At 48.2% G+C, this 115343-nt stretch carries 106 protein-coding genes, 1 tRNA gene, 1 pseudogene and 1 riboswitch (2 of these 109 cut by a window edge); of the genes and pseudogenes, 63 read left to right on the top strand and 45 right to left on the bottom strand.

Going from position 1 to position 115343, the window contains the following annotated elements:
- On the bottom strand, positions 1-1742 hold the 5' portion of the coding sequence (gene glnE / locus K4H25_RS10395; RefSeq protein WP_221020444.1) for a bifunctional [glutamate--ammonia ligase]-adenylyl-L-tyrosine phosphorylase/[glutamate--ammonia-ligase] adenylyltransferase. The gene continues 949 nt to the left of window position 1, outside the view; the window shows 1742 of its 2691 coding nt (coding positions 1-1742); it begins with the start codon at positions 1740-1742; its stop codon lies beyond the left edge, outside the window.
- Positions 1743-1958: 216 nt separating this feature from the next.
- Between glnE and K4H25_RS10390 the strand changes: the two genes are divergently transcribed.
- From K4H25_RS10390 to K4H25_RS10370, 5 genes are all read left to right on the top strand, one after another.
- A complete protein-coding gene (locus K4H25_RS10390) occupies positions 1959-5846 on the top strand; it encodes a YhdP family protein (protein WP_445347050.1) in 3888 nt (1295 codons plus the stop codon).
- 62 nt (positions 5847-5908) lie between these two features.
- Entirely contained in the window at positions 5909-6715 is an 807-nt protein-coding gene (locus tag K4H25_RS10385; protein ID WP_221020442.1) for a carbon-nitrogen hydrolase family protein, read from the top strand.
- Between the two features lie 217 nt (positions 6716-6932).
- Entirely contained in the window at positions 6933-8372 is a 1440-nt protein-coding gene (gene tldD, locus K4H25_RS10380) for a metalloprotease TldD (RefSeq protein WP_221020441.1), read from the top strand.
- Between the two features lies 1 nt (position 8373).
- Complete coding sequence (locus K4H25_RS10375) at positions 8374-8817, top strand: GNAT family N-acetyltransferase (protein WP_221020440.1); 444 nt, start codon at positions 8374-8376, stop codon at positions 8815-8817.
- A 5-nt stretch (positions 8818-8822) separates the two neighbouring features.
- The gene (locus tag K4H25_RS10370; RefSeq protein ID WP_255587522.1) at positions 8823-9146 is read left to right on the top strand and encodes an antibiotic biosynthesis monooxygenase family protein; all 324 of its coding nucleotides are present in this window, start codon (positions 8823-8825) and stop codon (positions 9144-9146) included.
- A gap of 2 nt (positions 9147-9148) precedes the next feature.
- Here the strand turns inward: K4H25_RS10370 and K4H25_RS10365 are convergent, their stop codons facing one another.
- Positions 9149-10018, bottom strand: coding sequence for an HDOD domain-containing protein (locus tag K4H25_RS10365; protein ID WP_221020439.1), 870 nt, complete (start codon positions 10016-10018; stop codon positions 9149-9151).
- 176 nt (positions 10019-10194) lie between these two features.
- On the opposite strand from K4H25_RS10365, the gene rlmB reads away from it, so the two are divergent.
- Positions 10195-10938: a 23S rRNA (guanosine(2251)-2'-O)-methyltransferase RlmB gene (rlmB, locus tag K4H25_RS10360; RefSeq protein ID WP_173534314.1), complete on the top strand. Its 744-nt coding sequence runs from the start codon at positions 10195-10197 to the stop codon at positions 10936-10938.
- 118 nt (positions 10939-11056) lie between these two features.
- Here the strand turns inward: rlmB and K4H25_RS10355 are convergent, their stop codons facing one another.
- Together K4H25_RS10355 and fnr are read right to left on the bottom strand one after the other, a co-directional pair.
- On the bottom strand, positions 11057-11725 hold the full coding sequence (locus K4H25_RS10355) for a hypothetical protein (protein ID WP_221020438.1): 669 nt from the start codon (positions 11723-11725) through the stop codon (positions 11057-11059).
- A gap of 47 nt (positions 11726-11772) precedes the next feature.
- Complete coding sequence (gene fnr / locus K4H25_RS10350; RefSeq protein WP_173534312.1) at positions 11773-12519, bottom strand: fumarate/nitrate reduction transcriptional regulator Fnr; 747 nt, start codon at positions 12517-12519, stop codon at positions 11773-11775.
- Between the two features lie 160 nt (positions 12520-12679).
- Between fnr and hemN the strand changes: the two genes are divergently transcribed.
- Both hemN and K4H25_RS10340 read left to right on the top strand, forming a co-directional pair.
- Positions 12680-14089, top strand: a complete 1410-nt coding sequence (hemN, locus tag K4H25_RS10345) for an oxygen-independent coproporphyrinogen III oxidase (RefSeq protein WP_221020437.1) — start codon at positions 12680-12682, stop codon at positions 14087-14089.
- Positions 14090-14105: 16 nt separating this feature from the next.
- Positions 14106-14762, top strand: a complete 657-nt coding sequence (locus K4H25_RS10340) for a sulfite exporter TauE/SafE family protein (RefSeq protein WP_221020436.1) — start codon at positions 14106-14108, stop codon at positions 14760-14762.
- 44 nt (positions 14763-14806) lie between these two features.
- Here K4H25_RS10340 and nadB read toward each other — a convergent pair whose 3' ends face one another.
- Positions 14807-16393: an L-aspartate oxidase gene (nadB, locus tag K4H25_RS10335; protein WP_221020435.1), complete on the bottom strand. Its 1587-nt coding sequence runs from the start codon at positions 16391-16393 to the stop codon at positions 14807-14809.
- Between the two features lie 162 nt (positions 16394-16555).
- On the opposite strand from nadB, the gene rpoE reads away from it, so the two are divergent.
- From rpoE to K4H25_RS10265, 14 genes are all read left to right on the top strand, one after another.
- A complete protein-coding gene (rpoE, locus tag K4H25_RS10330) occupies positions 16556-17158 on the top strand; it encodes an RNA polymerase sigma factor RpoE (RefSeq protein WP_173534724.1) in 603 nt (200 codons plus the stop codon).
- 44 nt (positions 17159-17202) lie between these two features.
- A complete protein-coding gene (locus K4H25_RS10325; protein WP_221020434.1) occupies positions 17203-17676 on the top strand; it encodes a sigma-E factor negative regulatory protein in 474 nt (157 codons plus the stop codon).
- Positions 17676-18638, top strand: coding sequence for a MucB/RseB C-terminal domain-containing protein (locus K4H25_RS10320; RefSeq protein WP_255588202.1), 963 nt, complete (start codon positions 17676-17678; stop codon positions 18636-18638). Before K4H25_RS10325 ends, K4H25_RS10320 begins: the two co-directional genes overlap by 1 nt.
- 27 nt (positions 18639-18665) lie before the next feature.
- Positions 18666-19133, top strand: a complete 468-nt coding sequence (locus K4H25_RS10315; RefSeq protein WP_221020432.1) for a SoxR reducing system RseC family protein — start codon at positions 18666-18668, stop codon at positions 19131-19133.
- A 51-nt stretch (positions 19134-19184) separates the two neighbouring features.
- A complete protein-coding gene (locus K4H25_RS10310; RefSeq protein ID WP_221020431.1) occupies positions 19185-19424 on the top strand; it encodes a glutaredoxin family protein in 240 nt (79 codons plus the stop codon).
- 86 nt (positions 19425-19510) lie between these two features.
- Positions 19511-21304 (top strand): translation elongation factor 4, encoded by a 1794-nt coding sequence (lepA, locus tag K4H25_RS10305; RefSeq protein ID WP_221020430.1) that lies wholly within the window; start codon positions 19511-19513, stop codon positions 21302-21304.
- 29 nt (positions 21305-21333) lie between these two features.
- The gene (gene lepB, locus K4H25_RS10300; RefSeq protein ID WP_221020429.1) at positions 21334-22293 is read left to right on the top strand and encodes a signal peptidase I; all 960 of its coding nucleotides are present in this window, start codon (positions 21334-21336) and stop codon (positions 22291-22293) included.
- A gap of 10 nt (positions 22294-22303) precedes the next feature.
- Complete coding sequence (locus K4H25_RS10295) at positions 22304-22669, top strand: DUF4845 domain-containing protein (protein WP_221020428.1); 366 nt, start codon at positions 22304-22306, stop codon at positions 22667-22669.
- A gap of 17 nt (positions 22670-22686) precedes the next feature.
- A complete protein-coding gene (rnc, locus tag K4H25_RS10290) occupies positions 22687-23397 on the top strand; it encodes a ribonuclease III (protein ID WP_173534301.1) in 711 nt (236 codons plus the stop codon).
- Positions 23394-24326 (top strand): GTPase Era, encoded by a 933-nt coding sequence (gene era, locus K4H25_RS10285; RefSeq protein ID WP_221020427.1) that lies wholly within the window; start codon positions 23394-23396, stop codon positions 24324-24326. The genes rnc and era overlap by 4 nt, the downstream gene beginning before the upstream one ends.
- 3 nt (positions 24327-24329) lie before the next feature.
- Entirely contained in the window at positions 24330-25061 is a 732-nt protein-coding gene (gene recO, locus K4H25_RS10280; RefSeq protein ID WP_221020426.1) for a DNA repair protein RecO, read from the top strand.
- Between the two features lie 73 nt (positions 25062-25134).
- Positions 25135-25872 carry a pyridoxine 5'-phosphate synthase gene (gene pdxJ, locus K4H25_RS10275; RefSeq protein WP_221020425.1) on the top strand — a complete coding sequence of 246 codons (738 nt, stop codon included), beginning with the start codon at positions 25135-25137 and terminating at the stop codon, positions 25870-25872.
- Positions 25873-25949: 77 nt separating this feature from the next.
- Complete coding sequence (locus tag K4H25_RS10270; protein ID WP_221020424.1) at positions 25950-26309, top strand: SpoIIAA family protein; 360 nt, start codon at positions 25950-25952, stop codon at positions 26307-26309.
- Positions 26310-26356: 47 nt separating this feature from the next.
- Positions 26357-28072, top strand: a complete 1716-nt coding sequence (locus K4H25_RS10265) for a hypothetical protein (protein ID WP_221020423.1) — start codon at positions 26357-26359, stop codon at positions 28070-28072.
- Positions 28073-28136: 64 nt separating this feature from the next.
- Here the strand turns inward: K4H25_RS10265 and mog are convergent, their stop codons facing one another.
- Genes mog through yjgA form a run of 3 tightly spaced genes read right to left on the bottom strand, consistent with a single transcriptional unit; the run spans position 28137 to position 29959 of the window.
- Entirely contained in the window at positions 28137-28718 is a 582-nt protein-coding gene (gene mog / locus K4H25_RS10260; RefSeq protein WP_221020422.1) for a molybdopterin adenylyltransferase, read from the bottom strand.
- The gene (locus K4H25_RS10255; RefSeq protein ID WP_221020421.1) at positions 28715-29380 is read right to left on the bottom strand and encodes an HAD-IA family hydrolase; all 666 of its coding nucleotides are present in this window, start codon (positions 29378-29380) and stop codon (positions 28715-28717) included. The genes mog and K4H25_RS10255 overlap by 4 nt, the downstream gene beginning before the upstream one ends.
- A 3-nt stretch (positions 29381-29383) precedes the next feature.
- Entirely contained in the window at positions 29384-29959 is a 576-nt protein-coding gene (yjgA, locus tag K4H25_RS10250) for a ribosome biogenesis factor YjgA (protein WP_221020420.1), read from the bottom strand.
- A gap of 77 nt (positions 29960-30036) precedes the next feature.
- On the opposite strand from yjgA, the gene pmbA reads away from it, so the two are divergent.
- From pmbA to K4H25_RS10235, 3 genes are read left to right on the top strand one after another with little or no spacing between them, the layout of a single operon-like run.
- Positions 30037-31368 (top strand): metalloprotease PmbA, encoded by a 1332-nt coding sequence (pmbA, locus tag K4H25_RS10245; protein WP_221020419.1) that lies wholly within the window; start codon positions 30037-30039, stop codon positions 31366-31368.
- A complete protein-coding gene (locus K4H25_RS10240; RefSeq protein ID WP_221020418.1) occupies positions 31365-31991 on the top strand; it encodes a DNA-3-methyladenine glycosylase family protein in 627 nt (208 codons plus the stop codon). The genes pmbA and K4H25_RS10240 overlap by 4 nt, the downstream gene beginning before the upstream one ends.
- 24 nt (positions 31992-32015) lie before the next feature.
- Positions 32016-32480, top strand: coding sequence for a polyhydroxyalkanoate granule-associated phasin (locus K4H25_RS10235; RefSeq protein WP_221020417.1), 465 nt, complete (start codon positions 32016-32018; stop codon positions 32478-32480).
- On the opposite strand, the gene K4H25_RS10230 is transcribed toward K4H25_RS10235, so the two are convergent.
- Positions 32481-33428: a dihydroorotate oxidase gene (locus K4H25_RS10230; protein ID WP_221020416.1), complete on the bottom strand. Its 948-nt coding sequence runs from the start codon at positions 33426-33428 to the stop codon at positions 32481-32483.
- Between the two features lie 83 nt (positions 33429-33511).
- The gene (locus K4H25_RS10225; RefSeq protein ID WP_221020415.1) at positions 33512-33946 is read right to left on the bottom strand and encodes a MarR family winged helix-turn-helix transcriptional regulator; all 435 of its coding nucleotides are present in this window, start codon (positions 33944-33946) and stop codon (positions 33512-33514) included.
- Between the two features lie 65 nt (positions 33947-34011).
- Between K4H25_RS10225 and K4H25_RS10220 the strand changes: the two genes are divergently transcribed.
- The 4 genes from K4H25_RS10220 (at position 34012) to thiD (ending at position 37814) form a co-directional block, all read left to right on the top strand.
- A complete protein-coding gene (locus tag K4H25_RS10220; protein ID WP_221020414.1) occupies positions 34012-35157 on the top strand; it encodes an aminotransferase-like domain-containing protein in 1146 nt (381 codons plus the stop codon).
- 193 nt (positions 35158-35350) lie between these two features.
- Positions 35351-35485: riboswitch (TPP riboswitch) on the top strand.
- Between the two features lie 30 nt (positions 35486-35515).
- Positions 35516-36352: a hydroxyethylthiazole kinase gene (thiM, locus tag K4H25_RS10215; RefSeq protein WP_221020413.1), complete on the top strand. Its 837-nt coding sequence runs from the start codon at positions 35516-35518 to the stop codon at positions 36350-36352.
- Positions 36349-37020: a thiamine phosphate synthase gene (thiE, locus tag K4H25_RS10210; RefSeq protein WP_255587517.1), complete on the top strand. Its 672-nt coding sequence runs from the start codon at positions 36349-36351 to the stop codon at positions 37018-37020. Before thiM ends, thiE begins: the two co-directional genes overlap by 4 nt.
- Positions 37017-37814 carry a bifunctional hydroxymethylpyrimidine kinase/phosphomethylpyrimidine kinase gene (gene thiD / locus K4H25_RS10205; RefSeq protein WP_221020412.1) on the top strand — a complete coding sequence of 266 codons (798 nt, stop codon included), beginning with the start codon at positions 37017-37019 and terminating at the stop codon, positions 37812-37814. The genes thiE and thiD overlap by 4 nt, the downstream gene beginning before the upstream one ends.
- A gap of 81 nt (positions 37815-37895) precedes the next feature.
- Here the strand turns inward: thiD and K4H25_RS10200 are convergent, their stop codons facing one another.
- The 6 genes from K4H25_RS10200 to radC all read right to left on the bottom strand — a co-directional run bounded on the left by K4H25_RS10200 (position 37896) and on the right by radC (position 44779).
- Positions 37896-38234: a hypothetical protein gene (locus tag K4H25_RS10200; RefSeq protein WP_221020411.1), complete on the bottom strand. Its 339-nt coding sequence runs from the start codon at positions 38232-38234 to the stop codon at positions 37896-37898.
- Between the two features lie 12 nt (positions 38235-38246).
- The gene (locus K4H25_RS10195) at positions 38247-39740 is read right to left on the bottom strand and encodes a serine hydrolase domain-containing protein (RefSeq protein ID WP_221020410.1); all 1494 of its coding nucleotides are present in this window, start codon (positions 39738-39740) and stop codon (positions 38247-38249) included.
- 46 nt (positions 39741-39786) lie between these two features.
- Positions 39787-41328 carry a serine hydrolase domain-containing protein gene (locus tag K4H25_RS10190; RefSeq protein ID WP_221020409.1) on the bottom strand — a complete coding sequence of 514 codons (1542 nt, stop codon included), beginning with the start codon at positions 41326-41328 and terminating at the stop codon, positions 39787-39789.
- A gap of 63 nt (positions 41329-41391) precedes the next feature.
- The gene (locus K4H25_RS10185; protein WP_221020408.1) at positions 41392-42396 is read right to left on the bottom strand and encodes an AraC family transcriptional regulator; all 1005 of its coding nucleotides are present in this window, start codon (positions 42394-42396) and stop codon (positions 41392-41394) included.
- Between the two features lie 78 nt (positions 42397-42474).
- Entirely contained in the window at positions 42475-43719 is a 1245-nt protein-coding gene (locus tag K4H25_RS10180; protein WP_221020407.1) for a branched-chain amino acid ABC transporter substrate-binding protein, read from the bottom strand.
- A gap of 385 nt (positions 43720-44104) precedes the next feature.
- The gene (gene radC, locus K4H25_RS10175) at positions 44105-44779 is read right to left on the bottom strand and encodes a RadC family protein (RefSeq protein WP_221020406.1); all 675 of its coding nucleotides are present in this window, start codon (positions 44777-44779) and stop codon (positions 44105-44107) included.
- Between the two features lie 50 nt (positions 44780-44829).
- On the opposite strand from radC, the gene coaBC reads away from it, so the two are divergent.
- Positions 44830-46023, top strand: coding sequence for a bifunctional phosphopantothenoylcysteine decarboxylase/phosphopantothenate--cysteine ligase CoaBC (coaBC, locus tag K4H25_RS10170; protein ID WP_221020405.1), 1194 nt, complete (start codon positions 44830-44832; stop codon positions 46021-46023).
- 136 nt (positions 46024-46159) lie between these two features.
- Positions 46160-46609, top strand: a complete 450-nt coding sequence (gene dut / locus K4H25_RS10165) for a dUTP diphosphatase (RefSeq protein ID WP_173534274.1) — start codon at positions 46160-46162, stop codon at positions 46607-46609.
- 73 nt (positions 46610-46682) lie between these two features.
- Here the strand turns inward: dut and K4H25_RS10160 are convergent, their stop codons facing one another.
- Together K4H25_RS10160 and K4H25_RS10155 are read right to left on the bottom strand one after the other, a co-directional pair.
- On the bottom strand, positions 46683-47435 hold the full coding sequence (locus tag K4H25_RS10160) for a CHAD domain-containing protein (protein ID WP_221020404.1): 753 nt from the start codon (positions 47433-47435) through the stop codon (positions 46683-46685).
- Positions 47428-48105, bottom strand: coding sequence for an HAD family hydrolase (locus K4H25_RS10155; RefSeq protein ID WP_221020403.1), 678 nt, complete (start codon positions 48103-48105; stop codon positions 47428-47430). The genes K4H25_RS10160 and K4H25_RS10155 overlap by 8 nt, the downstream gene beginning before the upstream one ends.
- Before the next feature lie 57 nt (positions 48106-48162).
- Here K4H25_RS10155 and K4H25_RS10150 point away from each other — a divergent pair, with 57 nt between their 5' ends.
- The 10 genes from K4H25_RS10150 to K4H25_RS10105 all read left to right on the top strand — a co-directional run bounded on the left by K4H25_RS10150 (position 48163) and on the right by K4H25_RS10105 (position 65328).
- Positions 48163-48561, top strand: a complete 399-nt coding sequence (locus K4H25_RS10150) for a YchJ family protein (protein WP_255587511.1) — start codon at positions 48163-48165, stop codon at positions 48559-48561.
- Positions 48561-49889: a leucine-rich repeat-containing protein kinase family protein gene (locus tag K4H25_RS10145; RefSeq protein WP_221020402.1), complete on the top strand. Its 1329-nt coding sequence runs from the start codon at positions 48561-48563 to the stop codon at positions 49887-49889. Before K4H25_RS10150 ends, K4H25_RS10145 begins: the two co-directional genes overlap by 1 nt.
- A 109-nt stretch (positions 49890-49998) precedes the next feature.
- On the top strand, positions 49999-50643 hold the full coding sequence (locus tag K4H25_RS10140) for a TetR/AcrR family transcriptional regulator (RefSeq protein WP_221020401.1): 645 nt from the start codon (positions 49999-50001) through the stop codon (positions 50641-50643).
- Positions 50644-50662: 19 nt separating this feature from the next.
- Positions 50663-53119, top strand: a complete 2457-nt coding sequence (locus K4H25_RS10135) for an acyl-CoA dehydrogenase (protein WP_221020400.1) — start codon at positions 50663-50665, stop codon at positions 53117-53119.
- 65 nt (positions 53120-53184) lie between these two features.
- Entirely contained in the window at positions 53185-54507 is a 1323-nt protein-coding gene (locus tag K4H25_RS10130) for an OmpP1/FadL family transporter (RefSeq protein WP_221020399.1), read from the top strand.
- A gap of 105 nt (positions 54508-54612) precedes the next feature.
- Positions 54613-56985, top strand: a complete 2373-nt coding sequence (locus tag K4H25_RS10125; RefSeq protein WP_255587509.1) for a 3-hydroxyacyl-CoA dehydrogenase/enoyl-CoA hydratase family protein — start codon at positions 54613-54615, stop codon at positions 56983-56985.
- Positions 56986-57166: 181 nt separating this feature from the next.
- Positions 57167-58369, top strand: coding sequence for an acetyl-CoA C-acyltransferase (locus tag K4H25_RS10120; protein ID WP_173534266.1), 1203 nt, complete (start codon positions 57167-57169; stop codon positions 58367-58369).
- A gap of 70 nt (positions 58370-58439) precedes the next feature.
- A complete protein-coding gene (locus tag K4H25_RS10115) occupies positions 58440-59006 on the top strand; it encodes a chalcone isomerase family protein (RefSeq protein WP_221020397.1) in 567 nt (188 codons plus the stop codon).
- A 641-nt stretch (positions 59007-59647) separates the two neighbouring features.
- Complete coding sequence (locus K4H25_RS10110) at positions 59648-61465, top strand: autotransporter assembly complex protein TamA (protein WP_221020396.1); 1818 nt, start codon at positions 59648-59650, stop codon at positions 61463-61465.
- Positions 61462-65328, top strand: a complete 3867-nt coding sequence (locus K4H25_RS10105) for a translocation/assembly module TamB domain-containing protein (protein ID WP_221020395.1) — start codon at positions 61462-61464, stop codon at positions 65326-65328. The genes K4H25_RS10110 and K4H25_RS10105 overlap by 4 nt, the downstream gene beginning before the upstream one ends.
- A 245-nt stretch (positions 65329-65573) precedes the next feature.
- Here K4H25_RS10105 and K4H25_RS10100 read toward each other — a convergent pair whose 3' ends face one another.
- Together K4H25_RS10100 and K4H25_RS10095 are read right to left on the bottom strand one after the other, a co-directional pair.
- Positions 65574-66638: a type II asparaginase gene (locus K4H25_RS10100; protein ID WP_221020394.1), complete on the bottom strand. Its 1065-nt coding sequence runs from the start codon at positions 66636-66638 to the stop codon at positions 65574-65576.
- Positions 66639-66781: 143 nt separating this feature from the next.
- Positions 66782-67468 carry a ComF family protein gene (locus K4H25_RS10095; RefSeq protein ID WP_221020393.1) on the bottom strand — a complete coding sequence of 229 codons (687 nt, stop codon included), beginning with the start codon at positions 67466-67468 and terminating at the stop codon, positions 66782-66784.
- A 100-nt stretch (positions 67469-67568) separates the two neighbouring features.
- Between K4H25_RS10095 and bioB the strand changes: the two genes are divergently transcribed.
- Positions 67569-68564: a biotin synthase BioB gene (gene bioB / locus K4H25_RS10090; protein WP_221020392.1), complete on the top strand. Its 996-nt coding sequence runs from the start codon at positions 67569-67571 to the stop codon at positions 68562-68564.
- 146 nt (positions 68565-68710) lie between these two features.
- On the opposite strand, the gene K4H25_RS10085 is transcribed toward bioB, so the two are convergent.
- The 5 genes from K4H25_RS10085 to K4H25_RS10065 all read right to left on the bottom strand — a co-directional run bounded on the left by K4H25_RS10085 (position 68711) and on the right by K4H25_RS10065 (position 72662).
- Positions 68711-69016: a metal-sensitive transcriptional regulator gene (locus tag K4H25_RS10085; RefSeq protein ID WP_173534259.1), complete on the bottom strand. Its 306-nt coding sequence runs from the start codon at positions 69014-69016 to the stop codon at positions 68711-68713.
- Positions 69000-69209 (bottom strand): heavy-metal-associated domain-containing protein, encoded by a 210-nt coding sequence (locus K4H25_RS10080; protein WP_173534258.1) that lies wholly within the window; start codon positions 69207-69209, stop codon positions 69000-69002. Before K4H25_RS10080 ends, K4H25_RS10085 begins: the two co-directional genes overlap by 17 nt.
- A 9-nt stretch (positions 69210-69218) precedes the next feature.
- The gene (locus K4H25_RS10075; RefSeq protein WP_221020391.1) at positions 69219-71573 is read right to left on the bottom strand and encodes a heavy metal translocating P-type ATPase; all 2355 of its coding nucleotides are present in this window, start codon (positions 71571-71573) and stop codon (positions 69219-69221) included.
- A gap of 274 nt (positions 71574-71847) precedes the next feature.
- Positions 71848-72162, bottom strand: a complete 315-nt coding sequence (locus K4H25_RS10070; RefSeq protein WP_221020390.1) for an RnfH family protein — start codon at positions 72160-72162, stop codon at positions 71848-71850.
- A gap of 71 nt (positions 72163-72233) precedes the next feature.
- Complete coding sequence (locus K4H25_RS10065; RefSeq protein WP_221020389.1) at positions 72234-72662, bottom strand: type II toxin-antitoxin system RatA family toxin; 429 nt, start codon at positions 72660-72662, stop codon at positions 72234-72236.
- Between the two features lie 48 nt (positions 72663-72710).
- On the opposite strand from K4H25_RS10065, the gene dnaB reads away from it, so the two are divergent.
- From dnaB to K4H25_RS10045, 4 genes and pseudogenes are all read left to right on the top strand, one after another.
- Positions 72711-74159, top strand: a complete 1449-nt coding sequence (gene dnaB / locus K4H25_RS10060; RefSeq protein WP_373314787.1) for a replicative DNA helicase — start codon at positions 72711-72713, stop codon at positions 74157-74159.
- A 124-nt stretch (positions 74160-74283) separates the two neighbouring features.
- Positions 74284-74646, top strand: coding sequence for a cupin domain-containing protein (locus K4H25_RS10055; RefSeq protein WP_255587506.1), 363 nt, complete (start codon positions 74284-74286; stop codon positions 74644-74646).
- 1287 nt (positions 74647-75933) lie between these two features.
- Positions 75934-77394 (top strand): annotated as a pseudogene (locus K4H25_RS17130) (DNA translocase FtsK); the annotation flags it as partial.
- A 67-nt stretch (positions 77395-77461) separates the two neighbouring features.
- Complete coding sequence (locus K4H25_RS10045; protein ID WP_221020387.1) at positions 77462-77779, top strand: DUF805 domain-containing protein; 318 nt, start codon at positions 77462-77464, stop codon at positions 77777-77779.
- A gap of 58 nt (positions 77780-77837) precedes the next feature.
- On the opposite strand, the gene K4H25_RS10040 is transcribed toward K4H25_RS10045, so the two are convergent.
- Positions 77838-78803 carry an imelysin family protein gene (locus K4H25_RS10040; protein ID WP_221020386.1) on the bottom strand — a complete coding sequence of 322 codons (966 nt, stop codon included), beginning with the start codon at positions 78801-78803 and terminating at the stop codon, positions 77838-77840.
- A 183-nt stretch (positions 78804-78986) separates the two neighbouring features.
- Here K4H25_RS10040 and K4H25_RS10035 point away from each other — a divergent pair, with 183 nt between their 5' ends.
- The 3 genes from K4H25_RS10035 to K4H25_RS10025 all read left to right on the top strand — a co-directional run bounded on the left by K4H25_RS10035 (position 78987) and on the right by K4H25_RS10025 (position 81944).
- Positions 78987-79358 carry a hypothetical protein gene (locus tag K4H25_RS10035; protein ID WP_221020385.1) on the top strand — a complete coding sequence of 124 codons (372 nt, stop codon included), beginning with the start codon at positions 78987-78989 and terminating at the stop codon, positions 79356-79358.
- Between the two features lie 95 nt (positions 79359-79453).
- Complete coding sequence (locus K4H25_RS10030) at positions 79454-81172, top strand: proline--tRNA ligase (RefSeq protein ID WP_221020384.1); 1719 nt, start codon at positions 79454-79456, stop codon at positions 81170-81172.
- A 154-nt stretch (positions 81173-81326) separates the two neighbouring features.
- Positions 81327-81944 (top strand): lytic transglycosylase domain-containing protein, encoded by a 618-nt coding sequence (locus K4H25_RS10025; RefSeq protein ID WP_255587504.1) that lies wholly within the window; start codon positions 81327-81329, stop codon positions 81942-81944.
- A gap of 114 nt (positions 81945-82058) precedes the next feature.
- On the opposite strand, the gene K4H25_RS10020 is transcribed toward K4H25_RS10025, so the two are convergent.
- From K4H25_RS10020 to K4H25_RS10010, 3 genes are all read right to left on the bottom strand, one after another.
- Positions 82059-82730 (bottom strand): Crp/Fnr family transcriptional regulator, encoded by a 672-nt coding sequence (locus tag K4H25_RS10020; RefSeq protein ID WP_221020383.1) that lies wholly within the window; start codon positions 82728-82730, stop codon positions 82059-82061.
- Between the two features lie 9 nt (positions 82731-82739).
- On the bottom strand, positions 82740-83507 hold the full coding sequence (xth, locus tag K4H25_RS10015) for an exodeoxyribonuclease III (RefSeq protein ID WP_221020382.1): 768 nt from the start codon (positions 83505-83507) through the stop codon (positions 82740-82742).
- Between the two features lie 219 nt (positions 83508-83726).
- Positions 83727-84500 carry a carbonic anhydrase gene (locus tag K4H25_RS10010; RefSeq protein WP_221020381.1) on the bottom strand — a complete coding sequence of 258 codons (774 nt, stop codon included), beginning with the start codon at positions 84498-84500 and terminating at the stop codon, positions 83727-83729.
- A gap of 239 nt (positions 84501-84739) precedes the next feature.
- Here K4H25_RS10010 and K4H25_RS10005 point away from each other — a divergent pair, with 239 nt between their 5' ends.
- From K4H25_RS10005 to K4H25_RS09970, 8 genes are all read left to right on the top strand, one after another.
- Positions 84740-85249, top strand: a complete 510-nt coding sequence (locus K4H25_RS10005) for a hypothetical protein (protein WP_221020380.1) — start codon at positions 84740-84742, stop codon at positions 85247-85249.
- Positions 85246-85926: a uracil-DNA glycosylase gene (gene ung, locus K4H25_RS10000; RefSeq protein WP_221020379.1), complete on the top strand. Its 681-nt coding sequence runs from the start codon at positions 85246-85248 to the stop codon at positions 85924-85926. The genes K4H25_RS10005 and ung overlap by 4 nt, the downstream gene beginning before the upstream one ends.
- On the top strand, positions 85923-86795 hold the full coding sequence (locus tag K4H25_RS09995; RefSeq protein ID WP_221020378.1) for an ROK family protein: 873 nt from the start codon (positions 85923-85925) through the stop codon (positions 86793-86795). The genes ung and K4H25_RS09995 overlap by 4 nt, the downstream gene beginning before the upstream one ends.
- A gap of 19 nt (positions 86796-86814) precedes the next feature.
- Positions 86815-88521 (top strand): glycoside hydrolase family 9 protein, encoded by a 1707-nt coding sequence (locus K4H25_RS09990; protein WP_221020377.1) that lies wholly within the window; start codon positions 86815-86817, stop codon positions 88519-88521.
- Between the two features lies 1 nt (position 88522).
- On the top strand, positions 88523-89524 hold the full coding sequence (rfaD, locus tag K4H25_RS09985) for an ADP-glyceromanno-heptose 6-epimerase (protein ID WP_221020376.1): 1002 nt from the start codon (positions 88523-88525) through the stop codon (positions 89522-89524).
- A 131-nt stretch (positions 89525-89655) separates the two neighbouring features.
- Positions 89656-90087, top strand: coding sequence for a DUF4124 domain-containing protein (locus K4H25_RS09980; RefSeq protein ID WP_221020375.1), 432 nt, complete (start codon positions 89656-89658; stop codon positions 90085-90087).
- A gap of 48 nt (positions 90088-90135) precedes the next feature.
- Entirely contained in the window at positions 90136-90291 is a 156-nt protein-coding gene (locus tag K4H25_RS09975; protein ID WP_221020374.1) for a hypothetical protein, read from the top strand.
- Positions 90292-90327: 36 nt separating this feature from the next.
- A complete protein-coding gene (locus K4H25_RS09970; RefSeq protein WP_221020373.1) occupies positions 90328-90528 on the top strand; it encodes a hypothetical protein in 201 nt (66 codons plus the stop codon).
- Here K4H25_RS09970 and K4H25_RS09965 read toward each other — a convergent pair.
- The 6 genes from K4H25_RS09965 to phbB all read right to left on the bottom strand — a co-directional run bounded on the left by K4H25_RS09965 (position 90510) and on the right by phbB (position 98011).
- Complete coding sequence (locus K4H25_RS09965) at positions 90510-91013, bottom strand: YgjP-like metallopeptidase domain-containing protein (protein WP_221020372.1); 504 nt, start codon at positions 91011-91013, stop codon at positions 90510-90512. The genes K4H25_RS09970 and K4H25_RS09965 overlap by 19 nt on opposite strands.
- 84 nt (positions 91014-91097) lie before the next feature.
- A tRNA-Gly gene (locus tag K4H25_RS09960) sits at positions 91098-91171 on the bottom strand.
- Between the two features lie 143 nt (positions 91172-91314).
- Positions 91315-92709, bottom strand: a complete 1395-nt coding sequence (locus K4H25_RS09955; protein WP_221020371.1) for an efflux transporter outer membrane subunit — start codon at positions 92707-92709, stop codon at positions 91315-91317.
- Positions 92702-95830: an efflux RND transporter permease subunit gene (locus tag K4H25_RS09950; RefSeq protein ID WP_221020370.1), complete on the bottom strand. Its 3129-nt coding sequence runs from the start codon at positions 95828-95830 to the stop codon at positions 92702-92704. The genes K4H25_RS09955 and K4H25_RS09950 overlap by 8 nt, the downstream gene beginning before the upstream one ends.
- 11 nt (positions 95831-95841) lie before the next feature.
- Complete coding sequence (locus K4H25_RS09945) at positions 95842-96999, bottom strand: efflux RND transporter periplasmic adaptor subunit (protein WP_221020369.1); 1158 nt, start codon at positions 96997-96999, stop codon at positions 95842-95844.
- A gap of 277 nt (positions 97000-97276) precedes the next feature.
- On the bottom strand, positions 97277-98011 hold the full coding sequence (gene phbB / locus K4H25_RS09940) for an acetoacetyl-CoA reductase (protein WP_221020368.1): 735 nt from the start codon (positions 98009-98011) through the stop codon (positions 97277-97279).
- Between the two features lie 581 nt (positions 98012-98592).
- Here phbB and pyrG point away from each other — a divergent pair.
- From pyrG to K4H25_RS09915, 5 genes are all read left to right on the top strand, one after another.
- A complete protein-coding gene (pyrG, locus tag K4H25_RS09935) occupies positions 98593-100248 on the top strand; it encodes a CTP synthase (RefSeq protein WP_221020367.1) in 1656 nt (551 codons plus the stop codon).
- A gap of 175 nt (positions 100249-100423) precedes the next feature.
- Entirely contained in the window at positions 100424-101263 is an 840-nt protein-coding gene (gene kdsA / locus K4H25_RS09930) for a 3-deoxy-8-phosphooctulonate synthase (RefSeq protein ID WP_221020366.1), read from the top strand.
- A 57-nt stretch (positions 101264-101320) separates the two neighbouring features.
- Positions 101321-102616, top strand: a complete 1296-nt coding sequence (gene eno / locus K4H25_RS09925) for a phosphopyruvate hydratase (protein ID WP_182077170.1) — start codon at positions 101321-101323, stop codon at positions 102614-102616.
- Positions 102617-102713: 97 nt separating this feature from the next.
- Complete coding sequence (gene ftsB, locus K4H25_RS09920) at positions 102714-103061, top strand: cell division protein FtsB (protein ID WP_221020365.1); 348 nt, start codon at positions 102714-102716, stop codon at positions 103059-103061.
- Between the two features lie 93 nt (positions 103062-103154).
- Complete coding sequence (locus K4H25_RS09915) at positions 103155-104618, top strand: aminotransferase-like domain-containing protein (RefSeq protein WP_221020364.1); 1464 nt, start codon at positions 103155-103157, stop codon at positions 104616-104618.
- Positions 104619-104638: 20 nt separating this feature from the next.
- Here the strand turns inward: K4H25_RS09915 and K4H25_RS09910 are convergent, their stop codons facing one another.
- The 7 genes from K4H25_RS09910 to K4H25_RS09880 form a co-directional block, all read right to left on the bottom strand.
- Positions 104639-104938: a hypothetical protein gene (locus tag K4H25_RS09910; protein WP_221020363.1), complete on the bottom strand. Its 300-nt coding sequence runs from the start codon at positions 104936-104938 to the stop codon at positions 104639-104641.
- A gap of 140 nt (positions 104939-105078) precedes the next feature.
- Entirely contained in the window at positions 105079-105345 is a 267-nt protein-coding gene (locus K4H25_RS09905; protein ID WP_221020362.1) for a DUF2917 domain-containing protein, read from the bottom strand.
- A 202-nt stretch (positions 105346-105547) separates the two neighbouring features.
- Entirely contained in the window at positions 105548-107140 is a 1593-nt protein-coding gene (tnpC, locus tag K4H25_RS09900) for an IS66 family transposase (protein ID WP_221020361.1), read from the bottom strand.
- A 94-nt stretch (positions 107141-107234) separates the two neighbouring features.
- Positions 107235-107576 (bottom strand): IS66 family insertion sequence element accessory protein TnpB, encoded by a 342-nt coding sequence (gene tnpB / locus K4H25_RS09895; protein WP_221020360.1) that lies wholly within the window; start codon positions 107574-107576, stop codon positions 107235-107237.
- Positions 107573-107905, bottom strand: a complete 333-nt coding sequence (tnpA, locus tag K4H25_RS09890) for an IS66 family insertion sequence element accessory protein TnpA (protein ID WP_221020359.1) — start codon at positions 107903-107905, stop codon at positions 107573-107575. Before tnpA ends, tnpB begins: the two co-directional genes overlap by 4 nt.
- A 38-nt stretch (positions 107906-107943) precedes the next feature.
- Positions 107944-109785, bottom strand: coding sequence for an FAD-dependent 5-carboxymethylaminomethyl-2-thiouridine(34) oxidoreductase MnmC1 (gene mnmC1 / locus K4H25_RS09885; protein WP_221020358.1), 1842 nt, complete (start codon positions 109783-109785; stop codon positions 107944-107946).
- 13 nt (positions 109786-109798) lie between these two features.
- Positions 109799-111025 (bottom strand): MFS transporter, encoded by a 1227-nt coding sequence (locus tag K4H25_RS09880; RefSeq protein ID WP_221020357.1) that lies wholly within the window; start codon positions 111023-111025, stop codon positions 109799-109801.
- Positions 111026-111194: 169 nt separating this feature from the next.
- On the opposite strand from K4H25_RS09880, the gene K4H25_RS09875 reads away from it, so the two are divergent.
- Entirely contained in the window at positions 111195-111512 is a 318-nt protein-coding gene (locus K4H25_RS09875; RefSeq protein WP_221020356.1) for an HU family DNA-binding protein, read from the top strand.
- A gap of 105 nt (positions 111513-111617) precedes the next feature.
- Here K4H25_RS09875 and lysS read toward each other — a convergent pair whose 3' ends face one another.
- The 3 genes from lysS to K4H25_RS09860 form a co-directional block, all read right to left on the bottom strand.
- A complete protein-coding gene (lysS, locus tag K4H25_RS09870; RefSeq protein WP_221020355.1) occupies positions 111618-113138 on the bottom strand; it encodes a lysine--tRNA ligase in 1521 nt (506 codons plus the stop codon).
- 69 nt (positions 113139-113207) lie between these two features.
- On the bottom strand, positions 113208-114311 hold the full coding sequence (prfB, locus tag K4H25_RS09865) for a peptide chain release factor 2 (RefSeq protein WP_182077195.1): 1104 nt from the start codon (positions 114309-114311) through the stop codon (positions 113208-113210).
- A gap of 79 nt (positions 114312-114390) precedes the next feature.
- Positions 114391-115343 carry the end of an NAD-glutamate dehydrogenase gene (locus K4H25_RS09860; protein WP_221020354.1) on the bottom strand. 3775 nt of this gene lie beyond the right edge of the window, so 953 of the gene's 4728 nt are visible here — the last part of the coding sequence; its start codon lies beyond the right edge, outside the window; it ends in the stop codon at positions 114391-114393.

The raw sequence follows: 115343 nt of genomic DNA, 5'->3' as shown, positions 1-115343 counted from the left end.
GTGTCGTCTTTCAGCTGGCTAATTTCTTGCCGAAGTTGCTCGCCTAATTTGCCCCAGTCAGGCGCTTGATGTAGTAAACGTGAATCGAGGAGTTCATCGAGCAAGATGGGGTGGCGAGTGAGGTATTCAGACACCCAAGGGCTAGCGCTATATAGTGATGCGAGCCGTTTTAACGCTTGTGGATGCTCGGCTAGCAGTGCTAGATAAGACTCGCGGCGGCCAATGGCTTCGAGTAAGTCGAGTAATCGCGTCAGCGTAATGTCGGGGTTGCCCACTTGGGCGGAGATGGTAATGAGTGACGGTAAGATCGCGTCCAGTCTTTGTCGGCAGCGGTCGGGCATTTGCCGATATTTGCTGCTGTCGTGCAAAGCATTGAGTCGACGTTGGATTTCAAGTGGTTTTGCAAAGCCTAGCGCGCTTAATCGACTGGTGTCTTCATCGAGATATTGGTCGATATGCGTTTCGGTGTTGCTGCCATTGAGTGCACTGTGCTCGGGGAGTGCAAAAATTTGTTCAAATTGCGCGGTGACGCGCGCGCGATGTGCGTCGAGTGTAGTTTTGAACTGTACCCAATCGCCAACGGCTTGCTGGGCAAACCCCATACTCAATGCCAGTCGCGCTTGATCGTCGCTTTGCGTGGGCAGCATTTGGGTCTGCGCATCGTCTAAATACATAATGCGATGCTCGACATTGCGTAAAAACACATACGCCGCTTGCAGTTGATTGACGATGTCAGCAGGCAGCGTGCCTTGCTGTTCCAGCTCATTCAAAATGACTTGTGTTGGTCTTTGCTGCAAAGTCTTGGTACGCCCACCGCGAATTAGTTGAAATACTTGGCCGATAAATTCAATCTCACGAATGCCGCCTGGGCCCAGTTTGACGTTTTCAAAGCGATCTTTGCGCGCCACTTCACGGCGGATTTGGCTGTGTAGCTCACGCATAGAGTGATACGCGCCGTAATCGAGGTATTTTCGATAAATAAACGGGGTCACTAAGCTCATTAAGCCCGCAGCGTCACCGCTTAAAGCGCGCCCTTTAATCCATGCATATCGCTCCCACTCGCGCCCTTGGGTGAGTAGGTAGTTTTCTAAAGCAGCAAAGCTGGTGGCCAAGGGGCCCGAGTCGCCAAAGGGGCGTAAGCGCATATCGACTCTAAATACAAAGCCATCAGCGGTGGTGTCACCAATGATGCGAATCAGCTTTTTGCCAATTTGAGCAAAATACTCATGATTACTGATGGGCTTAGTACCGTTGGTTTCACCGTCTTCGGGGTAGACAAAAATTAAATCGATGTCGGACGAGACATTGAGCTCACGCCCACCGAGTTTGCCCATGCCAACAATGATTAACTCTTGCACGGTGCCACTGTCTTCGCCTATGGGTAGGCCCGTGCGCTCGGTGGCTTGGCTTAAAAATTGCAATGCGTGGCTCAGCGCCACTTCTGCCAAATCGCTAGTGGTGGTGACCACTTCATTGAGGTCAGATCGACCACTGATTTCTCGGGTGATGAGTCTAGCCATCACCGCTTGGCGCAAATTACGTAATTGTTGGCTGAGCTGTTCTTCGGTTTCAATGGGCTCTTGCGCCAGTTGATCGAGCATTGCTTGCCGAGTAAAAATTTGCTCGAGCGCTTCTATGGTGGCGTCGATTAAGTGGGGGTGACGCATAAATAGATTATTGAGGTAGCGGCTATGCTGGCGTGCGGCAAGAATGGCGGGGTTGGCAGAGGCGGTATCAGTCATGGGCTCACTCGTAGGCATTGGCAATTGGCGCTATGGGGCTTACCTGAAGGTGTCTAGTGTGATGCGGGGCATAGACGGCGGCAAATCTTTGCGAGAAATGCGAACTGAAGCGAAATGCCGCTTTGGAATCAGGGTAAAATAGCGCTCTTGTGCGTAACCCTAGCATAGCCGAGCCTGTTTGGGCGCTTTCCCTCTTTTGAATTTGGACGTTTTTTAGTGCGCCGCATCAAACTTGCTTTATTTCATCTTCCGCACAGCCTCTTTCGGTGGCTAAAGCGTCTTGTGCTGGCCTTTTTGTTACTGTTGCTGATTGTGGCGAGTGCTTGGCAGTTCTGGTTTATGCCGCGATTGAATGATTATCGGCCTTGGCTGATGACTCAGCTTGAACAGGCAACTGGGGTGCCGGTGTTCATTGGTCAAGTCAGTGGCGGCTGGCAAGGGGGGTATCCGCAGTTAATGGTGCGCGATTTTGCCGTGGGTAAAAACCGCCAAGCGCCAGACCTGCGTTTTGCGACGCTCAGTGCCACTTTATCGATTCAGACGCTATTTTTAGGTCGGATTCAATTTCATCAAATCGTGCTGCAGTCGCCTTTGCTCGACATTAGTCGCGCTATGGATGGTCGTTGGTGGATGGGGGGTGTGGCATTAAGCCAACAACCTAGCGAGCACCGCGATGCCAGCATGCTCAATTGGTTGCTGGCGCAAAATGAGATTGTCATTGAGCAAGGGCAGGTGCGTTTTAGTGATGCACAAGGGCAGTACCCCAGTTTGACGCTCAGTCAGGTGGATTTTTCTACTGATCAATTTTTAGGCGCGCATCGCTTTAATTTGGCTTTAACACCGCCGCCGAGTGTGGGGCCGCGGATTCAAATGCAGGGGCGACTCAAAGGGCGAGATGTTGCGCAACTACAGCAATGGTCGGGCTGGCTTAAATTGCAGTTGCCCGAAAGTAATTTGATTAAGTTTATGCCGTGGCTGAATGCCGTAATGCCAAAGAACTTGCTGCTTGAGCATGGTGTGGGTCAACTCAATTTACGCGTTGATTTAGCACAAGGCCAATTGCAAGCTATTGAGGCCGATTTGGGTGCGCGTGATTGGCAAATGCGAGATCACGCTACGGCTACCCTGTATCAGCTGCCCAAGCTTGATGCGCTTGTCTTCTGGTCAGATACCCCTAAGGGAAAAACTTTAAAAATTAATGGCCGTCAAATTGAATCTCCGTCCGGGGTGTTGTGTACCTCGTGTAACTTAACGTATAGCCAAACACAGCTTGAATCAGCTTTGCAGTTAAAGCAGTGGCAACTTGCGGGTTTAAATGCGTATTTACCGCTATTAAAGCCATATTTGGTTACATATTTGGCGAATGGGGCTGCTGCGCAATTGGGTAATGCTCCCGCAAAGGTGGGTGGGCTAATTCAAGAAGCAGAGCTCAGTTGGCAAGGCCCATTGTCTGCCGCAAAGTCTTTGGCGGGACGTTTTGATGCGCAAGCGCTGGTGCTGCGTCACCCTGAATTGAATCTTGGCCCAATTGATTTGACGGGGCAGTGGCAAGACCAAGGCGGGCGGTTTGATGTACAGGGGCGTAATACCGAATTTAACTACCCGGCACAATTTGTCGACCCCATGCTGCTTAATGAGCTCAGTACCCGTATAGAGTGGCAAAAGAAGGCGCAAGACTGGCGTTTTGATTTGCTGAATTTTTCAATAATGAATCCGGCCATTCAGTTGAAATTAAATGGTCGCTATGAAGGGCCAAGTTCAGGCTTGGGGAAGGTGAAAATATCGGGGGATATCGCTCACCTATCGGCCAATCAGGCGTATCGCTATCTGCCCCGTATTTTGGGTGACGATGTCCTCGATTGGTTAAAGCAAGCTTTGCTGGCTGGGGATGCCAGTCAGGGTCGGATTATTTGGCAGGGCGATGTAGCTGGGTTTCCTTACCACAAAGGTTCGGCCGATGAGGCGCGTGGCCAGTTTGCAATTTATGCCAAAGCGGCGGATGTAACGCTGAACTATGTGCCAGGCTGGCCGGTGATTGACCATATTTATGGTGATTTGGCTTTTGAAGGCTTGGCGATGAAAATTAAAGCATCGGCTGGCGAAATCTCAAAAACCCGCTTGAGTGGTGTGCAGGTTGACATTCCGAATTTAGAACAAGATCAACATATATTGGTGAGCGGCCAAGTTAGTGGCCATACGGATGATTTTTTGTCTTTTGTTGCCAATAGTCCGGTTAAGGAGAGTACGCAAGGGTTTTTAGATACCTTGGAGGCCGAAGGCGATGGCACCTTGGATTTGAAGCTCGATCTGCCCATGCTGAATATTGAAAATACCAAAGTGAGTGGTCGTTATCGATTTAAGCAAAATCAATTGCGTTTTGGTGGTGCGATTCCGGTACTCAATGCCGCCACTGGGGAGGTTGAGTTTTCTGAGTCGGCGATTAAAGTGCCATATGCTCAGGCCAAGGCCCTTGGTGGTACGGTTAAATTATTAGGCTCGAACGATGTCAATGGCGCTTTGGTATTAAATTTAACTGGTGACGCGGCAATGGGGCAGATTGCCGCTGCTTATTTACCGGCACTGCAAACGCAGATTTCGGGGCAAAGTCAGTATCAAGCGCAGCTTAAAGTTGCGCCTAAGCAATTTGATCTATCGGTGAGTAGCGATTTACAAGGGGCGAAAGTCAATCTACCGGCGCCGCTGGGCAAAAATGCCGCGCAAAGCCGGGCGCTCAATGTCAAAGCCAGCGGTGGGGAATTGCAGCATCAATTAACGTTTTCTTTGGGTCAATTGTTATTCGGCAAAATGCAAAGTAAGCAAACGAGCCCTAATGCTGAACCGAAAGTACAAATGGTGATTGGACTAGGTAGTGAAGTGAGGGCGATGCCAGAGAGTGGCGTGTTAGTGACTGGGCATTGGCCTGCGCTCGATGTTGAAGATTGGCTCGATTTTGTTGAAAAAATGCCGCGACCATCGATTGCCTCGGCAAATTCCACGACCAATGCCGCGAGCAATAACTTGCCGGTCATTACAGTGAAAGAGCTAGGTTTTAAGCAAGTGAATGCATGGGGACGTTTATTTAATGGTGTCACCATTAGCGCGAAACCGACAGCACAAAATTGGCAGATTGATTTAGACAGTAAAGAGCTGGCGGGCCGAATCAACTGGCAGGCCGGTAGTCGTCAACTGAATGCCAAACTGAGTAAATTATGGTTGCCATTGTCAATGGAACCAAAGACAACGCAGACCAATGTGCCGGGCTTAAGTGGTCCTGTGCAAAACAATGCATTGGATGATCCGAGTGCTTGGCCGCAAATGAATTTAGATGTGGCTGATTTGCGCTATGAGCGGATTGAATTGGGTCGGTTAAATGTATTGGCGGTACCGCAAGGCGCGGCGCTCAATATTGAGCAGTTACAGTTAAAAAATAACGACGGTGATTTAATATTAAATGGGGTTTGGAAACAAAAAGACGGAAAAAATCTGACTCAAGGACAAGTACAGCTCACTTCGCCGAATCTGGGACGATTATTGACTCGGTTTGGCTATCCAGAGGCGATGACGATGGCGCCACTCAATTTTGGCGGCAATGTGGAATGGCAAGGACCGCCTTGGTCGCCCAAACTCAATTCAATGCAAGGGCAGTTTAAAATTGACGTTGGCGCTGGGCAGTTTCTTAAAATTGATCCGGGCGCCGGGCGGTTTTTGACGGTGCTGAATTTACAAGCGATTCCGCGGCGCTTAAAGCTTGATTTTGAAGACTTGATTTCACAAGGGTTTGGTTTTGATCGCATTACCGGGGACGCCACGATGAATCAAGGTGTCGCCAAGACTAAAAACCTGACGATCGATGCCCCGTCGGCCAAAGTGCGTTTTAAAGGCGATGCTAATTTTGTTGCTGGCACGCAAGACATTGTGGTGCGCATCGTTCCTGCTGTTGGGGATGCGGTGGCTTTGGGCGTCGCGGCGATTAATCCGATTGCCGGATTGGCGACCTTTGCCGCGCAGCGTTTGTTTGATCAAAATCCGCTCGGAGAGTTGGTTTCGTTTGAGTATCAAATCAGCGGTTCAATGCGTGATCCACAAGTTAAAAAATTAAACTAATGGGTATGTTGCAGTAGTAAACATTAGATGTGGCTTTTGTGGCTATACATGGCGAGGGTAATATGCAATCGGTTCAAGTGTGCGCGATTCAAATGATTTCTGGTCCCGTGGTGAATGACAATTTACAGCGCGCTAAGTTGCTGATTGCCAAGGCCGCAGAGGCGTGCGCTAAGCTGGTGCTGTTGCCAGAATATTTTGCGATGATGGGGCAAACCGATCAAGACAAATTGGCGATACAAGAGGCCTTTGGCGCTGGGCCGATTCAAGATTTTCTGGCCGCCGCCGCGCGCGAGCACGGTATTTATTTGGCGGCCGGTACAATTGCATTGCGCTCGGAGCATGCCGCAAAGGTTAAAAATAGCTGCCTCGTATTTGACCCAAGTGGCGCATGTATTGCGCGCTACGACAAAATTCATTTATTTGGTTTTGATAGTGGTACCGAGCAGTTTTGTGAAAGCAACACTATTAGCGCTGGCGATGAAGTGGTCACGTTTGAGACGCCATTTGGCCGCGTTGGCTTGGCGGTTTGTTATGATTTGCGCTTTCCGGAGTTGTTTCGTCAAGTGGACGGTATCGATATTTGGTTATTACCCGCGGCGTTTACGGCAACGACGGGCCGCGCGCATTGGGAGGTCTTGCTGCGTGCTCGGGCGATTGAAAATCAATGCTTTATCATCGCTGCTGATCAAGGCGGTGAGCATCCTAGCGGTCGAACGACCTTTGGGCACAGCATGATTGTTGATCCGTGGGGGCAGGTAATCAATTGTCTGCCTAGTGGTGAAGGGCTGGTGCTGGGTGAATTAAAGGCCAGCCAGATGCAGCGAGTTCGCAGTAGTTTGCCTGCCTTGTCACATCGTGTATTGCCATAGCCGGCAAGGGATTAACCGGCTCACAATGACGATGAGGTTTTCTTCCGATGGGATTGCTGATTGCTTCTGATGAAATTGTTCGTACTTTTTTTGGTCTTTCATGGACAATCGCTGTAACTGAATACTGTAAAAATGTGCAGGGTTGTTTTTGATTGAAACGCCTTGCCGACTTGCTGTCGCACGACAACTTAAACACCTTATTTAAAAGTGAACCCCAATGACCGTTTTTGCCTTAGCTGAACAGCAATTACTAACCCCATTTAATTTGGATGAGGCGGCGCTCAGCCAAGTTTTTAGCGACATCATGACGCACCAAATTGATTACGCCGATTTGTATTTCCAATACAGCCGCTCTGAAGCGTGGAGTTTGGATGAAGGGATTGTGAAATCAGGCAGCTTTAGCATTGACCAAGGCGTGGGTGTGCGGGCAATTCAAGGTGAAAAAACGGCGTTTGCTTACTCGGACGATATTAGCTTGCCCTCGCTGACCCAAGCCGCTTACGCCACTCGGGCGATTGGTCGGCAAGGTGGTGAGGGTATTGCTCGCAATGTCACAAAACATAATGCTCGTCAGCTCTATACCCCAACAGATCCTATTTCGAGTTTAAACGAAGCGGCCAAAGTGGCGATGTTGGAAAAATTGGAGCAATTGGCGCGCAGTCTCGATCCGCGCGTAGTGCAAGTGATGGCAAGCTTAGCGGGTGAATATGAGCTGGTGTATATCGCGCGTCACGATGGCCATCGTGCGGCGGATGTGCGACCTATGGTGCGCTTGTCGATCAATGTGATTGTCGAAGCCAATGGCAAACGTGAACAAGGCAGTGCCGGTGGTGGCGGTCGTTTTGATTATGGTTATTTTACCGACATGGTCTTGCTCGATTACGCCAAAAAAGCGGTGGATCAGGCGGTACTCAATTTAGATGCTAGACCGGCACCGGCAGGCGAGATGACGGTGGTGTTAGGTAATGGCTGGCCGGGTATTTTGCTGCACGAAGCGATTGGCCATGGTTTAGAGGGTGACTTTAATCGCAAAGGCAGCTCGGCCTTTGCGGGAAAAATCGGCCAGCGCGTTGCTGCGCCCGGCGTTACGGTAGTGGATGATGGCACGATTGGTGATCGCCGTGGTTCGCTCAATGTCGATGATGAAGGCAATCCAACGCAGCGCACGGTATTGATTGAAGACGGTATTTTACAAGGCTATCTACAAGACAGTCTCAATGCTCGCCTAATGGGGCAACCGGTAACGGGCAATGGCCGCCGTGAAAGCTATGCGCATATCACCATGCCACGCATGACCAATACCTTGATGGAAAATGGCGATAAAGATCCGCAAGAAATTATTGCATCGATTAAGCGCGGACTGTATGCAGTGAACTTCGGTGGTGGTCAGGTGGATATTACCAGCGGCAAATTTGTGTTTTCTGCAGCTGAGGCATGGTGGGTCGAAGACGGGAAAATGCTGTACCCAGTAAAAGGCGCCACGCTGATTGGTAATGGTCCGGATGTGCTGACTAAAGTGTCGATGCTGGGTAATGATTTGTCGCTCGATCCAGGTGTAGGGACGTGCGGTAAAGATGGGCAAAGCGTGCCGGTCGGCGTGGGGCAACCCACAATGCGAATTGACGGTGGTTTAACAGTGGGTGGTACCGGGGGTTAAGATGGCATTGGTGATTCGTAAAATTGTCGCCGATGAATATCAGCGTGCCGCAGAGGTAGTGCAAACGACTTTTGCGCATTTGGCCGTGCAGTATCAGCCACCTGCTGGGGTGGCTACGTTTGCCCGCTTGTCGACTGCCGATGAAATTGCCAGTCGCGATGCGCGGCATTCGGTGACGTATATTGCCTTGATTCAAGATGTGATCATTGGTGTACTACAGGTAAGGTCATCACAGCATATCGCCATGTTGTTTGTGCTGCCTGAAATGCAAAGTCGCGGCGTTGGCCGCGCTTTAATTAAGGCTGCTGAGCAAGATGCACCGCTGCAAACGGTGAGCGCCAGTGTGAACAGTGTGATGGCGTATATGCGCTACGGCTTTATGCCTTGCGGTGCCGACCAAGTTAGCCCGTCAGGGATTCGTTTTGTACCGATGCAAAAAGGCTGAGTGCCGTGATTTATTCCGCAACCTTTATTTTTGACCCTAAACAATTTGACGAAGAATTTCATCAACTCGACCAGCAGATTGCTCAGGCCGCTAAGGAAACCGAGGGTTATTTGGGCGAGGAGGCTTGGCAAAATGTAGAGAGCGGACGGATTTGTAATGTTTATTATTGGCAATCTGAAGCGGGCTTAAAAGCGTTGATGCAGCATCCATTGCATTTGCAGGCAAAGGCGCGTTACGCGCAATGGCTGTCAGGTTATCAAGTCGTTATTGCACAAGTTATCAGGTCTTACGGTGACTCGTTAATCAGCCATCCGTGTGCTGCCAATTAGACTTAAAACACACTCAGAATTTCTTGACAGGCTTCGTTCATCTCATTGATCAAATTGGTGTATTGCGGGTCGTTGAGCTCGGTGGGAACAAAGGCCTCAGGCAGATCTTGTTTGTTGATTTCTTCCAGTCCACCGGCGAATAAATTGGCGACGTAAATTACATCAGTTAGGCGTCTTAATTGCGTGGTCGGTGGGCGAGGCAAGTCATTGTCTCTGACCGCTTCGATGATTTCTTCGGGTAGTGACAAGGTATCAAGCAGCACGGTGCCAATGCTGTCATGCCATTGCGCGACTAAATATTCCACGGTTTTAGGCCTTTCGAGTAGCTCTGGGTTTCTGCCTGCGCGATCGAGCATAAAAAAAGCGCCCAAATCGTGAACCAGTCCAGCTAAAAAAGCGACTTCTGGGTTAAGGCGCGGCGCGAGGTGTTTGCAAAGTACCCGCGCAATGGCTGCAGTTTTAAGGCTGTGTTGCCACCAAAGTCGAGATTGCGCTTCAAAGGGGGCGAGTTGTGCGGAACGAGATAGTTGATCCATTGCACAAGCCAGTGCTGCCGAACGTGCGACGCCCATTCCTAGTCGAATCACGGCATTTTCGATATTTACAATGGCGCGCCCTGAGGGATTGTAGCTAGCAGAATTGGCTAGCTTGAGCAGCTTGGTGGTGATGAGTGGGTCTTTTTCTACTTCGCTGGCGATTTTTTGTATCGAAGCATTGGGGTCTTTCATCGCCGCGCCAATTTGGATTGAAATATCAAAGCAAACAGGGAAAATCGTATTGCCATCGAGTTCTTTGGCAATATCCTCTAGCATCGCGAGGTATTGGTCTCTGAGCTCAGTGCTGGATTTGTTTTCAGTTGCTGTCATGGTCATGGAAAGTTGATGCTATTTTGTTGTTGAAGTACCTTAAGAATAGTATGTATTTAACTGAGTATTGCCTTCGCTGTAAAATAATGAGCGTATTCTCGCGCTCAGAATGTCTTATTTACAGTCTTTTTTGCATAAACCCCGTAAAATTGCGAATCTCGGCTTTTTTAGGAAATGTGCGTATGTCGCAAAATAAAATTATTCATGGGTTTCATGCTGTCACATCGCGCTTGCGGCGTTTTCCCGACTCGGTGCTAGAGGTTTACGTTAATAGTGAACGTAGCGACCCACGGATGAAAGATTTACTGAAAACCGTGAAATTACAAGATGTAAAACTGGTTCAAGTGGATGGTGCACGTTTGGATGGTATTGCTGGTCATGTACGTCATCAAGGTGTCGCGGCGCTGATTGATACTGAAAAAAGCTATTTGTCGATTGAAGATGTATTGGATGATTTAGATGAGCCACCGTTTTTATTGATTTTAGATGGGATTACCGATCCGCATAATTTGGGTGCCTGTCTGCGTGTCGCCGATGCCATGGGCGTACATGCGGTGATTGCACCTAAAGATAAATGTGTTGGCGTAACGGCGACAGTATCTAAAGTGGCTTGTGGTGCCGCTGAAGTCGTGCCGTATGTGATGGTGACTAATTTGGCGCGAACGATTCGCGACTTAAAAGAACGTGGCATTTGGGTGGTGGGTACTGCGGCCGATGGTCAGTGCGATTTGTTCCATTATGGCCAAACTGGGCCGATTGCTTGGGTGTTGGGTAATGAGGGTGAAGGCATGCGCCGTTTGACGCGTGAGCTTTGTGATAGTCTGGTATCGATTCCTATGTATGGTTCGGTAGAGAGTTTGAATGTGTCGGTAGCGGCAGGGATTGTCTTGTCTGAAAGCCGTCGTCAGCGGGTGATGGCCAAGTAAGTAGCAATCGCTGCGTTTGGTTTGAGTGTGTTTGACTGAAAGTTGGAATGATTAAATAGGTATTGCGATGCAGACTTTATACAATAAGCGCTGTATTGCAATACCTATTTTTTTGTGCTCAATTGGCTGGCGTGTATTGCGTGGGGATTTGCAAAATGAAGTTGGCTAATTGCTGTGCTGGCGAGGTATTGGTTTGGCTCCATGGGCCAAAATATTGGCGTTGTAGTGGAGAGTAGGGCTGGAAATCGTGTGCTGGCTGCTGGCTGAGAAACTCGCTGGCAAGCTGTTGTAGTACGATGGATTGTTGTTGCTGTTCACCCATTTGCTTGGCGAGCTCAGTAATGAACTCCGCTTGATTGAGCGGAATAGGCGTGGGTAGATTTGGGATTTTTTGCCAAAAAGCGGAGCTTTCTTTAGATGCGCTTTCAGTTATTGTTTGCCACGCGCGATGTGCAAAACTAGCGGCGCCAAAGTCACCAATATGTAGCCATCCATTGGCAATAGGGGCGAGTGCATCGAGTAAAGGGGCCGTGCTTTGTAGTGCCGTTAATGATCCCGCTGCGGCAAAGATAAAGCCGTATTCTGGTGCTTGTAATGCCGGTAGGGCCAGTAGTTCAATATCAGCTTGGAAGGTGTTGGGCGTTGCGTGGGGATTGGCTTGGACAAAGATCATTGCCGGCTGGGATTTGGTTTTGTCGCAAAACTGATAGTCAATTGTGGCGAAATGCTTGAGTCGATGTGCGAGCAATGCTTGTAGGGGTTGTGGCGCGACGATGGTGTAATGCATTGTAGCTCCATTGGGCTGCCGTTATGGGTTGGGCAGCCCGTGCGAGATTATTCGCCTTGGCAGTTGCTCAACAGCTTTTTCAAACTGTCACCATCAATGATTTCAATTAAGCGATTTTGAACTTTGATAAAGCCTTGATCTTGAAATTTTGACAGCGTTCGGCTAACGGTTTCAAGTTTGAGTCCGAGGTAGCTACCGATTTCTTCACGCGTCATCCGCAGATGAAAGCTAGTAGAAGAGTAGCCGCGAATAGCAAAACGTTGCGATAGGTTGAGCAAAAAAGCAGCTAGACGTTCTTCTGCCTTCATATTGCCCAATAGCAACATGACACCATGGTCGCGAACGATTTCTCGGCTCATCACTTTATATAAGTGGCGCTGCAAGAGTGGCACATCACCGGCTAATTCTTCAATCTCACCAAAGGGCAGTTCACACACTTCGCTGTCTTCGAGTGCGATGGCGTCGCAAGTATGAAAGTCTGAACTAATCGCGTCCATGCCCATTAATTCGCCCGACATATGAAAGCCGGTGACTTGTTCGCGGCCGTCTTCAGAAATCACGCTGGCTTTAAAAAATCCAACGCGAATGGCAAAGAGCGATTTAAAGGGTTCACCAGCACGGTAAAGTGCTTCACCGCGTTTGATCGGTCGAGCTTGCGTGATAATGGCATCGAGCTCTTGCATTTCTTCGGGGTTCAGTCCGATAGGGAGGCAAAGTTCACGCAAGCTGCAGTTAGAACATGATTGACGAAGGTGGCGAGGTGTCAGTTCGCGGATTTGAATATTTTGAATCATATAAGGCTCGATGTACGCTTGAATGATAATTTCAGCAGCTGTTGTAAAGCAAAACCAGCTATCTATAAAGAGGGATGTTATATTTTATCTGATTTAGATCAAACTTTATTCTGCAGGTCCATCTTATCCTGCGACCAAAGCAAAGTTACTGGGAAAGATCATGATCTCGAAAAAAATAAACATTACTGCGCCAGCTATTGATTTCGATCGTGAGTTAATTGTGCGTTACGATGGCAAAGGCCCTCGATATACCTCCTACCCAACTGCGGATCGATTTGTCGCTGGTCTTAGCCAAGAGGCGCATTCGGCCTGCTTAAGTCAGCGCATGCCTGGCGCCTTGTCGATGCCTTTGTCATTGTACTTCCATTTGCCGTTCTGTAATACGATATGTTACTACTGCGGTTGTAATAAAATTATTACTAAAGATCAGTCTAAAGCCGATGAATATCTCGATTATCTCACGCAAGAGATAAAGATGTACGGTGATTTGTTGCCGAATCGACCTAAAGTGAGTCAATTGCACTTAGGTGGCGGCACGCCGACCTTTTTGTCGCATGCCCAGCTGCAGCGTTTGATGGATGTGGTTAATGCCCATTTCACTTTATTAGAAACTGGCGAATATTCCATTGAAATTGACCCTCGTAAAGTCGGTGAAGAGACAATTAAGCATTTGGCTCAATTGGGCTTTAACCGAATGAGTGTGGGTATTCAAGATTTTAATCCCGAGGTGCAGATTGCGGTGAATCGCGTGCAGTCAGAGGAAGAAACTCGCACGGTGATTGAAGCGGCTAGAATGCATGGCTTTCGCTCAGTCAGCGTTGATTTGATTTATGGTTTGCCAAAACAAACTGCGGAGTCGCTAGCAGAAACGATTGATCGCGTGCTGTTGCTCAAGCCAGATCGTATTGCGCTATATAACTACGCGCATTTGCCTGAGCGCTTTATGCCGCAGCGCCGAATTAATGCGGATGAGTTGCCGTCTGCAGAAGTGAAGCTCGATATTTTACAAAATTCAATCGAGCAATTAACTCAGGCCGGTTATGTCTTAATTGGCATGGATCACTTTGCGCTACCCAATGATGATCTGGCGGTTGCGCAGCGTCGTGGTCGCTTGCAACGAAATTTCCAAGGATATTCAACGCATGCCGATTGTGATTTGCTGGCATTTGGCGTGTCTTCGATTGGTAAGGTTGGCGCGAACTACTACCAAAATGTAAAAACTTTAGAAGAATATTACGCCAAGCTAGCAGTAAACGAATTTCCGATTGAGCGTGGCCTAACTATGAATCGGGATGATGCGCTGCGCCGCGCGGTGATTCAGGCCTTGATGTGTCAGTTTGAATTGTTTTTTCAAACGTTTGAAGCCAGTTATATGATTGATTTTAGTGATTACTTTGCTGAAGAGCTTGAGTTGCTAAAACCTTTGGCCGCAGATGGCTTATTGGTCTTGGAAGTGGATTCCATCGTAGTAACCCCGAAGGGGCGGATGTTAATTCGTTCGATTGCGATGGTGTTTGATGCGTATTTACGGACAAAAGCAACTAAAGCAAGGTATTCTCAACTGATTTAATGGCTTGTGGCGCGGTATGCTGGAATTAGATTGGCTGGCTTTGTTTTTAGCAGGTTTACTTGGTGGTGGTCATTGCGCAGGGATGTGCGGTGGTATTGTCGGGGCGTTTAGTGCCAATTTACCCAAAGGCCCAAGGTTGCTGTATGACTTGGGCTTTAATTTTGGCCGTTTGGCTGGGTATGTTGTTATCGGCGGCATATTAGGTGGCATCGCGAGCTTTACTGCGCTGGGTCAGTTGCAGGCATTAAAATCAATTTTGTTTATTTTGGCCAATATATTGCTCATTGTTTTGGGCTTATATATTGCAGGGTGGTCGTTGTGGCTCACTCAAATTGAAAAAATAGGCCAGCCGCTTTGGCGGGCAATTCAACCGATTTTACGGCGATTTTTGCCGATTCGTTCAGTCTGGCATACACCATTGATTGGTTTTTTATGGGGCTGGATTCCTTGTGGGCTGGTTTATACCGCCAGCTTGGCTGCGCTATCAACGGCATCGGCATTCAAGGGTGGGGCGGTGATGTTGGCGTTTGGTTTGGGAACGCTGCCTAATTTGTTGTTGATGGGTTTTTTTGCCGCACGTTTTATGCGGGTATTAAATTACCCGGGCGTTCGCTCCAGCTTTGGTTTGTTGATTGTGGCCTTTGGGTTATATCGACTGTTTAGCTTGATTTGATTTTTGGGTTTGAAAAAAACGCCGCGGTGAATGCGGCGCTTTTGTTATTTCTTAGTGATCTGGGGTGTAAGAATCGTCGGTTTGGCTTGGGGTTCCGTGTCTGGATAGTCTCGGCTGTAATGTAGGCCGCGGCTTTCTTTTCTGGCCATAGCGCAGCGAACGATGAGCTCGGCAGTAATCACCAGATTACGTAATTCAATCAAGTCGTTTGAAACGCGAAAATTGCGATAAAACTCATGAATTTCGCTTTTGAGTAATTCAATCCGGTGGAGTGCGCGCTCAAGTCGTTTGGTGGTACGCACAATACCAACGTAATCCCACATAAAGCGCCGCAGTTCGTCCCAGTTGTGTGAAATCACCACTTCTTCGTCCGGGTCGGTGACGCGGCTTTCATCCCATTCTGCGACATGAGGGAGCGGGCGAGGGGTTTGTTGCAAGATGTGCTCGGCTGCTGATTTGCCTAAAACCATGCATTCAAGCAAGGAATTTGACGCAAGTCGGTTCGCACCATGTAGACCAGTGCAGGCCACTTCACCCACGCCATAAAGTCCGGCAACGTCGGTCTGCCCATCGAGGTTGGTGACCAAGCCGCCGCACGTATAGTGTGCGGCAGGGACGACGGGAATCGGCTCTTTAGTGATGTCGATGCCAAGTTCAAGGCAGCGCAGGTAAATATTGGGGAAGTGTTCTTTGACAAAAGCGGCAGGCTTATAGGAAATATCTAAATAAACGCAGTCAAAGCCGCCTTTTTTCATTTCAAAGTCAATGGCGCGCGCCACGATGTCACGAGGGGCTAATTCTGCGCGCTCATCGTGATTGGGCATAAATCGCGTGCCATCCGGTAGGCGTAATATACCGCCTTCACCGCGCACAGCTTCGGTGATCAAAAATGATTTGGCATGCGGATGGTAAAGGCAAGTTGGGTGAAATTGAATGAATTCCATATTGGCAACGCGGCAACCTGCGCGCCAGCCCATGGCGATGCCGTCGCCCGTGGCAACATCCGGATTGGTGGTGTACAGATAGACTTTGCCAGCACCGCCCGTAGCGAGGACGGTGTGCTGCGCAAGAATGGTTTCAACTTGGTCGGCGTTTTTGTTGTAAACATAGGCGCCGATGCAGCGATTTTCACTGGTTTTGTCAGTAATTAAATCGACGGCGATATGTTCTTCCAGTACGGTAATATTCGGGTGTGCTGCGACTTTGATGGCTAGCGTGTCAATGACGGCGGCGCCGGTGGCGTCAGCAGCATGGATAATTCGGCGGTGGCTGTGCCCACCCTCGCGCGTGAGATGAAAGCCGTGATAGCTGGTTTGGCCTTCGTCGTCTTTGGTAAAGGGAACGCCCATTTCGATGAGCCAATCGATGGCTTCTTTGGAGTTTTCGATAATGAATCGAGTGGCGTCAAGATCGCATAAACCCGCACCAGCTACTTGCGTGTCATTGATGTGTAGCTCACTGCTGTCGGAGCCGTCCAGTACAGCGGCGATACCGCCTTGTGCCCACCCGCTGCCCCCATCGCGTAGCGCGCGTTTGGTAATCAGGCCGACTTTAAGTGTGTTTGCCAATTGAAGTGCGATGGTCATGCCACCGAGTCCGCTGCCCAGAATCAATACATCAAATGTGCGCATGGTGATTTGTTTCGAAAAATGGATGGGCAAATATTAACAGAGCGAAGGATCTCTGGCTTGGCTTACAACAATGTGGCTTGCAATTTTCAAGCCAAACCCAATATATGAAGGTTGAAATGTAATAAATGCAATTAACTGTGGGAGTTTTTACCCTTGCTTAAAATCAGCGAGCGCGATTTAGATCATGAATTGGTCTTGCGGGCGCAAAATGGCGACCAGCGTGCTTTTGAGCTGTTGGTTGTGAAGTATCAGCGACGTGTGGTGCGACTGTTGTCGAGAATGATTCGTGATCAGAATGAAATCGAAGACGTAACCCAAGAGGCTTTTATTAAAGCCTATCGTGCTTTGCCGTCTTTTCGCGGCGAGAGTGCGTTTTATACTTGGCTGTATCGAATTGCGATTAATACCGCGAAAAATTACCTGTCGACCTTAGGTCGCCGACCGATTTTGTCTGCTGAGTACGAAGATGAGGATGGCGACACCGTCGATGCGGCTGCATTAGTACCAGACTTTCATACGCCAGAGACTGAACTATCCAATAAGCAGATTGTCTCTACAGTCAATGAGGCGGTCGATGCTTTGCCTGATGAATTGCGCGAAGCGATTACTTTGCGTGAAATGGACGGGATGAGTTATGACGAAATCGCCTTGGCGATGGATTGTCCGATAGGTACCGTGCGTTCACGTATCTTTCGAGCACGGGAAGCGATTGCCAATCGCTTACGTCCTTTGCTGGGCGATGTAGGCAAGGATAAGCGCTGGTAGTCGGGTCTGGCGTATGGCGGCGGTTAGAGACAGGGGTTCGTAGTATGAGTGAAAAAATTTCAGCCTTAATGGATTGTGAAGTTGCGCCGCAAGATGTTGCAGCTGTGGTGGATGAGTTGCTTGCGTCGGCAGAGCAGCAAGAGGATTGGTGCCGTTGGCATTTAGCGCGGGATGCTATTGGGCAACCGCATCTAACGACGTCGTCTGAATTTATGCAAAAATTTTCTGCCAGATTGGCGCAAGAGCCAGTGGTGATTGCGCCTCGCCAGTTGCGGCCGAAGAAAACACCGTGGGTGTCATTGGCTGCGGTTGCTTCCGTGGTTTTTGTCGGTTTGATTGCGTGGCAATATTCTTTACCAAGCGCTTTGCCTGTTGATGTGCTGGCGCAGCAAAAGCCGATTGAATTAAAGTCGACAGAAATTAGCCCTTATTTGGCGGCGCATCGAGACGGCTTTTCAAATCCTTTGGCCTCTGAGCAATTTGCTCAAGCGCATTTTGAAGTTGGAGAGCAGCATTGATGGTGGCGAATGTGTATTGCCGGATTGTGGTTTTATTAGGGTGTTTGTGTGTCTTTAACGCGCAAGCTACGCCTTTAGATAAAGCTGAGGCGCAGCGGGTGTTGGCGCGCTCGGCGTCGGCCGCCGAGGCGGTGAGCTATACGGGCAATTATATTTATCAATCTGGCGAAAATATTGCCAACTATAAAATCAGTCATGCGATCGATAATGGCGTGGCCGCAGAACACCGTGAATTATTAGATGGCGAGCCGCGTGAGTATTTGCGAGTAGGTGATAAAGTCAGTATGTATCCGGCGCAAGGCTATGCTGTTCAATTGGATCGCCGCTATACCTCTAAATTATTTCCAAATCATTTGCCTGATAATGTGAGTGAACTACTACAGTCTTACGGACTTTCTAAAGTGGGGCGTGAGCGGGTGGTTGGTCGAGAGGCGACAATTTATCAGCTTGATCCATTGGATGCTTATCGCTATCCACAGCGCTTTTGGGTGGATGATGAAAGCGGTTTGATTTTGAAATGGTTGATGATGGGCATGCGTCAAGAAATGGTGCAGTCGTTTAGCTTTACCCAAATTCAGGTTGGCGGCAAAATCAATCAAAAATTGTTAAAGCCCATTTATCCCTTGCGCAGTGTGAAGGTTAATGATGGCGCGGTGTTGGATCTCGCTGAAGATAAAAAGTGGCGCATTAAGCCAACAGTACCTGGTTTTAAGCTGATCAAAAAAAGCACCCGAAGTTTGCCGCATAAATCGCGCGAAGTGGTGCACTACTTATTTAGTGATGGGGCGGTAACGCTGTCGGTATTTGTCGAGCCGATGAATGCCAATATTCCTCTAGGATTGGCGCATCAAGGTGCGATTCATTTGTATGCGCGGCAAGTTGATCAATATTTATTAAGCAGCTTGGGTGAAGTGCCTGCCGTGACAGTGGAGCGTTTTGCTAAAGCGTTTTCGCTGCGTTGAATTAATGAATAAGGTTTAAATTTCAGAATGATAATCACAGAGGCGCAAGTTGAACGCTGTGAAGGTGGGCAGGCATGGGTCAAAATCCGTCCTCGTAGCCCTTGTGGTAATTGCGATCCGAAATATGGCTGCAAGTCGGTGGCTATTACGCGCTTATTTGGCCAAGGGCAAGAGAGCTATCCGGTGCAAAATCCGCTGGGGGCCAAGGCTAGCGACTGGGTAAAAGTGGCGGTAAACGACGGGGTGTTGCTACAAAGTGCGCTCTGGGGTTATGGCTTGCCTTTGTTGTTGTTGCTGTTGGGGGCCTCATTGGCTTTGCTGCTCGCACCAGCGGCTTGGTCTGAGTTGGCATCCTTATTGGGGGCGGCACTGGGTTTTGTTGTGGCGTTTGTGGTGCTGCGTTGGCGTAATGCCAAAATGCAGGCGTTTCAACCGCGAGTGATCGAGATTTTGTCAGCCACATCAGGGTCGATAATGTGTGCGGGACGTAAATGACCGTTGTTTTTCATAGTTTGAATTTGGCGTAGTGGCGCGCGTAAAGGGTTTATGAAATTAAAATTATATGGCCGCGCATATTGCAGCCTATGTACACAGATGCAAGCGCAGTTGTTAGCGCAAGCTGACGGACGATTTGAGCTTGAGTGGATTGATATCGATGATATTGATGAATTAGAGGCAAAATACGGTGAGTGGGTGCCGGTTTTGCTTGATTCTGATGGTGTTGAAATCTGCCATTACCACCTTGATCAACAGGCTTTGGATGCCAGTCTGGTAAAAATCAGTTAAAATAAGCGGTTATCGCTAGTATGGGCACGCGCAGCGTGCCTTTTTCTATTCGCAAATTGTGTAACAGCTTAGTGGCTGCGGGACTCATGGATCACATTCGTAATTTCTCTATTATCGCGCACATCGACCACGGTAAAAGTACCTTGGCCGATCGTTTTATTCAATTTTGTGGTGGCTTGGAAATGCGTGAAATGAGCGCCCAAGTACTTGATTCCATGGATATTGAAAAAGAGCGTGGCATTACCATTAAAGCGCAAACTGCGGCTTTAAAATACAAAGCACGTGACGGCAAAGTTTACAATCTCAATTTGATTGATACCCCAGGCCACGTCGACTTTAGCTATGAAGTGAGCCGGTCGCTGGCCGCTTGTGAAGGCGCTTTATTGGTGGTCGATGCCTCGCAAGGGGTTGAGGCACAAACCGTTGCTAACTGCTACACCGCGCTTGAACTCGGTGTTGAAGTGCGTACGGTATTAAATAAAATTGACTTGCCAGCGGCAGATCCAGATCGAGTGGCGCAAGAAGTCGAAGACATCATTGGTATTGAAGCGGTGAATGCGGTTCATGCTTCGGCCAAGTCAGGTATTGGTATCGAAGACATTCTGGAAGAAGTCGTCAACAAGATACCCTGCCCGAAAGGCGATCCTGATGGTCCATTAAAAGCGCTAATTATTGACTCTTGGTTTGATAATTACGTTGGCGTGATTATGTTGGTGCGCGTTATTGATGGCGAAATTCGCCCGAAAGACAAAATTTTATTTATGTCGACTAAAGCGCAGCATTTGTGTGAGCAGGTTGGGGTGTTCACGCCTAAATCAGTGCAACGCGATGCGCTGCGCGCTGGCGAAGTAGGCTTTATCATCGCTGGGATTAAAGAAATTGCCAGCGCCAAAGTGGGCGACACCATCACTACCGTTAAAAATCCTGCAGCAGCAGCTTTACCGGGATTTAAAGACGTTAAATCACAAGTTTTTGCCGGACTTTATCCGGTAGAAAGCCATGACTATGAAAAACTGCGTGATAGTTTAGAAAAACTGCAGCTCAATGATGCGTCCTTGCATTATGAACCTGAAGTTTCGCAAGCTTTGGGCTTTGGTTTTCGTTGTGGCTTCTTGGGGCTCTTGCATTTAGAAATCGTGCAAGAACGCTTAGAGCGCGAATTTGATATGGATTTGATTACAACAGCACCAAGCGTGGTCTTTGAGTTGGTACTCAAAGGCGGCGAAGTGGTGCAAATCGAAAATCCATCCAAGCTGCCAGATCCATCAAAATACGATGAAGTCCGTGAGCCGATTATTACGGCCACGATTTTAGTGCCGCAAGATTATGTTGGCCCCGTGATGACTTTGTGTAATCAAAAGCGCGGCATGCAAATCAATATGCAGTATATGGGTCGTCAAGTGATGTTGACCTACGAAATGCCAATGGCCGAAGTGGTGATGGATTTCTTTGATAAGCTCAAATCAGTGAGTCGTGGTTATGCTTCGCTCGATTATGACTTTAAAGAATTCCGTGTTGGGGATTTGGTGAAGTTAGATGTTCTGGTCAATAGCGAGCGTGTTGATGCACTGAGTTTGATCGTTCACCGCAGTACTAGCCAATATCGTGGTCGTGAATTGGTTTCGAAAATGCGCGAGTTAATTCCACGGCAGATGTTTGATATCGCAATTCAGGCGGCAATTGGTAGTCATATTATTGCCCGTGAAACAGTTAAAGCGGTACGAAAAGACGTATTGGCCAAATGTTATGGCGGCGATGTGTCACGGAAACGCAAATTGCTAGATAAACAAAAGGCCGGTAAAAAACGGATGAAGCAAGTGGGTAATGTGGAAATTCCACAAGAAGCCTTCTTAGCTATTTTGCAAGTTAGCGACAAATAAACACTCCACTTCGTTAAAAGGAACAGTCAATGAATTGGCTCGTAATTGGTATTCTTTCTTTAGTGTTAGGCCCGATTTTGATTTTGGCTGGGGCCAAGCACGAACGAAAAAATAATGAACCACCTCAGTTGGTGCAATACGGCTATTTATTGGCTGTTGTTGGCTTGTTTATTTTGTTGGTGCAGTTTTTTAGTATTAGTGCCGCTATGTTGATTTTTGTTGTTCTGACCGGGGTGGTCTGGGCAATGGATAAATTTGTTTGGGGAAAAACTCGCGGCGATAAACAAATCGCCGATTGGGTGGAATATGCGCGTGGATTTTTCCCGGTTATTTTAGCGGTATTTGTATTGCGCTCGTTTATTGTTGAGCCGTTTCAAATTCCGTCATCTTCTATGCGTCCGGGCTTGGTCGTTGGTGATTTTATTTTAGTGAATAAATTTTCTTACGGGCTGCGCTTACCTATTTTGAATAAAGTCATCGTGCCAGTGGGCCAGCCTGAGCGCGGGGATGTGATGGTGTTTGATTATCCAGATAATCCTAAAATTCAATATATTAAGCGTGTTGTTGGTTTGCCCGGAGATGTAATTGAATATCACGGAAAAAAACTCACTGTAAATGGCCAGCCGGTAAAAACGACAGCCGAAGGCGAACATCAATATGTTGAAAATGGCGTTTATTTGGTCAATAACCAACAATTTGTTGAGCAACTGGGCGATAAGCAATATAAAACATTAAATATGGCCGAAGTGCCGGCGTTAAATTTACGTGAAGTGGGTGATTTTCCGTTTAGAGAAAATTGTAGCTATGATGATTCGGGCTTTAAATGTACGGTACCTCAAGGGCAGTACTTTATGATGGGCGACAATCGGGATCATAGTGCAGATAGTCGTTATTGGGGTTTTGTCCCTAGCGAAAATATTGTTGGTAAAGCGTTTTTTGTTTGGATGAATTTCAAACATTTTGATCGTATTGGTACTGCTATTAAATAGGGGTGTGGCAATGAAAAAGCAATTAGGGCTATCTTTTTTTGGTTTTATTATTGTCGCGATGGCGGTGGCCATGGCATTGATTGCCGGCTTTAAAGTCGTACCAACGTATACCCAGTTTTTTTCTATACAAAATACAGTCCAGAAGTTAGCAAAAAATAGTGCCGGACAAAGTCCAGACGCGATTCGTGAGTCTTTTGATAAAGATGCCACAATCGGTTACATCACGGATGTGACGGGAAAAGATTTGTCGATTACCCAAGTGGGCGGAGTGACGACAATCGCAGCTAGTTATGAAAAGGTTGTACCTTTAGTCGCTAATGTGAGTCTTTTGTTTGATTTTCAAATTGAGCAGTCTTCCGGCACGAGTGTTCAATAATTTGAGGGATATTTAATTTGTCAGTCGTCTTACCCGCCGAGCGTTTGCAGAAAACGCTCGGTTATGTTTTTTCTGAACCTAAGCTGCTAAAGCAAGCATTAACGCATCGTAGTTTCTCATCGAAACACAATGAGCGGCTTGAGTTTGTTGGCGATGGTATTTTGAACTCAATTGTGGCGCGTAGCTTGTATTTTGCTTTCCCACAGTTGAGTGAGGGCGACTTGTCACGATTGCGTGCGCATTTTGTTCGACAAGAGTCATTGGCAGTGATTGCCAGTGAGTTGCAGCTGGGTGATTACCTTTCGTTGGGTGAGGGTGAGTTAAAAAGCGGTGGTCATCGTCGCCCAAGTATTTTGGCGGATGCCTTAGAAGCAATTTTGGGCGCGATTTGGCTCGATGGCGGCTTTGCCGCTGTAGAAGCCGTTTTAAACCAATTGTTTGCAGCGCGTATTGCGGCGGTTAATCCTGAAGAAGCAATGAAAGATCCAAAAACCTCATTGCAAGAGTGGCTGCAAGCGCGCAAAGTTGAATTGCCTAACTACGTGATTGAACGGCAGCAAGGTGATTCACCCGACCAGATTTTTGAAGTAAGTTGCACCATTGCTGAATTAAAAGTCAGCGCAAAAGCAGAAGGTACTAGCCGGCGAGCCGCAGAGCAGCTTGCTGCTGGCGCAGTACTCCATCAATTGCGTGAGCAATTTCCAGGCAAAAAGGTCGTACGAAAATGATTAATTTAAATAACGAAGAAAGTGCCGCTGTGGATGGTTTTCGCTGCGGTTTTGTCGCCATTGTTGGACAACCTAACGTCGGCAAGTCGACGTTAATGAATCATTTGATTGGTCAAAAGTTAAGTATCACGTCGCGTAAAGCGCAAACGACCCGTCACCGTATTACTGGGATTTTAACCTCTGAAACCGCGCAATTTGTTTTTGTGGATACGCCAGGGTTTCAAAAACGGTTTAGAAATGCGCTCAATCAAGCGATGAATCGCAGTGTAACAACGACGTTGGCCGATGTTGACGCGATTTTATTTGTGGTTGAAGCAGGGCGTTTTGGCCCTGCAGATCAAGCGGTGCTTGAGTTATTGCCTAAAGATCGTCCGGTTATTTTGGTGATTAATAAAGTCGATATGCTGCCAAATAAATCGGCGCTATTCCCGTTTATTGAAGAAGTTGCTCAGAGCTTTAATTTTGCTGCAATTGTTCCAGTTTCTGCCCAAAAAGGCTTGAAATTAGACGTGTTGGTGTCGGCGATCGAACCATTGCTGCCCGAATCGGTGCCGATGTTTGGTGAAGATCAGATTACCGACCGTAACGAGCGATTTTTAGCCTCGGAAATTATTCGTGAGAAAATTTTCCGTATGATGGGTGAAGAATTGCCTTATGTGATGGCAGTTGAAATCGAAAAATTCGAAGAAGAAACTTTGGCTGATGGCCGTGAATTGCGTCGAATTTATGCGGCTATTTTGGTTGATAGAGAAAATCAAAAGCCAATTCTGATCGGTAAAAATGGCACTAAACTTAAAAAAATAGCGACCGATGCTCGGATCGATATGGAAAAATTGTTTGATGCCAAAGTGCATTTAGAAGTTTGGGTCAAAGTAAAAAGTGGTTGGGCTGATGACACTCGTTTGGTGCGTCAATTTGGCTACGAATAAAGCATGACGCGTTCGTCAAGTAAGCTGCGGATTAATTTGCAGCCTGCTTTTGTTTTGCACCAGTATGCGTATCGTGAAACGAGCCGCTTGCTGGATGTGTTTTCTCGAGATCATGGTCGTTTAACGCTCTATGCGCGTGGGGTGCAGCGACCAGGTTCGCAAATTCGCAGTGTTTTACTGGGTTTTCAGCCATTGTTGTTGTCGTGGTTTGGGGGCGGGGAATTAAAAACACTGCATGCTGCACAATGGCAGCCTGGCTTGCCCCAGTTAAGTGGCTTGCCGCTGTTGTGTGGTTTTTATATGAACGAGCTACTGCAGCGTTTATGTCCTAAAGAAGAAGCCAATCCCGCTTTATTTGCCGCTTATTTTTCTGCGATTCAAGCTTTAGGTAAACTCGGTACGGATCAACGTGCGGTCGAGCCTATTTTACGTTTGTTTGAGCGCCAATTACTCGATAGCTTGGGGTATGGTATTGATTGGCAGCGTATCGCCCGTTCAGATCAACCGCTTAATTTACTTGAACGATATGAGTTTGAATATGGCGTTGGTTTAGTGCCTAGCCAAAGTGCTGCTGCTTGTCCTGCTGCGCTTGTTTTGGCATTTGCTGCGGGGGATTTTACTGATCAGCAGGTATTGCCATGGGCCAAAATGTGGATGCGACAATCGATTGCTGCGGTTTTGGGTGATTCCGTATTGCACACGCGACAATTGCTGATTGATTTGCAGAAGTTATAATAGGGTATGCTTTACTAGCGCATACTATTGCTATGTTGCTGGCTTATACCTTAATTAATAGGATTAATTTGCAATGTCTCGTTCTATTTTACTCGGTGTTAATATTGACCATGTTGCAACGGTACGTAATGCCCGTGGTACGCTCTATCCACAGCCTGTGTTGGCGGCGCAACTCGCCGAGCAAGCAGGTGCTGATTTAATTACCTTGCATCTACGTGAAGATCGTCGGCATATCCGTGATGAAGATGTCCGTTTAGTGCGTGCGGTATTGCAAACGCGCATGAATTTAGAAATGGCATTGACCGAAGAAATGCTGGCGCATGCGCTAGACATTCAGCCGCAAGACGTTTGCTTGGTGCCAGAACATCGCGCAGAAGTTACGACTGAGGGTGGACTCGATTTACTCGCCAATCCAGCGCATTGCGGCCGATATATTCAAACATTACAAGACGCAGGGATTCGCACTTCAATTTTTATCGATCCGAATCACGCACAAATTAAATTGGCGCATGAATTGGGTGCGCCAGTGGTTGAGATTCATACTGGCCGTTATGCTGATGCTAAAAATAGGGTTGAGCAACAATCTGAATTAGAGCGCGTTAAAGAAGCTGCAGCTTATGCCGCCTCTTTAGGTTTAGTGGTCAATGCTGGGCATGGTTTGCATTATCATAATGTACAAGCTATTGCCGCCATTACTGAAATTGAAGAGCTTAATATTGGGCATGCTTTAATTTCGCATTCAATTTTTGTGGGTTTAAAAGCCGCCATTGTTGAAATGAAAGCATTAATGCAGGCTGCGCGCTGCGGTTAATTGTGAGCCTGACGGCACCTAACTGAATCTTTAGGTGATCAGATTTACCTTAGTTGTTCATACTTGAGGGGATAGTCATGATTAGTATTTCACACGAAGCTAAATATACGCATGCGGTGGTGTTTGAACATTTTACACTGCAAGACTATAAAGAGTTCGAAGATAATGTCTTGTATGACATTCGTTTTCATGGGGCCGCCCGACTTTTGCTCGATTTGAGATTAATGGATGGCTATACCATCGATATGGCATTAGAAGAAATCCGGTTTTCAAAACAAAACCGACAAAATTTTGATCGAGTAGCCGTGGTCAGTGATGATCAGTGGGTGGTTTGGTCCGTTTGGTTAAATCAAGTTATATCTGAATCTGAAATAAAAGTATTTGCCGATATTGTGAGCGCACAGCAGTGGCTTGAAGATATAAATATTGCCGCTTAAATGTCGTATTTTATGTTGACGACAAAACATGCAGTTTGGATATAAATATGCTCGATCGAATTAGTTCGCTTTTTTCGCGTGAAAAATCACCGCTAGCAAATCAAAAATCTGCGCAGCAATGGTGCAAACAAATATTGCAATTAGATCCTGCATCTCGTTGCAATAAAGTGCACGAGTTAGTCACAGATTTTATTGCGGCAGCGGATAAAGTTTCATTGGAACGCTTGCAAGCTTTAATGCTAATAGATGAACAAATCCAAGAGTCATTTGACGCGGTTTGTTATCAATATATTTCTAATCCACGCATGTCGAAAGAAATGGAGCAGCAGCTCTGGAAGTCCGTAGTGAGCTTTTCTACGGATATGGTGGATGCTTATCAGCGATTTGTGCAAGCCGATGGCAGCGAAAGCCCGCAGCAGTCATTTGATTCTTTAATGCCTGTGGTGTTGGCGCGTAGTTTGCGTTATCTCGCTATTCAAGCCAAATGGCATTACTTCCGTTTTGAAAAAGTACCACCAAAATTGTGGTTGCAAGCGCATCAGATGTATCGCTTATCTGAAATTGGCGGTTTTGACTGTAATTCATTTGTGCTTTATTCAAACGGTAAGGATGACGTGTCATCATGTGCCGATGAATATATTCAAATGCTCATGCTCAATACCTTGTCGAATAATAACTTATCGGTGCGTCAAATTGACATGATCGATGGCTGGCTTGAGCAATGGTCTAAATTCATTCAGATCGGCCGAAAATATCAAGATACGCAGCATCATTTCTGCATCAATTTGCAAGAGTCGCAAGGCCCACAAAAAATCAATAACGATTTACTGGGAGAACCTTATCGTTATTGGGGATTGAATGATTTAATTGGGCATATTCAAGAGACATTGGGCAAATTAATGACCGGCTCGAGTTATGCCTCATTAGGATTGAATTCCGATTCGCGTGGTGCAACGGTGAGTGATTTACTCAAACACTTGGATGTATTTTGGACCATGTGTATGCGTAATAGTCAGGTAAAGCGAAGCGCTAGACAAAAGGTGAGTAAATCGGCTGATGTGATTTATGGTTTGGATCGTATTTGTCGGTATGTAAAATTAGATAACGATAAATTTAATCGGCAAGGTGCAGAGGCTAAAGGCTCAGTTGATTATGATGAAATCATGGATATGCGTTTATATGGTTTTGTTTCTTCAAGAACCAAAGAAAAATTAGCCGCCAATCCATATAGTTTTACTAGCAACACCAAGCAAGAAGTTGATTGGCATAGTTGGTCTATTGATAATGAAAGCGCTGATGGTTTTGGCGCTACATTACGATTTTCTGAAAACGAATGGATACGGCCGAGTTTATTGTTGGCCTCGCGCGAAAATAATGAAGCGAATTGGCGAATTGGTATTTTGCGTCGAATCGCTCGCTTGAGTGACGATGAAGTTTCTGTGGGAGTGCAAATTATTTGTGTCTCACCGGTTATGGTTGGGATGAAGTCACTGCAAAAAGATCGTCCGGAAACAATTACTGTTGCCGATTTGAATTTTACTGCAGGACTTGAATTACCCAATGTTCGTACTGCGCTGTATGTGCCGCACCAAATAAACGGCACTAGCGTGAATACTTTGATAATGAATTTGGCTGATTATGGCTTGGATAAAGTCTATCAAGTGAATGCACGAGATAAAAAGTTCTCGGTGAGTTTAGGTACAGTGTTAGAAAAAGGTGTTGATTGGGCTTGGGTTACTGTGAATGTGTTGCGGCAAGCATAATGAATGCAATTGAATATGGTTCATAAAAAATGGCGTGAAACTCACGCCATTTTTTATTGGTCAATTATTGCCGTATCGCCGATTTGGGTCGGAATGATTTTACAATTGTAGGGTCTGTTTCTATGTATGGACCATCAAGTAATTGAATGCAATATGGGATGGCAGAGAAAATACCCGGCACGAGTGTTTGGCCTTGATCGTCTTTTAAGCCTTCTAATGTTTCTTTGATCGATTTGGGTTGCCCTGGTAAGTTTAAGATCAAACTATTGCCGCGAATAACTGCAGTTTGTCGAGACAAAATAGCTGTCGGAACAAAATGCAAACTAATCTGCCGCATTTGCTCGCCAAACCCTGGCATTTCTTTATCCATAACTGCTCGCGTTGCTTCAGGCGTGACATCGCGTTTAGCGGGGCCAGTACCACCGGTAGTCAGTACGAGTTGGCAAGCGGCGATATCGACTAGTTCGACTAAGGTTTGCTCGATTAGCGATTGCTCGTCGGCAATGAGGCGAGTTTCTAGTGTGAAGGGTGTGGTGAGTACTTGGGTTAGCCATTCACGAAGTGCCGGTATGCCTTGGTCTGCATAAATGCCGCTGCTGGCTCGATCAGAGATAGAAACAAGCCCAATTTTTAATGCAGAATTCATGCTGAAATACTCAAAGTAAAACTTGATGCCGTGCGGTTTAATTGCACTGCCGTAAAGTCACGAACGCTAAATTGCGCCAAACCAGTTGAATCTACTCCGGCCGCATGGCTAATGGCAATCACGTGTGCGCCTGCTGCATGTGCGGAACGAATTCCCGCTGGCGCATCTTCAAATGCGATGCAATCATGAGCATCAAGTTGCAGTAATGCAGCGCCTTGTAAGTAGGGTGCTGGATTGGGTTTGCCTAAAGTTACATCTTCTGCGCCAATTAAGTATTTGGGCGTCGGCAGGCCAACAAAAGCCAGTTTTGCCAGCGCCAATTCGCGTGGCGCCGAGGTGACCACAGCCCATTGGTCGAGATCGAGTGACTCAAGAAAATCCTTCGCGCCGGCGATTGCTGCCGAGCCGTCAAGGCTCAGTAATTCTTCTGCAATCAACTGCGCTGTTTCTGCTTGAGCATCCAGATGGGGTGCAACTAGGGCAATGGTTTCTTCACCACGTCGACCATGCATGACTTTTAAAATGGCGGAGAAATCGATTTGATGACGTTCAGCCCAATTGCGCCAGATTTTTTCAATGCAAAGCGTTGAATCCACCAAGGTGCCATCCATATCAAATAAAAAACCGTGCGCGCTAAGAATCGGAGCTGAATCGGTGTGCATAAATTAATCCTTGGTCGGGGCTTCTTCTTCTGGGTCTTGGTATCCGGTTGCAGGCTCTTTGATAAATGTTTTCATTAACTGAAATAATTCACGGAAGGCTTTTGGAGGTACGTGCTTGCCAGCTTCTTGTTGTTGGCGTTCTTTGATTGAATTGCGAATTAATTGGCGCAGGTGTTGAATATCAACTTCAGGATAGTCGGCGATAAAGGTTTCAACGGTTTTTACATCGGTGAGCATTTTTTCGCGTAAACGCTCAATTTGGTGCAGCCAAATATTGTGCGTGTTTGAAATGCCTTTTTGCGCATCAAGAAACGCATAAATTGGGGCTGGATCGATATTTCGCATCAATTTGCCGATATACTGCTTCTGGCGAGCGGTGGCACCATTGGCCGTGATTTTCCGACCTTCTTTGACTGCATCCAAGATGTTTTCTGGCAGATTCAAAGGGGCGAGTTGTTTTGGCGTATATTCCAGCAAAGTCGCGCCCAATTCTTGCAACGCTAATGCGTCACGTTTGGCTTGTGACTTGCTGATGATGCCAACGGGCTCATCGCTGTCGTATTGATTTAGGTTGGTCATGGTGTCAAGAACTTGTGCAAAAGCAGTATGATACCAAACGAAACCGTGTTACTGATTGTTCTTCTGGGAAAACTTCTGTGTCTGAATTTAGTTTTAGTGAACAAAACCTGCGTGATTTAGCCGCGCAAGTGTTACAAGAGGCGCAAAAACAAGGCGCAAGCGCTTGCGACGTTGAGGTTTCCGAAGGCGCGGGCCAAAATGTATCGACTCGTTTGGACGAAGTCGAGACGATTGAATACAACCGCGATAAAGGTGTGAATGTTACCGTTTATCTGGGTCAGCAAAAAGCGCATGCCAGCAGTAGCGATTTTTCCGCTGCGGCTTTAGCTGAAACGGTCAATAAAGCGTTAAGCATCGCGAAATACACTGCGGCCGATGAGTTTGCTGGTCAGGCTGATCCTGCACGCTTGTGTACGCACTTTCCCGATTTGGATTTATATCACCCTTGGCCTTTATCGGTGGAAGGCGCGATTGAGTTAGCACGAGAATGCGAAGCCGCCGCTCGCGGCGTCGATCCGCGAATTAATAACTCCGATGGCGCAACAGTATCGACTTCTGGTTCGCGCTGGGTGTACGCCAATTCCTTGGGCTTTATGGGGACGGGAACCAGTACGCGCTACAGTATTTCTGCGGCAGTGATTGCCGAAGATGAAAGCGGCATGCAGCGTGATTATTGGTATAGCTCGGCGCGCGCCGAGACCGATTTAGATTCGGCTAAGAAAATTGGTCAACGCGCTGGCGAGCGTACGATTCGCCGATTAGGTGCGCGGCGCTTAAAAACGGGTGATTACCCCGTATTGTTTGAAGCGCCCGTGGCGAGTTCTTTGATCGGGCATTGGATTGCCGCAGTGAGCGGCGCTAGCTTATATCGAAAATCGAGCTTTTTGGTTGATAGCCTAGGCAAATCGGTATTTTCGCCATGCGTCACGATTACTGAAGATCCATTTTTGAAGCGCGGTTTTGCCAGTGGTGCTTTTGATGCCGAGGGCGTTGCCACCGTGGCACGTACTGTGGTGGATGCGGGTTTGCAGCAGGGGTATTTCCTTGGTAGCTATTCAGCGCGCAAGCTAGGGATGGATACCACGGGTAATGCCGGTGGCCCGCATAATCTATTGGTGGCGCCCACCATCGATGCGGCCAGTCTATTGGGTTTGATGGGCACGGGCTTGTTGGTCACCGAGTTGCTTGGTCACGGCACCAATATGGTGACTGGAGATTATTCGCGTGGCGCCGCTGGATTTTGGGTTGAAAATGGCGTGATTCAATATCCGGTTGAAGAAATCACCATTGCAGGTAATTTGCGTGAGATGTATCAGCAAATTATTGCGGTAGGCGATGATGGTTTGCGCTCGAGTAGCCGCCATGTTGGCTCGATTTTGATCGAAAAAATGACCGTGGCCGGTGAATGACTACGCACCTTCCCGCGTATTGGCAGCAAGCCTGCGTGCATTTAGCGGCGCAAGACGCAGTGATGGCCAAGCTCATTGCGGCGCATCCTGCGGCTAGCCTGCAAAGCCGAGGAGATGTTTTTCATACCTTGGCTAGAGCGATTGTTGGGCAACAAATCTCGGTCAAGGCGGCTGATACAGTCTGGGCTAGACTCACTGCGGCGCTGGGTGATGTGTCGAGCGCCGCAGTTTTGCAGCAAGATCGTGAAGCGCTGCGCGCCTGTGGCTTATCCGCCAGAAAAGTAGAATACCTCTGTGATTTGGCCGTGCATCATCAAGCGGGGCGCTTAGATCCGAGTTTGTGGGTGGATTGGGATGATGAGGCGATTATTCAAGAATTGATCTCAATCCGTGGGATAGGGCGCTGGTCGGCGGAAATGTTTTTATTGTTTTATTTGCTACGTCCCAATGTTTTGCCGCTGGCGGATATCGGTTTGGTCAAAGCCATTGCACTGCATTACCACGCAGGTGAGCGTTTACCGCGTGCAGCGCTGATTGAGCTTGCCGCAGCGTGGCAGCCGTGGTGTAGTGTGGCCACGTGGTATCTGTGGCGCAGTTTAGACCCAGTTCCGGTCGAATATTAATGCTTTTCTTGAATAAGAAATGATATGACTCAATTCACGCAAGACCCGTTTGCTACATGGCACGAGTTGGCACAAAAAACGCAAGAAATGTGGCTAGACTCTGCCTTTGTATTTTCACAGCGTACACAAATGCTCGCGCAAGCAGGGATTAATCCGAGTGTGGCCGAGCAAGCTGAAATGACACAGATGGGGATGGAAAAACTCGAAGCGGTGGGTGAGTCTTCTGTCGCGGCTTTGCAGCAAATCGGGGCTATGCAGCAAGCCTTGTGGAGTAAGGCTTTGCAGCAAAATCAAGCGGCGATTGCCATGGTCGCCGCCAGTATGGCTTCGCCGCAAGAGGCGCTGGCCGCACAGCAACAATATTCTTATCAGTTGCTCAGTCCTGAGCTGCTCACGCAAGCGAGCGCCGATATGGCGCACGCTATTTTGCATCCAGTGCATAAACGCACCACCGAAAATGCAGAACGCTTGCGAGAAGAGAACGATTAATTACAAGGTTTTGAGCTTGCCATGAAATTGTGACAAGCTTGAATAACCTTTCTTTGCCATGATTTCGCTAAGCTCAGCTTTCACTCGGCCAAAAATGCTCGGGCCTTCTTCATACAGCGCCGTGCCCATTTGCACCAAAGTCGCACCCGCTAGAATGTGCAAGAATGCTTCGTGACCTGATTTCACGCCACCGCAACCGATGATGGCTTTTTCTGGGCAACGGCGATAAAACGCATTCACATTGGCTAGCGCAGTCGGTAGAACGTAATCGCCACCCAAGCCACCAAAGCCATCTTTCGGTTTGATGATGACCGATTCACTGTCAATATCAATCGCCAGCGCATTACCAATTGAATTAATACAAGTCACGAAAGCGACGCTTGGGTAACGATTTAAAATCGCTGCCGCTTCGTCAAAATGCGCAATATCAAAATACGGTGGCAATTTAACGCCTAAAGCGCGTTGCCCGTAACCGGAGGTGACTTCGGCCAATAAAGTATCCATGGCATCAAAATCATAACCCAGCTGCGCTTTGCCCGGTACATTCGGGCACGATAAATTGATCTCTAAAATCGCTGGTGTCACCGCGTCTTTTAAGCTGTCGATCATCGCCAAATTGTCATCGAGCGTGAGACCCGAAATCGAAATAAACAAGGGCTTGCTCTCATAATCATGACGCTCGGTATAGCGCAAATAATAAGCAAAGCCTTCGTTAGGTAGACCCATCGAATTGAGACTGCCCCACGGCTTATCCCCATTGAGAACGCGGTAACGCGGCTCGGGATTGCCATCGCGCGGCTGTAAAGTACAGCTTTTGGTCACCATGGCGCCCGCTTCTGATTCTTGCAGTGCTTCGAGTTGTGAGCCAACGCTGCACCAAACCCCTGAGGCGTTCATCAGTGGGTTGTTCAGAGGTAGATCTAAAAATGTTGTAGCTAAATTGGGCATGAGAATGGCTCCCTAAGACGATTAAATTCATCTTAGCGGCTAGAACGCAATCGGAATGTGAGCCTAATCAACAAAAGCTTGTTTTAAGATTTTGATGTGATTTGTTGGCTGAGCGTCGCCATCATTTGCCGCCATGCCGTGGTGACTTCGGGGCCTAACTCCGATTCAATGCGTAGCAGTAGTTCGCGTTGTGGGCTGGTGAGCTCATGCTCGAGTTGCTGGCCAAGTGGCGTTAAATATAGGTTTTTTACCCGTTTGTCATCCTCGTCGCTTTGGCTGGCAATCAATTGCGCTGCTTGCAAGGCTTTAAGTGGGCCGTGTAATGCTTGTTTGCTTACGCCTAATTTGCTTAAAAGTTGGTGAATAGCAACACCAGGATTTCTGGCAACAAAATACAACACTCGATGATGTACGCGCCCCCATTGCCGTTCGGCCAGTAAAGCGTCCGCTTGCGCGGTAAAAGCACGGTAGCCATAAAACAAGAGTTCGATATCGGCTTCAATTTTTTGGTCAATCATATTGACTTAATTTTCCTTGATGGGCATGATTTAGGTCTACTTTATTGACCTATGTGGCGTATCTTATGCTAGCTCGAAGAATTGAACGTTTAACTTCGTCATTGGTTCGCGATATTTTAGCGGTCGCGCAACAACCTGGGGTGATTTCATTTGCCGGTGGCTTACCCGCCAGTGAAGCTTTATTGTCGCTGGATTTAGCCGCAATGCCTGCCGACGTAGTGAAAAGTGCGCTGCAATATGGCCCGAGCGAAGGCGAGCCGCAGTTGCGCGAGTTGATCGCTCAGCGAATGCAATCCATCGGTTTTAACTGCAGCGCCGAGCAAGTATTAATTCTGAATGGCTCGCAACAAGGGATTGATCTCGTCAGTAAATTAATGATCGACGAAGGTACGCCGGTCTTGGTCGAGGAGCCGGCGTATTTGGCCGCTTTGCAGTCGTTCCGTTTATTAGGGGCTGATTTACGCACTTTGCCGATTGCCGATGGCGTTGATTTAGCCGCGTTGGCCGATCAGTTGCCGCAGGTGGCTATGGCGTATTTAACGCCGACGTTTCAAAACCCATCGGGCTATTGCTACAGTCAAACGGAGCGGCAAGCGGTAGCGGCACTACTCGATACCCATGGTACGTGTTTGTTTGAAGACGACCCGTATCGCGAGCTAGCATACGATACCCCCGCGCCTGCGCCCTTGGTGAGTCATTTAACATCGGCGCCTTGGGTGTATCAAGGCTCGTTCAGCAAAACCTTGGCGCCGGGTTTACGCTTGGGTTATTTGATTGCACATCCTGATTTGATGCCGCACTTGGTGCGCTTAAAGCAAGCGGCTGATTTGCATAGCAACCGTTTAAGCCAATTGATTGTGACGCAAATATTGGCGGGCAATCAGCTCGATCCGCATTTAGCTGCCGTATTGCCACTGTATCGACAACGCCGTGATGCGATGGCCGATGCGTTGGCCGCGCATTTAAGCCCTTATGCCACGTGGGCCTTACCGAGTGGCGGCTTGTTTTTTTGGGTCAAACTCAATGCGGTCGATGACACTTTAGCGCTGATGCGCGCCGCTTTAGCGCAAAAATTGGCGATTATGCCCGGCGTGGCATTTATGGCGTCAAATCAAGACGATGGGGCGATTCGACTCAATTTTAGTCATGCTAATCCCGAACAAATTGAAACAGGAATTGCGCGCTTAGCGCAGATCTTGCGGGATTTTTGAGCGAGGGTCGGACTCAGCGCGGATTGCAAACTTAGGTTGGCAGCCACACACTTCAGGCGGACTTGCTTTGCGATTGTTGACGTTTGGTTTTTCGCCGCTGTTGACGCGATTTTCGCGGCGAATCCAACGCAACGACCCTAGCTAAAAAGTTTGATCTAGTGCCGCACCGCGCCGGCGCTGAGACGGTACAATGGCCACAGACTCGGGGTGCCGTTAGGGTCTGTGGACGTTTGGCAAACCCAACGTCAACAGCTTGTAAAGCGGCTGAGAGAAACCCGTTGTACCTGATCCAGATCATACTGGCGTAGGGATGTCTGCTGCGACTAGGCGACTTCCTGCGCTATACAAGGAAATCGCGATGTCTCAAGCCAATCTTTCTATACCTGAATTGCCATTTCATTTAGTTGCCGACGAGCTAGAACGCTTACGCGCTAATACCCCCCTAGTGCATGTGCTGACCAATGAGGTCGTGCAATGCTTTACTGCTAATACCCTACTGGCCATTGGCGCTTCACCGGCGATGATTGTCGCCGAAGAAGAGGTCGCTGACTTTGCGGCGATTGCCGATGCGTTGCTGATTAATATCGGCACGCTCTATCCAGCTCAACTACAAGCGATGAACTTAGCGATTGATGCCGCCAACGCGGCGGCAACGCCGTGGGTGCTCGATCCGGTGGCGGTTGGCGTATTGCAATACCGGCGTGACGCAGCCATTGCGATGTTGGCGAAAAAACCAGCGGCAATTCGCGGCAATGGCTCAGAAATTTTGGCCTTGGCGGGGGCATTGGCTTTGAATGCTGAGGCGACGGCGGGTGGTAAAGGCGTAGACAGCACCATGAGCTCAATGTCGGCGCTCAGTGCTGCGCAGCAATTGGCACGCGCCACGGGCGCGATTGTTGCCGTGACCGGCGCGACGGACTACATCACCGATGGCGAGCAAACGTGGGCTGTGCCGTGGGGGCACCCAATGATGACGCGCGTGGTGGGAACGGGTTGCGCCTTGTCGGCCGTGGTGGCCGCCTTTTTGGCCGACGCGCCCAATCGATTGAATGCCGTGGCCGCAGCATGTGCCGTCATGGCGATTGCTGGCGAGCGGGCGGTGGAGTGCTCTGATGGGCCTGGGTCATTTGTTGCGCCATTTTTAGACGCTTTACACGTGATTCATCCAGTGCAATTGCGGAGCTATAGCGAATGATGAAACCCGCGAACCCGATTGATTTAAGCCTGTATTTGGTGCTTGACCCCGATTTATGTGGCGGCTTGGCCGAAATGGTAACGACAGCGCAAATCGCCGCGCAAAACGGCGCCACCGTAGTGCAATTGCGCGCGCCGCAATGGAAAAAACGCCAATGGTTGTTGGCCGCTCAGGCGTTAAAAGCCGCGCTGGCCCCCTACAATGTGCCACTCATTATTAACGATCAGCTCGATATTGCGCTGGCGATTGACGCCGATGGCGTGCACGTTGGCCAGCAAGATTTACCTGCTACTGAAGTTCGACGATTATTCGGCCCAAATAAAATTGTCGGTCTATCGACCAATGGTTTGGCGCAATTTCATGAAGCCGAAGCGATGTATCAAGCTGGCATCATCGATTATGTTGGGGTTGGGCCGGTATACCCTACAGGAACGAAAAAAGACGCGTCACCGGTGATCGCGGTGGACGAAGTCGCCGCCATGTTGCAAAACCGTATTTTGCCAGCGGTCGCCATTGGTGGCATTCAGGCGGGGAAAGTGGCCCACTTGATGGCGCAGGGTTTTGATGGCGTTGCCGTCGTCTCGGCGATTTGCGGCCAAGGTGATGTCGCTGGCGCAACGCAAGGGCTATTGGCTGAAATTCATGCCGCCAAGGGAAATACCAAATGACGATTCATACTTTAACCATTGCTGGTTCGGATTCTGGCGGCGGCGCAGGGATACAGGCCGATTTAAAGACTTTTTCGGCGCTCGGCACTTACGGTATGAGCGTGATAACCGCGCTCACGGCGCAAAACACGCAAGGCGTGCACGGCGTACAGGTGGTGTCGCCCGAATTCATTGCTGCGCAATGCGATGCGGTGTTTAGCGATATTCGCGTTGATGCGGTCAAAATGGGCATGCTTGGCAATGCCGCGACGATTGCGGTGGTGGCTGAACGCTTGGCGCATTACCAACCGCCAATCATGGTGCTCGATACGGTGATGATTGCGAAGGGTGGCCATGCGCTGCTCGATCCGGCGGCGGTGAATGCGCTGCGCGAGCAATTATTGCCGATGGCCAGTATCATTACGCCGAATTTACCCGAAGCGGCGGCATTGCTCGGCTGCGCTGAAGCGCAATCAGAAGCACAAATGCGATCACAAGGCCGAGAGTTACTTGCGGCTGGTGCGCAAGCGGTGTTGATGAAGGGCGGGCACTTAGGCGGTACATCCTGCCCAGATTGGTTGATTACAGCCAATGATGAAGTGTGCTTTCCTGCGGCGCGCATCGTCACGCGGCATACCCATGGTACTGGCTGCACCTTGTCGGCAGCGCTCACCGCGCTACGCCCGCAATGCGCTGATTGGGTAGAGACCGTCGCCAAAGCCAAAGCTTGGTTATTGCTGGCGATTAGCGAGGCCGAACGCCTCGAAGTCGGCCACGGTATTGGCCCTGTGCATCACTTTCATCAGTGGTGGTAGTTGCTGAGCGAGTGCGAAGTAGAAGGATTGCCGCACAAACGATGCTCGTGCGGCAATCAAATCATTGCTCATTCATGTTAATTAAGACTTAGGCCAGAATAAAAATGCCGCGCAGAGTACAGCGCAACAAAACACCACAAAATAGCCGAGCGCATGATTGCAAATAAATAGCCTGCGCCATGTATTGCTCTCGATGCGTTTCCAGTTGCCTGTTTTAGCTGCATACCGTATGCCATCGAGAAAACCACCCATTGCCTCTGCATCGTGCATATACAGCTCTAAGCGAGGCGGCAGGGCATCGCTGTAATTTTCTTTCAAATAAGTGTAGAGCGCATGCGAGCACGCCAGATACACCAAACCACCTAGCAGGCCACTGAGCACCAAAAATGGCATGATGTAATCGAGAAAAAGTTCGCGCATTTTATAAATCCTTTATGGTTTGACTAAAAGGCCTGTGGCTTGGCCGCTAGATGATTCATTGTCGGCATAGCTCAATTCGACATTGTTTTTATTGAACTTAAATGAATAATGCCGAGAAATTGCCCCTTCTGCATATTGGGTTTTGATTTCTAGCGTATTGGTATTTTTCCAGCGCGCCTTGGCATGTAAATTTAGATCGTAATAATGCGCATCGGCTTGGCGACGATATACGCCATCCAGACCAACAGGCCAACTGGTTTTGCCCTTGATTGAGTCCACTTCCCAAATTAGGCTACCAGCATCTTGTGGATCAGGTTTGAGGCTGATGGTTTCGATGCCCCACGGCTTGCTGGAAAAACGCCATGTTTTGCCGTACCAATTGCTGCCAAGTTCAAGGGTGTTTTTTGCATCGCTGTCAGGTAAGGCGATGGCTTGTATTGTTGCCGCCAATTGAGCTTGAGCGGCACTATTTTCAGATCGTGGAGGGCTATTTTTTATCACTTGGCTGACAAGGTTGAGTGCGAAGTCATCAGCGTTTTGGTCAGCGATTTTACTGGTGATGACGATGACGGACTGTTGTTGAGGGTCAATGCGAATAAATTGCCCGTGTCGCCCCGACGCTTGAACGTGTTTTTGACTTAAATCCACCCAGAAACCACGGCGATAGCCTGCGCTTTGCGCTGATTTTGTATCTTCAAATAGATTTTTTATCCAACCGGCTGGCAATAGGCGCTGGCCTTGCCAAACACCATCTTGCAGCCAAAATTGCCCTAGCTTGGCTAAATCGTGCGGTGCAAGGGCCAAGTTAGCTTCGCCAATGGTGTGGCCAGAAGGATCTTTTTGCCAATAATAGTTGTGAATTCCAAGCGGCTTAAAAAGTTGCAGGGCAGCGACTTCTTGCATCGGCATATTCCAAGCCTTTTCAATCACTGCGGACAGCAAATTCATATTGCCGCCGTTGTAATTAAAAGTTCGCCCGGGTTCATCGTCCATGGCTTGCTGCAAAACGTATTGATTCCAATCTGCGCTGTTGACCATCTGATAAATACTGGACTGAGAATTGTAAGGTATTTCATACCAAGCAATCCCTGAGTGCATGTCAACTAGATTGCCAAGTGTAATCGCGGCCTTGCGTGGGTCAATATCGCCTTTGAGTTGCTCGGCAAAAAAAGGCCGCATCGGCTGATCGAGGCCTTTAAGTTTGCCTTGCTCAATTGAAATCCCCAGCATGGTTGAGGTCACGCTTTTGGTGACCGATCGCAGGTCGTGCAGGGTATTGGGCTGATAAGGATAGAAATAGCTGTCTAGCACGACATACCGATTGCGCATGATTAAAATGCTATCAATGGGTGTGCCTGATTTTTGAATTTCTTTTAGTGCAGCATTGAGCTGCGCCGAGTCGATCCCTTGCGCCTCGGGTGAGCTGGTGGGTAAATCATTTGTGTTGCTGGCAGCAACCATGCCACTGGCTAGAAGTAGTACCAAACTACAAAATTTAAAGCACATGCTGAGGCCCTTGTTGATTTGCTTAGTGATGAATTAGACCCAATGCCTAGCGGAGTGTGCCTTGGCTGGCGATTGAGTCGTTCATATTCAATAGGGTGGCTTTTTTGCCTTTGAACTTGATTTTGTAATTGACGCTGTACGATTCATCCACGTCCATCGCCATGAATTCTAAGGTGTTGTTGTCCAGCCATTGTGCTCGCGCGGCGCGCATCGATTCTGGGCCTGATTTTTGCCAACGATTATCGACTGGTTTAACGGGGGTATGCAGCCATGCCTCACTTAAATTGGCTTGGATGACGAAGGGTTGCTCACTTAAGCTGCGTGGTGACATTGTGATGGTCACGGTGTCATCGTTAAATTCAAATTTGAGTTGATTGGCCCAGAACGTAGGACTTTCTAAATCAATTTTCCGGTTGTGAATGGTTTTTTCGAGTGGCGAGCGCAGCTTTGACGTGGCTGTGGGGGTGGCGAGTTGTTGAATTTTTGCTTGTAATGCGGCGTAAGCGCTGGGGTTTTCATTCGGCTGATCTTTGAGTTTTAAATAAAACTCGCGCAGCGCACTGAAACCAAAGGTGGAATTGTCGTCATTATTGCGTGAGGTCATCACCATCGTGATATCGTCTTGCGGAAAAACGGCAATAACTTGCCCGCCATAGCCTTGCGCGCTATACCACTCCCTGTCTTTGCCTACCCACCATTGAGCGCCGTAATAATGAGAGCCTTTAGAGACGGGAATGCTCGGCGATGTCGCGTATTGCACCCAGCTAGCTGGCAAGATTTGCTGCCCTTGCCAAACGCCATTTTGCCGATGCAGCTCACCGAGTTTGAGCATATCGCGCGGCATGATGTACAGCCCGCGCCCGCCACCAATGCGGCCTTGTTGGTCGAGATCTAGCCAGTGCGTTTTAGTAATGCCAAGTGGTTTGAATAAGCGTTGCTGGGCATAGTCGGCTAAAGAACTGCCGAGCGCCGCTTCACCCAAAATACCAAGCAGATCAGAGCCACCACTGTTGTAGTTAAAATTGTTGACTTGATCAGGCTCAATCGAGCGATTGAGTACAAATTTCACGATGTCGTCTTGTTGTTTTAGTTCGCCAAAATCATTCTCGTGCAATCCCCATCCGCCCAATTCATTCCAAAGTAGCCCTGATTTCATCCCGAGCAATTGCTCAACAGTAATGAGTTTGGCATTTGGCAAGTCGGCGTATTGCGGCAAGATATCGGCGACGGTGTCGGTCAGTTTGAGTTTGCCGTCGCTAATCAACATGCCAATCAAGGTCGCCATAAAGCTTTTGGTGACTGAATTCACTTGATGCGGAATGCCCGCGTGAAACGGCGCAACATAGGCTTCGAGCACCACCTTGCCATGCCGCGCGATAATGATGCTTTCCATATCAAAGCCGGGTGTTTGCAGGTAGTTGAGCATTTTGGTGAGCTGGGCCGAGTCGAGTCCGACCGATTCGGGCGTCGCCGTTTTAAATTGTGCTAATGCAGGTTCTGGCACTTGTGGCGTGGGTAAGTCGCTGCTTGCGGCTTGACTCAAGCCAAGGCTCAGCGCGATGGCGATGCTAATCAAGCGATATTGCATAATTATCCTTGGGTATTGGCTTGAGCCAGTCTTTGATTAAGGTTTGTAGTTAAATACGTCGGGTTATTTCGCCCGCCGTTGCTTTACCGGTACACAGAGCTGATAAGTAAATTTTGTCGTTGCCAGCAGTGTCTCTTGTGTATCTTTAATTGGCCCTAGCGTATGGCCGGGGCGACTTTCGTCAAATGTCCATTTGCTCTGCGGCAAGTAATAGCCAAATACATACTGAGCCATAATCATTGAATCGGCGACGGTGCCGCAAAAGTCGACGACTAAATACTGCCCCGCCGCAAGCTCGGCGACGAGCATATTGCGTTCGGCTTTAAAGTCGGCATCGACCAGCAAGCCAACGGCATAGGCGCAACGCTGATGGTCGGTCACGTTTGGGTTGTCGATCATCCGTGAAACTAAGCGGCTATTGGTATTGCTTAGGACTTGCGTTTGCCCCCAACTTGCAACGCGTTGCCATAAAGTAAACATTTGCTCTAGGACGACGCCATGTTGCCAAAAATACACCCAACGACAACTCGGCATTTTTTCAAATTTGAGCGCTGAAATTTGCCGTGGTAATTCGCCGTTTCTGGCCGCTTCCAGTGCGACGTGTAGTGGTGTGTTGGGTATTGATTCTATGGGTTTATCTGAATGGGATACTTTGCAATTCTTGCTATCTTGCAAGATGTTTTCATTATTTCTGTGAGATTGCTGACGCCAGTTATAGCTTAAACCGTCTAAAGTCCATTGCTCGCCTTTACGCCAGTCGCTGGCCGTCATGCCAAAGTGACTTCGAAATGCGCGGGAAAACAGTGCTTGGGATTTAAAACCACAATCAAGCGCAATTTGCTGCATGGGGAAGGGTGGGTAAATCAAAAGTAGATTCGCTGCGCGCTCGATGCGGATGCGCCGTAGATAATCATTCGGCGTCTCGTGCTGAATCGCCGTGAATATGCGGTGAAAATGATAGGGTGAAAAATGCGCTGCTTGGGCTAAATCAGCGAGGACGATGTGTTGGTCAAAGTGGCGGTGAATGTATTGCAGGGCTAAATGAATGCGCTTGACGTAGTCGTCCATAGTTGGCGATGACAGTTTTTTTTGAGGTGAGCAATAAAAAAGGGAAGCCCCTGCTTCCCTTTTTTTAAGTGAGGCTAATTATTTGGCAGGTGCTGGCGCCGATGCCGTAGCAGATGCCGCTGCAGCTGGTGCGCCGCCACCGACAACTTCAACAATTTCCCATTTGCCATTTTTAACTACATAAACACCGATGGCACCATTTTTAACGTCGCCTTTTTCGTCAAAAGTAATTGTGCTGGTCAAGCCTGGGTATTCCATGGTTTTTAAGACTGGCAAGTATTTCGCTGGGTTGGCAGAGCCGGCTTTTTGCATTGCCGCAACCATCATTTTGGTTGCGTCGTAGCAATATGGCGCATAGAGCTGAACTTCTACACCAAATTTATTTTTGAATTTTTCTTTAAACTCTTTACCGCCTGGCATGTCTTCTAGAGATTTACCTGGGCTAGATGCGTAAGTGCCTTCGGCATCGGTACCTGCCAATTTAATAAATTCACCAGTTTGGGTGCCGTCAGCACTCATCACTGTGGCTGGAATGCCCAGTTTTTTGGTTTGTTTTTTCAATGGTGCGGCTTGTGCGTCCATACCACCGTAGAAAATCAAATCTGGTTTTGCGCCTTTGATGTTAGTCAGAATGGCGTTGAAGTCTGTTTCTTGGTTGGTGGTGAATTCACGTTTCACGATTTCAGCACCAGCGGCTTTAGCGGCTTTTTCAAATTCGTCAGCTAAACCTTGGCCGTAGGCAGTGCGATCGTCAATGATGGCGATTTTCTTGGCTTTGAGTTTTTTAACTGCAAAGTCACCGAGTACCACACCTTGTTGTGCATCATTAGCCATCACGCGAAATGCGGTTGGGAAGCCTTGTGCAGTGTAAGCAACAGCAGTAGATGATGGAGAAATTTGTACGATGCCGGCGTCGTTATAGATTTTTGAAGCTGGAATGGTCGTGCCTGAGTTCAAGTGACCGATCACGCCGCTGACTTTTTGGTCAACAAAGCGCTGTGCTACGGTGGTGGCCGTTTTCGGGTCGGCTTGGTCGTCTTCTGACACCAATTCAATCTTCATTTTTTTGCCAGCAATATCCACACCGCCAGCAGCGTTGATTTCGTCGATGGCCATTTGTACGCCATGTTCGTTGTCTTTACCCAAGTGGGCGATATTGCCGGTCATTGGTGAGGCTTGACCAATTTTGATGATGTCGGTTTCCACTTCAACCGTAACTGGTGCAGATGCTGGGGCGCTGGCCGTATCGGCCGATTGTTGTTTGCCGCAGGCAGTAATCGACAAAATGGCGGCAGCGATGAGGCTGAGGCGAGCGATGGTCATCGTGAATCTCCGATATTGGGTGTTGTTATTAATTACGGTTGTTTTGGTACTATTGCCATTTAAAGGCAATCAATCTTGCTTTCGCAATCAGCGACTAGAAATCAGTGTTTTCCTGTATCTCGACCGCAACAGTTCTTGCATATTGTAGGCATGACAGTTGCTAAGGCGTGGGGCAATCATTGCTGATTTGTTTGTTAGCTGAAAGAAATACGCCAGACAGCCACGTTTTGCGCTGTTTTGAGTCGCGGTGTCGGTGATGTGGCTTGGGTTTTGGGGTGCGTGCTTTGGGTTTGAGATTGACGTTTATTTTTAAAATGAATGTTTGAATGCATGTTGCATTTTTGCTACGAAGCGCTGCCGATGGCTTGGCGTTACCGCGTGGCAGCTATAAATGGCCGAGTTCGGCCAAGGACACTACGCGGTGGGCGGCGACGATAAAGTGATCGAGTAGTTTGATATCCAGCAGCGCCAATGCGTGTTGCAATTGGCTGGTGAGTAAAATATCCGCTGGCGATGGTTCGGCATGCCCTGAAGGATGATTATGCGCGACAATCAGCGCCGCAGCATTGAGCTCTAATGCGCGCCGCGCCAGCTCTCGGGGGTAAACGCGGGTTTCGCTGAGTGTGCCTTTAAATAAAGTCTCAGCGGCAATCAACTTGTGGCTGTTATCTAAAAATAAGCCATGAAATTCTTCATGCTTTAAGCCGCGTAGCCGCAGCTTTAAAAAATCCCGCACTGCACTGGGGCTACTGAGTGTATCGCGTGCTTTGAGTTCTTCGCATAGCGCGCGGCGACTCATTTCAAGCACTGCTTGTAATTGGGCATATTTGGCATCACCAATGCCGTTGATGTGTGCAAAATCCTCGAGTTTGGCTTGAAATAAGGCTTGTAATGAGCCGAAATGCTGTAGCAAATCACGCGCTAAGTCGACGGCGCTTTTGCCGGTAATCCCTACGCGTAAAAAAATCGCCAGTAATTCGGCGTCATTGAGTGCGCCCGCGCCATGGTGGAGTAATTTTTCCCGTGGGCGAGAATCTGCAGGCCAATCGGTGATAGACATCGGCGTTTCTTGGTAAACTTCGGATATTCGCTATAGCAGAGGCTTACATTGTGAGTCATAAAAAAATTGTATTGGGCATTACCGGCGGTGTGGCCGCGTATAAATCGGCTGAATTAACGCGGCTTTTAGTGAAAGCGGGTTATCAAGTTCACGTGGTGATGACTGAGGCGGCAACGCATTTTGTCGGCGCGGTGACGTTTCAGGCATTGTCAGGGCATCCGGTGTTTGTGGATCAATGGGATGCGCGCATGCCCAATAATATGGCGCATATTGATTTAACGCGTGGCGCTGCCGCGGTGTTGATTGCGCCAGCGTCGGCCGATATGTTGGCCAAGATCGCACAAGGGCATTGTGATGATTTATTGTCGACCTTGGTCGCTGCGCGAACTTGCCCCTTGCTGGTTGCGCCGGCAATGAATAAGCAAATGTGGGAAAACGCGCCTAATCAGCGCAATGTGGCGCAATTGCGTGACGATGGCGTGGCGATCTTGGGCCCTGGCTCCGGTGAGCAAGCGTGCGGCGAGGTCGGTGATGGCCGGATGCTAGAAGCGGCGCAAATCTTTGAATTGCTTGAAGCGAGTTTGCAGCCCAAACGCTTACAGGGTAAGCGGGTGCTACTCACCGCAGGGCCCACTTTTGAGCGAATTGACGCGGTGCGCGGTATTACCAATAGCAGCTCAGGCAAAATGGGCTACGCGATTGCGCGCGCGGCGTATGAGGCGGGCGCTGAGGTGGTGCTGGTGTCGGGTGAAACGGCGTTGCCAGCGCCGATTGGTACGCGGCGCATTAATGTCTTGAGCGCGCAGCAAATGCTCAATGCGGTCGAGGCCGAGGTGGATGCGGCGGATATCTTTATTGCCGTTGCTGCTGTGGCCGATTATTACGTGCTCAACCCATCTGAACAAAAAATTAAAAAAGACGCACATATTTTGACGCTAGAGCTCGCGCCCAATCCGGATATTTTGGCCAATATTACCGCCAAAGAAAATCCACCGTTTTGCGTGGGCTTTGCCGCTGAATCAGAAAATCTCTTGGAATACGCCGAAGCCAAACGTAAACGTAAAAAACTGCCTTTGTTAGCCGCTAACTTAGTGCAGACGGCGATGGGGCATGATGATAATGAAATTGTGCTGCTCGATGATAGCGGTGAAACGCGTTTAGCGCGCGCACCAAAAATCGACATTGCGCGCAAACTGATCGCGCATATCGCCCGTTTGTACGATGCAGCGCAATTAGAAAAGTAATTACTGGTTTTACCAGCTTAAAATTGACTCAGTTGGCTGCTTGTCACTGATTGAGTTCAATCGACTGAGGGTTTACTGGCTTTGCGAAGTCAGATGCCTAGGTAATTGTTTAATTTAAATGTTTTTAGGAAATACCATGACCACGATCGATGTAAAAATTTTAGACGAACGCTTAAAAGATAATTTGCCGGCCTATGCCACAGCAGGTGCCGCAGGATTGGATTTGCGCGCTTGTTTGACTGCGCCGATCGAATTGGCGCCCGGCGCAACGACTTTGGTGCCAACGGGCATGGCCTTGCATTTGGATAATCCAGGCTTGGCAGCGATGATTTTGCCGCGTTCAGGCTTGGGGCATAAGCATGGCATCGTGTTGGGCAATTTGGTGGGCTTGATTGATTCTGATTACCAAGGGCAAATTTTTGTTTCGGTATGGAATCGAGGCAATACGACGTTTACGATCCAACCTTTAGAGCGCATTGCGCAATTGGTGATCGTGCCGGTGGTGCAAGTGGGCTTTAATATTGTCGATGAATTTGCTGCCAGTGATCGCGGCGAAGGCGGCTTTGGTAGTACCGGTAAGCATTAAGCGAATACTTGATAATGCGAAGATTAAACCGCTTCGCATTATGGGTATCTATTTGTAGCTAATATATTTACAGCTATTGATGGATATACCCAAGTTGAACGCTGAGTTTTTTCCAATCGCGCTGTGCATTGTGCCAGTGCGATTTTTTTACGCGTTTTTTTTCTAACCACTGCGCCAATACGCTGGCATCGTGCAATTTTCCCAGTGAGGTTTGTGCCGTTTTGAGCAAGGGTGATAGCGCATGAAAGCGAGCTGGCAGCCACGCTGTTGCTAGCGTATTTAAGTAGCGCAAATGTTTGATATGCGCGCGACGTTGATGCCATTGTTCCATTGATGCTGAGGCAATTTTTTTGTTTGTTAGCGCCTGGATTTGCTGGCTGGCTTGCGATAAAACCTGATGCTTTAACTGCGCTTTGCTCATTTTTTTGCTGCGCCGCTGACAATGCTGCAAGGTGCTAATGGCTAAAGTAGCTACGTCGGTGGTACTGAGTGCCGCTTTTAAAATCGCAATGCCTTCGACATAAGCTTTACTGAGTGAGTTAAATTGTGCCGCATTGATGTCTTTACCCAGTAAGGCCAGCATCACCTCCGCATCTCGCGTTGGGCTGCTGAGTTTAGCGAGTGCATGCCATGCTTTTAAAATCGCCGCGTCGAGTTTTTTGTTGGGCTTTAAAACAATCGGCAACAAGCAGCGTAAACGGCGTAAGGCGACTCTAAATTGATGCAGCGCTTCGCTGTTCTTGCCATTGATGATTTTATTCTTAGCGCGATCCAATACGATCAGTTGCTTGGCAATAGAGTGTAAAAAATCAATTTTTTTAGGCATAACCTTGCTCCAAGATGGATCGCGCATCGATGAGTGAATTAACAATTTCAATCTCTAACGCTTGTGTTTGCTCGGTTGCGGGAAGTAAGTCGGGCACCATGATCACACGGCAGCCAGCAGCATGACCCGCTTGCGCGCCGAAATTAGAGTCTTCAAACACCACGCAATTGCCAGCGTGTACGCCCAGTTGAGCGATCACTTTGAGGTAAATGTCGGGTGCAGGTTTGGGATGAGTGATTTCATCGCCGCAAACAGCAAATTGAAAATAAGGCCATAAACCGCTGATGCTTAGGTGATGATTCGCCATGGCGCGTTTGGTTGAGGTAGCAACGGCGCAGGGAATTGCATTTTGCTGTAAAAAATCGAGTAATTCGATCACACCGGGCCGCAAATTGATCGTTTCGTGGCTACGGGCGAGGTAGATTTCGTGCGTTGTCGCGCGCAATTGGGCTACTGGAAAATGAGGCCCGAGTGCATCGTGCAAATACGCTTCGGTTTTTGATGAGTGCATGCCAATCATGCCCAGTGGAATCTCGGCGGCAATGGCGTGGCCTAATTGTTCGGCGGCATCATGCCAGCAACTTAAGGCCATGCGCTCACTATCAATCAATAAACCGTCCATATCAAAGATGGCCGCCGCAATTTTATTGGGGTTGGTGTTTATTTTCATTGCCTTATTTTCGATTTATTTCAACAATACGCCAGTTTACTCGCCTTGAATTGATTTATGACTCTGAAAATGACCGTTTCTGCCCAATCGATTTGCCCGTGTGGCTTACCTGCAACCTATGGCCGCTGCTGTGGCCGCTATCATGCCGGTCTTGCTGCGCCGACGCCAGAAAGCCTGATGCGTTCTCGCTACAGTGCGTATGTACTTGAATTAACTGATTATCTAAGCGCCACATGGCACCCTTCAACTCGCCCTGATGATTTAGGCGTGAGTGAAGACGATGCAGTGAAGTGGCAAAGCTTGAAAGTGAGTTTTGCTGCCGAGCAGGGCGATGAGGGTGAAGTAAGCTTTGTTGCGCGCTATAAAGTCGGTGCGGTAGCGTACCGCTTGAGTGAGCATAGCCGTTTTGTTCGTGAAGATGGGCGTTGGTTTTACATTGATGGTGAAGTGATTTAATGCTTGCAGGTTTGAGTACGTTAGCGCAATTAAATGCTGGTGCCTTGCAAGGCTGTACGCGCTTAGATCTTAGTTGTGGTTTGACTGAGTTCCCACGCGAAATTTTTGCTCTGGCCGATAGCCTTAAAATTCTGAATCTATCGGGTAATCAGTTAGCAAGCTTGCCGGATGATTTGCCAAGGCTGCGGCATTTAGAAGTGATTTTTTGTTCTGAAAATCGCTTTACTGAGCTCCCTGCGATATTGGGGCAATGCCCATCGCTGACGATGATAGGCTTTAAATCCAATCAAATTAAGCATGTCGCCGATGAGGTATTTCCATCGCATTTGCGCTGGTTAATTTTAACGGACAATCAACTGACTGAACTGCCTAGCTCGATAGGGCGCTGTCAGCAACTCGAAAAACTGATGTTGGCCGGTAATCGCTTGGCGGCACTGCCCGATGCGCTGGCGCAATGCCAGCAATTGGCCTTAGTTCGGGTGGCAGCCAATCAATTGACGGCGTTTCCGGAGTGCTTATTGCAGTTGCCTCGATTGGCGTGGTTGGCGATCGGTGGTAATCCATTCAATGCGGCGCTCGAACGAAACCAGATGGATGACGTTGCGAGTGTGAATGCGTCCGACGTAACACTAGGGCAAAAGCTCGGAGAAGGAGCGTCGGGCACCATCTATCAAGCGCAATGGCATCATTCGGTGCCGCGTGACGCCGCTATAAAGATTTTTAAAGGTGCAGTCACCAGCGACGGTTGGCCGCAAACAGAAATGGCGGTGTGCCGCGCGGCAGGAGAGCATCCGCATTTAATTGGCGCTTTGGCGCAATTGAATGGGCATGCTGCGGGTGCTGGCTTGATTATGCCTTTAATTTCACCCGAATTTAGCGTGTTGGCGGCGCCACCGAGTTTAAAAACCTGTATTGCCGATGTGTACGCCAGCGATTTACGCTTTACTTGGCGTGCCGCCTTGCTGCTGGCGCATGGCATTGCCGATGCGGCGCGGCATTTACATCAGCGCGGCATTTTGCACGGTGATTTATATGCGCATAATATTTTGCATCACTCCGATGGTCGAACTTATTTGGGTGACTTTGGTGCTGCGTCGTTTTACTCGCCAGATGCCGCATGGGCAAAGGCGCTAGAGCGTATTGAAGTCCGAGCTTTTGGGGCTTTATTGGCTGAATTATTGACGCGAATCGATTGGCCGGATGACCATGACGATTTGCGGTTTGATTTGATGCATTGGCAAAAAAAATGTGTCGATCTTGCCGGTGATACTCAAATCTCATTTGCTAATTTGCAACAAGGACTGTGGCGAATTTTGCATAATCACTAAGGATCTTCCCTAGATTGCTGTAACAGGCTTGACAGATGTAGTTGCTCGATTTAATTTTCAAACAGTCGTTTGAAGTTGATGCAAGTCAAGTTATTACATGGGGTCTGGCATGGAAACGGGGAAGGCACTAGAAACATCATTACGCATCTTAAATGCTGCTGAAATCTTGTTCGTTGAACATGGTTTTTCCGGTACGTCGATGCGGCAAATCACTGGCGCGGCACAGGTCAATATTGCGGCAGTGAATTACTACTTTGGTTCCAAAGAAGGCTTGTTCCAAGCGGTATTTGAGCGCCGAGCCGAGCCTTTTGCTCGCCTTTCTCTCGACAAAATCAATCAACTGACTAGTAGTAAAAACAACTTTACCGCCACCGAAGTCGCCGAGGCCTTTATGTCTGCGGCGATGGAAATGGGGAGTAACCCTGCGCACGGCGGGCTGATTTTTGTGAAGTTGCTGGCGCGTAGTTATGTTGAACCCAATCCCGTATTAAAAGAAAAATTGCCACAACGCTATGGCGAGTTGACACGTCGTTATCTTGCAGCGTTGGGGCAGGCTTTGCCGCATTTATCCAGTCAGGAAGTGAGTTGGCGTTTTCACTTTATGACCAGCGCCATGTTTAACGCATTCGCTGGTAATAACGTGATGCGCTTATTTATGACCCAGTCGTTGGTGAATGCTCGTGATCCGCAGTTAGTTGCACAGATGTTATTACCTTTCATTGCTGCAGGCTTAAATAGCCCTGCTGCCGTTTAGTTGCCACTTGGAGTTAATCATGTCAATTTTTATCTGCATTGTTGCAGTTGTGGCTTTACTCGGGGTACTTGCTTATTCCCGCGCGCCACTGTGGTGGAGTTCTTTGCTGATTTTGATCGGTGCAGGATATGCGTTTTATCAGCAAAATTTAAACCCAATTTTACTGGGTATGTTGGTCGCGCTGTTGATTATCATAAACTTCAAGCCAATACGTCGTGCTTTAATTACTGGGCCTTTGTTTAGTATTTTCCGCAAAATCACCCCGCCAATGTCACAGACCGAGCAAGAAGCGGTTGATGCCGGTACGGTATGGTGGGATCGCGATTTGTTCTCAGGTAAGCCTGATTTTGACAAATTGCATCAGTATGCCAAACCGACTTTAACGGCAGAAGAAGAGGCGTTTTTAAACGGTCCGACTGAAACCTTATGCGCGATGCTCAATGATTGGCAAATCACGCAAAAAGACAAAGATTTGTCACCAGAAGCTTGGGATTTCATCAAGAAAAACGGCTTTTTGGGCATGATCATTAAAAAGCAATTCGGTGGTAAAGAATTTAGTAATTATGCGCATGCTCGCGTCGTCACAAAAATCGCCACTCGTTCGGGCTCGGCCGCAGTGACGGTGATGGTGCCCAATTCACTCGGACCGGGTGAATTGCTGCAGCATTATGGTACTGAAGCACAAAAGAATTATTACTTGCCACGTTTGGCGACAGGTGAAGAGATTCCATGCTTTGCCTTGACCAGCCCAGAAGCCGGTTCTGACGCCGGTGGCATTCCTGACTTTGGTATCGTAACCCGCGGCAGCTATACCGACCCGCGCACTGGTATCGCCCATGACAACGTGCTGGGGATTCGCTTAACTTGGGAAAAACGCTATATCACCTTGGGTCCAGTCGCGACCATCTTGGGATTGGCATTTAAGCTTTACGATCCAGATCACCTTTTGGGATCGAAAGAAGACATCGGCATTACTTGTGCGTTGATTCCAACCGAGCATAAAGGTGTTGAAATCGGTCGCCGCCATTACCCAGGTACTAGCGCTTTCCAAAATGGCCCGAACTGGGGTAAGGACGTGTTTATCCCGATGGATTGGGTGATCGGTGGTCAAGATTACGTCGGTAAAGGCTGGAAAATGTTGGTCGAGTGCTTGTCTGTGGGCCGCTGCATTTCATTGCCAGCGATGTCTGTTGCCACCGGCATGTTGTCGTCTTACACCACTGGCGCTTACGCTCGTATTCGTAGTCAGTTTGGCTTGTCGATTGGTCGCTTTGAAGGTGTGGATGAAGCACTGGGCCGTATTGGTGGCTTTACCTATCAGATGGATGCCGCGCAACGCTTGGCATTGACTGGGCTGGATTCGGGCGAAAAACCATCGGTGATTTCCGGTATTTTGAAATATCACAATACTGAGAAAATGCGTAAAACGCTCAATGACGCCATGGATGTGCATGCGGGTAAAGCAGTATGTATTGGTCCACGCAACTATCTGGCATTGGGCTACCACGCTATACCTGTTGCCATCACGGTAGAAGGCGCCAATATTCTGACTCGCAGCATGATTATCTTTGGTCAAGGCGCAATCCGTAGCCATCCGTTTGTGCTGCGTGAACTGAAAGCGGCAATGAATAAAGATTTACCTGCTTTTGATGATGCCGTAATCAGCCATATTGGTTTTGCAGTTTCTAATTTGGTGCGTAGTTGCTGGTTAGGTTTGACCGGTGCGCGCTTTGTCAGCGTGCCAGTGTCAGGCCCGACCGCACAGCACTATCGTGACATCGTTCGATTCTCGTCAGCATTTGCTTTCTTGGCCGATATGGGAATGGCAACGTTAGGTGGCAGCCTCAAATTTAAAGAGAAACTATCAGCTCGTTTGGGCGATATGTTGTCAAATTTATACATCGCCACTGCGGCATTAAAGAAATTTAATGATGATGGCCAACCGACAGAAGATCGTCCATTGGTACGTTGGGCGGTGGAAACCGCGCTCTTCGATTGTCAGGAAGCGATGAATGGCTTTTTGGCCAATCACCCGAATCGGGCGTTGGCATGGTGTGTGCGTAAGCTGGTATTCCCTTGCGGTATGACGATGCGTCAACCAGCAGATACGGTCGGTACTGATATTGCCCGTAGCCTGATGGAGCCTTCTGCGTCGCGTGATCGCTTGGTGCAATTCATGTATCGCTCTAGTGATGAAAATGATTCGATTGGTGTCTTGGAGCATGCCTTGAAGGCGGTGATTGCGACTGAGGCCATCGAGAACAAATTGCGCCGTGCGCAGCGCGAAGGCAAGTTGAAAGCAATTGTGACTCAGGCTCGCTTACAAGAAGCCTTGAATCAGGGATTGATTACTGCAGAAGAACACGCCGAAGTGGTGCGTGCTCGTCGTCTCAAGCGGGAAGTGATTATGGTGGATGATTTTGATGCACAGTTAATGCATGCAGATTCTGAGGCCATTCACCGAGTGATTGTGTAATATAAGAGTAAGCTAATAAAAGCTTACATTGTATGTGGTACAACAAAACCCTTGGAGATATAAAAATGAAGATGCTTGTGCGTTCAATGAAAGTGATCGGTGCAACTAGTTTGTTTCTCAGCTCTGCCTCAGTTTTGGCTTCGGGCTACCACTTTGGTACCCAAAGTGCGAGTAATCAGGGTGTCGCCAACTCCGGTGCTGCCGAAGTCATGGACGCGTCAACCATTTTTTATAATCCAGCCGGTATGAGCCGTCTTGAAGGTACGCAAGTCAGTGGCGTGCTCAATGTGATTATTCCTAAGGGTGAGTACACCAACATCAAAACCACCACCGCCACCGGTAAAACGGTGACGGGTGGCAATGGTGGGAGCTTTGGCCAAACTACGGCCGTGCCACATCTGTACGCCACTTACCAAGTCAATGATCAGGTGAATGTCGGTGTTGGGGTGTTTGTACCGTTTGGCTCGCATACCGATTACGAGGCCGGCTGGGTGGGTCGCTATCAAGCTTTAGAAAGCAAGATTGAAACCATTAATGTTAATCCTTCGATCTCGTACAAAGTGAACGACACGGTGGCGCTCGGTGCGGGTGTTAGTCTGCAGTATATTAATGGTCAAATTAGTAAAGCTTTGGATTTAGGTACTGCAACAAGAAACCCTGCGTTTTTTGGTAACCCAGCTTTTGATGGGGAGTCGGAAGTAAAGGGTAACGACATTGGCTACGGTTTTAACTTGGGCGCTTTGTTTAATATCAGTGAAGACACTCGAGTGGGGGTGGCATATCGCTCAAAAATCAAACATACCTTGGAAGGCGATTTAACCTTTAAGGTGCCGACTGCATTGCAATCGACCGTGGGTAAATCACCGTCGTTACAAAATCGCGACGCGACTTTGTCAGTTGAAACGCCAGAATCATTCTCGATTAATGGCTTTCACCAGTTTAACCCTGAATGGGCAATGACCGCCGATTACACTTGGACCGGTCACTCGCGTTTTGACGAGATCCGCATTAAATCACCGGGTAATGCCGATTCAGTGACAGCGACACGTTGGCGCGATACCAGCCGTTATTCTGTGGGTGGTATTTATACGCCGAATCAAACTTGGACTTTGCGTGCCGGTTTAGCGTATGACCAATCACCAGAAGCCAATGAAGCTGAGCGCATTGCCAGCATTCCAGATAGCGACCGTATTTGGTACGCTTTAGGTGCGCGATACAACATTGATAAAAACAATTCGATTGATCTTGCAGCCATTTATGTTCATCTAAAAAGCTCATCAATCAATCGTAAGCCTTTAGATCCAAGTGAAGCCTCGGGTGGTGCAATTAACGGCAATTACAGCGTTAATTCAGTGACCTTGGGTATGCAATATAACTATCGTTTCTAAGTCAGATTGCGCCCAAAGCGTGAGTTTTGGGCGCAAGAAGAAAATCTAACCGAATAGCTGCAGGGCTGGCCTGCGAAGAGAGTGATTATGAGTGTGAGTTTGACAATGCCAATTCGCAAAGTGGCAGTTTTAGGGGCAGGCGTGATGGGCGCGCAAATTGCAGCGCATCTCTCCAATGCTGGAATTGATACCGTATTATTTGATTTGCCTGCAGCAACTGGCAATCCGAATGCGATTTCACTCAAAGCTTTAGATAATCTTAAAAAATTAAAACCAGCCCCATTGATGTCTGCCAGCCGGATTGATGGCATCGTGCCAGCCAACTACGGCAGCGACTTGGCTTTATTAGCCGATTGCGACTTGGTGATTGAAGCCATTGCTGAGCGCTTGGATTGGAAAGCAGATTTATATGCCAAAATCGCGCCACATTTGGCCGAGCATGCGATTTTAGCCAGTAATACCTCCGGTTTATCGATTGAAGCTTTGGCTGCGAATGTACCGGCTGCGCTGCAATCTCGTTTTTGCGGAATTCATTTCTTTAATCCGCCACGCTATATGTATCTGGTTGAGCTCATTGCCACAAAAGGTTGCCAAGCCGATACCCTGGATGCACTAGAAACTTTCCTCACGCTACGTTTAGGTAAAGGCGTCGTTCGCGCCAAAGATAGCCCTAATTTTATCGCCAATCGTATCGGGGTGTTCTCGATGCTGGCGACGATTGAGCACGCTAAAAACTTCGGTATTCGTTTTGATGTGGTGGATGATTTAACTGGCCCACGTTTAGGTCGCCCAAAATCAGCGACATTCCGCACTGCCGACGTGGTGGGTTTGGATACGTTTGCCCATGTGGTTAAAACCATGACCGATACATTGCAAGCCGATCCATGGCATGCCTTGTTTAAATCACCAGAGTGGCTAGAGCAATTGATTGCTGCTGGCGCTTTAGGGCAAAAAACCCGCCAAGGTATTTTTAAGAAAGTCGGTAAAGACGTTTTGATGTTGGACCCGAGCAGCGGTGAATACATCGCTGGTGGTCAAAAAGCTTCGGATGAAGTGAAAGCTTTACTGAAAAACACTGATTTTGCCGCCAAAGTAGCGTCGCTACGCGCGTCTAACTTGCCAGAAGCGCAATTTTTGTGGGCTTGCTTGCGCGATGTTTGGCATTACATTGCCGTACAACTGGAGCACATCGCCGACAATGCCCGCGATGTTGATTTTGCCATTCGTTGGGGCTTTGGCTGGGAGCAAGGCCCGTTCGAGATGTGGCAAGCCGCCGGCTGGCAAACCATTGCAGCTGCGATTAATGATGACATCGCTGCGGGCAAAACCTTGTCGAGCACCCCATTGCCAGCTTGGGTGCTGGCGCGGGATGGCGTGCATACACCAGCAGGTTCACTCAATGCGGTGACGCAAGAGTTAGTTGGTCGTTCAACCTTGCCAGTGTACGAGCGTCAATTGTATCCACCGAAGGTCTTGGGCGAAGCTGAGCCTGATTTTGGTGAAACCATTTACGAAAACGACAGCGTTCGGATGTGGATGCCTCCGAGCAATTTAACCACGGCGGGCGTGCCGGTATTGAGCTTTAAAACCAAGGCGCATTGCGTGGGTGCCAATGTATTGGCCGGTATCCAAGAGTCAATCAAGATTGCCGAGCAATACCACCCAGGCTTGGTGATTTGGCACTCTACGGCACCGTTTTCAGTTGGTGCGGATTTGATGAGTATGGGCCCAGCGTTTATGAGCGGCGATTTCGCTGCGCTTGAGCGGATGGTGTTTGAATTTCAAAAAACGTCGCAAGCCATTAAATACGCCAAAGTACCGGTGGTGGGCGCAGCGCAAGGCTATGCCTTTGGCGGCGGTTGTGAATTCTTAATGCACTGCGCTCGTGTGGTGGCGCATGTTGAAACCTATATCGGCTTGGTTGAAGTCGGCGTGGGTCTGTTGCCAGCGGGTGGTGGTTGTAAAGAATTTGCCCTGCGCGCTTCGCGTTTAGCTCGTAACGGCAATATCTTGGAAGTGCTGAAAGATTATTACCTCGCGATGGCCATGGCCAAAGTCGGTACCAGCGCTGAAGAAGGTCAGCAAATTGGCTACCTAAAAGAATCTGACGTGATTGTGATGAATGCCAATGAGTTGCTGTATGTAGCGCAAGCGCAAGTCACTGCGATGGCTGCAACCGGTTACCGTCCGCCAGTACGTCCGAAAGCCTTCGCTGTTGCCGGTCGCTCTGGCGCAGCAACGATTCGTGCGCAATTGGTCAATATGCTCGAAGGCGGCTTTATTAGTAAGTATGACTTCCATATTGGCGTACAAATTGCCGAAATCGTCTGTGGTGGCGATGTCGATGCCGGCACCTTGGTCGATGAAGATTGGATCTTGAAATTAGAGCGTGAACGCTTTATGGGCTTGCTGCAAAAAGGTAAAACCCAAGAGCGGATCATGCACATGATTGAATTTAATAAACCACTTAGAAATTGATCGTTGTCGTACCTAGCACGGTGAATGAGCAGGTACGACAAGGCGATAACAGTGCGTTAACGGCACACTCAAGTTGCGTTGGCGGACTGATCGCAAATTAAAAATCAAACGTGAATCCACGGTCAAAAACGTTGTTGTGCCGGCTGTGGAATCAGGTTTTGCCAAATTTTAGGAATTCAAAATGAGCAAACAGATTCAAGAAGCTTATATTGTTGCCGCAGTGCGCACGCCAGTAGGCAAAGCGCCGCGCGGCATGCTAAAGGGTGTTCGCCCGGATGATTTATTGGCGCATGTATTGAAAGCGGCAATGGCGCAAGTGCCATCGCTCGATCCGGCTTTGGTGTCGGATGTGGTGGCCGGTTGCGCCATGCCAGAAGGCGAGCAAGGGATGAATGTGGCGCGGATTGGCGCGCTACTGGCCGGGCTGCCTAATACTGTAGGCGGCATTACGATTAATCGTTTTTGCTCGTCGGGCATTAATGCCGTAGCACTGGCCGCCGACAAAATTCGTTTGGGCGAAGCCGATGTGATGATCGCGGCGGGTACCGAGTCGATGTCGATGGTGCCTATGGGTGGCAATAAATTATCTTTGGGCGCGAGTATTTTTGACACCGATGAAAACGTCGCCATTGCTTACGGCATGGGTTTAACGGCGGAAAAAGTGGCGCAGCAATGGCAGGTGAGTCGTGAAGATCAAGACGCTTTTGCCGTTGAATCGCACCGCCGTGCTTTGGCGGCGATTGCTGAGGGTAAATTTAACGCTGAAATCGCCCCCATTGATGTGACGTATCGTGTACCCAATTTGGCGACCGGCGAAGTGGAGTTGATCAATAAAACCTTGCTCAATGATGAAGGCCCACGTGCTGACACTAGTTTGGAAGGTTTGGCTAAACTGAAAACCGTATTTGCCGCCAAAGGCAGTGTAACTGCCGGTAATAGCTCGCAAATGTCTGATGGCGCAGCGGCGTTGATTTTGGTTTCAGAAAAAATCCTTAAAGAATTTAACCTTACGCCATTGGCTAAATACGTTTCTTTTGCGGTGAAAGGCGTGCCACCGGCGATTATGGGGATTGGTCCGAAAGAGGCGATTCCTGCGGCGTTAAAACAAGCCGGTTTGAATTTGTCTGATTTGGCTTGGATTGAACTCAATGAAGCGTTTGCCGCGCAAGCGCTGGCCGTGAGCCGCGATTTGAATTTGGATATGTCGATTGTCAATCCACATGGTGGCGCCATTGCTTTGGGTCATCCTTTGGGGGCGACTGGCGCGATTCGTGCCGCAACGGCGATTCATGGTCTGCGCGGTCAAGGCAAATCAGGCTATGCCATGGTGACGATGTGTATCGGCACCGGTATGGGTGCTGCTGGTATTTTGCAAGTTTTATAAGCGATTCATTTGAAATTCAATTTATCTAAAGCCCGCTGAGTTAAAAGCGGGCTTTTTTTTGGAGAACGCAATGAAAAAACAAATCACAGCAATGGCCATGGTGGTGTTTTTGGCTAATTCGGCATATGCACTGGAAATGGCGGGGGTGAGTCTGCCAGAGAAAGTGAGCGTAGCAGAAACCCCCTTGGTGTTAAACGGTGCCGGTATTCGCAAAAAAATGGTTTTTGAGGTGTATGTAGCCGCTTTATATACCACGGCCAAAAGCAATGACGCCAACGCCATTATCAATGCCACTACGCCAAGACGAATTCAATTAGATATGTTGCGCAGTGTGGAGTCGGCGACCTTATACGGCGCTTTGCTGGAAGGGCTGCAAGACAACCTCAGTGCAGCGCAATATAAAGCGCTTGCCCCCAAGGTGGCAGAGCTTGAGAAAATCTTTATGGATATTAAGGTCGCTAATAAAGGCGATGTGATTGTGTTGGACTTTTTGCCGGGCAAGGGGGTGAAAGTACTGGTTCGTGGTCAAGTGGCCGGCATGATTACAGGCGATGCAATTGCGAGCGCGATGCTATCGATCTGGCTGGGTAAATCACCGGTCAGTGATAGTTTAAAGGCTGCTTTATTAAAAGCATAAAAAACCGTTCGTGGTGGTAAGTGGCGCTAAATCATCTGGCCAAGCGACTGAATGCGATCGGTACTCTTGGTGGTTGATGTGTTAAACGGTAAATAACGATGCAGCCCCGACCTGATTTAGGTTGAGGTTTTTCTTTTGGCTTACATTGCATGGTGTTGTTTGTAATGTGGTTTTATGGTCTAAATGTAGTAATGCTACATTTATGTTTTGTGTTGATCAGTACTTGTTACATATTAAGCTATTGATATATATGAATAATGACCTTATTTATGTACTTGTAGTTGTTTGTGTTGATGCTTTATTACGTAATTTAAGTACAAAAAGACTTGCGTAGTCTGGGTAGTTTTGTTAAAGTACGTACATCGAAAGAAACACAGCAAGGCCGGTTGGTTCAACCGGATAACTTAAGGAGAAACACCATGCGTGGCTTACTCAAAATGATCAAAAACATTGAATTTCAGCAACAATTGCTGGTTAAGTCTTATGGCTGGAAATTGACTCAGCGCTAAGCACCGATTTCATGTAGTAACCGTAGTACCCGCAGCGAAAGTTGCGTTATCGACTCCATCCTCCTGTGCCCGACTTTGACTTGTGTTTTATTACGCAAGACAAGTCGGGATTTTTTTGTTTATCGCACGATAATGCAGCTAATTTGCTTGAGTTTGGGTAAAGTAGCATTTTGCGTGAATCATGGTTTTGCCTTGTTTAATTTCTCTTCCCTCTATCCGCTTGGCGCAGGTTTGTTGGTCTTTTCGACCACGGTTGCGGCGGCTGAAGCGCCGTTTACTTATCGTGTAGTGCTGCGCGCTGATTCCAGTGTGTCGGCTTTACTTGAGCAATATCTTGAGGTCTTTAAACTAAAAGACAGCCCACGCAATTCGCCAGAGCAACTCAGTCGTTCACTCGAATTTTTGCCAAAATCAGTCGCTGATTTACTCGCTACCCAAGGGTATTTCAATACCAAAACGGTGTCAGAGATAAAAACCGAGCAAGGGAAAACCGTGGTGTACATCCACGTTGATTTAGGTGATCCGGTGGTGATTCATGACGCCAAGCTCAATGTTTCTGGGGCTGTGCGCGATAATCCTGAGCGTTTGGCGGTGCTGGAATCGCGCTTTCAAGAACGAAGCGACGCGATTATTGGCACGTCTTTTACGCAAAGCGAATGGGATGATTTAAAAAAACGCACTTTAGCGTCATTTATGGCGCGAGATTATCCTGCCTCAGTGATGAGTTCGAGTGAAGCCATCATTGATCCTGAATTAAAAACTGCGCAGTTAAATATCACGATGGACAGTGGCCCAGCCTATGTTTATGGCCCCGTACAAATTCATGGCTTGCAGCGCTATCCTGAAAAACTGGTGCGTGATTTGGTTGATTTGCCAGAAGGCGCGCCGTATCGGCGTAGCCAATTACTCAATTTACAAACTGAACTCCAAAATTTACCCCATTTTGCCTCGGCCTTGGTGGATGTAAATTTACCGCCGGACGCGCCGTTTATTGCACCGGTACAAATTGATGTGCAGGAGTCGCCACTCAATAAAGTGATTACTAATTTGGGTTACAGCACCAATACGGGCGCACAAGCTGGGGTGGATTATCGGTATTTAAATTTATTTGATCGTGGCTGGATATTTAATTCCAAGCTCGAAATAAAGCAAAAAGAACAACTATTTGATATCGCAGTGGCCATCCCAAAAATGCCAAGTGGTTGGGAGCATAACGGTTACATCAATTATGCCAGCTCCGATATTGAAGGCTTGCAGTCGGATAACTATCGGGTTGGCGTTTCACGCAATTGGATTGAGCGACGGCAAGAACACTATATTTCATTGCAATATCTGGCTGAACGACGCCAAATTAGCAATGGCAGTAGTGATCGCCCACATTCCTTAACCTTAAATTACAAGACGATTATCCGAGATTTAGATAGCTTAAAAGATCCTCGGCACGGCTATATGCTGCAAGCCGAAATCGGTGGCGCTTCAGAACGAGTCATGAGTGACGTTAGTTTTGTACGCGCTTATGGCAATGCCATTCATTACAACAAGATTGGGCAAGAGGGTATTTTGGCTCTACGTTTGGAGTTGGGACAAACCTTTACCAGTAGTGCGATTGGTGTGCCGACTGAATGGTTGTTTCGTGCCGGTGGCATGGGCTCCGTGCGTGGCTACGATTACCAGTCTTTAGGGGTGGATATTGATGGCTCGGTTGCGCCAGGGCGCGTTTTGGCGACGTCGTCGATTGAATATCAACATTTGGTTTACAAAGATTGGCGTGCGGCCATTTTTTATGATTATGGTGGCGCCGGCAGCGATTGGCGAACCTTAAATCCAGTGCGTGGCATTGGGATTGGCGCGCGTTGGTTAAGTCCGGTTGGTCAAATCGGCGCGGATATTGCCTACGGCATCGATAAATCTCAATTTCGCTTTCAATTTGCGATGGGTCTTGCGTTTTGAATTCCGATTTAATACCTGAAGACGTGCCGACGGCGGAGCCGGTGGCTGCAGCTAAACCGGTTAAAAGTGTATTTCGGCGTGTGGTTCGCGGCGTTTTTTGGAGCGTGCTGGCCAGTATTACGCTGTTTGTCGCACTATGTGCTGGGCTGCTATTTGCGCTGGATTCTGACTATGGTCGAGCGCGGTTAGTAGAAATGATCAATCGTAGCGACATGGTGTCAATCCAGTCTTTGCAAGGTTCATTTTGGTCGCGATTGGAAGTTCGCAATTTAAAAGTAGATACCGAAAGCGCCTTAGTTCAATTGGATCACGGGGTATTGGATTGGACCCCTTATTCATTATTACTTAGAAAGCTATACATCAATGAATTAAGCTTGGGCATCTTACAGATAGCAAGCAAACCTACGCCGCCGATGGCCAAGCCTAGCCCAGCGCCGCAAAGCTTAACCTTGCCTTTAAGTTTGCAAGTGCTCGATCTACGGATCGCGCAATTACAAATCAGCGGCGCGCCAACGATTAAGCAAATTCAAGCTGGCTTTGATAGTAATGGTAAAGAGCATCGCATTACGATTAGCCAATTACATGCCCCACAAGGCACGTTAAGTGCCGCGCTGAATGTGTCGGGTAAAGCACCGTTTCCTACTGCCGGCTCGTTTGTTTTGGCCGGGCAACTCGAAGGGCAAGAGCTGACGGCGGTTGGCCAAGTGCTCGGTGATTTGCGCGCATTGGCGGTGAAGGCGGATTTAAATGCCGCCAAAGTGCGCGCTAATGTCGATGTTAAATTGGATGTGTTTGCGGCACATGCCTATCAAATGTTGCAGCATGGTCAAATTAAGCTAGAGCAGTTCAATCCTGCCGCATGGAGCTCGGCCGCACCACAAGCCAAAATTGACGCTGACTTACAAGTTGAGCCTAGCTCGACTGGGGTGGTGATGAATTTGCAACTTAAAAACCATCAACTCGGGACTTTAGATCGACATGGTTTACCGCTGGCGACACTGAATGCTCGGCTCAATTTAGCGGGTAATGATTTGCAGATTAAGCAGCTGGAGGTGGGGTTTGCTGGCCAAGGGCAGCTCAAGGCCACTGGCGGCATTCGTGATGAAGTGCTCGATCTGAATTTGGCGTTGCATGGCATCGACCCGGCGCAATTTTGGTCACCACAAGCGGCCAGTCAAATGAGTGGGCTGATGACGGTGAAAGGGCCGTGGTTGGCGCCCAATCTGCAAGGTGAAATCAAAGATCAACGCTTAAAAACTGCACTCAAGCTCGATTTAGGTTGGATAAAACCGGCTGAGCAGCGCCGTATTGCTGTGCGCCAATTGGACTTGCAGCGTGGTAGCAGTCAATTAGCCGCCAAAGGCGAGTTAAATTTACAAAAGCCTTATGACTTTACCTTAACCGCGCAATTGCAGCAGTTTAATCCTGCCGAATTGATTGCGGCATCGCCAGCAGGGCGAATTAATAGCCAAATTAAAGCCAGTGGCCAGATTGAGCCAGAGTTGCGTCTGGATGTTGAGTATCAGCTTTTAAATAGTATTTACAATCAACAGCCTTTGTCTGGCGCTGGCCAGTTAAAGCTAGATAACGATAGATTGAATGTGCAGCAATTGTGGTTGGCCCTTGGTAAAAATCGACTCGATCTACAAGGTGTGCTTGGTAAGAGCAACGACAAACTGAATTATCAAATTGATTTTCCTGAGTTACAGGTCTTGGGTCGAGGTTTTTCTGGGCTGATTACTGGTAAGGGGCAGGTTTCAGGCGCGATGCAGCAAGCCAATGTGCAAGGCACGCTCAATGTAAAACAATTAAGTACGCCGTGGGGTGTTGAGGTTGGTGGTGCTGATTTATTTGCCAATATTCAGGCTGATTTGGCTGGGCCGATTGAGCTGCGTTTAACGGTCAACCAATTAAAAATGGACGGTATGCAACTGAGCAACGCCAATGTCTTAATGAGTGGGCGTAAAGATCAGCATGTGATTACGCTGACGGCCAAGGGCAGCAAAGATCAGCATGAGCTGGCTTTAGATGCCTTGCTCAAAGGCGGATTGAATGCCGGCTTTGTCTGGCAAGGTCAGCTTGAACGTTTAAATGGTATGGCCTTTTTGCCCTTTAATTTACAAAATGGTGCGGCGCTCATCGTTGGTGGTGATCAACTGCGCTTAGCGGCGGCTAGCCTAAAAGTGGGGCAGAGCGTGATTGACATTGGCCAGTTTGATTGGCGCAATGGGGCGATCAATACACAAGGGGTGATCAAACAGCTGGTTTTAAGTGATGCACTGGAATTGCTCCAAAATAAAACCATGCAAAGTGATTTAATCTTGGCTGGAGGCTGGGATTTGACTCAGTTGGCGCCAGCGGCAGCCATTAATGGTCGTTTTAATTTAGAGCGTCAACGTGGCGATTTGACTTGGCGAGCGCAAGATGGGCAGCGACCTTTGTCATTGAGTGCGCTGGCATTGAAAGGGCAAATCAATCAAAACCAATTTAATGTCAGCAGCCAGTTGGCGAGCCCACTATATGGGCAGGTGGGCATGACTGCTAGTGGTTTACTCGATGCGGCGAACTGGCGTGTTTCGGCGTTGCAAGCAATGAAAATCGCCTTGGTAGGGGACTTGCCTGATTTAAAAGTCTTTTCACCTTTTGTTGGTGATGGGGTGGTATTGGGTGGTCGCGCGCATTTGGATGTGAGTCGCGTCGCGCTAGGCGATGCGGTGACCTTGGCCGGACAAGTGAAAGGCACGGGTTTACTTTATAGAGATGCCGCTCTGGGGGTGCATTTGCGCGAAGGTCTGGTTGATATCGGCTTGGATGGCCAGCAAATAACGCTAAAAACCATGAAGTTTAACGGTAGTGGTAATGGAACGGTAGAAGGCTCAGGGCGAATTGATTTAAAAGACAAAGCGCAACCGGACTTAACCATTAAATTGGCGGCTAAGAAATTCACCTTAATTAGCAAGGCCGATATGCTGTTGGTGATTTCAGGGCAAGGCTCAATGGCGTTGCACGATGGCGCTTTGACGGTGAACGGGCAGTTTGTTGCCGATGAGGGCGATATTCAGTTTGTTTCTAACGATGTGCCCCATTTGTCGTCCGATGTGGTGGTGTTAGGTGCCGCGCCGAAAAAAGTATCCAAGCCTATGTCGGCCAGTGTCGAAATTGGGGTTGATTTGGGTAAGAACTTTCGCTTTCGCGGTTATGGGCTCGATGCTGATTTGATTGGGCAATTGCGGCTTAAAGCCACTGGCAATCAAGCACTGAGCGCGCATGGTACGGTAAGTGTTGAAGAAGGCGAATATAAAGCATACGGACAAAAGCTTGATATTGAGCGCGGCGTGTTGTCATTTATTGGTCCGCTGGATAATCCAGGTTTAGATATTTTGGCGGTGCGAACCAATTTGGCGGTTGAAGCTGGGGTAAAAGTGCAAGGTTCGGCGTATTCGCCACGGGTGACTTTGTATTCTGACCCGAATGTACCTGATTCAGAAAAGCTCTCATGGCTGCTGTTTGGTCATGGTTCTGAAAATATGGAAAAAGCCGATGGTGCTTTGATTTTGCAGGTCTTGAATGCGATGGCCAGCAATAATAATGGTCAGGGCTTAACTGATCAGTTGTTTGGTGCCGTGGGCATTGATGAGGTGGGTTACAACACCATTCGTGAAAAAGATGGCAGTACCACGCAGGTGGTTTCGGTAAGTAAGCAATTGGCTAAAAATTTACGCGTGTCACTAGATAAAAGCTTTAATGGTTTGCGTGATGCGGTAAGGTTTACCTTGCAGTTATCCAGAAACTGGTCAGTGGTCTCACGCATTGGTGTTGATGAAAGCTCACTGAATGTCGATTACACATGGCAATTTGATTGAACAAATAATCTGATGTCGTTGCATTAAAAAAGGCACGGCAAATAGCCGTAATGCCGTTCACTTAAGCCAAGTGAGCGGCATTTTTTTCCTCGATTTCATTGCTGGTGTCGCTTTTGACGCAAAGGCGCAGAGAAAATCAATTGAAAACCCCTGAATTTCCTCCGCGCCTCTGTGTCTCTGCGTCAGATTTTCAGGGTTTTTCGTTAAGTGAACTGTATTTCGGCAAATAGCCGTGCCTTTTGCTATTAGTAGGTGTAGAACATACGTTGAATTTCTTGGCTGTCTTTGGTTTTGGTCAGCGCCAGCATTAACAAAATACGCGCTTTTTGTGGTGAGAGCGTATCGGCAACGGTGAAGTCAGTTTTGTCGTCATTGTTTTCACCATTACGTATGGTTGGCCCATTGCTAATGCGCGATGAGCGATTGATGTGTATGCCTTTTTGACGCAATTCAGTTAAACGCGCTCGAACTGGGGCGGCTAAGCTGCCATTGCCGGTGCCGGCGTAAACGATCCCTACATCCCCCGCAGCGGCAAAGGCGTCAATCGCCAATGTATTGGCATTGGCTGAACCATAAGCGATATTCACCGCCGGTAGGCTATCGAGTTTTGCAACATCAAACTCGGTATTGCTAGTGTGTTTGCGGGTGCTAGCGCGGTAAAAATTAGGTTTGCCCGAAACGATATACCCTAAGCTACCCAATTCAGGCGAGCGGAAGGTGTTGGTGGTCATCGTATTGGTTTTCACCACATCGCGTGCGCCTTGAATTTCATCATTCAGTGCGACCAATACGCCTTGGCCAATGGCTTCTTTACTGCCTGCGAGGGCTACGGCGTTATACAGATTGATTGGGCCATCAGCGCTAATGGCGGTGGCTGGGCGCATGGCGCCGACGATCACCACCGGTTTATTGCTTTTAACCACCAAATTTAAAAAATACGCCGTTTCTTCAATGGTATCGGTGCCGTGGGTGATGACCACACCATCAACGTCTTTGCGTTTGAGGGTTTCATTGACCTTTTTGGCCAGTTTGAGCCAATGGTCGTTAGTCATGCTCTCGCTGGCAATTTGAAATACCTGCTCGCCACTCACATTGGCTACTTTACTGAGTTCAGGAACCGCCGCAATCAGTGCGTCAACGCCAATTTTGGCCGCGGTATAGCCCACCGTGGTGGTGCTGGTATTGCCCGTGCCGGCAATGGTGCCGCCTGTAGCCAAAATCACGACATTGGGTTTCTCGGCGGCAATGGCCGTGCCGGCGATGAAGCTGCTCAGCACAAGCAATGTGGTGGTTTTTATCGCTAAATTCATGGTATCTCCGTTTTTATTTTGAGCTTGATGATGCTTCAAGCTCGTCAGCGAGGTGCGTCGAGTGCTGATCATCTCGGATAAACCGCTGATGACGGTATTGTGACAAATGCCAATAGGATAAGCTCTAGTGGTGAAATGGCTTATTAGGGAGTGCGGGCGACTACCCAAGCGAACACCTCAATCGCGCCAGCAGACTTGAGTGCTTTAGCGGCAGCATTCATGCTGGCGCCGCTGGTCATGACGTCATCAACCAGCGCGATGCGTAAGCCATTGACTGAGGCGCAGCAAACAAAGGCGTTACGCATATTGTGCCAGCGTGCGTTGGCACTCAGGCGTGCTTGATGTTCGGTGTTTTTGTGGCGGGATAAATTGCTTAAGTCCAGAGGTAGTTGTAAGCGCTTGGATATGGGTTGGGCGATTTCTAATGCTTGATTAAACCCACGTTCTTTGAGTCGTGCTGGATGCAAGGGCAAGGGGATGATTAAGTCGGGCCGTGCCGCGCTTGAGAGTCGCTCGGCGAGCAGCTCGCCCAGCGGTGGTAATAAAGACCAACGTCCAGCAAATTTTGCCGCTTGAATCAGGCAGGCAATCGGGTCGGCGTACAGAAACGCCGCGATGGTGGCATCAAATGCAGGCGGATTTTTGCTGCAAGCGCCGCAGATGAGGCCTTGCGTGCTGGGGCGTGCGCAGCATGGGCAACTTTGTGCGACGCAAGGGCGATCTAAAGTGGTAAGACAAGGCTCGCACAGACTATTTTTGCTGCTGGCGGCGCAAAGTAGGCATTGTTGTGGGCTGATGTAGTTCAAAATTCTGTCGAATAAATTTGACAACTCAGTGCCTCGTTTGGACAATGCGATTGATGTCGTTGGTCGGCGGTGGCTTTTTGCCGTGGGCACTACTTAGTATTAAAATTATTTGGATAAATAGCGAATGAATTGTTCCAGCTCAGCAACACAAACCATCGAATTTAAGCGCGCATCGCCGCATCCGGAGCAAGCGCTATGGTCAGAAACCGCCGTCGCTCAATTGTTTGCGTTGCCGTTTAATGATTTGCTGTTTCAAGCGCAAACAGTGCATCGACAAAATTTTGATGCCAATCGAGTCCAGTTGTCGACTTTGCTGTCAGTAAAAACCGGCGGTTGCTCAGAAGATTGTGGCTATTGCTCACAATCGGCGCGCCACGATACCGGTTTAGAGACCGAAAAACTCATGGACGCTGATGAAGTGATCGCTAAAGCTGCGATTGCCAAAGAAAATGGCTCGTCGCGTTTTTGCATGGGTGCTGCATGGCGCGGCCCGAAAAACAAAGATTTAGCTGAAGTTAAAAAAATGATTGCCGGCGTGAAAGCACTGGGTTTAGAAACCTGTGCCACGTTTGGTATGCTTAAAGACGGCCAAGCGGAACAATTACGCGATGCTGGTTTGGACTATTACAACCACAATCTGGATACCTCAGAAGCCAAATATGGCGAAATCGTCACCACCCACAGCTATGCCGATCGTTTGGATACCTTGGGTAAGGCACGTAAAGCTGGTTTAAATGTGTGCTCAGGCGGGATTGTCGGCTTGGGTGAAACCCGTTTGGATCGCGCTGGTTTAGTGGCGCAATTGGCTAATCTCGATCCGCAGCCCGATTCGGTACCGATCAATAATCTAGTGCAAATTGATGGCACGCCACTGGATGGCTCAGAGCCCGTCGATTGGACTGAGTTTGTTCGCACCATTGCCGTCGCGCGCATTACGATGCCAAAAGCTTATGTACGTTTGTCGGCAGGTCGCCAACAAATGCCCGAAGCGATGCAAGCACTGTGCTTTTTGGCTGGCGCGAATTCGATTTTTTACGGCGATAAATTGTTAACCACCGGTAATCCCGATGTCGAAGGCGATCGTGCTTTGTTCCGCAAATTAAATCTGCAGCCGCTGTAAGGGCTAGATAGATTGCGGCGCTGAGTATTCCTACGCCGCATAAAAAATAAAGGGTATTGCTTGGTAGGCATGATCATTCATGCACTACAAGGCAATACCCTTATTACTGCGCACCACCAGGATTGTGGCGAGATCAACTCAAGTTCTTAACCGCGCACTTTTTTAACCACTTGCATCAATTGTGCCGCCGCTTCGTCGCCTTGGCCGCTTTTAAGCGCTTGGGCGATGCAGTCTTGGGTTTGTTGTTCAAGCAAAATTAGACCTAAAGCATCCAATGCCGAGCGCGCTGCGGCCACTTGGTTGAGGATGTCGCCGCTGTATTTCTCTTCTTCGACCATGCGGGTGATGCCCGAGACTTGGCCAACGATGCGGTTAAGTCGCTTAATCAATAAATCGCGATTTGGGCGCGGTAATTGCGTTTTGTCTTGCGTCTTTTTAGTGCTTGATGTCATATCCGGCTTCCTCGATGGCTGTTTCCAGTGCGGCGCGACTGGTTTGTTGGGCGTCGAACACAATATGTGCCGCGCCGGGGTTAAGTGTGACATTGGCCGATTGCACCCCTGTCACGGCTTGCAGAACACGCGTTACGCCAGCTGTGCAGCCGCCGCACGTCATGCCGTCAATTTGAATATCGATAGTTTCCATCGCAACTCCTTAGCTTTTCCAGCGTTTTAATAGCAATGCATTGCTCACCACCGAAATAGACGACATCGCCATTGCGGCACCAGCAACAATGGGGTTGAGTAAGCCTAAAGCAGCAACGGGAATGCCTAAAGCGTTATAAATAAAGGCGAAAAATAAATTCTGTTTGATTTTACGAATCGTCGCTTTCGATAGGCTGATGGCTGCAGCAATATGCGCAATATCGTTATGCATTAGCGTGATATCTGCGGTTTCAATGGCGACGCTGGCGCCACTTTGCATCGCAAAGCTCACATTCGCTGCCGCCAATGCAGGGGCGTCATTTATGCCGTCGCCAGCCATGGCCACATGCCGACCTTGGGCTTGCAATTGGGTGATGAGTGCCGCTTTGTCTTTCGGGCTCATCTGCGCTTGAAAAGTCGTGATGCCCAGCTCATTGGCGATCACTGCTGCCGTGGCGGGGTTGTCACCCGTCAGCATAATGATGTTGATGCCGGCAAGTTGCAAGGATTTGACGGCGGCTTTTGCATCAGCGCGCGGTGTGTCTTTTAGGCCGATAAAGCCTTGTAATTGCTCATTTTTAGCTAGTGCGATCACGGTTTGACCCGCTTGCGTCATTACGTCAAGTTGCGCTTTTTGCTCGGCATTAAGCGGGCTTACCCAGTCTGGACGGCCAACTTTAAACTGATCGTTACCGATCTGAGCTGACATACCAAGACCCACTTCGGTGTGAATCTCGCTGGCGGTCAGTAAGGCCAGTTGCTGTGTTTGCGCTTCGCTGATTAAGGCATGCGCCAATGGGTGTTGCGAATGGGCTTCAATGCTGGCCGCTTGCAAAATAAGCTCGGATTCGGTGCCGTTTATGAGATGAACCGCGCTGACTTTGGGCTGACCCTCGGTCAAGGTGCCGGTTTTGTCGACGATTAAGGTGTCAATATGGCTGGCTAACTCTAAGGCGCTGGCATTGCGAAACAATAAGCCGTTTTTGGCGCCCAGCCCAACGCCGACCATAATCGCGGTCGGTGTTGCTAATCCCAGTGCACACGGGCAGGCGATGACTAAGACCGCAATTGCGTGAATTAAAGCCGTGGTTGGATCGTTTAATACCAGCCAAGTGGCAACAAAAGTTACTAGGGCAATGACCAGTACTGCAGGTACAAAAATAGCCGCGATTTGATCGGCCAAGCGTTGAATCGGCGCTTTACTACCTTGGGCTTGGCGCACCATACGAATAATCGCCGCCAATTGCGTGGCGCTGCCAATGCTAGTGGCGCGGATCGTGATGCTACCTTGGCTGCTGCGGGTGCCGGCAAACACCGTATCCCCCATGGTTTTGCTGGCGGGGATGGATTCTCCAGTCAGCATGGCTTCATCAACCGCAATGCTGCCACTGAGAATCACCCCGTCGACGGCAATGCTTTCACCATCGCGCACCATTAAAATATCGCCTTGCTGGATATTAGCAATCGCCAGTTCTAGCCATTGTCCATTGCGCTCAACGCGTGCCGTTTGCGGCTGCAGCGCCAGCAGTTCACTAATGGCGCTGGCCGTTTTGTGTTTGGCCCGGCTTTCTAGCCATTTACCCAGCATAACTAAAGTAATAATCGCCGCGCTAGCTTCAAAATACAGATCATGGCGCCCAGCAGACCAAGCCCAGCAGCTATATAGCCACGCCATCGACGTGCCAAGCGCCACCAGTACATCCATATTGGCGGCACCACCACGTAGGGCAAAATAAGCACCGCGATAAAAACGCAGGCCAGGAATAAATTGCACTATGCTGGCAAGCACAAATTGCAGTGCAAAAGGCAAAATGCCGTGTCGGCCAAACAGCATGCCGCCCATCTCAACTAAAAAGGGCAGGGTGCAGACGATGGCAATCATAAACAGCCAAGGGGTTTCAGCGGCGGGTGCTGTGTTGATCTGTGTGCTTGTTGGGCTGGAAAAGCCCGCTTTTTCAATGGCGGCCTTGACCGTATCTAAATCAATGAGCCCACGTGGCGCGCTGATTTGGGCGCTTTCATTGGCGAAATTGACTTGGGCGCTTAAATTGGGCAGTCGATTGAGGACTTTTTCTAATCGCAGCGCGCATGCGCTGCACGTCATCCCTTCGATAGGGAGTTCAATTTGCTGACGCGGGACTTGGTAGCCGGCGTGCTCAATGGCTTGAATAATAGGAGCGATTTGAATCGCGGAACTGGTGCTATTGATTTGCGCCATTTCGCTGGCGAAATTAACGCTCGCTTGAATGCCATCCAAACGATTAAGTACTTTTTCGACACGCTGAGCGCAGGCAGAGCAAGTCATCCCCTCGATGGGTATATCGATGGAAGTGTTGCTGGCTGTTGGGTTCAGGGTTTGACTCATGGGGGTATAGTAGGCTGGATATGACATACCCGCAAGGGGTATGTCGCCACCGTTCAGCCCTTAGCTGGCAAGGATAGTCAGCTTGGCATCGCTTGGTTTTTGGCACAAAATCGAGTGTCAATGCGTTACTTTATTAGGTTTTTAGCATATTGTATGGAGGCCCGTTTTATCTGCCGCACGCCTCGATTGGACACCCTTGATCAAGGAGAAACTGCAGCGCAGTTGAGACACCTTGATCAAGTAGAGTGTGTGCTTTTTGGGTCTGCCCAATGAGTTACTCCGCGTCGCCGCCGCCTTTTTTCATGGCCTTGCCCGCTTGCGCCCGTTGGCGGCGGACTTCTTTGGGGTCGGCAATGAGAGGGCGATATACTTCAACACGGTCTTTATGGCGTAGTACGGTGTCAAGTTTGACGGCCTTGGCAAAAATGCCAATCTTTTGCTGGCTTAAGTCAATTTCAGGAAATTCTTGCAACAGGCCCGATCGCTCAATGGCTTGTTGTGCCGTCGTACCATTTGGCACTTTCAGACTTAATAGCTTTTGCTTTTTCGCTGTGGCGTAAACCACTTCAACGGTGATTAATTCACTCATACACTTCTTCTGTCGGGTAGGTATCTAGCTCTAGCCATTGCGCTTTAAGGGCTAGAGATGGATACATTGTGTTAACCATATTTTCGGTCGGCTTCTTTAACAAAAGCATCGACAAAGGTTGAGGTGATTTTGCCAAAAACTGGGCCGATGACGGCATCCAGCGCCCGATTGGAAAACTCGTAATCGAGTGAAAACTCGATTTTGCAGGCGTCTTCCATTAGAGGAATAAAACGCCAAACGCCGGTGAGTGCCTTAAATGGGCCATCAACAAAATGCATGACGATTTCGTTTTCGGTTTTGGTGTCACGCGTACGAAAAAAAGTGCTGACTTTTAAAAATTCGATTTTGATGGTGACATCCAAGATTTCGGCTGAGCGTTCGTGCACTTCCACGCCGCCGCACCATGGCAAAAATCGTGGGTAATCTTCCACACGATCGACTAAATCGAACATTTCTTGGGCTGAATGGGAGACAAGAACTGATTTGCGTAAACACTGCATGGCTTTGAAGGGGTAAAATAGCGAACTAATCTACCCTGTGATTGAGAAATGACTGATTATCCTGACCAAGTGAACGAGATGCAAGCGAGCTATCGTGCTAATTCGCATGCCGATGATGAAACTGCGGTATATCGGATTCCACCGCACTCGGTTGAAGCGGAACAATCGGTACTCGGTGGTTTGATGCTCGACAATCAGGCGTTTGACAAAATCGCCGATATTATTGGTGATCAAGACTTCTACCGTGAAGACCATCGCCGTATCTATCAAGCCATTATTAAATTGGTTGAGCACAATCGCCCAGCCGATGTGATCACGGTGAAAGAGTCGCTCGATACCACCAATGACTTAACGTATGTCGGTGGACTCGCCTACCTAGGGTCCTTGGTACAAAATACCCCCTCGGCCGCCAATATTCGTCGTTACGCCGAAATCGTGCGCGAAAAATCAGTGATGCGTCAGCTCGCTAGCGTAGCGACAGAAATTGCCGATGCGACGTTTTTCCCGAATGGGCGGGACGCCAAGCAGTTACTCGATGAAGCCGAATCGCGCGTCTTTATGATTGCCGAGCAGTCACAAAAAGGTAGTCAGGGCTTTTTTGCCATGCCGCCGATTTTGAAAGAAATCGTCGAGCGTATCGATTATTTGTACCAACAAGACAATCCATCTGAAATTACCGGCACTGCGACCGGATTTATTGACCTTGATAAAATGACATCCGGACTGCAGGGCGGTGATTTGATTATTGTTGCCGGTCGTCCGTCGATGGGTAAAACGGCGTTTTCGATCAATATTGCTGAGAACGTCGCAATTGATAGCAAATTGCCCGTGGCGATTTTTTCAATGGAAATGGGCGCGGCGCAATTGGGGATGCGGATGGTCGGCTCGGTCGGCAAGATCGATATGCATAAACTCAAAACCGGTAAATTTGAAGACGACGATTGGCTGCGTCTTACGCATGCCGTTGGTAAGCTGTCTGAAGCGCCGATTTTTATTGAAGAAACCGGCGCGCTGACCGCGCTGGATATTCGTACTAAATCACGGCGTTTGGCACGGCAATGCGGTGGCCAGCTTGGATTGATTGTGATCGACTATTTGCAATTGATGGCGGGGCGTTCTGGCGCAAAAGATCAAAATCGTGCGACTGAACTCGGCGAGATTTCACGTTCACTTAAAGGTTTGGCGCGCGAACTCAAATGCCCGATTATCGCGCTGTCGCAGTTAAGCCGTTCGGTTGAGCAACGTACCGACAAACGTCCAATGATGTCCGATTTGCGCGAATCGGGGGCGATTGAGCAAGATGCTGACTTGATTATGTTTTTGTATCGTGATGAATATTACAATCCAGATAGCCAATTTAAAGGCATTGCTGAATGTATCTTGGGTAAGCACCGTAATGGCCCAACCGGCAAAATTCCATTGGTATTCCAAGGGATGCATTCACGCTTTGATAATGCGCTGATGCGGCCAGATGGTTGGTCGAGTGATTTGGAATAACGATTTGGAATGACTGTTTGCTGCGACATGGGTTTGCTGTCGCAATGGCAAGATGTGTTACATGTTGCAGTGCATGATATTGCCATTTTTGCGATGTACGCGTTTTACTGAGTTTGGGGAGCGGGTGTTGATTACTCATTTTAATTTGCCGGTACTGCCGACGTTTGATCAGCCAAGGGCCGATCGTTTGTTAAGTGGTGATCCACAGCGCACCACTTGGTCGCACTACACCAGCGCCGATCGTCAATTGTCCTGTGGTATTTGGGCGTGTGACGTGGGCTCATGGCGAATTGCTTTTGCCGCAGATAAAGAAGAGTTTTTTTGCGTGATTGAGGGCGAAGTCTGTTTATGGGATCAGAACGATCAAGGGGTGGTCGTTAAAGCGGGTGAGGCTGCCGTCATTCCAGCTGGTTTTGTCGGTCGTTTTGAAGTCATTCAAGCGGTACGTAAATATTTTGTTGTTTTAGATCGTTCTGCTGTTGTTTAGATAAAAATGAAAAAAATTAAAAATCTGTTTACTCGTTTAAATAATCAACTTGATGGTGATATGGATGACGCGGCGCGGCAAGCGGCGATCGAGCGCGCCCGTACTGAGCCAGAATTGGGCGAATCGGCAAAACCCGGTATGGATCGACTATTTGAATTACCGCTGTCGCCGGTGGTGAATGTGGCCAGCAAAAGCATAGCTGGACTGCGAAGTGCAGTCACTAAAATTAAAGGTTTGGCGCATCGCGATGCGGATGACGTAGATGCTCATGCCTTGGCGGAAAGAACAGAGCCCGAGTTTGATCCTTTGTTTAGCGCAGTTGATTCGGCATCAGCACGGACGAATCGTGCCGCGTCAATCGCCGCGCCGCCGGCGCCGTCTGCTGGTTTGCATCGCCGACCTTTGCGTGAACAGGCCGCAGTCAGTGCAGAGCGCTCTGCAGTAACGACTAGAGCTGCAGCTACGCCGACTCAATCGGCAGCCACATCGACGCCGCCAGCGGATGTTCAGTCACTCTCTTCGCCAAAGCAAACCTCGACGACGCAGACGGCTCAATCGTCGCCTATGCCACGTCGGCGAGAATTACCTACCATCGATTTGGAGCAAATTCAGCATAATTTGGCGCTGAGTCAGCGTAAATTAGCCGCCGAAGGGGCGAAAATGCCCAGTAAGGCCGCGCCTGAAGTGTTGCCGATTATCGATGTGGCTGAGATTCGTAGTCGCTTGCAAGAAATTCACGCCAAGCCTGAGGTTGTAGCGCCCACTCGGCGTATGGGTGTTAGCCGCGTGGCGAAGTTAGATAAAGATGGTGGTGGGTTTAGCAATCAAAGCACGGTAAAAAGTAAAGCCCCTTTGGCACCGCCGACATTATTGCGAAGATCTGAGCGTATTGAGCCGCAGCCCATCATTCATGCAGCGAAGATGGATATACATGCTGCATCGGCGGTAAAAGAGAATGTTAACGTTGTGGCTGAACATGCAGTGAGATTGCCTGAGGTATTGCAGGATGCAGCTTTGTCTGAAGCGCCAATTTTGCCGCCAGTAGATCACCGTTTTACTCGTGCGCAAGTGCCTTTCCCCAGTAGCGACGCGCCTGAGTTAACGCAGGCAGAGCCGGTATTGACTGCGCCAGCAAGCCATGTTGCTGCGCCGCCAAGTCAGGTTGTTGTGCCGCCCGTAGTTCGGCCCACGCATTTTTTGCGCCCCGATGAGTTTGGTGCTGCGCAAATGGCGCCTAAACCCAATGCGGCGTGGGGCGCATGTGAAAATGGTTTGTGCTTGCCACTGGATTTATTACGCCCACCTTTGGTGAGTGCGCAAACCGTAACGCAAGACGATTTGCTTGAGCGCAGTATTTTGATTGAAGAAAAACTCACTGAGTTTAAGGTCAAAGTTAGTGTGCTCGATGCGTATGCTGGGCCGGTGATTACTCGCTTTGAAGTTGAGCCCGCGATGGGCGTGCGCGGCGCACAAGTGGTCAATTTGGCCAAGGATCTGGCGCGTTCACTCGGCGTTGCCGCCGTGCGGGTGGTGGAAACCATTCCGGGTAAAACGTGCATGGGATTGGAGTTGCCTAACCCAACCCGGCAAATGATTCGCTTGTCCGAGATTTTGTCAGCCCCCGAGTACCAGCAACAAGTGTCGCCCATTACCATTGCGCTGGGTAAAGATATTGCTGGTTTACCCGTTGCGACCGATCTGGCAAAAACACCGCATATGCTGGTAGCGGGAACCACCGGTTCGGGTAAATCGGTCGGTGTGAATGCAATGATCTTGTCGATTTTATTTAAAGCCACACCGGATGAAGTGCGCTTTATTATGATTGACCCAAAAATGCTGGAATTGTCGATTTATGAAGGCATTCCGCATTTGCTGGCACCGGTGGTCACCGATATGAAACTAGCTGCCAATGCGCTCAATTGGTGTGTCGGCGAGATGGAAAAACGTTATCGGCTGTTGAGTGCACTCGGCGTGCGTAATTTGGCCGGTTTTAATCAAAAAGTCGCCGATGCCGCCGCCAAAGGTCGCAAATTAACTAATCCATTTTCATTAACGCCGGACGATCCCGAGCCGCTTGAACATTTGCCCTTGATTGTGGTGGTGGTGGATGAATTTGCCGATTTAATGATGGTAGCGGGTAAAAAAATCGAAGAATTAATCGCGCGCTTGGCGCAAAAAGCCCGCGCAGCGGGGATTCATTTGATTTTGGCGACACAACGCCCATCGGTCGACGTGATTACTGGGTTAATTAAAGCCAATATTCCAACGCGCTTGGCGTTTCAGGTGTCGAGCAAAATCGACAGTCGCACCATTCTCGATCAAATGGGCGCTGAGGCTTTGTTGGGGCAGGGCGATATGCTGTTCTTGCCGCCCGGTAGCGGTTATCCAACGCGGATTCATGGCGCTTTTGTGGATGATGCCGAGGTGCATTGTGTGGTTGAATACTTAAAACAACTCGGTGAGCCCAATTATGTTGAAGGCGTTCTGCATCCAGTTGCTGGTGAAGATAATGGCATCAGTGGTTGGTCTAGCGGAGCCGAGGGTGAAGAGGCCGATCCTTTGTACGATGAGGCGGTTGCCTTGGTGCTAAAAAGTCGCCGCGCTTCGATTTCTGGTGTGCAACGACAAATGCGGATTGGTTATAACCGCGCCGCACGTTTAATCGAGCAAATGGAAGCGGCCGGATTGGTGAGTGCCATGGAAACCAGCGGCAACCGTACCGTTTTAGCGCCACCTTTGGCGGAATAACTGATTAAGTTCTGTCTTCAAACTAGATTGTGGCTATGTGTTGGTGTTTTACATTAAGGAGAAGATCATGAGGTTTGAAGAGTCAATCCGAACTTGTTTTAGTAAATACGCCGACTTTAAAGGGCGTGCGGTCCGTTCTGAATATTGGTGGTGGGTGTTGTTTACGTTTTTGGCGGGTTTGGCGCTGAGCTTGGCCGGTGAAGCCGTTTCAGGGGTTTTTTCCTTGCTGACGCTATTGCCATCGTTGGCCGTCGGTGCTCGCCGACTGCATGACATCAATCGCAGTGGTTGGTGGCAGCTGATTTGGTTCTTGCCGATTATTGGCTGGATTTTATTGCTGTATTGGTTTGCCAGTGAAGGGGTTGAGCCAAATCGTTTTGATTGATTCAAGTTCGATACGATTTGGTAAGACAATTGGGCCAGCAAATTGCTGGCCCAATTGTTTAGTTCCGGCGCAGTGCCGTGGCTACATCGGTGCGTAAGGTGTCATTTAATGATTGAGCAGCAGCGCTGACTTGCTTGGCGTTGTGCTCGCTATTGTGTTGCGCCAATTGTTGGCCCGCCTGCTGCAATTTGCTGAGTTGTTTTTGCGTTTTTTGCCATTGGCGGGTGTGCTGTCGCGACAGTAGATAATCATCTAGGCCAATGCCATTTGCGCCGGTGATGAGTGCGCTAAGCCCGGCAATATTGGCATTAATCTCTTGTGCGCTATGCGGTTTGGCACTGTCTTGCGTTTTGAAGCTCGCTAAGCGCTGACTGCCCGCTTCGAGCGCTTTCAAGTATTCATTAATTAATTGCCCAGGGTAAGAAATATCGTAAGCCGCGCCTCGAATTAAGCCTTGCCATTCATACTGCAAAATAGTGACTTGTCTCGATATGGTCTTTGCTTGCCAATTAACGTAGGCACACATTGAATCTTGCTGTAGTAAAGTCAGCGGCGTGTCGTTAAATAACACGGCAGCAATAACAGGCAGCCCAAGGTAGCCGTCGGCAAGTTGCTGGCCATAATAATGTGCTTCACCGTCAGTCATTGCGTGGGTGGGCATGGTTAAACTATGCCGAGCGAGCTCGGTGGTGCTTTGGGCGGGTATTTCAAATAGCCGCGTAGTGTGTTGCTGCTTGCTAGGCCCAATGGGTGCAATACCGATCTGTTGCCAAGCGCTAAATGTTCTGAGGTAGGCTTGTTGCGCTTGTTGTAAATTGGCTTCGCTTGGCTGCTGGCAAAGCGCCGCCGTGCTTTGATTTAATTCATTGGCCGCTGTTTGTAATGCTTGAACTTGCGGTGTAATAACTTGACTCATAATCGAGAGCGTTAATTCTGGAGTAAGCACTTTGCTGGTTGTGGGTGTGTTCGTTGCCAGCGCGGTACCAATCCAAGCACTCATTGCGAGTAAGGCGTATTTTTTCATGGCACTCCTCCTTTTTTTTGGCGTATTGATATTACATGGTTTGCCGTATTGTCAGTAAGTTTGATGAGCGACTCAGCTTTAGTTTGCAAATCGCCTAGATGATGTTGCATTTTTTGCTGACGAATTGGTGATGGCTTGTATAATCGGCGACTTGTTTAATGAATTTATTGATGGATGCAAAGCATGAGCTTTTATTTTCGCCCTGATGACGTACCTGAGTTGCAAGGCCTAACGCGCTGGGATCAGCGCGTGTTGCTACGGGGTACTTTTATTAAAGAGCGTGCGATGTCGACTGTCGTTTTGTTGATGGCAGTGCTGGGTAGTGTGCAATTTGTGATTAATCCATTGTTGGAGCAATACGCCCCCGCTGTTCGTGCCGATAATATGTTTTATGCTGCGATTTTAGTCGGCTGGTTGTTATTTTTGATGTGGGCGCGTGATGCCATCATGATGAATCTATTGCGTCCTAAGCTGGCGCTCAAGCGTGCCGAAATGAAGGCGGCTGAGATTGCGCAATTAGAAGCAGCACGAGCCAGTGAGCAAGGTGAAGCCTAATCGGTGTTGCTGCGGCTAGCTTGCCGCGCTATGGATTGGCTTTGCGCATGATCTCGGCCAATTTTATTTGATTTATTTTTCGGAATTATTTTCTTATGCGCACTTCGCAACTGTTTATTTCTACTAAAAAAGAAGCGCCCGCTGAAGCAGAATTGCTTTCACATAAATTGATGCTCCGTGCGGGTTTAATTAAGCGTTTGGGTTCGGGGCTCTATACTTGGATGCCGCTGGGCCTGCGCGTATTGCGTAAGGTTGAGGCTGTCGTTCGCTCAGAAATGAATACGGCTGGGGCGCAAGAATTGTTGATGCCTGCGGTACAGCCAAAAGAGCTGTGGGAAGAAACCGGGCGTTGGGAAGTTTTTGGTCCACAAATGCTGAAGATCACCGATCGTCACGAGCGCCAATTTTGTTTTGGCCCAACGCATGAAGAAGTGATTACTGATATTGCGCGCAGTGAATTGCGCTCATACAAGCAATTGCCGGCGAATTTTTATCAAGTTCAAACTAAATTCCGCGATGAGATCCGTCCACGTTTTGGTGTGATGCGTGCGCGTGAATTTATGATGAAAGACGCGTATTCATTTCATGCGTCTTTTGAGTCGTTGCAACAAACTTACGACGTGATGTACGGCGCCTATTCTAAGGTGTTTACGCGCCTAGGCTTGCAGTTCCGTGCGGTTGCGGCCGATACCGGTGCGATTGGTGGCTCGGGTTCGCACGAGTTTCATGTGCTAGCCGATGCCGGTGAAGATTTGTTGGCGTATTGCCCAACATCAGATTACGCGGCCAACGTTGAATTGGCTCAAGCCTTTGCCCCGAGCACACCACGTGCGGCGGCATTAGAGGCAATGACTGATGTGGATACACCAAAGCAAACTGCATGTGCTGATGTGGCGGCATTGCTTGGTGTTGGCGTAGAGCGCACCGTCAAAGCCATCGCTTTGGTAACCGTTGCCGGAGAGTTTGTATTGGCGCTGCTGCGTGGTGATCATAATCTGAACGAAGTGAAAATCGCTAAGCTTGAAGGCATGGCTGATTTTCGATTTGCTTCTGATGATGAAATCCGTACTGCGTTATTGTGCCCACCAGGATTTATCGGTCCAGTCGGCATCAATGCTGACATCCGTGTGATCGCTGATTTAACTGTTGCGGCAATGAGCGACTTTATTTGTGGTGCGAATAAGCCAAAATTCCACTTGTCGGGCGTGAACTTTGGTCGTGATTTACCAGAGCCACACATCGTTGCGGATATTCGCAATGTGATGAATGGCGACGTGTGCCCAGATGGCAAGGGCGGCGTGCTGGAATTGTGCCGTGGTATTGAAGTTGGCCATATTTTCCAATTGCGTACTAAGTATTCAGAAGCGATGAATTGCGTGTTTGTGACCGAGCAAAATACGCAGCAAGCAATGGAAATGGGCTGCTACGGTATTGGTGTGTCGCGGATTGTCGCGGCGGCGATTGAGCAAAACCATGATGCCAAAGGCATTATCTGGCCGGCGGCAATGGCGCCATTTAGCGTGGCTGTCGTGGCTGTGGGTTACCACAAATCAGAAGTCGTGAAAGCGGCTGCGGATCAATTGTATGCCCAGCTGATTGCAGCCGGTGTCGATGTCTTGCTGGACGATCGCAATGAGCGTCCGGGTTCGATGTTTGCAGATATGGAATTAATCGGCATTCCACATCGCGTCACCATTGGTGACAAAGCATTGGCTGAAGGCATGGTCGAATATGTGGCGCGCCGCGAAGGTGAAATGAAAAAAATCGCCCTGAGCGAAGCGCTGGAGTGGATTCAAACGCAAACGAAGGTATAAGTAAATACTTAAATTAAGCTTACCTTGGTGAGCTTAATTTATTATTGCCTTGCTGAGTTTTGGTATTTGTTAGGTATATTCATGCAGTGCATTTATTTATTGATTTGCATGAATATACCCCTTGCTTAAGGCCTTGTGGAAAAAGGGGTTTGACGTGAAGTGCAGCGCATTGCTGGTTACGAGTTTGTTGTGTTGGCCTTTATTAGCTTGGGCTGGCGCGCAAAGAGAAGAAACCTTATCTTCATCGGTGCAAACGACGTTGCAGCGCTCGATTAGCGATCGAATGGAACCACGCTTAATTTTTGCTAACTCTGCTGATGCCGAAGTTTGGATGTCAGCAATGTCTGAACGACTCAAAAAACGCATTCCTGATGAATTTGTTCGCCGCAAATTATTAACGGCGATTCATTACGAAGCCACGCGGGCGGGGCTTGATCCGCAGTTAGTGATGGGTTTGATTCATGTCGAGAGTGGTTTTAATCGTTATGCAGTGAGTGTGGTCGGTGCGCGTGGCTTAATGCAGGTGATGCCATTTTGGCAGCGCAGTATTGGCAACGCTGAGCATAATCTCTTTGATATCAATACCAATCTGCGTTACGGCTGTACCATTTTGCGGCATTATTTGGATCGAGAAAACGGTGATTATTTTCGCGCCTTGGGCCGCTATAACGGCAGTTTAGGCAAGGCGGAATATCCTAATCTAGTGCATGGCGCTTGGAAGAATGGCTATGACTGGCAAAGTCCAAGTAATGGTTTGGTAGCGCAAAAATAAATGGGTTTGAATTAAAAAAGCGGCGTCACAGGTGACGCCGCTTTTTTTGTTGCTTCGAAAAGTGTGTTAAGTTCACTGTCACACTGTGTGTGCTCAATCCAACGTCAACGGCGGCTAGATGGGTAATTGATCGATTTGAATGATTTGGATGAAACCGCTTTTCATTTTAAGAAATCCAGCTTCTTCCCAGTGGCTGAGCTGCTTATTGACGCTTTCTCGTGATGCACCGACAAAATTAGCTAAATCTTGTTGGGTCATTTTTAAATCAATTCGCACGCCATCGGCATTGGCTTGGCCGTAGTTATGTGCCAATTGACGCAGTATTTTCGCTAATCGCAATGGCAAAGGCAGAAAGAGCGTGTCTTGCACTAAGTCATTGGCGCTTCTGAGTCGTTCGCACAGTGTGGTAATCAGTGAGCGCATCACGTGCGGGTGGTGATCAAGATATTGATCGACTGCGCTGCGCTGCAGGACTAAAAGTTCACCGTCTTCAAGTGCTTCGACGCTGGCATTGCGCGGCGCGCCATCGAGCATGGCGAGTTCGCCAAAGACTTCACCGCCTTCTAAAATCGCCAGCGTAATTTCTCGGCCTTCTTCATTGCTACGCGTGACCTTTAAACGGCCATGAATCACGGCAAACATTTCATCGCCACAAACGCCCTGGGCGACGATGATTTGTTTGGCTTTAACGTGCCTGGTTTGGGCTTGCTGCGCTAAATTTTCCAGCTCGCTTGGCGTAAGCTCACAAAATAAGCTGCTGCCTGAAAGTAATTTGGCTTTGTTCATTGTGATCTCTTAGCTTAGTGTGGCAATAACCGGCGTATGGTCAGATGGGCGCTCATTTTTGCGCGGTTCGATATCGATTTCACAGGCGGTGCATTGTGCAGCGAGCGCTGGCGAGAGCAAGATGTGGTCAATACGCAGTCCGGCATTTTTTTTGAAAGAAAACCCACGGTAGTCCCACCAGCTAAATGCTTTTTCTGGTTGATCAAACAATCGAAAGCTATCGACCAAGCCCAATTGCAGCCATTGCGCAAACATGTCCCGCTCTTGCGGGGAAACCAGATTGCCACCTTGCCACTTGGTAATGTCGTGTACGTCGCGATCTTCAGGGGCGATATTGTAGTCACCCAATAGCGCCAGCTTGGGATGTAGCGCCATTTGCTCAATTAAAAATGCCTTCATTGCGGCGAGCCACGCCATTTTGTAAGGAAATTTTTCTGAATCTAAAGCTTGCCCGTTCGGAATGTAGGCGCCGATAAGGCGAATGCCCGCCACCGTGGCGGTAATGACGCGTTTTTGCGCGTCTGGATATTCTGGTAAGTTGATGGTGACGTCAGTGATTGGTTCGCGCGCGATGATGGCGACGCCGTTATAGGTTTTTTGGCCGGCAAATTCGACAAAAAATCCCGCGCTTTCGATTTCTTCTTTAGGGAAAACCGGATCATCCATTTTGGTTTCTTGCAAGCAAAGTGCAGTAACGTCAGGATTTGCATTGAGCCAATCTAAAACCTGCGGCAAGCGAACCTTGAGTGAATTGACGTTCCAGGTTGCAATTTTCATTGTAAGGCTATTCCTAAATAATCTGTTTGGCGTGAAGGTGCAGTATTTTCACATAGTTTCATCACTTAGTGATTAAGCAATCGTTTTCTTACATCGACCCCTTGTTTTGCTTGATGTACAGCCTACGGCTTCACTGCTTTGCGCTTTGCACGAGCACTTGTATGTATATCGATCGAGCGTTGGCGCAGTCTTTGCGCTAAATCGTTTCGATTGTTCTGTTTAATTGCTTTCTAAAATCGCGCGTTGTTGTAGAGATTGGATTGGCCGTGCATTCATGGGGAACTCGCGTTCAAAGCGAGCGATTTGTGCTGCAGAGAGTGTTTGCGGCGTTTTTAGTACTAACCAACGAACCCCTTCGCTGCATGGCGGCGTGGTCAGAGATCCCATAAAGGTCCAGTACTGGCGGTTGCTAGGTAGTAAGTCGGTTATGTTGTAGCGAATATCATCGTAGTTGCGCGTTTCGTTATGGTTTTTGGGGAATTTATCCCAAAACTGCGCCAGCATGGCTTGGGTATTGCTGCCTTGATTGAGGAGTACGGCAATCACTGCCAGTTGTCCTGCATCATTTTTATGCACTAAATGCGCCACCATCGGGTAGCGCTGACCACCAATCGCTTCTTCACTTGGAGTGTGAAAATGAAATTGCAGTAATTGGTAGCGATCGTTACCAATTACTAAAAAACTACCTGGGTCATAATTGAGTTGAATCGTGTGGCCGTTATTTTGAATATTGGTTTTTGAATCACGATATTGAAATTGTAGCGGCTCTAATTCATGGCTATACGCTTCAGTAATGTTGATGGGCGACTGCTGTTTTCCGTCGCGACATAAACTAAATTCGGATTTCATATCCCCCCAATGGCTCGGTCCTGATTCACCTTCGTAACTCCAATGTGCAGGATCATGCTTGGCTTTGTGGGGTTTTTCATTGGCCAAACTACTCGCAAATACACCAGACAAAGCAATTGCAAGAATTGTGGTTTTTATCAGCATTGCAGTACTCCAGAAAATTAGATATTTGTGCTTCGTCTTAGACCAAGGTCGATCACGATCGGGTGCATATTAAGTACGCTAACATCGTACGATAAAGTAAGACCGTTTTGTATTGTCGACTTAAATGCATGGTTACTTTTTATTAGCATAGAAAGTCTGCGCTTGTTTTGCGCTGTTTTACATTAATGCACAGACTTCACGTTATAATCGTCTCATTATTGATTGTATCAAAGTGGCGCATGCGATTATCTCCATTTGATGGCCCTTGTTTGTTGCGCGAAGCACTACCATTGGCTTGGTCTTTAGAGGATGAAGCGGGTAACGATTGGGAAATGTGTCGTTATTTGCAGGTGCTGGCTGATTTTGAATTGCCTCATGATGGCAGTGATGATTCGCAATCGTTACAAGCAATAAAAACGGATTTGACTTTGCTTTGGTTGGCCAAAACATTAAAAGTCACGCTACCCAATGAGGTTGAGGTGGTGATGGGGTTGGAGTCGATAGCTTGGTGGACTGATACCGCTCTGCCGATTGGCCAGCAAGGCGTGGTCGTTTTTTGTTTGTCGAAAGAATTTCCAATGTTATTAAAATTAAATGCACAAATCGAGCAATGTATTTCGCAGGCGTCGGGTTTTGCGATTTATGCTAAATGGTTGCCCATGCGCAATGTGTTGTTGGATAGTTTTGAGAAAATGATATTTCGTTATCATCGCCGTTATATTCAACAATTGCGCGAGCTTGGTGTATGAATTTATATTCTGTAATTCCATCGGCTTGGCAGCCCGCTTTATTTGCCACTTGCCAACGCCCCGAGATTGAGCAATTAACCCAATTTTTAACTGAGCAATTGGCGCAAAAAAAAGTTATTTATCCAGCACAAGCCGATTGGTTTAATGCATTAAAATTGGTTCCGCCCGAAGCGGTTAAAGTCGTTATTTTGGGGCAAGACCCCTATCATGGCGCGGGAGAAGCGCATGGTTTGGCATTTTCTGTGCCATTTGGCGTGAAAACACCCCCATCTTTACGCAATATTTGGCAAGAACTTGCGCGAGATTTAGGCGTAACACCGGCGCAGCATGGCAATCTAACTGGGTGGGCGAAGCAAGGTGTGTTATTGCTTAATACCTCGCTCACTGTTGAGGCTAATCAGGCTGGCTCTCATGCGAAAAAAGGCTGGGAGGTCTTAACCGATGCGGTGATTACGCATTTGGCTAATACGCAAACCGGATTGGTCTTTGTGTTATGGGGCGCTCACGCACAAAAGAAGATCCCTTTAATTGGTTCTTCGCATTGTATTTTACGTTCGGCGCATCCTTCGCCCTTGTCGGCTTATCGTGGATTTCTGGGGTGTGGGCATTTTTCGAGCGTGAATGCTTATTTATCCAGCCAAGGGCGGCGCGAAATTGATTGGAGTCAGGCAGAGTGAATGTATTGGCATTTGATGTTGGTGGTACCCAGATTAAGTATGGTGTTGTAACGCCGGATGGCGAGGTGTTGTCGGCGCTGGTGGTGGATACGCCGAAGCAATCGGCAGCCTTGATACAATGCTTGCGCGAATTAGTTGGACTGATGCAGCAACAGTTTACCTTTGTTGGCATTGCAATCAGTACTTTTGGCTTGGTCGACGTTAATAGTGGAGTAATTTTAGGTGCTGCTGAGGCCGTTCCTGATTATGCCGGGACGTCTCCCAAAGCGATTTTGGCTCAAGAATTTGGCTTGCCGGTGAGTATTGATAATGATGTGAACTGCGTAGCTTTGGCCGAAGGGTGGCGTGGTGCTGCGCAAGGTGTTACGCACTATTTGGCGATTGCTATCGGTACTGGCATTGGTGGAGGCATCGTGCTCAATCAGCAAATTTATCGAGGTCATCGTGCAGCCGCTGGTGAGTGGGGCTATATGAAGATCGACGGGCTGGTTTGGGAAGATCATGCCTCGATGCGCGGTTTGCTGTCGGCGGCAAATCAGCGTTGTGTCACTCAATTGGTCGATGGTCGCGCGGTTTTTACCGCGTATGATCAGCAAGATCTTGCCGTTGTGCCTGTGGTGCAAGACTGGTTTAAATTACTGGCAACGGGGATTGCAAATTTAATTTATGCGTTTAATCCCGAGCGAGTAGTGATCGGTGGCGGAGTCAGTGCGCGTGGTATTGTGTTTCTCAATGAATTAAATGCGGCAATCGATGCGCAATTATTGCCTGATTTTCAGGGGATGACCGAAGTGGTATTGGCTTGCGCGGGCAATCATGCGGGCATGATCGGCGCTACCCGAAACTGGTTGCAAACCAATAAATATTAAAAAGCCAAAGGATTGTATTGTGAATTTTTTATTTAATCATCTTGGGTTTGCCCCAAATGCCGAGAAGGTTGCTTTGATTGAAGCGCCAGTTGATCAGTTGGCTGGCAAAACATTTACTGTGTTTGATGCCAATACGCGCCAAGCAGTGTTGCGTGGCGCAATTACGCCACAAGGTAGCGTTGCTAAATGGAAAAACTGGCATTTTTGGGGGGCTGATTTTTCAGCCTTAACCACCGTGGGTGAATACTTTGTGGTGGTTGATGATTTGCATCCTCCTTTGGTTTCGCATCGGTTTGCCATTGCCGAGGGCTTATTTGCCGGACAAATGCTGTCTGACCTGGTTCACTACATCAAAGGTCAGCGCTGTACTGGGATTTACAATCAGGCTGATTTATCGCGCCCTAAGTGGGGCTCGGATGAGCGCCGTGATGTGAGTGGTGGTTGGTATGATGCCTCAGGCGATTGCTCGAAATATTTATCGCATTTGGCCTTCTCGCAGTTTATGAATCCTCAGCAAACGCCCCAAGTGGTGTGGAATTTAATTGATGGCTATTCACGATTGCCCGCGCAGTTAAAATGGTTTGACGAGCGCATGGTCGATGAAGCTTTGCATGGCGCAGACTTTTTGGTTCGCATGCAAGATCCCGCCGGATATTTTTACATGACGGTGTTTGATCAGTGGAGTAAAGACGAAAATCGACGAGACATTTGCGAATATAAAACCCAGAAAGGGGATAAATACGCCAGTTATCAAGCAGCTTACCGACAAGGCGGTGGCATGGCGATTGCTGCGTTGGCCCGCGCGTCACAGTTGTCACGCGATGGCGAAAGCTTTGGTCGGGCGGATTATTTGCTCGCTGCGAGTCGTGGATTTGCGCATTTAGAAGCGAATAACCTGGCGTATTTAGAAGATCAAACAGAAAACATTATTGATGATTATTGCGCATTGTTGGCAGCGTCAGAATTGTGGGATGTGACTGCCGATGGTGTGTATTTGGCTGCGGCCGAGCGCCGTGTGCAGCAAATTTTGGCGCGTCAGCAGCCAGAAGGTTGGTTCCGTGCTGATGATTTAGGTGCGCGTAGTTATTTTCACGCCGCTGAAGCCGGTTTGCTGTATATCGCTTTGTTGCGATTTATTGAGGTCGCGCCAGAATCCACTTACTTAGATTCAATCCGTGCTGCGCTGCGCTTGGCGTATACGTTTGAGATTAAAATTACTTATGCCGACGTGAATAATCCATTTGGGTATCCGCGTCAATATGTTAAACATAATGGTTTAGAGGGCAATACCCAGTTCTTTATTCCGCATCAAAATGAATCAGGGTATTGGTGGCAGGGTGAAAATGCCCGTTTGGCGTCGATTGTTGCCGCAGCGGCGCAGGTGCAATGTTTATTTGCCGATGATGCTGAATTCTCTGCGCAAATCGCCAAGTACGGTCAGTCAGCGCTGGATTGGATTTTAGGCGCTAATCCCTATGATGCATGTATGTTGCAAGGCTGGGGTCGCAATAATCCACGGTATGAGCCAGGGTTTTATAATGCGCCAGGTGGTGTGTGTAATGGGATTACTAGTGGCTTTGACGATGAAGCCGATATTGACTTTAAAACTGCGGAAGTGGCCACTATGGCCAATAGCTGGCGCTGGACTGAGCAATGGATGCCGCATGGTGCATGGCTATTTTTGGCACTGTGTTGCCGAGTGAAAAACGAATCAAAAGAGGTGTGATATGAGTATTGTTGTAACAGGTGCTGCAGGCTTTATTGGTTCGAATATTATTAAAACGCTCAATGAGCGCGGTGAATTTGATATTATTGCCGTTGATAATTTAACGCGCGGCGATAAATTTAAAAATTTAGTCGATTTGAAAATTGCGCATTACTTAGATAAAAATGATTTTATCGAAGAATTAGCCGCAGGTGCTTTTGATGGTGCAATTAGTGCCATTATTCATCAAGGTGCATGTTCCGATACCATGGAGCATAATGGCAAATATATGATGGATAATAACTATCAATATACTTTGGCATTGTTTGATTGGTGTCAGTCAGAGCAAGTGCAGTTTCTTTATGCTTCTTCTGCAGCAACTTATGGTAATGGTGATAATGGTTTTATTGAAACACCTGACTGTGAAAGCCCGCTTAATGTTTATGGTTATTCGAAATTACTTTTTGATCAAGTATTGCGTGAACGAATTGCCAATGGTGAAATAACTGCACAAGTCGCTGGTTTCCGTTATTTTAATGTGTATGGCCCACGAGAATGGCATAAAGAAAGAATGGCGTCGGTGGCATTCCATCATTTTAATCAATATCAAGCAACCGGAAAAGTTAAGCTATTTGGCGAGTACGGCGGTTATCCTGCTGGCGGCCATACGCGCGATTTTGTCTCTGTTGAAGATGTCGTGAAAGTCAATCTGTGGTTTTTAGATAATCCTGAAGTGTGCGGCATTTACAATGTGGGCACAGGGCATTCGCAGCCATTTAATGATATTGCGATTACGGCGGTCAATACTTGCCGTGAGTTAGCTGGCTTGCCGGTGTTATCGTTAGAAGAGTTGTTGGCGCAAGGTATCTTAGAATACACTGAGTTTCCTGATGCTTTGAAAGGGAAGTATCAGTGCTTTACTGAGGCGGATTTAACCTTGTTGCGAGAAGCTGGCTATGCTGAGAAGTTTCTGACTGTGCAAGAAGGTGTGCGTCGTTATATACAAGCATTGCTGCGCAATTAATTGACTAAGCGATAAAAAACCTAGTGATGATGTGTCGCTAGGTTTTAATTTTGTTGCTTTGGCCCAATGTAATAAGCTGGCTTGAGTACTTTGTCGCTTTGATACGAGTCATAATGAATTGAGGTGGAATAATGCGTAGTTTGATTCTGTTGTTATGCGTTTTAAGTGTTGGGGCTCAGGCTGAAGTTTATAAGTGGAAAGACGATTCAGGTAAGGTGGTGTATTCTGATCAACCGCCGCCTGCCGCTAAGGCCAAGGCGCAGCCACTTGGGTTTAAAGAAACAATTATTATTACTGAAGTGCCGAAGACTGTCGTTGCATCCGCAGTGGCGGTTAAAGCTTCGACGCCTGCTACTGCAGTATCATCGCCGACTACTCCTACCAAGCTGGCGAAAGATGAGCAGGCCTGTGCTGCGGCAGAGAAGCGATTGGCCTTTTTGAAGGGGGCCAAGCTATTTAAACAAGTGAGCAATCAAAACGGGGATATGGAGTACTTGCCTTACAAACAAAAAGAGCAAGAAATCGCCGAAAAAACTGTTTTTATTGAAAAAAACTGTCGCTAACGCTGTCTCGTTTGTTTTTATGATTATTGTTTTATTTTTGAGTTTAAAATGAATTTAATTAAAAGTATTACCCATCTTTTTTCAAAAAAGTCTAAATTAAAAGACAGCGAAGCTCAGGCTCTTGCTGATAGCCTACCAAAGTCGGTTGAGCTCAGTGTGCCAAACAGCAAGGCTAAGCGTCGCAAACAGAGACGCGGTTATTAATATAATCACCATGATTAACAGGAGTGGATTTAAAAATTGAATTCAGCAGCAGATTTATTCAATACCGAGACTTGGCATATCCTGAAGCAGGAGCAAGAGCGCTCCAATAGTCAGCGCATTGCCCGCCAAAGAAAAAAGCGTGAGCTGATGGAGTCTTTACAGGCGCAATTGGCCGCCGCTGGCATATCGATGGATGAGTTTATTCAGGCATCGATGGGTCATGCTAGCGATGCTTGATGCTCTAAGTGAGTGAGATACAGGCGCAAATCAAATTCAAGCTGCATATATTGTGGTTCAATATGTTGGCATAGCTGATAAAAGGCTTTGTTGTGCTCTTTGATTTTAAGATGTGCCAACTCGTGTGTTGTAATCATCTTTAAAAATTCTGGCGGCGTGTTTTTAAATAAACTGGCAATGCGAATTTCATGCTTTGCTTTTAGTTTATTGCCTTGAATGCGTGAAATTTGCATGTGTGTGCCCAAGGCATGTTGAATGTCTTTGATTTTACTGTCAAAGATAACTTTCGAGATGGCGGGCGCATTTTTTAAGAATTCATTTTTAATTGCAAGCGTATAGTCATACAGCATTTTGTCGGTTTGAATGCCGTGCTGATTTGGATAGCGCTGAGCAAGTAGTGGCCCGAGTTGTTGAGCGGAAATCATGGCAATGACGCGTTGTTGAATATGCTCAGGATATGCGCTTAGATATTTCAAGGGTTTCATATTGGTATTGCACGATAGTATCGTGATGCTGAAATGTAATAAAAAAGCCAAAGTGCAAATGCACTTTGGCTTTTTTATTACATTTGGAGCGGGCGATGAGAATCGAACTCACGGCTCTAGCTTGGGAAGCTAGGGTATTACCATTATACGACGCCCGCAGAAGTGATAAATTATATCAGAATCTACATTTCAAATGTGACTGAATTTCAATGTTTTTATGAGTAAAGAAAGATGTGAAAACCAGTCGTATTTATTTCCAGTAAAAGCCAATCATTGCGATTGGCTTTTACTGAATTTCTTATTACTCCACTGCTTGTATTTTAGACCAGCCACCGCCAAGGGCTTTATACAGCTCAACTCTGGCATTAATTTGGTTGCGTTGTGCTTTAACCAAATTTAATTGAGAGTTAAATAAACTACGTTGTGCATCAAGCACTTCAAGATAACTTGAGTATCCATTGTCATAACGGAGTGTAGCTAGTTTTAGCTGCTGCTTTAATGCGCTCACTTGTGTTTGTTCAAAACCAGTTTTAGCTTGTACCGTTTGATTAACAATTAAGCTTGAGCGGGTTTCGGCAAATGCGGTTTGAATTGCAAGTTGATACTGCGCAACAGCTTGCTTTTCTTGTGCTTTTGCTTGATCAATTTGCGCTGCTGTTAGGCCACCATTAAACAGAGGCATAGCTAAATCGCCCGCAAAAGACCAGCCTCGAGTGCCTTGATTAAATAAGGTGTCTAAGCTGTTACTTTGCACGCCAAGCAAGCCCGTAAGCGAGATGCGTGGAAAGTAAGCTGCGCGAGCAACTTGCACTCGAGCGCGTGTGGCTAATAAATTAGCTTCTGCTTGGGCGATATCTGGGCGTTGCAACAATAATTCTGAGCTCAGTTGGTCCGGAATTTCATTGTCGATTTGTAGTTCAGAAATCGATTTGCCGCGTCCAATACCTTGCTCCATCATGGCGCGCGGAGATTGTCCGACCAAGACGCTGAGTGCACTTTCAAGTCGTGTAATTGCCTCCTTAAAATCAGGCAAATTACTTCGCGCATTGGCGAGCTCAACTTCTGCTTGTTTCACATCTAATTCTGATGTGACGCCGCCACGATAGCGTTTTTGTTGCAAATCATACGCTTCAAAACGAGATTGAACCGTGTGCTTGGTGATCTCTAGTTGCGCATCCAAAGCCCGCAAATTGAAGTAGTTCTGCGTCACCTCGGTGGTGAGCGCCAAAATTGCGGCGTCACGATTGTACTCAAACGCCATCAGGTCTTGTTGCGCTGCAGTGGCGGTGTTTCGTACCCGTCCCCAGAAATCAATCTCCCAAGATGCTTGGCCTGCCAGTTGGAAGTTGTTGCTCGGCGGCAAATCAAGTCCGGTGCTGTTTTGCGATGCCTGGGCGCGTGCACCAAGACCACTGAGATCGATCCGTGGCAGTTTGGCTGAATCCGCAATCCCTAAACGAGCGCGAGCTTCATCGACTTTGGCCGTGACTAAAGCCAAGTTCTGGCTGTTTTCCAGCGCCGTCGCGACCAGTTGATTTAAAACTGGGTCATTAAATTGAGTCCACCAGTTTTTTTCTACCGACACCTTGGCTTCCATTGCTGTGGGGAGCTCAGTTTTTGGCAATACATTGTCTGGTGTGAAAGCGCAGCCGGTAAAGGCGAGGGCGACGCTGAGGGAAAGAATGGTTTTAAGCATGATTCTCTCCTTCTGGTTTTGATTTTTTCTCTGTCATTTGCATGATCAGTCGGAAAAAGAGTGGAATAAAGAAAATGGCAATAAATGTGGCTGCCAACATGCCGCCAATTACCGGCACACCCAGTGCAAAACGGCTACCTGAACCTGCGCCGCTGGAGGTTACTAGCGGTACACAACCTAAGATAAAGGCCAGTGAGGTCATAACGATAGGGCGAAAGCGTAAACGAGCTGCTTCGAGTGCTGCATTGAGTAGTGTTTCACCTTCTTCGTATTTCATAATGGCAAATTCAACGATTAGAATCGCATTTTTAGCCGCCAATCCTACTAAGGTAATGAGACCCACCTGGAAGTAAACGTTATTGGTCTGACCAGTGAGGTATACCGCCAGTAGGGCACCAAACAACGCAAATGGCACAGCAGTGATGACCGCAAATGGCAAACTCCAGCGCTCATACTGTGCAGCCAAGATTAAGAACACCATCAAAATACCCATCAAGAATGCAGTCGCGGCAGTGCCACTTGATGCTTGCTCTTGATACGCTGAGCCAGTCCATTCAAGTTTGTAGTCAGTAGCGCCCATTTCAGCTTCGACTTCTTCCAGTGCTTTAATTGCCTGCCCTGAGCTTACGCCTTGAGCGGGTGTTGCCATGATTTTTGCAGCTTGGAATACATTAAAACGCTCAACCAGCTCTGGCCCCATTGATGTCTTAACATGAACCAAGCTAGTCAGTGGAATCATTGTGCCTTTGTCTGAACGCACGTAGACGTTACGAATATCGTCTGGGCGAGCGCGATAGTCGGCTTCAGATTGCAATTGAACGCGGTAAGTACGGCCAAACTGGTTAAAGTCATTGACATAAACCTGACCAAAGGTGGCAGACATTGCATCAAAAACTTGGTTCACATTCACGCCAAGTGCTTTGGCTTTTTCTCGATCAAGATCAAGATAGATTTGCGGTACATTGGCGCGGAATGTGGTTGAGACACTCGCGAATTCGGGGCGTTTTTTAGCTTGTGCCACAAATTCATTGACTGCCGCAGAGAAGGTCGCAATGTCACCTGTGCCACGATTTTGGTAGTAACCCTCAATACCGCCAGTCGTTGACATACCGCTAATTGGAGGGGGGTTAAAGGTGGCTGCAAAGCCGTCTTTAATGCCCATATATGCCATGCCTTGGAAGGTGTTGGCTAGATCAAATGAGCTGTCGCCTTTACCTTGTCGTTCAGACCAGTCTTTGAGGGTGACGAAAGAAACGCCGCCGCTACTAATGACAGCGCCAGAAAGTAGGTCAAAACCAGCAAATGACACAACGTTTTCAACGTTTTTATTCGCCATGAGCATTTTGTCAAAGCTAGCGCTGGTGGCTTCGGTGCGATTGAGTGAGGCAGCGTCAGGCAGCATTACCGCACTGAGCAAGTAACCTTGATCTTCATCGGGTACCAAAGAGCTAGGCACTTGTTTTAGCAAGACGAACATCGAAGCAATAATGCCGGCAAAAATCATAAACGCAATGGCAACGCGGCGATTTAAAAATGACACGCCGCTCACATAGCCGTTGGTGATTTTATCGAAATTACGGTTAAACGCTTTAAAGAAGCGATTTGGCTCATGGTGTGCGTTTTTAAGCATAATCGCGCACAGTGCTGGCGTGAGCGTTAATGCCACAATGCCGGAAATCACGACTGAAATCGCAATGGTAACGGCAAACTGTTGGTACATCACACCGGTCATGCCGCCCATAAAGGCGACGGGCAAGAATACCGCGCAAAGCACTAAAACAATCGCCACGACGGGGCCAGATACTTCTTCCATCGCTTTAATTGAGGCGTCTTTGGCTGAGCACTTCGTTTCACTCATGATCCGTTCGACGTTCTCAAGCACCACGATTGCATCATCGACCACGATACCAATGGCCAGCACTAAACCAAATAGAGTCAATAAGTTGATAGAGAAGCCAAACGCGAGCATACCGGCAAAAGTACCAATTAATGAAATTGGCACTGCAATACACGGAATAAGCGTTGCTCTAAAGTTTTGTAGAAACAGATACACCACCAAAAACACCAATACGATGGCTTCAGCTAGCGTATGAACAACTTCTTCGATTGAAATTTTAACGAAGGTTGTGGTGTCGTATGGGATTGAGTATTCAATGCCTTCGGGGAAACGTTTTTTTAGCTCGTCCATTTTTTTGGTGATTGCTGCTGCAACACCGATGGCATTGGCGCCTGGTTGTAAATAAATCCCCATGGCGACGGCTGATTTGCCATTAATACTGGCTTTAAGGTCGTAATCCTTGCCGCCAATTTCAACGCGAGCGACGTCTTTAAGTCGAATCGTTGCACCATCAGCGGTTGAGCGTACGATGATGTTATTAAATTCTTCTACTGATTTAAGGCGGCCTTGTGCGTTGACGGTATAAGTGAAGTCAATGGCTTCTGTGGTTGGCTGTGCGCCAATTTTACCCGCAGAGAATTGCGCATTTTGTTCGCGAATCGCGCTAATCACATCGCTTGGCGTTAGGCTTAATTGGGCTAAGCGATCAGGACGTAGCCATACGCGCATTGCGTAATCAGTACCCCCGAACATCGTCAAATCACCCACGCCAGGAATGCGTTTTATTTCATCAACAATATTCAGTAATGCATAGTTGGATAGGTAGGTTGTATCGTACCGGCCATTCGGTGAGTTGATCGCAATCACGTTCAAGATCGAAGTCGATTTCTTTTTGACCGTCACACCTTGGCGTTTTACCTCTTCAGGTAATTGCGCCATCGCCGCAGAAACGCGATTGTTCACGTTAATGGTGGCTTGATCGGGATCCGTACCAATGGCGAAATAAACGTTCATATTCATCTGGCCGTTTGAGGCAGAGCCAGATTGCACATAAAGCATTTTTTCAACGCCATTAATCTGTTGCTCTAGTGGTGCGGCAACAGTTTGTGCGATGACTTCAGGAGTCGCGCCAGGAAAAAACGCTGTGACCGATACAACCGGCGGAGTAATCCCCGGGTATTGCTCAATCGGCAAAGACTTCATCCCAGCGAGGCCAAGGATCACGATAATGATCGAGATCACGCTGGCAAAGATGGGCCGTTCAATAAAAAATTTAGAAAACATACCGACTCCGATTATTTGCTGGCCGTAGCGGGTGAGCTAGCAGGAATAGGTTTAACAATTGAGCCTGGTGGCGCTTTCATTTGGCCTTCGACAATCACTTTGTCGCCAGATTTTAAGCCGCTATTGATGACAACTTGACCTTGGTAGACTGAACCGAGTGTTACAGGTTTTGGGACAACTTTATTGTCTTTGTCGACGGTCATGACGATATGATCGGCTTGAGATTGAATTACGGCGCGTTCAGGTACCAAGATGGCATTTTTACGAGTGCCAAGATCAAGTGTGACACGAACGAATTGACCGGGTAGTAACTCGCCTTTTGGATTGTTAAAAATGGCGCGAGCACGAATGGTGCCGGTTTTTGGATCAACTCGATTGTCGGAAAAGTTGATTTTACCTACTTCGCTGTATTGGCTGCCGTCGGCAAGCTTGAGTTTGGCAAATACTTCTTTCGATGGTTTTAGCTCAACCGAACCGCTGTGTTGTGCTGCGTTAAGCTCTTGTTTGTCTTGTTCAGAGTATGAAAAATTGACATAAAGCGGATCAAGTTGCGAGATCGTGGTTAATTTGCCCGAGTCGCCTGTGGCAGTAATTAAGCTACCTTCCGATTGTACGAGTTTGCTGGTTGTGCCTGAAATCGGCGCAGTTACTTTGGTGTAGCCTAGGTTTAACTCGGCTTGTCTGACTCTGGCTTGCGCTGCGCTATTACTCGCTACTGCCGCGTTGTAGGCCGCGTTGGCATCGTCATAGTCTTTGCGGCTCACTGCGTTTTCTTTAAATAAAGGCACAATGCGGTCACGATCGGCGCGTGCTTTTTCAAGCTTGGCCACTTCTTGAGACAAAATACCTTGGGCTTGGTCGAGCTCTGCTTTGTATGGTTCTGGGTCAATTTCAAACAAGACTTGCCCAGCTTGAACAATTTGCCCTTCAACGTAAGTGCGTTTTAATAAAATGCCGTTTACACGAGCACGCACATCCACATCGCGATAACCAGCAGTTTCGCCGACCATCTCGGATGTAAGCGGTACATCAGATGGCTTAGCTTCAATCACAGAAACAGGTGCAGGCGGGCGTTCTTTTTTTTCTGGCGCTTTGTCGCACGCAGCTAATGCTGAAACGATGAGTAGGCTGATCGATATTCTTCGAAATGTCGTCGTGGTGTTGTGCATGCAAAGCACTCCAAATAAATTTAAATTGTATTAAGGGTGAGCAAAAATAAATGCATCTACTGTGTGTGCCCGATTCATAAAGGGCGCAAATTTCGGCGTAGTTTAACAGCTTAAGTGAAGCTGATGACCCCTTAAAATTTTGTAATTGTACACAATGCTTATACACAAGCTATTACATTGCAACTTTTGTATTTGGTATTGAGTGGCGTCAAATAAATAAAAACCGGCCATAAAATGGCCGGTTTGAAAATGAAAAATTAATTGCGAATCGTTTTACTTAGCACGTGTGTTGGCCACCATTGATTGCAAGATTGGCTCCGGTCATAAATCCAGCCAAATCGGATGCAAGGTAGCTAATTAAACCGGCAATTTCTTCAGGAAGACCAAGGCGAGCAACTGGGATGTTGGTGATGATTTTATTACGAACATCTTCAGGAACGGCCATGACCATTTCGGTAGCAATGTAACCGGGTGATACCGTATTAACTGTAACCCCTTTCTTGGCGACTTCTTGCGCTAATGCCATGCTAAATCCATGCATGCCGGCCTTCGCTGCCGAGTAATTGGTTTGCCCAAACTGACCTTTTTGACCATTAATTGACGAGATGTTAATGACACGGCCCCAGCCACGATCAGCCATGCCGTCAACAAAATGTTTGGAGATATTAAATACCGAGTTTAGATTAGTGCCGATGACCATGTCCCAGTCTGTTTTACTCAGCTTTTTAAATGAAGCGTCGCGTGTAATGCCCGCGTTGTTGACGAGGACGTCAACTTGGCCCAATTCGCTGTTGATTTTTTCTGCCAAGGTAGCGCAAGCAGAATAATCAGTCACATCGCACTCATAGGCGTGGAAATGATAGCCTGCGGCTTGATTGTCAGACAGCCAGCTGGTTTCTTTGCCTGGTTTGGAATAGGTCGTGACCACTTGAAAGCCATCATCGGCTAGTTTTCGACAGATTGCCGTACCAATGCCACCCATGCCGCCAGTAACTAGTGCAACTTTTGCCATACGCGAATATTCCCTAGAAGAGGTGTGATTAGGTTCTATGTTTGAGTTTGGGGCGCACTGTGCTGTTCGCCACCTTTCAAATGCTATCATGCAATATTAATGATGCGTAAGCATAAGCCACTTGTAATATGCAATGATGACAATTTTGAGACAGATACTTATCTGGTAAGTCTGCGTAGTTGATTTGTATGTGTGGTTTGAATCGTTTAAATGCTTTGTGCTTGGCTGGTCGGATTGAGTGCTTGAATTGTGGGTTTTTATGTTGCAGCTTGCTGGCATTACGCTACTCGATGCTATTGATGTCGGAGGGAGTCGGTTTTTATTTAAATCGCGGTGAATATCCTTGTGTATGGTGTTTTTGATGTTGTTGGTAGGGTATGCGCGTTTTTTATTGCAGATTTGTCGCAGTCGGCAGATTGCATCAACTCGCAGTTTTCCTTGGTATTCCGTGAAGTTGCATGATCTTTGTGGTGTACATAAATACCTAAAAGAGTGCCGTTCAGGTTTTTTTGTGCTTGTCCAGAATTGAGGGGGCGCTGTTGTTCAGGTAGAATAGGGGATTCAAACTTGTGCGCACCAACATGACCAAGTACATATTCGTAACCGGTGGCGTTGTTTCTTCCTTAGGTAAGGGCATCGCCGCCGCATCTCTCGCGTCGATTTTAGAGTCACGCGGTCTTAATGTAACCATGATGAAGCTTGATCCATATATCAATGTGGATCCAGGTACGATGAGCCCAATGCAGCATGGTGAAGTCTTTGTTACCGAAGACGGCGCTGAAACTGACTTAGATTTGGGCCATTACGAGCGCTTTATCACTGCGAAAATGAAAAAACGCAATAATTTTACCACCGGTCAAATTTATGACTCGGTGATTAAAAAAGAGCGTCGCGGTGAATACCTCGGTAAAACTGTTCAAGTTATTCCACATATTACCGATGAAATTCGTCATTTCATTAGCCTCGGCGCAGAAGGCTCTGAAGTTGCGGTGATTGAAGTGGGCGGAACAGTTGGCGATATCGAATCTCTACCGTTTCTTGAAGCGATTCGTCAAATGGGCGTTTTGCTGGGTAAAGAAAATACCTGCTTCGTGCATTTGTCTTACGTGCCTTATATCGCCGCAGCGGGTGAAATCAAAACCAAGCCGACACAGCATAGCGTTAAAGAATTGCGCGAAATCGGCATTATGCCGGACGTGCTGATTTGCCGTGCTGATCGCATGGTGCCCGATGAAGAGCGTCGCAAGATTGCCTTGTTTACTAACGTTCAAGAAAAGGCCGTGATTTCTTGTCCTGACGTAGATTCTATTTACAAAATACCTCGTGTTTTATCTGAACAAGGTATTGATGAAATTATCTGTAAACAATTCGACCTGCAATTGCCTGCCGCTGATTTGTCGGTTTGGGACAAGATTGTCGCTGCGGTGCAAAGCCCTCAGCAGACCGTTAATATTGCCATGGTTGGTAAGTATGTTGATTTAACCGAGTCGTATAAGTCGCTGATTGAGGCGTTACGGCATGCCGGTTTACATACCCATTCAGAAGTAAAAATCCACTTTGTTGATTCTGAATCGCTAGAAACAGAAGGCGCTGAGTGCTTGCGCGATATGGATGCCATTTTGGTGCCAGGTGGTTTTGGTAAACGTGGTGTTGAAGGCAAGATTGTTGCGGTCCGTTTTGCTCGCGAAAACAATATCCCATACATGGGGATTTGTTTGGGGATGCAAATTGCGTTGATTGAATATGCTCGCGATGTCGCTGGCATGGTTGGTGCCAATTCCACCGAATTTGATTTAGCAACTCAATACCCTGTCGTGGCCTTGATTGACGAGTGGGTTAATCATGATGGCCAAGTAGAAAAACGCGATGAAAACTCTGATATGGGTGGCACGATGCGACTGGGTTCGCAAGAGTGCCGTCTTGAAGAGGGTACTTTGGCAGCTAAAATTTATGGTGGCACATCCGCAATTGAGCGTCATCGTCATCGCTACGAAGTAAATAATTACTATTTGGCGCGTTTAGAAGCGGCAGGTTTAAAAATCAGTGGTAAGTCAATGGGGGCGGAAGCCTTGGTTGAAACCATCGAATTGCCAAATCATCGTTGGTTCTTTGCTTGTCAATTCCACCCAGAATTTACTTCGACGCCACGTGATGGTCATCCATTGTTTATCTCTTATGTGCAGGCAGCAATTGCTTATGCCAAAGAGAATGGCCGTGAAGGCTTGAGCTGCAAATAAGTAACAATAAGCTGCTTTAATAGCTGCTCGTGTTGTCGTTTGGACGCCTCGATTCATTATCAATGGGTCGAGGTGAAGCCAAGTATTTGATGTGTATTTGTGTATTGCTCAAATGGGTATTGGCTGCTAGCCTATATTAGATCAAATTTAGAGCGGTATACCCGAGGAGGTTGGCGTGAAGTTATGTGGCTTTGATGTGGGTATTGAGCATCCTTTTTTTCTCATTGCCGGTCCTTGTGTGATTGAAAGTGAGCAACTTGCAATCGATACTGCAGGTTATTTAAAAGAGCTCACTACCGAGTTAAACATCCCATTTATCTATAAATCTAGCTTTGACAAAGCCAATCGCTCGTCCGGTAAATCGTTTCGGGGTTTGGGGATTGATGAAGGCCTGCGAATTCTTTCGGAAGTGAAACGTCAGCTAGGGGTGCCTGTTCTTACTGATATTCATACCGAGACCGAAGCAGCGATTGCGGCACAAGTAGTGGATGTATTGCAAACCCCGGCTTTTTTGGCGCGCCAAACTGACTTTATTCATGCGGTTTGTGCCACTGGTAAGCCAGTGAATATCAAAAAGGGCCAGTTTATGGCGCCTTGGGATATGAAGAATGTTGTTGAAAAAGCCAAAGAAGCCAATGGTGGCATCGACAATATTATGGTTTGTGATCGCGGCACTTCTTTTGGCTATAACACCTTGGTGAGTGATATGCGCGGCTTGGCGATTATGCGCGATACACATTGCCCGGTGGTGTTTGATGCCACCCATTCGGTGCAGCAGCCAGGTGGCTTGGGTGATAAATCAGGTGGCCAGCGTGAGTTTGTTCCGGTATTGGCGCGTGCGGCAATTGCTTCGGGTGTTGCGGGTGTCTTTATGGAAACCCATCCTGATCCATGCAAAGCCATGTCTGATGGTCCGAATGTCATGCCAATCGCGAGAATGAAGGAATTGCTGACCGTCCTCAAAGACATTGACCGTGTAGTTAAGGCACACTCCTTTATTGAGCATACATTGTAAAGTGTTGTGTAATTTTATCGCAGTATTAATTCAACCGTTTTAAGGGGTATAGAACCGATGAGCGCAATCGTTGAAGTGATCGCACGTGAAATCTTAGATTCACGTGGCAATCCAACAGTAGAAGCCGATGTACTTCTAGAATCAGGTGTAATGGGCCGTGCCGCAGTACCGTCTGGTGCATCAACTGGTGAGCGTGAAGCGCTTGAGTTGCGTGATGGTGATAAAGCACGTTACTTAGGTAAGGGCGTATTGAAAGCTGTTGAAAACATCAACACTGAAATCTGTGAAGCCATCATTGGTCTTGATGCTGCAGATCAAGCTTTCATCGACAAAACGATGATTGACTTGGATGGTACTGAAGACAAGCGTAATTTAGGTGCAAATGCCATCTTGGCTGTGTCAATGGCGGTTGCAAAAGCGGCTGCTGAAGAAGCAGGCTTGCCGCTTTACCGTTACATTGGTGGTTCAGGCCCGATGGCTTTGCCAGTACCAATGATGAACGTGATTAACGGTGGTGAGCACGCATCAAACAGCTTGGATTTCCAAGAGTTGATGATTGTTCCTGTTGGCGCGCCAACATTCCGTGAAGCAATGCGTTACGGTGCAGAAGTTTTCCATAACTTGAAAAAAATCTTGCACGATAAAGGCATGCCAACTCAAGTGGGTGACGAAGGTGGTTTTGCTCCTGACGTTGCTGGTCCTGAAGAAGCGCTGGACATGTTGATGGCCGCGATTGAAAAAGCGGGTTACAAAGCCGGTACTGATTTCCGTATCGCTTTGGATTGCGCTGCTTCTGAATACTTTGATAAAGCCACTGGCAATTATGTATTCAAAAAATCAGGCAATCGCACTTTCACTTCAGTTGAAATGGTTGATTACCTTGAAAGCCTCGTTAACAAATACCCAATCATTTCGATTGAAGATGGTATGGGCGAGCGCGATTGGGATGGTTGGAAAGTATTGACTGATCGTTTGGGTCAGCGTGTTCAATTGGTCGGCGATGATCTTTTTGTTACCAACACTAAAATTTTGGCAGAAGGCATCAAGCGTGGCATTTGCAACTCAATCTTGATTAAAGTTAACCAAATCGGTTCTTTAACTGAGACATTGGCTGCTGTCGATTTGGCTAAACGTCATGGCTACACTTCAGTAATGAGCCATCGTTCAGGTGAAACTGAAGATGCAACGATTGCTGATTTGGCGGTTGCAACTAACTGCATGCAAATCAAAACTGGTTCATTGAGCCGTTCTGATCGTATTGCAAAATACAACCAAATCTTGCGTATTGAAGAAGAGTTGGGTGATGCAGCTGTGTACCCAGGTATCGGTGCATTTTATCAGTTGAAAGGTTAATCCTTTTTATTGGTAATTATTTCGACGTAAATTAGCGTCTGTAGTAAGATGTAAAACCGGAGCCTAGCTCCGGTTTTATTTTGTCACGAAGGTTTGTATGCGCATACTGGCAATTTTTTTTGCGATTATTATCGTTGCTTTGCAGTGGCCGCTTTGGGTTGGCAAAGGAAGCTGGTTGCGAGTTTGGCAATTGGATTCACAATTAAGCCAACATCGTGAAAGTAATGCCAAATTAAAAGAGCGTAATGACGCGCTCGAAGCCGAAGTGCAGGATTTAAAAAATGGTACCGATGCCATTGAAGAGCGTGCGCGTAATGAGCTGGGCATGATTCGGCAGGGTGAAGTATTTTTTCAGGTGCTCGATCAGTCGCCAGAAAGTATCGCTGTAATCAAGCCCAATGCCGCCAATACAGCTGCTTCTAGCTTGTCATCTAAAGCATATTGATCCGGTACACTATTTTTGTCACAGCGCAAAATGTAAAACTGTTTTTTTTCTAAGCCCTCAGTTATAGTGTCATGACTATCGGGGGATGGCGAAATGAATGACCTAACATTGCTGGATCAATCGCAGCGAAAAAAATCAGAAACACTGTACTTTCAATTGGCTGAAGAACTAGCGCAAGCGATTCATGCTGGAGTGTTGCGCGCCGGTGAGAAATTACCTTCAATTCGCAAGCTCTCCTCAGAGCGTCATTTAAGTCTTTCCACCATTATGGAAGCCTACCGAGAGCTGGAAGACCGTGGATTGGTAGAGGCGCGCCCTCAGTCTGGTTTTTATGTTCGCGCCATTCGCCATTTGGCTTCGCCTGAGTTGACTAAGCCGCCACAACGCCCTTCGCATGTGGTTATTGACCCATTATTAACACCCAGTGTTTTGGCACGAATTAATGCGTTGAAAGTCGACTTTGGCTTGGCCATTTTGTCGCCCAAACTATTTCCAAATCAGCAAATTCAACGAATTTTGTCACAAGTAACCCGAAATGACCCCGATATGATTGCCGATTATGGCGAATCGCTTGGCGATATCCAGTTGCGGCGGCAAATCGCGCGTCGATCTTTGACGTGGGGCGGTCAAATTGAAGCTGATGATGTCTTAATTACCCATGGCGCAATTGAAGGGCTTAATCTTTGTCTGCGCGCGGTCACCAAGCCAGGTGATGTGGTCGCGATCGAGTCGCCAGCGTACTTTGGGTTATTGCAAATTCTGGAAAGCTTTAAATTAAAAGCATTAGAAATCCCGACGCATCCCAAAACAGGGATTTCAATTGAGGCTCTGGAATTGGCATCAAGAAATGGGGCAGTGACAGCCTGCGTATTGTTGCCTAATTACTCTAATCCTTGTGGGAGTTTGATGCCCGATGAAAATAAAAAAAGATTAGTAGAATTATTAGAGCAAAGAAATATCCCTTTAATTGAAGATGATATTTATGGTGAATTTTGCTATCAAGGTGATCGTCCGCGACCAGCAAAAGCCTATGACCAAACGGGCAATGTGATGCTGATTGCGTCGTTTACTAAATTATTGGCGCCGGCATTTCGAATTGGCTGGGTGTTTGGTGGTCGTTGGCAAAAACAAATTGAGCAGCTTAAATTTATTAATACCTACTCTACGTCATTGGTATTGCAAAGAACAATCGCTCATTTTTTAGAAAGTGGTGGATACGATCATCATTTAAGGCGGTTGCGTAAGCATTGTGCCGAGCAGATTAATGATGCAGTCGATGCTATTCAGCGGTTTTTTCCGGCGGATACGCGCTTGCATGTGCCACAAGGCGGCTATGTGCTTTGGTTGGAGCTTAATGAAAAAGTAGATACTTTGCAGTTATTGCAGCAAGCTTTAACTGAAGGGATTAGCTTTACGCCTGGAGTGATGTTTTCGCCGAGCAGTAGCTATCGCAATTGTTTGCGTATTTGTTGTGGAGAGCCTTGGACTGTAACGCATGAAAAGGCCATCGAACGCCTAGGTCAGATGGCTCAAGGTTATATTAATCAGTTCGATTAACAGATGGCGTGACGGTGTATTTAATACGCCGTCATTTGCACTGAGGCGTCGTCTATTTTATTTTTTGCGGCTTCATGCTTTTGCATTACATTGAGGCAGCTTTTAGCTTCGTTGGATTGAACTTCAACGCAACGCGCTGAGTAGGCCATTAAACAAGGCTCTATTTGTTCACTCTCATCGACCCACAGCACAATGGTGCGCTCACCACAGGCGGCAGCCAAAATGTCGTTGACATTGATAATGTCGTCAATAATTTGTGCATTGCTGCTTAAGGATATAAATCCTGATAGCAGTGTCATCAGAAGCATTTTTCCGCGCATAGCCCACCTCCATTGGCGGACGGCGCTTCGAATGAAGTGCAACTGCCAGCCTGTATTTAATATCGGCAGGCGGATCTTTGATTCGCAATCAGTGGTTTCTTAATCGTTCAGAATGGCAGATTAACGGTAAGTCCAACTCTTTATTGCGCGAGTGCAGCTGCGGGCATCGCTGTTTTTGGCGCTTGCTGAGTGTTGGCTGCAGTTTTAGCTTGCACCCGATAACGGCTATTTTGCAATGCTTCAATAACGACTAAATCACCTTGATGAACAAAATATTTTTGTCCCCGCTCCAGCACAATATCTTCACCATCGTGGCTAAGCCATAGTTGACCTGCTTCGCAATGTATCCAGCAATGTTTCGCTTGGAATGAATTCACTTGGGCGTAATTAAGTTGAGTGGTTTGCATGATTCAAGCCCTCGTAACGGTTTGGGATGAGATCAACTATACGTCGATTCAGCCCAGCTGCTTAGTGGCAAACTGTATGCAAGTTGAGCATTCAATTGTGATGATTTCACGACTGTTATGCTCAATTTGAGGGCTTTCTGCATTCTTTCGATGCGCCTTGGGCTTTTTTGGTAAGCGCTCAGCCGCTCCACCGCCTTGACGCTTAAGTTTCTGCTAGCCTTCTTAGCGGTAATAATTCGTCGATGCGGCTGTTCGGCCAAGTGGGGAGTTTTTCTAGGGTGTCGGTGAGCCAGGCCATCGGGTCTAGGTCGTTGAGTTTGGCGGTGCCCAGTAGTGTTTGAATTGCGGCAGCGCGTTGACCGGCGCGCTCGCTCCCTGCAAATAGCCAGTTCTTTTTGCCAATCGCAATCGGCCGAATGCTGTTTTCGACCGGATTGTTATCGATTGGCGCGATGCCGCTTTGGGCGTAGCGTTCAAGCGCCGTCCAGCGCCGATGGCTGTAAATGATCGCTTTAGCCAGGGCGCTATTGGGCGCAACTTTGCTACCGGTTTCATCCAGCCAAATTTTGAATTCGAGCAGTTTAGGTTGCGCTTGTTGCTGCCGTAGCGCTCGGCGTTGTTCGGGGTTTAAATCTTTAGCCTGCGCTTCCAGCGCATACAGTTCGCCAATACGGCGCAGCGCCTCTGCGGCAATCGGGCTGCCGTTGGCCTGATGCAATTCGAAGAATTTGCGCCGTGCGTGCGCCCAGCAGCCCAGCTCAATCACGCCGGTTTTGAACAGCGCTTTGTAGCCGCCATAGTCGTCGACCATCAGTTGACCTTGCCAATCGGCGAGGAAATCGCGGACGTGTTGACCCGAGCGACCGCCTTGGTAGTCGAACAAAATAATCGGCGCACTGCCACTCAAAGGCGTATTGCGATACGCCCATAAATAGGCGGTTTTGGTTTTGCCTTTGCCCGGATCAAGCTGTTTGACTGGCGTTTCATCGGCATGCAGCACCGTTTCGCCTTTCAATCGTTCACGCAATCGATCCGCCAATGGCTGCAACCACCAGCCGACGGTGCCAACCCAGCTGGCCAGCGTGGTTTCCGCTAACGGCACTTCGCTGCGTTCAGCGATTTGTCGTAGCCGATACAGCGGTAAATGATCAATGTATTTGCTGACCATCACCCACGCCAAAGTGGCCGCAGTGGGTAAACCGCCATTGATGATCGCCGCCGGAATCGGCGCAGCGCTCATCGTTTGGCAGCTGCGGCAAGCGTATTGCGGGCGAATGTGGCGCAACACGCTAAACACCGCCGGTTGCACATGCAGTTGCTCGCTAATGTCTTCGCCGACTTTAACTAAACCCTGACCACATTGGCCGCAACTGCATGATTCAGGCTCGTGAACCATATCGGTACGCGGCAAATGCGCCGGTAAGGCTTGGCGACCTGCGCGAATGCGTGGCTTTTTATCGCTGACCTCGGGAGTGTTGTTGGCTTGCTCGGCGGCGAGTTTGGCTTCCAGCGCCGCCATATCGGCATCGAGGGCTTCTTCAAACAAATCTCGCTGCTCGCGATTCATCACTTCGGTCTTAGCGCCATAACGCATGCGGCGCAGATAGGCCAATTCCATCGTTAGCGCTTCGATGGTTTGCGTTTTATTTTGGATGTCGGAGACGTATTGTTTGAGTTGTTGATCTTGCTGAGTGACTAATTCAGTATGCTGAGCAAGGAGTACCGACTGCGCCAAAATCGCCGCGCGGACTGCGGCGGGTAGGTTTGAATTGGCGAGTTCTTGAGCGAGATCCATGCTTTGATTTTACTGGGTATTGCCATACAAATCATATCCTTCATGATTTATAGGGTAATACTGCGACAACTATTTTATCCATCCGCAGCGTGAATTAGTAGACATATTCTGGCAGCGGTGGCGGCGCTAATCGCTGCCAGTCGACACCGCTCACCAACCATTGCCACTGCGCCGCATCCAGCGTAAACACAGCATCGCCCGATTGTGGCCAAATAAATCGACCGTGATGCAAACGCCGTTGCGCCAACCAGACGCCAGAGCGATCCCACAGCAACACTTTGAGGCGATTGCTGCGCTGATTGCGAAACGCATACGCTGCACCTTCGACGGGTGAACGCTGCAAACAGGCGTGAATCTTGGCCGACAAACCCTCGATGCCAAGGCGCATATCGACCGGTTCGACGACCAATTGCAGCGAAGTGAATGGCGGCATCATGCCAAACCGCGCAATAACGCCGCGACCCAAGCCGGATCGGTCGCCGCAGGCAAAGTCAGGGTCACGCCGGAGGGGAAATTCAACTGCAACTGCGCCGCAACGGGTGCGGGCCATTGTGCGGGCACGATGCTTGACGCCGATGGTTTCGGGGCGATCTGCGGTTCGGTGATTGCAGCTGAAGATGCGTCGGCAGATTCGAGGCGGCTACGGCGCAGCCAACTGGAAAAAGTAGTGCGTTTAAGCTGGTGCACTCGGACAAACTCGGCTTGAGTTAAACCGCTAGTCTGCCAACGTTGCACCCATTGCAAAGCATCAATCCACCGTCCCATGCTGCGCTCCCAAAAATCAAAAGCGCAGCATGCCTGAATTAAAACGATAATTGAGGTGGAACGGCTAAGCCCTTACCTTTTTTGCGTAGCTCACGCAAAGCAAATCGTGCGGGATCAATTGCAGCGACAAGACTGCGCTCCATAGGAAGTGGCTCTTGATTGAGTTGACACGCCAACATTTCAGCAATCAAAACATGCCATGTCATGCCGCGCGCACCCAGACCCAGTAAGCCATATAGACCGGGCTGACGTGGTATTTGAAAGAGCTGATCAACCGAGCGTGGTATGTTGTTGTGCTCTGGGAGTTGACCGGCCAAAGGCAGCCGATCTGATGAATTGGGACGAAAACATAGCCGAGTTTCAACCGGTTTGCTGGTGAGTACCGCCGTACCGATAAGCTGACTCAAATCGTCGAGGTTTTGTTGCTCTGCATATTGTGGATATTGTGTGTCGACCAAGCTTGCTCCGGCGCAGCGCCAACCAGCGAGAGCAGGGGTTAAATAGCTCAGGCCTGAAAGACTGAAAGTACTTTCCGGTAGATCATCACTCCACACTTTAGAAACGCTGCGTAAGCTCGCCGAGAGCGGTAATTGGGTATCAGGAATCAATCGGGTCGCATCATTTGCATTGGCCAATATCAGCGTTTTGCTTGAGGCAATGCATTGCTGATTGGCATCAAAAAGATGCCAGCGTTGATCAATAAATCTAATGTGATCGACTTGGGTATTGAGTTGAAGCTTAATTAAATCAGGATATTGATTGATATACCCTTTGCAAATGCTGTGTGGATTGGCCCACATGCCCTCGGGAAACCACCAGCCACCCAATTCGCAGTCTATCGCCAACTGAGTCTGGCATTGTTGTCGATCGAGCCAGCGAACCATTTGATGAAGCTGCGGTTGTTCAGTGCAGATTAATTGCATCAACGTCGCCGCTGCGCTGTCTTTGGCCAATTGCAGGTGACCCTCTGCACCAAAATGAATTGTTGTACCTTGCTGGCTAAGTTGCTTGAGCTTTTGTTGGGTGGTGGCAAACCCGGCGCGTGACAGGCGGGCTTGGAAATTATCATCGCGGCTTAACGTAGGATGACAAAGGCCCACATGATTGCCTGATGCCTGACTGGCGATGTCGGCTTGAGCGTCGATCAGTTTGATTTGCCAGCCGCGTTCAGCAAGCTGATTGGCCATCGCGCAGCCCGCCATGCCGGCGCCAAGGATGATGGCTCCTGGCTCGATTGGCGCAACGTAGCTTGAATGTCGAGTTTGACGTGTGGTGGCTGACCAAAAATTTACTACTGATGGCGGCGGTACGATAAAGCCGACTTGGGCCAAGTGCTGACGTTGTAGGGGGTCATTGCCTTGCCCAATAACGACGCTATTTGCCGTGGCAATACGGCGTAATTGCTTGCAGTGGATCAGTGTTAGTGACGATTTGAACTCAGAATTAAGGTAGATGACATCAATTGGACCGCTGATTTCACTGAGCTGTGCATAATCACCAAATACAAGGGTAAGGCTGATTTGCCCTTGCTCTAAATGCAGTCGATGAAATCCCGTTTGCCAGCTTGGCCAGATGGCTTGTAATTGATCAATTAAACCGGCAAATTCGGGGTGTTGTTGAGCAATGCTTTGCAGGCGACTGATTTGCAACGTGGTCGGGATTAGACTCACAAAATGCAGTCGTGCTGATGCTAGGCGGGTGCTTATCCAGTGCTGACACGTCGCTAAAAATACAGCGCCATCCGCCCAGTCGAGGCTGAGGATTGACTGCGCAGATTGGGTGGCTGGATTACTTAGTAACGTGGCATGTGTTTGTTGTAGCTCGGATCGAAATTCGGATAGCCAATCCGATGCCACATTGATAGATGGTGCGCCTAGCATAGTGTGTACTCAATTAATCAGCTTGTTCGCCAAGCGGTCCACGTAAAAAATAGCGTCTGGCCGTAATGGCGCAGCAGCCCATAATTAAGCAGATAATAACAAACCCACGATTGCCCCACAGCTCATGGCCGATTTTGGCGGACTCAATTGCGATAGAAAAAATCACCATGATAATAATCCCGAGCATGGCTGAAACTGTGCCTTTGCTTTGGTCGCTGGCAAATAAAGCCAATCTAAATTGCGCGGCATTGATAATGCCAATGCCAATGGCCGCCACCGAAAGTGACGCAATCAGCCATTGCCAATCCATTGGCGCTTTAAATAGCCACAATGTCATCGCCAGGCCGACCATGAGCGGAATCGAGCCTAGCTTTATAATTCTGTAAATCGGCACGCTAGTCACGACTTTGGCCAAGATCAGATTGCCTGAAATTAAGCCAATAAATACCGGCGTTTGCCAGTAGCCATATTCAATGGTGGAGAGTTGCGCGTCTTGCATCAAAATCACTGGCGCTAAAGCGATCCACGCCAATAAAGGCGCTGAGGTGCAGCCAATGGAGATTGCACCCGCTAAGAAACGGCGGTTGCTGAGCACCGCAGTGTAGTCTTGGCGCAGGCGGCCAATCCGCAATGGTGAGTCAATTTTGGGTGAGGTTTCTGGCATAAAGCGCCAGAGTCCGAGCGCGGAGAAGCTAGCGATAATCGCCACAAAAATAAAAATCCAATACCAGCTTGCCACTTGTAAGACCATGGCGCCCGCCAAAGGGCCAATGAGTGGTGCAATCAAGGCCACATTGGCCATTAAGGCGGTTACGCGAATGGCGGTGGCTTCAGCAAAGCTTTCTTGGATTGCGGCGTAGCCGACTGCACCGATAAAGCACATGCCGGTGCCTTGCAAAAAGCGGCAAAATAAAAACCAACTATAAGATTCAGAAAATACGATGGCAATGCAAGACAGAATAAACAGCAGTACGCCCGCCAGCATCACTGGGCGACGGCCAATTCGGTCTGAGAGAGGCCCAAGCAACCATTGCAAGCTAGCGCCACCCAATAAACAAATCGACATTGCCGATGGAATATGAATAGGATCAATTGCAAATGATTTAACAATGATCGGCATGGCCGGCAGAATCATATCGTTTGAAATGTAAGTTGCAAATTCAAACAAAACTAAGGCAAGAGGAAATAAAAGCGCTAAAAGTGTGATATTGGGAATTGGCGATTGGCTACTGGTGTTCATGTCATCTCTCTGTGTGACATTCGCATTTTCCTCGGATTGCTATTTAAAAGCGAGGTGAAAAGTGCATTTGCATAAATGGAAAACTATGCGCAAAGCTAAAGCTTATTTTCATGGGCTGCGGCATAATAGCTTATCTAATCTATGCGCTGCGCCCATTAAAAGGTCTTGTATGAATAAAACTGAATTAATTGCAATTGTCCATAACTTGGTGGCAATTGATCATCCAGAGGTTTCAAAGAAAGCGGTTGCGGCCACTATTGAAACATTGTCTGAGGTGATTGTGGCAACGGTAAGTGGCGGTGGTGAGGTGGTTTTGCCCAACGTGGCTAAAGTGGCATTAAAATCACGCGATGCGCGAGTTGGGCGTAACCCACGTACCGGTGAAGCCGTGCAAATCCCCGCCAAGCGCGTGCTGAAATTTACTGCCGCAAAAGCCTTAAAAGATGCGGTGGCGCAGCATGATGCTACGCAAGAAAAAACCGCCTAACACCTTGATTGGTAGGTAAGAAAAAACCGGCTTGCGCCGGTTTTTTTGTGGGTATTGCACTCTAGCTTATTAAAAATATAGGCTAGAAAGCAATACGGGTAATGCTTAATCTTCGCGGCGCATTTGTGGGAACAAAATCACGTCACGAATACTTGGCGCATTGGTGAGTAGCATAACGAGGCGGTCAATACCAATACCACAACCACCCGTTGGCGCTAAGCCATGCTCAAGCGCACGAACATAGTCGGCGTCGTAATGCATCGCTTCGTCGTCACCTTTGTCTTTCAGATCAACTTGAGCTTGGAAGCGCGCTGCTTGGTCTTCAGGGTCGTTCAACTCTGAGTAACCGTTAGCATGTTCGCGACCAACGATGAATAATTCAAAGCGCTCAGTAAGTCCCGCTTGCGTGTCCGAAGCGCGCGCCAGTGGCGAAACTTCAGCAGGGTAGTCAACAATGAATGTCGGCTCCCACAGTTTGCTTTCAGTGTTTTCTTCAAACAAACTCAATTGCAGGCCGCCAATACCAGCGGTAAGCACCGGTTTTCCGCCAAGACGAGCGATCTCGGCTTTGAGGAAGTCCGCGTCATTTAATTGCGCGTCGGTGTATTCTGGGTTGTAGTGCTGAATGGCTTGCGCAATGGTGAAACGAGTAAATGGCTTGGATAAATCAACGGGTTTGCCTTGGTACTCAATAACTGTGCTGCCCGTTGCTTCTTTGGCGCAGGCGCGAATAATGCCTTCGGCCATTTCCATCATGCGTTGGTAGTCAGCATACGCTTCATAGAATTCGATCATGGTGAATTCTGGATTGTGGCGCGTGCTCATGCCTTCGTTACGGAATGAACGGTTAATTTCAAAGACCCGCTCTAAGCCGCCGACAACCAGGCGTTTGAGGTAAAGTTCAGGCGCGATACGCAAATACAGTGGCATATCTAGCGCGTTGTGATGCGTCACAAATGGCTTGGCTGTCGCGCCGCCAGGAATAGAGTGCATCATTGGTGTTTCGACTTCGAGGTAGTCTTCGTGCACCATGAATTCACGCAAGCGCTGGATGATTTTTGAGCGTTTGATGAATGTGCTGCGGCTATGATCATTGGTAATCAGATCAAGGTGGCGCTGACGATAGATTTGCTCTTGGTCGGCCATGCCGTGGTGCTTGTCTGGTAATGGACGCAATGATTTGGTCAACAGGCGCAATTCAGTCACGAGGACCGATAATTCGCCGGTTTTGGTTTTCATTAGCGTGCCACGTGCGGCAACGATATCACCTAAGTCCCACGTTTTAAAGTCGTCATAAACGGCTTCGCCAACGCTTTCTTTGCTGATGTAAAACTGGATGCGGCCAGTGCCGTCTTGGATAGTGGCAAAGCTGGCTTTACCCATGACGCGTTTGAGCATCATGCGACCGGCTACGGCTACCATTACGGCTTGAGATTCAAGGTCAGCTTTTTCGAGTGCATTGTATTGATCGTGCAGCGGACCAGAGAGGTGTTCACGCTTAAAATCGTTTGGAAAAGCAATGCCCTTGGCGCGAATGGCCGCTAACTTGGCGCGGCGCTCTAAGATAATTTGATTTTCATCGACCGCCACTTCGACGGCTTGGCTTGCAACTTGATTTTCACTCATCGTTTTTCCACTCAATACACTTAATGACATCAGGGAGCGAATGATCGCTCCCTGCTTGGATGCTATAAATTAAACGCCTTGTTTGAGGCTGGCAGCAATAAAGTTATCAAGATCGCCATCCATGACGCCTTTGATGTTGCCTACTTCGTAGCTGGTGCGTAAATCTTTAATGCGGCTTTGATCGAATACGTAAGAACGAATTTGATGTCCCCAGCCGATGTCAGACTTGGTCGCTTCGAGCGATTGCTGCGCTTCCATTCGTTTACGTAGCTCAAGTTCAAACAACTTAGCCCGTAACATTTTCCACGCTTCATCACGATTTTTATGCTGTGATCGATCGTTTTGGCATTGCACGACGGTATTGGTCGGAATGTGCGTTAAACGAACGGCCGAATCGGTTTTGTTAATGTGCTGACCACCCGCGCCTGAAGCGCGATACGTATCGGTACGCACGTCAGAAGGGTTGATATCAATTTCAAAACTATCATCTACTTCTGGGTACACAAATACCGAGGCAAATGAGGTGTGGCGACGATTGTTAGAATCGTATGGCGAGCAGCGAACTAGGCGATGAACGCCGGTTTCGGTGCGCAAAAAGCCATAGGCATAATCGCCAGTCAGTTTGATGGTGGCTTGGCTGATGCCGACGATGTCGCCATCGGATTGCTCCATCACTTCAACCGTAAAGCCTTTGCGCTCGCCATAGCGAACATACATTCTCAATAGCATGCCGGCCCAGTCTTGCGCTTCAGTGCCGCCAGCGCCAGATTGAATGTCAATAAAGCAAGGATTTGGATCCATTGGGTTATTGAACATTCGGCGAAATTCGAGCTTGGCCACTTCGGCTTCAAGTAAGGCGTATTCTTGCGCGATCACTTCGGCAGTGCCAAAGTCACCTTCTTCTTTGGCCATTTCAAATAGCTCAAGCGAATCGGTGACGCCATCGGCGACACGATCTAAAACCAGAACGATATCCTCGAGGGCTTTTCGTTCTCGGCCTACTTCTTGGGCTTTTTTGGGGTCGTTCCAGGTTTCTGGCGCCTCAGAGAGTCGAACGACTTCTTCGAGTCGATCGACTTTTCCGGGGTAGTCAAGATAGCGCTTAAGTTCGTCTGCGCGTACGCCTAGCTCTTTGAGCTGGTTTTCAATCTGATTAAGCTGTTCCGCTTCCATGCGATAGAATCCGCGTTTGCTATTGCAAAACCGTGAATTATATCAGTCTGTGCGTCTTCGCAGTAGCGGAAATGCATAACTAAACCTCGCTAAGTGCAGTTTTAACGATTAATCGGTGGCGTAGCTCGCGCAGTGCCGCTGAAATCATCGCCAAATCTGGGGTGGCTGCACGCAGCTCAGTAAACATGGCACTCACTCGCTCGCGCTCGCTACTATTTTGCGCCAGCCATTCGTTCAGGTTGTCTGGGCTTTGTTGCCATGCTTGCATAAAGAGCTCTTTGTGTAGGCGCTGCAAATCATCACGCACCGCCAAACGCGCGAGCGTCTGCCAGCGGCTTTCACGCGGCAATTGCTCGATGGCGAGCGCCAACCATTTCAGCTCTAAAGCCTCGCCCAGCGCCAAATACATCCGCATGTGCTCGGCAAGTTGCCCAGAGTCATTGCTGCACTGGCTTAACTCAAGCAAGGATTGCGCTTCTTGGACGGCGAGCACTTTCATTGCCAATCCGCCACTCACGCCAGCGGCTTGCCACTCTTGTGCCTGCGTTTGATGGCTTGGACTACTGGTCAGCCACATCGGCAGCTGGGGCAGGGCCAAGGCGGCACAAGTTCGCATATGATCAAGCGCCGGTTTACTTAAGGTTTGCTGCAACAGCCAGCGTGCGACACGCTCGGTTTGACGGCGAACTTGAAGCAGCAGCGTATTTTGACCTTCGCTACTGCATTGATCGGCGTTCTGTTCGATTTCAAGCGCTAGCGTTTCGCTATCGAGCAAGCTTTCGGCGGAGATTAAAGCGTCGACAATATCGCTATAACTGCGCTCGGTTTCCTCTTGCAAACGATAAACTGAATTGGTGCCAAAGCGATTGACAATGTGATTGGTCAGCACAGTGGCAATGATTTCACGACGCAAAGGATGCAAAGGTAATTGTGCGGCAAAAGACTCGCGCAAGCGGCTTGGGAAATACTGACTCAGGCGTTGGTTCCATTGGCTGTCGTCAATCAATGACTCGTCGAGCAGATTTTGCTTGA

Origin of the sequence: Deefgea piscis (assembly GCF_019665785.1) — a bacterium.
In the GTDB taxonomy this organism is placed as follows: Bacteria; Pseudomonadota; Gammaproteobacteria; order Burkholderiales; family Chitinibacteraceae; genus Deefgea.
Note: the sequence above shows the minus strand (reverse complement) of the source record. Positions and strands in the feature narration are given on the sequence as shown.

Coding starts and splice junctions, on each gene's coding strand:
- K4H25_RS10385 (WP_221020442.1), top strand. CDS start 5,909: ATGCAATCGGTTCAAGTGTGCGCGATTCAAATGATTTCTGGTCCCGTG.
- tldD (WP_221020441.1), top strand. CDS start 6,933: ATGACCGTTTTTGCCTTAGCTGAACAGCAATTACTAACCCCATTTAAT.
- K4H25_RS10375 (WP_221020440.1), top strand. CDS start 8,374: ATGGCATTGGTGATTCGTAAAATTGTCGCCGATGAATATCAGCGTGCC.
- K4H25_RS10365 (WP_221020439.1), bottom strand. CDS start 10,018: ATGACCATGACAGCAACTGAAAACAAATCCAGCACTGAGCTCAGAGAC.
- rlmB (WP_173534314.1), top strand. CDS start 10,195: ATGTCGCAAAATAAAATTATTCATGGGTTTCATGCTGTCACATCGCGC.
- K4H25_RS10355 (WP_221020438.1), bottom strand. CDS start 11,725: ATGCATTACACCATCGTCGCGCCACAACCCCTACAAGCATTGCTCGCA.
- fnr (WP_173534312.1), bottom strand. CDS start 12,519: ATGATTCAAAATATTCAAATCCGCGAACTGACACCTCGCCACCTTCGT.
- hemN (WP_221020437.1), top strand. CDS start 12,680: ATGATCTCGAAAAAAATAAACATTACTGCGCCAGCTATTGATTTCGAT.
- K4H25_RS10340 (WP_221020436.1), top strand. CDS start 14,106: ATGCTGGAATTAGATTGGCTGGCTTTGTTTTTAGCAGGTTTACTTGGT.
- nadB (WP_221020435.1), bottom strand. CDS start 16,393: ATGCGCACATTTGATGTATTGATTCTGGGCAGCGGACTCGGTGGCATG.
- K4H25_RS10325 (WP_221020434.1), top strand. CDS start 17,203: ATGAGTGAAAAAATTTCAGCCTTAATGGATTGTGAAGTTGCGCCGCAA.
- K4H25_RS10320 (WP_255588202.1), top strand. CDS start 17,676: ATGGTGGCGAATGTGTATTGCCGGATTGTGGTTTTATTAGGGTGTTTG.
- K4H25_RS10315 (WP_221020432.1), top strand. CDS start 18,666: ATGATAATCACAGAGGCGCAAGTTGAACGCTGTGAAGGTGGGCAGGCA.
- K4H25_RS10310 (WP_221020431.1), top strand. CDS start 19,185: ATGAAATTAAAATTATATGGCCGCGCATATTGCAGCCTATGTACACAG.
- lepA (WP_221020430.1), top strand. CDS start 19,511: ATGGATCACATTCGTAATTTCTCTATTATCGCGCACATCGACCACGGT.
- lepB (WP_221020429.1), top strand. CDS start 21,334: ATGAATTGGCTCGTAATTGGTATTCTTTCTTTAGTGTTAGGCCCGATT.
- K4H25_RS10295 (WP_221020428.1), top strand. CDS start 22,304: ATGAAAAAGCAATTAGGGCTATCTTTTTTTGGTTTTATTATTGTCGCG.
- era (WP_221020427.1), top strand. CDS start 23,394: ATGATTAATTTAAATAACGAAGAAAGTGCCGCTGTGGATGGTTTTCGC.
- recO (WP_221020426.1), top strand. CDS start 24,330: ATGACGCGTTCGTCAAGTAAGCTGCGGATTAATTTGCAGCCTGCTTTT.
- pdxJ (WP_221020425.1), top strand. CDS start 25,135: ATGTCTCGTTCTATTTTACTCGGTGTTAATATTGACCATGTTGCAACG.
- K4H25_RS10270 (WP_221020424.1), top strand. CDS start 25,950: ATGATTAGTATTTCACACGAAGCTAAATATACGCATGCGGTGGTGTTT.
- K4H25_RS10265 (WP_221020423.1), top strand. CDS start 26,357: ATGCTCGATCGAATTAGTTCGCTTTTTTCGCGTGAAAAATCACCGCTA.
- mog (WP_221020422.1), bottom strand. CDS start 28,718: ATGAATTCTGCATTAAAAATTGGGCTTGTTTCTATCTCTGATCGAGCC.
- K4H25_RS10255 (WP_221020421.1), bottom strand. CDS start 29,380: ATGCACACCGATTCAGCTCCGATTCTTAGCGCGCACGGTTTTTTATTT.
- yjgA (WP_221020420.1), bottom strand. CDS start 29,959: ATGACCAACCTAAATCAATACGACAGCGATGAGCCCGTTGGCATCATC.
- K4H25_RS10240 (WP_221020418.1), top strand. CDS start 31,365: ATGACTACGCACCTTCCCGCGTATTGGCAGCAAGCCTGCGTGCATTTA.
- K4H25_RS10235 (WP_221020417.1), top strand. CDS start 32,016: ATGACTCAATTCACGCAAGACCCGTTTGCTACATGGCACGAGTTGGCA.
- K4H25_RS10230 (WP_221020416.1), bottom strand. CDS start 33,428: ATGCCCAATTTAGCTACAACATTTTTAGATCTACCTCTGAACAACCCA.
- K4H25_RS10225 (WP_221020415.1), bottom strand. CDS start 33,946: ATGATTGACCAAAAAATTGAAGCCGATATCGAACTCTTGTTTTATGGC.
- K4H25_RS10220 (WP_221020414.1), top strand. CDS start 34,012: ATGCTAGCTCGAAGAATTGAACGTTTAACTTCGTCATTGGTTCGCGAT.
- thiM (WP_221020413.1), top strand. CDS start 35,516: ATGTCTCAAGCCAATCTTTCTATACCTGAATTGCCATTTCATTTAGTT.
- thiE (WP_255587517.1), top strand. CDS start 36,349: ATGATGAAACCCGCGAACCCGATTGATTTAAGCCTGTATTTGGTGCTT.
- thiD (WP_221020412.1), top strand. CDS start 37,017: ATGACGATTCATACTTTAACCATTGCTGGTTCGGATTCTGGCGGCGGC.
- K4H25_RS10200 (WP_221020411.1), bottom strand. CDS start 38,234: ATGCGCGAACTTTTTCTCGATTACATCATGCCATTTTTGGTGCTCAGT.
- K4H25_RS10195 (WP_221020410.1), bottom strand. CDS start 39,740: ATGTGCTTTAAATTTTGTAGTTTGGTACTACTTCTAGCCAGTGGCATG.
- K4H25_RS10190 (WP_221020409.1), bottom strand. CDS start 41,328: ATGCAATATCGCTTGATTAGCATCGCCATCGCGCTGAGCCTTGGCTTG.
- K4H25_RS10185 (WP_221020408.1), bottom strand. CDS start 42,396: ATGGACGACTACGTCAAGCGCATTCATTTAGCCCTGCAATACATTCAC.
- K4H25_RS10180 (WP_221020407.1), bottom strand. CDS start 43,719: ATGACCATCGCTCGCCTCAGCCTCATCGCTGCCGCCATTTTGTCGATT.
- radC (WP_221020406.1), bottom strand. CDS start 44,779: ATGTCTATCACCGATTGGCCTGCAGATTCTCGCCCACGGGAAAAATTA.
- dut (WP_173534274.1), top strand. CDS start 46,160: ATGACCACGATCGATGTAAAAATTTTAGACGAACGCTTAAAAGATAAT.
- K4H25_RS10160 (WP_221020404.1), bottom strand. CDS start 47,435: ATGCCTAAAAAAATTGATTTTTTACACTCTATTGCCAAGCAACTGATC.
- K4H25_RS10155 (WP_221020403.1), bottom strand. CDS start 48,105: ATGAAAATAAACACCAACCCCAATAAAATTGCGGCGGCCATCTTTGAT.
- K4H25_RS10150 (WP_255587511.1), top strand. CDS start 48,163: ATGACTCTGAAAATGACCGTTTCTGCCCAATCGATTTGCCCGTGTGGC.
- K4H25_RS10145 (WP_221020402.1), top strand. CDS start 48,561: ATGCTTGCAGGTTTGAGTACGTTAGCGCAATTAAATGCTGGTGCCTTG.
- K4H25_RS10140 (WP_221020401.1), top strand. CDS start 49,999: ATGGAAACGGGGAAGGCACTAGAAACATCATTACGCATCTTAAATGCT.
- K4H25_RS10135 (WP_221020400.1), top strand. CDS start 50,663: ATGTCAATTTTTATCTGCATTGTTGCAGTTGTGGCTTTACTCGGGGTA.
- K4H25_RS10130 (WP_221020399.1), top strand. CDS start 53,185: ATGAAGATGCTTGTGCGTTCAATGAAAGTGATCGGTGCAACTAGTTTG.
- K4H25_RS10125 (WP_255587509.1), top strand. CDS start 54,613: ATGCCAATTCGCAAAGTGGCAGTTTTAGGGGCAGGCGTGATGGGCGCG.
- K4H25_RS10120 (WP_173534266.1), top strand. CDS start 57,167: ATGAGCAAACAGATTCAAGAAGCTTATATTGTTGCCGCAGTGCGCACG.
- K4H25_RS10115 (WP_221020397.1), top strand. CDS start 58,440: ATGAAAAAACAAATCACAGCAATGGCCATGGTGGTGTTTTTGGCTAAT.
- K4H25_RS10110 (WP_221020396.1), top strand. CDS start 59,648: ATGCAGCTAATTTGCTTGAGTTTGGGTAAAGTAGCATTTTGCGTGAAT.
- K4H25_RS10100 (WP_221020394.1), bottom strand. CDS start 66,638: ATGAATTTAGCGATAAAAACCACCACATTGCTTGTGCTGAGCAGCTTC.
- bioB (WP_221020392.1), top strand. CDS start 67,569: ATGAATTGTTCCAGCTCAGCAACACAAACCATCGAATTTAAGCGCGCA.
- K4H25_RS10085 (WP_173534259.1), bottom strand. CDS start 69,016: ATGACATCAAGCACTAAAAAGACGCAAGACAAAACGCAATTACCGCGC.
- K4H25_RS10080 (WP_173534258.1), bottom strand. CDS start 69,209: ATGGAAACTATCGATATTCAAATTGACGGCATGACGTGCGGCGGCTGC.
- K4H25_RS10075 (WP_221020391.1), bottom strand. CDS start 71,573: ATGAGTCAAACCCTGAACCCAACAGCCAGCAACACTTCCATCGATATA.
- K4H25_RS10070 (WP_221020390.1), bottom strand. CDS start 72,162: ATGAGTGAATTAATCACCGTTGAAGTGGTTTACGCCACAGCGAAAAAG.
- K4H25_RS10065 (WP_221020389.1), bottom strand. CDS start 72,662: ATGCAGTGTTTACGCAAATCAGTTCTTGTCTCCCATTCAGCCCAAGAA.
- dnaB (WP_373314787.1), top strand. CDS start 72,711: ATGACTGATTATCCTGACCAAGTGAACGAGATGCAAGCGAGCTATCGT.
- K4H25_RS10045 (WP_221020387.1), top strand. CDS start 77,462: ATGAGGTTTGAAGAGTCAATCCGAACTTGTTTTAGTAAATACGCCGAC.
- K4H25_RS10040 (WP_221020386.1), bottom strand. CDS start 78,803: ATGAAAAAATACGCCTTACTCGCAATGAGTGCTTGGATTGGTACCGCG.
- K4H25_RS10035 (WP_221020385.1), top strand. CDS start 78,987: ATGAGCTTTTATTTTCGCCCTGATGACGTACCTGAGTTGCAAGGCCTA.
- K4H25_RS10030 (WP_221020384.1), top strand. CDS start 79,454: ATGCGCACTTCGCAACTGTTTATTTCTACTAAAAAAGAAGCGCCCGCT.
- K4H25_RS10020 (WP_221020383.1), bottom strand. CDS start 82,730: ATGAACAAAGCCAAATTACTTTCAGGCAGCAGCTTATTTTGTGAGCTT.
- xth (WP_221020382.1), bottom strand. CDS start 83,507: ATGAAAATTGCAACCTGGAACGTCAATTCACTCAAGGTTCGCTTGCCG.
- K4H25_RS10010 (WP_221020381.1), bottom strand. CDS start 84,500: ATGCTGATAAAAACCACAATTCTTGCAATTGCTTTGTCTGGTGTATTT.
- K4H25_RS10005 (WP_221020380.1), top strand. CDS start 84,740: ATGCGATTATCTCCATTTGATGGCCCTTGTTTGTTGCGCGAAGCACTA.
- ung (WP_221020379.1), top strand. CDS start 85,246: ATGAATTTATATTCTGTAATTCCATCGGCTTGGCAGCCCGCTTTATTT.
- rfaD (WP_221020376.1), top strand. CDS start 88,523: ATGAGTATTGTTGTAACAGGTGCTGCAGGCTTTATTGGTTCGAATATT.
- K4H25_RS09980 (WP_221020375.1), top strand. CDS start 89,656: ATGCGTAGTTTGATTCTGTTGTTATGCGTTTTAAGTGTTGGGGCTCAG.
- K4H25_RS09975 (WP_221020374.1), top strand. CDS start 90,136: ATGAATTTAATTAAAAGTATTACCCATCTTTTTTCAAAAAAGTCTAAA.
- K4H25_RS09965 (WP_221020372.1), bottom strand. CDS start 91,013: ATGAAACCCTTGAAATATCTAAGCGCATATCCTGAGCATATTCAACAA.
- K4H25_RS09955 (WP_221020371.1), bottom strand. CDS start 92,709: ATGCTTAAAACCATTCTTTCCCTCAGCGTCGCCCTCGCCTTTACCGGC.
- K4H25_RS09950 (WP_221020370.1), bottom strand. CDS start 95,830: ATGTTTTCTAAATTTTTTATTGAACGGCCCATCTTTGCCAGCGTGATC.
- K4H25_RS09945 (WP_221020369.1), bottom strand. CDS start 96,999: ATGCACAACACCACGACGACATTTCGAAGAATATCGATCAGCCTACTC.
- phbB (WP_221020368.1), bottom strand. CDS start 98,011: ATGGCAAAAGTTGCACTAGTTACTGGCGGCATGGGTGGCATTGGTACG.
- pyrG (WP_221020367.1), top strand. CDS start 98,593: ATGACCAAGTACATATTCGTAACCGGTGGCGTTGTTTCTTCCTTAGGT.
- eno (WP_182077170.1), top strand. CDS start 101,321: ATGAGCGCAATCGTTGAAGTGATCGCACGTGAAATCTTAGATTCACGT.
- ftsB (WP_221020365.1), top strand. CDS start 102,714: ATGCGCATACTGGCAATTTTTTTTGCGATTATTATCGTTGCTTTGCAG.
- K4H25_RS09915 (WP_221020364.1), top strand. CDS start 103,155: ATGAATGACCTAACATTGCTGGATCAATCGCAGCGAAAAAAATCAGAA.
- K4H25_RS09910 (WP_221020363.1), bottom strand. CDS start 104,938: ATGCGCGGAAAAATGCTTCTGATGACACTGCTATCAGGATTTATATCC.
- K4H25_RS09905 (WP_221020362.1), bottom strand. CDS start 105,345: ATGCAAACCACTCAACTTAATTACGCCCAAGTGAATTCATTCCAAGCG.
- tnpC (WP_221020361.1), bottom strand. CDS start 107,140: ATGGATCTCGCTCAAGAACTCGCCAATTCAAACCTACCCGCCGCAGTC.
- tnpB (WP_221020360.1), bottom strand. CDS start 107,576: ATGATGCCGCCATTCACTTCGCTGCAATTGGTCGTCGAACCGGTCGAT.
- tnpA (WP_221020359.1), bottom strand. CDS start 107,905: ATGGGACGGTGGATTGATGCTTTGCAATGGGTGCAACGTTGGCAGACT.
- mnmC1 (WP_221020358.1), bottom strand. CDS start 109,785: ATGCTAGGCGCACCATCTATCAATGTGGCATCGGATTGGCTATCCGAA.
- K4H25_RS09880 (WP_221020357.1), bottom strand. CDS start 111,025: ATGAACACCAGTAGCCAATCGCCAATTCCCAATATCACACTTTTAGCG.
- K4H25_RS09875 (WP_221020356.1), top strand. CDS start 111,195: ATGAATAAAACTGAATTAATTGCAATTGTCCATAACTTGGTGGCAATT.
- lysS (WP_221020355.1), bottom strand. CDS start 113,138: ATGAGTGAAAATCAAGTTGCAAGCCAAGCCGTCGAAGTGGCGGTCGAT.
- prfB (WP_182077195.1), bottom strand. CDS start 114,311: ATGGAAGCGGAACAGCTTAATCAGATTGAAAACCAGCTCAAAGAGCTA.